We start from the raw sequence: 111,470 nt of genomic DNA, 5'->3' as shown, positions 1-111,470 counted from the left end.
ACGTTCACGAACGCGAACAGTTCACCATTTCCGACCTTACCTCGGAATTCGGCTGCACCGCGCGCGCGCTCAGGTTCTACGAAGACGAAGGGCTGATCAGCCCGGCGCGTGTCGGCCTCACCCGCGTCTATTCCAAGCGTGACCGTGCACGGCTCGCATGGATCATGCGCGCCAAGAACGTCGGCTTCTCGCTGACCGAGATCCGCGAGATGATCGACCTCTACGATCTCGACGATGGCCGCGTCGAACAGCGCCGCGTCACCATCGCCAAGTGCCGCGCGCACATCGCCAAGCTCAAGGCGCAGCGCGATGATATCGATTCGTCGATCAACGAACTCACCGATTTCGTCGCCGAAATCGAAAAGCTCGATCTCGGCTGACCCGCTAAACCACAACACACTACCGCTCACTGAAGGGATCATGTGATGCCGACCTATACCGCGCCCACCCGCGACACGCGCTTCATCGTCAACGAAGTGCTCGACCTTGCGAGCTACGGCAATCTGCCGGGCTTCGAGAACGCCACCCCCGACATGATCGAGACCGTGATCAACGAGGCCGGCAAGTTCTGCGCCGAGGTTCTCGCGCCGATCAACCAGGCGGGTGACGAGCATGGCTGCACCCGTCACGAGGACGGCTCGGTCACCACGCCTCCGGGCTTCAAGGAGGCCTATCAGGCCTATGTCGAAAGCGGTTGGGGCACGCTCGCCCAGCCCGAGGAATTCGGCGGGCAGGGCCTGCCCCACGTGCTCGGCTTCGTGCTTGAGGAATACACCGGCACCGCCAACCAGGCCTTCGCCATGTACCCCGGTCTCACCGCCGGCGCGATCTCGGCCATCCTTGCCAAGGGTTCGGACGAGCAGAAGGCGACCTACGTGCCCAAGATGATCTCGGGCGAGTGGTCGGGCACCATGAACCTGACCGAGCCGCATTGCGGCACCGATCTCGGCATGATCCGCACCAAGGCCGTGCCCAATGGCGATGGCACCTATGCGATCACCGGCACCAAGATCTTCATCTCGGCCGGCGAACATGACCTCACCAGCAACATCATCCACCTGGTGCTGGCCAAGACCCCGGGCGCGCCCGATTCGACCAAGGGCATCTCGCTGTTCATCGTGCCCAAGTTCCTGCTGGACGCCGATGGCAACCCCGGCGTGCGCAACGGAGTCACTTGCGGGTCTATCGAAAAGAAGATGGGCATCCACGGCAACGCCACGTGCCTGCTCAACTATGACGGCGCCACGGGCTACATGGTGGGCGAGGAGAACAAGGGCCTCGCCGCGATGTTCATCATGATGAATGCGGCGCGCCTTGGTGTCGGCATCCAGGGTTATGCCCAGGCCGAAGTCGCCTACCAGAACGCGGTCACCTATGCGCTCGACCGGCGTCAGGGCCGCGCGCTGACCGGCCCCGCCGATCCCGCCGCCAAGGCCGACCCCATCTTCGTCCACCCCGACGTGCGCCGCATGCTGATGGACGCCAAGGTCTTCACCGAATCCATGCGGGCGCTGTGCCTGTGGGGCGCGCTCCAGGTCGATCTGACCCACAAGGCGCAGACCCCCGAAGAGCGCGAGATGGCCGACCTTCTGATCGGGCTCATGACCCCCGTCATCAAGGGCTACGGCACCGACAAGGGCTATGACATCGCCAACAACATGCAGCAGGTCTACGGCGGCCACGGCTATGTGCGCGAGTGGGGCATGGAGCAGTTCGTGCGCGATAGCCGCATCGCCATGATCTACGAAGGTGCCAACGGCGTGCAGGCGATGGACCTGTGCGGCCGCAAGCTCGCCGCGGGCGGGGGCAAGGCGATCCAGGCCTTCTTCGCCATGATCGACGAAGAAATCGCCACCGCCAAACAGGACGAAACCCTGAAGCCGGTTGCCGAACGCCTCGAAAAGGCGCTGGGCGAGCAGAAGGCGGCGACCATGTGGTTCATGCAGAACGCGATGGCCAACCCCAACCACCTCGGCGCGGGCGCGCATCACTACATGCACATCATGGGCATCGTGACGCTCGGCTTCTTCTGGCTGAAGATGGCCAAGGTTGCCGCGGCCAAGCTCGCCGAAGGTTCGGACGACAAGGCGTTCTACGAAGCCAAGCTGGTCTCGGCGAACTACTACGCCGAACGCTTCCTGCCTGACGCGGGCGCGCTGCGCCGCAAGCTCGAAGCGGGCAGCGAATACATGATGAAGCTGCCGGCCGAGGCCTTCGCGACCGTCGCATAAGCCGCCGCTGAAGCGGACACGAGAAAGGGCCGCCCCGCGATATGCAGGGCGGCCCTTTTCTCTTGTCCGGCCTACTTCTTCGCTTCCTCGGCGAGGACGTAGAGGTAATCGACATAGGCCATGGTCACCTCGTCGAGGCCGTAGACCTTGGGGTCGCTGCTCTCGATCAGGAACCACTCGTTTGGCGCATGCGCCCCGCCGCCGCGGCCGAGGCCGAATTGCGAAGCAGGCAGGTTGAGCGGCGGGCCGTTGAAGATCACCCCCGGCCAGCTTCCCGCATTGCGCGGGCGGATAGTGTAGGGGATGCCCTGCGCATCGAAGAGCTTCTTCTGCGCGCGGATGAGCGCCGAATCCTCGGCGGTCTCGTTGGGGCCGTAGCCGCCCGAAACGGTCACGCGCACATCGTCGAACCCGCGTTTGGCGAGGTGGGCCTGCAACTTGCTCACCGCCTCGGCCTTGGTCATGTTGGGCACGAGCCGGAATTCCAGCTTCGCCTCGGCGCGGCCCGGAAGCACCGTCTTGCCGCCTTCGCCGGTGTATCCCGCGACAAGCCCTTGGATATTGACCGTGGGCTGCGAGAAAAACCGCTCGAGGCTGGCGGTGTAATCCTCGTCGTTGATCCAGCGACCGACGCCGAGCAGCTTCTTTTCACCTTCCTCGGCGCCCGGCTTGACGCTCGCCGCGATCAGCTCCTTCTGGCGGGCGGAGAGGGGCTGGACGTTCTCGAACCAGCCATCGATCGTCGGGGTGTGCCCGTCATCGGCGACCAGCGTGTCGAGCGCTTTCACGAGCCGCCATGCGGGGCTTTCGATCCGGGCGTGGTTCGACGAGTGGATATCGGTCTTGGGATACTTGTCCGACGTCTCGCCGCCCACCACCAGCTGGAACTCGACCGCGCCCTTGGCGCCGAGCGTGATCCCGGCGCTGCCGTCGCGGTTCTGATTCGCGGCAGGGATGAACACACCGATCGCCTTGGACAGTGCAGCCTGCACCTCGGGAACGGCGACGACCTGATCGAAGTGGGTCGAGGCGACTTCCTCCTCGCCCTCGGCCACCAGCACGAGGTTGACCGGGAGCTTGCGGCCGCTCGCCTGGATCGCCTTGATCGCCGCGAGGAAGGCCATTTCCGGCCCCTTCTGGTTCACCACCCCGCGCCCGACGATGGCGGTGCCTTCGCCGGGCCGGTCGACCAGCTTCGCTTCGAGCGGGGGCGTGTTCCATTCGGCCGGATCGAACTGCTTCACGTCATACATGAAGTAGATTCCGACCGTGGTCTTCGCACCTGCATCGAGCGTCGCGAAGACGGCGGGAACGCCGTCGGTGGGGATGATCTTCGCCTGCTGGAACCCCGCATCGAGCGCGAGCTTGCGCATATATTCCGCGCCCTCGGGCGTCCCGCGCTTCTCGGCGGCGATGGTGGGCAGGGCAACCCAGTCGGCAAGCGCCTTCACGGTCGCATCGTGCTGCGCTTCGACCGTCTTGACGATTTCCTCGCGCTTCGGGGTCTTCGCTGCCAGCGGCACGCCCGCCAGAGCGATCACCGCGGCCATGGTCCAACCCGTCAATTGCCGTGTCATTGCTGTCTCTCCTGTCTTGCGAGGGAGAGAGGTAACGGGCGGACGGGCTTTCGCAACGGCTTTTGTGACAGCCGCGGGCGAGGGCGGATGCTATTCGAGCATGCCCATCATGCGCTGCGAGCCGGCTTTGATCTTGAGGTTCTTGGGCGGGGTGGCCGACGCGGGTCGTTCCCACATCGCGGCCGAGCGCGCCGACACCGGGCGGGGGCGGGCAGGCGCCGCTGCGGGGGCGGGTTTGGGTGCGGGTTCGGGAGCCGGTTCGGCCCCGGGAGCGGCCGCGACGGGTTCCGGATCCGGCGCGACTTCGGCGACGGGCTCGGGCTCCGGTGCGGTTGCAGGGGGTGGAGGCGCGGGCTGGGCGACGGGTTCGGGGACGGGCTGCGGCGCAGGTGCCGGCACGGGCGCGGCAACCTGAGCAGCGACAGGTGCGGGCGGAGGGGCAGGGGGAGCTACAGGCGCCGGCACGGCGGCCAGTGCCGCTTCGGCCGCCGCTGCCTCGGCCATCCCGGCGAGGATCTTCTCGGCCACTTCCTCGATGGAGCCGACCACCAGCAGCGGTTGCCCGCCGACCATGCCGACATTGGTCTGCCCGTTCTCGGCCGTGCGCAGCCACGCGATATTGCTGGCCACCACCAGATAGTTGCCGCCGCGCGATTCGAGCTTGATGAACTTCATGGGCGCCGTTTCCAGACCAGTGACGAGGCGGCTTCAGCCGTCCTGCCAAGGCGTTACCCTGTGCTGGTTAAGGAATCGGTTATCGTGATTGCGGAGCGACCTCATCGATCAGGCCCATGAGGGCGTTCCACGACTGGAGGTCGGCCACACGATTATAGGCAGGATTGGGCGCGCCATCGAAGGCCTGCGGATTGGTGAAGCCGTGCTCGACCCGGGCGAAAGACAGGAAATGCCAGTCCGCCCCGACACGGTCCATCTCTTCCCAGAACCCCGTCACATCGGCGCGCGGGACGAGCGAATCCGCATCGCCATGGCACACCAGCACGCGCGGCTTGATGGGCGCGGTGGCGGGCAGCGGCGTCGCGAGCAACCCGTGGAAACTCGCCACCAGCGACAGATCTGCCCCGTCGCGCGCCAGCTCGAGCACCGCCATGCCGCCGAGACAGAAGCCGATCGCAACCTGCGGCACATCGGGCGCGATCCCCTTGAGCGTATCGAGCGTCGCCCGCAGTCTGCGCCGCATCGCCAGCGGATCGGCGCGCAGACGTCCCATCGACGCAAAGGCGCTGTCGAAATCGTGCGGAGCATCGGGGCCGTAAAAATCCCCGACCAGCGCGACGCACCCCGCGTCGGCCAGTGCTCCGGCCTTGGCCGACACACCGGCGGTGACGTTCATGAAGGTCGGGAACACCGCCACTGCGGCGCGCGGGCGTCCGACGGGCCGCGCCAGCCATCCGGTCAGCGCGGTGTCGCCATCGGCATACGCGGTCTGCTCAAGCATGCTTACTCGACCGGCAGGAAGTCGGGCACCGAGAGGTAGCGCTCGCCCGTGTCGTAGTTGAAGCCGAGCACCCGCGAACCCGCTGGCAGCTCGCCCAGCTTCTTGGCGATGGCGGCGAGCGTCGCGCCCGAGGAGATGCCGACCAGCATCCCTTCCTCGCGCGCTGCGCGGCGGGCCATCTCCTTGGCGTCCTCGGCATCGACCGTGATCGCGCCGTCGATCGCGGCGGTGTGGAGGTTGCCGGGGATGAAGCCCGCGCCGATGCCCTGGATCGGGTGCGGACCGGGCTGGCCGCCGTTGATGACGGGCGAGAGCGCAGGCTCGACCCCGTAGGCCTTGAGGCCGGGCCAGTGCTTCTTCAATTCTTCGGCGCAGCCCGTCAGGTGCCCACCGGTGCCGACGCCGGTGATCATCACGTCGATCGGCGCGTCTGCGAAGTCGGCGAGGATTTCCTGCGCGGTGGTGCGCGCGTGGACCGCGGGGTTGGCCGCATTGTCGAACTGGCTCGGCATCCATGCGCCCGGCGTCTGCGCCACCAGCTCCATGGCCCGCTCGATCGCGCCCTTCATGCCCTTTTCGCGCGGGGTGAGATCGAAGCTCGCGCCATAGGCAAGCATCAGACGGCGGCGCTCGATCGACATCGATTCGGGCATGACCAGCACCAGGCGATAGCCCTTGACCGCGGCGACCATGGCGAGGCCGATCCCGGTGTTGCCGCTCGTCGGCTCGACGATGGTGCCGCCGGGCTTCAGCGCACCGCGCGCCTCGGCATCCTCGACCATGGCGAGCGCGATGCGATCCTTGATCGAGCCGCCGGGGTTTGCCCGCTCGGACTTCACCCAGACCTCGTGATCCGGGAACAGCCGCGAGAGGCGGATATGCGGGGTGCCTCCGATGGTGGCGAGGATGTTGTCAGCCTTCATGTCGATACCTCTCGTTTCAATTCCTGCGGCTCGAAGCTGCGGGCGCGGCGCAGTTCGGGGAAATACCACGCCCAGACCAATGTCACGACTATCGCACCCATGCCGCCGAATACAACCGCGCCGACCGCGCCCAGCAAACCGGCTGCCACGCCGGACTGCATTTCGCCGAGTTCATTCGAAGCGGAGATGGCAAGGCCCGAAATCGAGGACACGCGCCCGCGCTTGTCGTCCGGCGTAAACAGCTGGACGAGCGAGCTGCGGATGAACACCGAAACCATGTCGACCGCGCCCATCGCGGCAAGGATCGCGAGCGACAGGATGAAGCTGCGCGAAAAGGCGAAGGCTACGGTCAGCGCGCCGAAAGCGGCGACCGCCCAAAGCATCTTCACTCCGACTTCGCGCTGGAGCGGACTGAACGAGAGCCACAAGGCTACGCTCGCCGCACCGAAGGCCGGGGCGGCGCGCATCAACCCGAGCCCCTCGGGGCCGACGAACAGGATGTCGCGCGCAAACACCGGCAGCAGCGCGGTAGCCCCTGCCAGCAGCACCGCGAACAGATCGAGCGTGATGCAGCCGAGCAGGAAGCGCTCGCGCCAGACATAGACCATGCCCTCGGCAATCTGCTTGAGCGGCTTGAGGCGCGGTCCGTCCTGCTTCGCGCGGATCGGGCGGACGGTGAGGATCAGCAGCATCGAGCATACCAAAAGCCCGGCCGAGATCGCGTGCGGCAGCCATTCGGCGCGGGCGAAGATCAGCCCACCCACGGCGGGGCCAGCGACGCTCGCGGTCTGCCACGCGATAGATCCCAGCGCGATGGCGCGTGGGAGCAGGGCAGGGGGCACGATATTCGGGGCAATCGCGCTCATCGACGGGCCGAGGAACACCCTTGCTGCACCATGCGCGGCAGCGAGCGTGTAAAGCAGCGGCAGGTTGAGCGCATCGGCCCAAGTCAGCAGCGCAAGCACCACCGCCACCAGCCCGTCGATCCCATTGGCAAAGGCCGCAACGTGGCGACGGTCGAAGCGGTCGGCGGCAAGCCCCGCGACGGGGGTCAACAGGAACAGCGGGATGAACTGCGCCAGCCCGAGCAGGCCCAGCTGGAACGACGCCTCGGCCACGCTCATCCCGTAATCGTCGCGCGCGACGGCGTAGAGCTGGTATCCCAGCAGCACCACCATCGACATCGTGGCAAACACGCCCATGAAGCGCGCGAGCCAGTAACGCCGGTAGTCGCCAATCTGTAACGGGGAAGCAGGTTCGGTTACGGTATCAGTCACACTGCGCGCCATGGCAGGCCTTCACAACCCTGCCAAGCAGGCGAAACTTGCTGCCCGCAAGGTTATGCTATCGCCGGGGAGCGTGCCTCAGCGCGAGCGGCGCAGGCGCGGGTTGGGCTGGAGCTGGTCGATGATCGACACGAAGTCGTCGAGCCGGATGATCCGCTCGAACTGGAAGCCGGCACGCGTGTCGCGGGTCCAGATGACATAGGCCTCGATCCGGCCGACCACCGGAAGGCGGATGATGATCCGGTCGCCGCGCTGGAGCTGGCTGGTGTTGTCGACCATGAAGCCATGGGCCGAAAGATTGCAGATATGCAGATGGAGGTCGCCGTGCACGAAGTGCTCGACGATGGCCGGAAAATCGACCGGATGACGCGCCGCTCGGCGCAGATCAGTCACACTGAGGTTAGCTCCACCCACCACGCAATGCGATCCTTCCCTCCGTCTGGGTCACCTTCACGGGATGACGGAGAAAGGCTGACAATTGGTAAAAGGTGATGCTTAACGGGTTACCAAGGCGTGGCGCTTCTTGCCGAGACTGAGGCGCAGGGTTTCGCCTTCGCCCGGCAGAACGAGCTGTGCCGGATCGCAGACGGTCTCGCCTTCGAGCTTCACCGCGCCCTCGGCCAGCTTGCGCTTAGCTTCTCCGCCGGACGCGGTGAGGCCCACCGCGGTAAGCAGCGCGGCAAGGCGCATGCCTTCGGGCCCCGTGGCAATGCTCGGCAGATCCTCGCCCGCGCCCGACCCTGCGAAGGTCTCGCGCGCGGTCGCCTCGGCGCGGACAGCCGCATCCTCGCCACGCACGAGTTTCGTTATCTCGTTCGCGAGCACGATCTTCGCGGCGTTTATCTCAGCGCCTTCAAGCACTTCGAGGCGTTTGATCTCATCGATTGGCAGCTCGGTGAACAGGCGCAGGAACTTGCCCACGTCACGGTCGTCGACGTTGCGCCAGTATTGCCAGAAATCGTAAGCGGGCAGGCTGTCCTCGTTGAGCCAAACGGCACCGGCCGCAGTCTTGCCCATCTTCGCTCCGTCAGCTGTGGTGAGCAGTGGGGTGGTGAGGCCATACAGATCGGTCCCGTCCATGCGCCGGCCGAGCTCGATTCCGTTGACGATATTACCCCATTGGTCGCTGCCGCCCATCTGCAATCGGACGCCAAGTTCCTTCGACAAGTGCCTGAAATCGTAGCCTTGCAGGATCATGTAGTTGAATTCGAGGAAGGTCATCGGCTGCTCGCGCTCGAGCCGCAGTTTGACCGAATCGAAGGTCAGCATCCGGTTGACCGTGAAATGGGTGCCGACTTGCTGGAGCAGTTCGATGTATCCCAACTGGCCCAGCCAGTCGTGGTTGTTGACCATCACCGCATCGGTCGGACCATCACCGAATTTCAGCAGTTTATCGAAGACAGTGAAGATCGATTGGATGTTCGCCTCGATCGTCTCGTCGGTGAGCATCTTGCGGCTTTCGTCGCGCCCCGTCGGATCGCCGATGCGGGTCGTGCCGCCGCCCATCACCACCACCGGCTTGTGCCCGGTCTGCTGCAAGCGGCGCAGCATCATGATCTGCACGAGGCTGCCTATGTGGAGCGAAGGCGCAGTCGCGTCGAATCCGATATAGCCCGGAACGATCTGCTTGGCGGCCAGGGCATCGAGGCCCGCCGCGTCGGTCAGCTGGTGGATGTAGCCACGCTCGTCGAGCAGGCGCAGGAGGGCGGATTCGTAAGTGCTCATGGGCAGCGCCCCTATCAGCACGGGCCAGCGGCGTGAAGTGGCTTGCCGGAGGCGGGGGGAGACGGCAGACAGTGGCGATGCACCCGCTGATGCTCCATGTCGCCTGCGATCTCGGCCCGATCCGCGCCGTTACTGCTTCGGTCACGGCCACCGACGAGGGCTGCGAGGCCGAGTTCGTGCTCGACGGGCACATCCCCGCGATCGTCGTCCCGCCGCAAGCCACGCCCGAACGGCGCGACAACCTGTGGCAGACGACCTGCTTCGAGATCTTCTGGCAGCCGCTCGGGGGCAAGGGCTACCGCGAGTTCAACCTCTCGCCCTCGGGCCAGTGGGCAGCCTACGACTTCGATTCCTTCCGCGAGGGGATGCGCGATGCGCCGGTCGAGGCGGTTGCCATCACCTGCTCGCATGATGCGGCGGGGCTGGTGCTGCGCGCGCGCATCGCCGCCGATCTGCCCGCGCCTGCGCAGGTCGCGCTCAATGCGGTCATCGAGCACGCCGACGGCAGCAAGCAATACTGGGCGCTCGCCTTCCCGCCTGGCAAGCCCGAGTTCCACTCGGAAGCCAACCGCGCGATCATCGTCGAGCGCTAGGCGGCAGCCTCCTTGCCGAAGGGGCGGTTGCGCTTCACGATTTCCCAGTTGAGCACGAAGGCAAAGCTCACCCACACGAAATAGGGGACATTGAGCCACCCCGCGAAGCTGTCACCCACGAGGCGGGGCAGCACCACCATCAGTCCTACCACCGAAAGCCACAGGAACACGTTCTCCACCAGCGCCCAGTCGGGTCGCTTCAGCTTGAAGAACAGCGGCGACCACAGGAAGTGCAGCACGAAATTGGCGATGAACAGCGCCCATACACCCGCACGCGCCTCGGGGGAGGGCGTCTGCGTCAGGCCGACGTAGAAGCTCCATCCCGCAAGGCCCAGGATCACCGTCCACGCCGGACCGAACAGCCAGTCGGGCGGCTGCCACGGGGGCTTGCGCAGATCGCGATACCATTGGCCGATTTCGGTCAGCGCGCCACCCGCGCCGCCGAGGATGATCGCCCAACCGGCGGCAATGGCGGCGTGTGTCCAGTCGATGTCCATAAGCGCCTAAGTGGCACAGTGCGGGCAATGTTCCCAACACTTCCGACAAGCCCCATCCCGGGCATTGCCTTTGCGTCCGGCCTGTTCCAACGATTACGGCCATGAAGAACGGTATCGACCGGCTGCTCGCCGACCCTGAACTCCTCCGCCAGCTCAAGGGCCGCCGCGTGGCGCTGGTCGCCCATCCGGCGAGCGTGACGGCAGATCTCACCCACAGTCTCGACGCGCTGATCGCGGCGGGCGTGCAGGTGAACAGCGCCTTCGGCCCGCAGCACGGCCTCAAGGGCGACAAGCAGGACAACATGGTCGAGACCGCGGACGAGATGGATCCGCGTTACGGCATCCCGATCTTCTCGCTCTATGGCGAGGTGCGCCGGCCGACGGGGCAGATGATGTCCAGCGCGGATGTGTTCCTGTTCGACCTGCAGGACCTCGGCTGCCGGATCTACACCTTCGTCACAACGCTGCTCTACCTGATCGAGGAAGCGGCGAAGGCGGGCAAGGAGGTCTGGGTGCTCGACCGCCCCAATCCGGCGGGCCGCCCGGTCGAGGGGACGTTGCTGGTACCGGGGCAGGAGAGCTTCGTGGGCGCCGCCCCGATGCCGATGCGCCACGGCCTCACGATGGGGGAGATGGGCCACTGGTTCATCGAACACTTCGGCCTCGACGTCGCCTACAAGGTGGTGGCGATGGAGGGCTGGCGTCCCGACGAGGCTGACGGCTTCGGGTGGCCGGCGTCACGCATCTGGATCAATCCCTCGCCCAATGCCGCCAACGTGAACATGGCGCGCAGCTATGCCGGAACCGTGATGCTGGAAGGCACGACGCTGTCCGAAGGGCGGGGCACCACCCGTCCGCTCGAGGTGCTGTTCGGCGCGCCGGACGTGGACGCGGGCGCGGTGCTGAAGCTGATGCACAAGCTCGCGCCCGAGTGGCTGGCGGGCTGCGCGATCCGCGAATGCTGGTTCGAGCCGACCTTCCACAAGCACCAAGGAACGCTCTGCAACGCATTGATGATCCATGCGGAAGGCAGCTTCTACGATCATCATGCGTTCCGTCCCTGGCGGCTCCAGGCGCTCGCCTTCAAGGCGATCCGGCTGCTCTATCCCGATTATCCGTTGTGGCGAGATTTCCCCTACGAGTACGAACTGAGCCGCCTCGCGATCGACGTGATCAACGGTGGCCCGTCCTTGCGCGAATGGGTCGACGATACCGCCGCCACCCCGCATGATCTTGACGTCATGACGTCACATGACGAGGCCGCCTGGGTTGCCGGGGTGCGTCCGCACCTGCTTTATTGAAAGTGACGTCACGACGCCAAAAGGATGCGTGACACGAAGGATGGCGGAACAACCGCCACCGATGGGAGAGAGTGACAAGATGGCAACCGCGGCAGCAAGCGGCGCAGGCGTGCAATCGGCAAGGGTGACCCTGTGGATCCTGCTGATCGTCTACGTCTTCAACTTCATCGACCGCCAGATCGTGAACATCCTGGCCGAGCCGATCGCCAAGGAACTATCGCTGTCCGACACGCAGATCGGCATGATGACAGGGCTCGCCTTCGCGCTGTTCTACACCGTGCTCGGCATCCCCATCGCGCGCCTCGCCGACCGCCAGACCACGAGTCGCCCCAAGCTGATCGCGGTCGCGCTCGGCCTGTGGTCGGCGATGACGGCGCTGTGCGGGGTGGCGCAGAACTTCTGGCAATTGCTGCTCGCGCGGATCGGGGTGGGGGTGGGCGAGGCAGGGTGCACGCCGCCTGCGCACTCGCTCATCAGCGACATGGTGCCGCCCGAAAAACGCGCCTCGGCGCTCGCGTTCTATTCGCTCGGCATTCCGGTCGGTTCGCTGCTGGGCATGGTGATCGGGGGGCTGCTCGCAGATTATCTCGGGTGGCGCGAGGCTTTCGTGGTGGTGGGACTTCCCGGCGTCATGCTCGCACTGGTGGTGTGGTTCGTCCTGCGCGACCCGCGCCACTCTGACGCCGCTGCCGTTCTGCGCAGCAAGGCCGCGGCGCCAGCGCTGCCCTTGAGGAAGGCTCTGGCCGAGGTGATGCGTTCGCGGGCTTATGTGCTGCTGGTGCTGGCGGGCTCGGCAGCCGCGTTCCTGTCCTACGGCAAGACCACCTGGACCACGATCTTCTTCCAGCGCACCCATGACATGACGCCCGGGCAGGTGGGCCTGTGGTTCGGGATCATCGGCGGGGTGGGGGGCATATTGGGCACATGGCTCGGCGGCTATCTCGCCGACCGTTTCGGCGCGCGGAACCGCCGCCACGTGCTGACCGCACCCGCCATCGGTATGGCGCTCGCCGTCCCGCTCGCGATCGCTGCCTATCAGGCGCCGAGTTGGCCGCTGGCGGTGGCACTGATTTTCGTGCCGCAGGTGTTCAACTCGCTCTATTATGGGCCGTGCTATTCGGCCGCGCAGGGCCTCGTGCCGGTCAAGGCGCGGGCAATTGCCGCGGCGAGCTTGCTATTCTTCCAGAACCTCATCGGCCTCGGGCTCGGGCCGCTGTTCTTCGGAGTATTGTCGGACCTGATCGAGCCGACTTATGGTGCGGATTCTGTGCGTTATGTGCTATACGGCGCGGCGGTTCTGGGGCTGGTGCCGGCGTTCTTCTTCTGGCGGTGCAGCCTGCATCTGGATGCGGAGCTCGACCGGAAGGGGTGAACGGACGGGGATGGGGAGCAAGGTTTTGCGCGATCGCGTAACCTCGTGGGTGCTGGTATCGGGGGCGCTGATTGCAGCCGCCGCGCCGCTTGCCGCGCAGCCTGCCCCGCCGCTGTCGGCGCCCCGCGTGGTCGAAGAGATCATCACGGACGAGAGCGGCAAATTCCGGCTGCGGACCGAGGAATACACCGCAGCCCCGATCGACGTTCCGGTCGCGGCGCTTTCGATCGCCGAACTCTACGCGGCAGGCAACGGCCAGAGCGGCCCGGTTGCGGCGGCGAGGATGTCCTATCGCTGTCCGGTCAACGATGCGGGCGAGATCACGCTTTCCTTCTGCATGTTCGCCAACCGCCTCTCGCAGACGAACACCATCGCCGAAACGCTGCTTCTGAAAGTCGGCAGGCGCATGACGCTTCCCGCGCTCCCCGCGATCACCCAGCGGGACAAGGACCGGACCGCGCGCTATGTCGCGCTCGAATTCAACATCCCCGCGGTGGAACTGCCGGTCGTCGACCTGTCGACCGGACCGCTGGTCGAGCGTACGTTGATCCCGGAGCTTGCCGCCTCCTCGCCACGACGGCTCAACTATCCACGGCGTGCGATACAAAACGAGGTCGAGGGCAAATCAGTGATCGAATGCCAGATCCAGCAGGATCTCTCGGTCATCTGCCGCCAGATCTCGTTCGATCCGCCCGAGCATGCGGCGCTGTTTGCCCGCGAAGCCGAACGCGCACTGGGCCCCTTGATGGTCAGCCCGCAGCTCGCCGATGGCAGCGACGCGCGCGGCGCGCGGTTCCGTCTGTCCCTAAACTGGCGTCTTACCTAGTCTGACGGTGCATCGGGCGCGCGGACCGGCTGCACCAGCGCGACCAACACGAAGCTTATCAGCATGAGCAGATACCAGCTGCCATATTTGGCGAGGCTGACCATGTGCCACTCCTTCTCCTGCCCCGGATAGTTCCAGGCATTGGCGAAGGTGGCGATGTTCTCGGCGAACCAGATGAACAGCGCGACGAGGCCGAAGCCGACCAGCAACGGCATCCAGCGATGCGAGCGCCAGTTCCTGAAGTGGACGCGGGTGCGCCAGAAGATCGCAGCCGTGGCGGCAAACAGTCCCCAGCGGATGTCGATGATGAAGTGGTGGGTGAAGAAGTTCGCGTAGATCGCTGCCGCCAAGACCCATGTCATCCATGCGGGCGGGTATCCGGTGAAACGGAAGTCGAAGATCCGCCACACCCGCGCGATGTAGCTGCCGACGGCGGCATACATGAACCCCGAAAACAGCGGCACCGCGCCGATGTGGAGCACGCTGGCCTCGGGATAGGTCCACGACCCGGCCTGCGTCTTGAACAGCTCCATCACCGTGCCGACGACGTGGAAGATGAGGATCACCCGCGCCTCGCGCCATGTCTCGAGCCGGAAGGCGAGCATTGCACCTTGAATGGCGATGGCAGCCAGCGTCAGAAAGTCATAGCGGTGGAGCGGCGCGGTGTCGGGGTAGAACAGGTGCGTGCCGAGCAGCAGCGCCAGCAGCAGGCCGCCGAACTGGCAGGCCCAGGCTTGCTTGAAGCCGAAAAGCAGGAACTCGTAGAGCCACAGCCGCCAGCCGGTGCCCGGATCGAAGGCTTCTAGCCGGAGGCGGACGGCTTCGAAGCGGGTGTGGCGGGGCGGCGTCATTCCTTCCGGAGATGAACGTCCCTCCCGCAGGCGTCAACGCTCGCCCGAAAGCACGGCTTTCTGTTCAGGGGAGAGCCTGATCCGTCCAAACGGAAGGTCGGGGGGAAGCCGCTCACCCATGACCATCACAACAGAGCAGCCATCGATTCTTCGGTCGACAGCATACATCATCTGTCCTGTGTCCGGATTTGCCGGCCGACGATCCAGACGCGGCTGCCAGTCGGGATTGCTACCCGTCTGCCGCCTGCCATCGCGGCATCTGTCGCCCGCCAGGAAGTCCGGCCGCAATTCGCGTATGGCCGGGGACGGCTCCGCATTGGGGAGGGGCAGTGGGGAAGGGGGCGGCCCGCTTGCCCCGAAGAGTGCAAGAACAAGCGGCAGGGCAAGATACTGCATGGCGGTCTCCTCGAATTGGAGCCTACCATTATTTCTTTTGATTCAAAAGAGTTGCCTCAAGCCCCGTGCTTCCGACTGAGCTCCCGCATTGCATCATCCAGCCCTTCGAGCGTCAGCGGATACATCCGGTCGCCGACCAGCTGCTTGATCATCTTGGTCGACTGCGAATAGCCCCACTGTTTTTCGGGCACCGGGTTGAGCCACACGGTCGCGGGATAGGTATTGGTCACGCGCTGGAGCCACACCGCGCCCGCTTCCTCGTTCATGTGCTCGACGCTGCCGCCCGGATGGGTGATCTCGTAGGGGCTCATCGCCGCGTCGCCGACGAAGACGATCTTGTAATCGTGCCCGTATTTGTGGAGCACGTCCCAGGTCTTCGTGCGTTCCTGCCAGCGGCGCTTGTTGTCCTTCCACACGCCTTCGTAGAGGCAGTTGTGGAAGTAGAAGAACTCGAGGTTCTTGAACTCCGCCGTAGCGGCGCTGAACAGTTCTTCGACCAGCTTGATGAAGGGGTCCATCGATCCGCCGACATCGAGGAACAGCAGCAGTTTGACGGCATTGCGCCGTTCGGGCCGCATCCGGATATCGAGCCACCCCTGCTTGGCCGTGCCTTCGATGGTGCCGGGTATGTCGAGCTCGTCCGCTGCGCCTTCACGGGCGAAGCGGCGCAGGCGGCGCAGCGCCATCTTGATGTTGCGGGTGCCGAGTTCCTTGGTGTTGTCGAGGTTCTTGAACTCGCGCTTTTCCCAGACCTTGATCGCGCGCCCGTGCTTGGCCTCGCCGCCGATGCGCACGCCTTCGGGGTTGTAGCCCGAATTGCCGAAGGGCGAGGTGCCCCCGGTGCCGATCCACTTGTTGCCGCCCTGGTGGCGCTTTTCCTGTTCTTCGAGCCGCTTCTTGAGCGTCTCCATGATCTCGTCCCAATCGCCCAGCGACTTGATCGCTTCCATCTCTTCGGGCGTCAGGAACTTCTCGGCCACGGCCTTCAGCCAGTCTTCCGGGATGTCGACGGGGTTCTGGCCGTAATCGGACATGATCCCCTTGAAAACCTTTTGGAACACCTGGTCGAACCGGTCGAGCAGGCCTTCATCCTTCACGAAGGTCGCGCGGGAGAGATAGTAGAACGCCTCGGGCGTCTGCTCGATCACGTCCTTGTCGAGCGCCTCCAGCAGGGTGAGGTGCTCCTTGAAGGAAGCGCCGATCCCGGCGGCGCGCAGTTCGTCGACGAAGTTGAAAAACATGGGTGCTGCTTAACCCGCAGGGCGGGGCCTGACCAGTCCCCATTCTTGCGAGGGCACTCCAAGTCTTAACCGCTTGCTTACCATCCTCTGCCTAGTGTCCCGCAACGCACAACACAGGGCCGCTCCCGCACATGAACCAGCTCGCCATCGATACCGCCAACGCCCATGCCCTTGGGATGATTCCGGAGAGCTGCGGAGCGGTGACTGTCGGCTGCACCGACGTCGCCGGTGTTGTGGAGGCGGTGATCCAATCCTCCAAGACGCTGCGCTCGGAGCACGAGGCACTCGCGGAAACCGTGCGCGCGCTGGAGGCCGACCAGACCAAGGTGGCCGAAGCCTCGGACGAGGCGCGCCTGCTGTCCGAACGCGCGATCGAGCGTCTGTCAGAAGGCACGGCGCTGATCCAGTCCTCGCTCGGCCAGATCGCCTCGCTGATCGAGCTGGTCGATACCCTCGGCCAGCACGTCACCAGTTTTTCGGCCGCGATGGAGCAGGTCCGCCGCTCGGCGCAGGACATCGGCGAGATCGCCGAGACCACCAACATCCTCGCCCTCAACGCCACGATCGAGGCGATGCGCGCAGGGGATGCGGGTAGGACTTTCGCCGTCGTCGCGGCGGAAGTGAAGAGCCTTGCCAACGACACGCGCAAGGCGACCGAAGAAATCGCCTCGACCATCGATGCCCTCGGCGGCGAAGCCGAGGTGGTGATCGGCCGCATCGAGGCCGGCTCCAAGGCCAGCGGCGATGCCCGCGCTTCGGTCGCCCGGATCGAGAGCACCATCTCCAATGTCGGCGCGCTGGTGGAAGAGGTCGACAAGCAGAACGACGTCATCGCCCGCTCGACCGGAACGATCTCGAACCATGTCGACAAAGTCCAACGCGTTCTGACCAGTTTCGACGCCGCTTCGCGGAAAAACGAAGATCGCCTACACGGCGCCCATCGCAAGATGGAAGAGCTGGAAATCACAGCCTCCGAGATGTTCGACCGCATCGTCCACGCCGGTCTCAGCCCCGAGGACAGCGCGATGGTCGCGCAGGCGCAGGCGATGATGCAGGAGATCGTCGCCCACACCGAAGCCGCGCTTGCGAGGGGCGCGATCACCACCGCAGCGCTGTTCGATACCGATTACCAGAACGTGCCGGGCACCAACCCGCCACTGTTCCGCACCCGCCTGACCGACTGGGCCCATGCCGAATGGCGCCCCTTCCTCGACCGTGCAAAGGCGAGCGATTCCCGTGTCTTGGCCGCAGCCTGCACCGACATGAACGGCTTCCTGCCGACCCACCTCACCGAGCGCAGCCGCACGCCGACGGGCGATCTCAACCACGACACCCAGTTCTGCCGCAACGGGCGCATCATGCTCGAGGCGATCGACCGCAAGGCCAAGGTCTCCTCGGATGCCTACATGATGGCGGTCTACCGGCAGGAGGGCGACGGGGATTCCTACGTCGTGGTGCGCAATGTCTATGTCCCGCTCTATTTCGGCGGCCGCCGCTGGGGCGATTTCGAGCTGGCCTACAGCTTCGACTGACCGCCTGTTTCACGTGAAACAGCCCCGCCAGCACCCCGCGAGACGGGTCTGGAGGGGGTCTGGAGGGAGTCTAGCAGGGGTCTAGCCCGCGCCGAGTGCGCGCGAGGCCCCGTCTGGCGCCACGCTATTTCCCGGGCACCGTGATCGTCGCTCCCTTGTTCTCTTCGAGCAGCCCGGCGCTGAACACCGGCGCGACGTTGCCCGGAAGGCCCAGCGCCTGCTGCGGCGTGGGGATGCGGTCGAAGGGCGGGAAGACGTAATCGGTCACCCCGTCCGACTGGGTCACCAGATAGCCCTTCGAGGGCTTCATCAACGGCCCCATGTCATAGCCGCCGACGGACAGGCTCGTCCCGGTATCGCCGAGCGCGATCAGGTAGCGGTCGTCCGCGCCGCCGGGGCGATAGACCCCGTATTGCGGCTGCGAGGCCGGATCGCGGCACCACACGCTCACCGGCGCGCCGGTCTCCTCCGCGTCCTTCTCCCGCGCCGCGCCGAGCAATCCGCCGAGCATGATGCTGCCCATCATGTCGAGCTTCGACAGCTTGGCCTTCTTGCCGGTCACGAGCGGGGTGGCGCAGTCCTCGATCTCGGCAAAGGCGGGGGCGGGGCGCTTGGCAGCGGGCAGGGCGAGCGCGGCGACGAATTCGCCGATCCGCACTTCCATCGCGGCGGCGTCCATCGTCTGCGAGCTCATCCGCAGCTTCACCAGCCAGCCATCGTGGAGGTAGATCGCAAGGCCGCTCGAGGTCAGCTCGCCCTTGGTCGGGGTGACGACCCTGAGGCCGCTCTTGTCGCCCGCACCATTGGGCGGCGTGAAGCGGGCGATCCTGACGGTGGCGATGTCGACCTCGCCCAGCATCGGGTTGGCGAACATCCCCGAGGTCGCGCGGTCCCCCCAAACCGCGACCGAGGCTGGCGCGGCGCGGTAGATGAACAGGTCCGCCCAGCTACCGCTCGCCTTGTCGGAGAAGCGCACCCCGACATTGTAGCCTTCATTGTCGAACTGCTTGCTGTCCTCGCGGGTGAACCCGGCTAGCGTAGCGGGCAGGGTCAGCCCGCTGCGGTCATGGCTCCAGGTCGATGCGGGGCGCAGGGCAGGCGCGGGCGGCTGCTCCTGTGCGGCAAGTGGCAGGGCGGCGCCCGAGCCTGCGGCCATGACGAGCGCTGCCAGCGCGGCGAAACGATTGATTGCAAACATGACGACCCTCTCCCTTGGCTGCGGAGTGTAAAGCGGCGCAGGCGTCAGGCAAGGGGGCTGTGCGGGAAGGGCACAGGGCGCGAACGGGCCTTGCCGCAAGTTTCGCTACGCACTAACCGTTAACTGTTAAGGTTAACGGAGGTTGCGCAGTGCGGCGCTTGCGACTCCATGGTCTCTGGCTGGTGCCCGCCGCGCTTGTGGCCCTGATCGGCCTGTCCGCCATGATCGCGCCGGGTGAGGCCTCGCCGGTGAGCGCGCCGGCGCAGGCGGCCGGGCAGGCCACCGTCCCGCCTGTCGTCGAACAGCCGCCGCCACCCCCTCCCAGCAGGACCGTCGGTGACGTGCTCCAAAGCGGCGTCGTCATCACGGTCAGCCTCAAGTCTCAGCAGATGCACGTCTTCCGCGATGGCGAAATGTGGAAGACCAGCCCGGTCTCGACCGGCAAGCGCGGCAAGCGCACCCCCACGGGGGTCTTCGCGATCCTCCAGAAGAAGCGCTTCCACCGCTCGAACCTCTACAGCAATGCGCCGATGCCCTGGATGCAGCGCCTGACGTGGAGCGGGATTGCGATCCATGCCGGGAGGCTGCCCGGCTATCCCGCCTCGCACGGCTGCATCCGCATTCCGGCCGCCTTTGCCTCCGAGCTGTACAAGGTCACCGGCGCGACGACGACCGCAGTGATTGTGGTCGACGAGGCTCTGCCTGATGGCGAGGCTGCGCTCGCGCTGGCGCAGCGCAGCGATGCGGTGGTGCCGATCCCGCCCGCCCTGTTGCAGCGCGCGCGGCCTGCGCTGGCGGCCGCCACGCCGTCGCCGCAGCCGCAGCAGCAGGCGGAACGCCTGCCCGCCGCGCGGACGATCCCTGCCGTCACGCCGCAAGGGCATCAGACGATCCAGCTGGCCGCCGCGCTCTCGCCGGCAGAGGCGGCCGCGCAGTGGAAGGCGCTGACCGGCCAGCGCCCCGAACTGAAGGCCATGCAGATGGCGGTCATTCCGGCGATGGTGAACGGCAAGCAGTATTACCGCCTGCGCGCCTCGGCCCCCGATGCCCACGCCACTTGCAAGGCGCTGAAGCGCGCAGGCGTGAGCTGTTTTCCGGTGAGCTGACCTAGCCTTCGGACCCTGCGAGCGGCGCCGAGCCCGGCCCGGCTTCCAGCACCGGCATGCCGGGCGGGAAGGGCGCCCAGCTCGGCGCGCTCTTGCCCCAGATGATCATGGTGGGCGGGCAGATCTCCGGATCGTCGAGCGTGCCCGCACGCACCCGCATCGGCAGCTTGGGCCCTTGCGTGGTGCGGCTGTACATCTGCGAGCCGCAGACCTTGCAGAACCCCCGCTCGACCGTGTTGCCGCTTTCCGCGACGCGGGTGATGGTGGTCATTGCGCCGGAATAGGTGACGGCGTCCTCGTCGAACAGGACATTGACCGTCGCCATCCCGCTGGCGATGCGCTGGCAATCGCGGCACCAGCAGAACCGCGCGCCCTGCGGCTCGGCGGTGATGGTGAACCGCACCGCGCCGCAGAAGCAGCCGCCTTCGTGGGCCATCCGCCGCGCCTCAGCTCGGGTTGCGGCGCGCCATGAAGGCGAGGCGTTCGAACAGCATGATGTCCTGCTCGTTCTTGAGCAGCGCGCCGTGCAGAGGCGGGATCGCGCTTGCGGGGTTCGCGCTCTGGAGCACGTCGAGCGGCATGTCCTCGTTGAGCAGCAGCTTCAGCCAGTCGAGCAGCTCGCTGGTCGAGGGCTTCTTCTTCAGGCCCGGCACCTCGCGCAGGTCGTAGAAGATATCCATCGCCTTCTTCACCAGCGTCTTCTGGATGCCGGGGAAGTGGACGTCGATGATGTCCTGCATCGTCTCGCGGTCGGGGAACTTGATGTAGTGGAAGAAGCAGCGGCGCAGGAAGGCGTCGGGCAGCTCCTTCTCGTTGTTCGAGGTGATGACGACGATCGGGCGTTCCTTCGCCGCGATGCGCTCCTGCGTCTCGTAGACGTCGAAGCTCATGCGATCGAGTTCCTGAAGGAGGTCGTTCGGGAACTCGATGTCGGCCTTGTCGATCTCGTCGATCAGCAGCACGGGGAGCTGGGGCGAGGTGAAGGCCTCCCACAGCTTGCCCTTCTTGATGTAGTTGCGGATGTCGTGGACGCGCTCTTCGCCGAGCTGGCCGTCGCGCAGGCGCGCCACGGCGTCATATTCGTAGAGGCCCTGCTGCGCCTTGGTGGTCGACTTGATGTTCCATTCGATCAGCGGGGCGCCCAGCGCCTTCGAGATTTCATGCGCCAGCACGGTCTTGCCGGTGCCGGGCTCGCCCTTGACGAGCAGCGGGCGGCGCAGCGTCACGGCAGCATTGACCGCAACCTTGAGATCCTCGGTCGCGATATAGGACTTGGTGCCTTCGAAACGCTGCTGCTGGTCGGACATTTAAGGTTTCCCTGAGAGACTGATTTTCGTGTCCGCTGCGATAAGCGGCGCTTGGGCGCGGCGCAAGAGGGCGGGGGCCTCTCGGTTTAGCGAGGCAGCAGCAGGATGCGCTGGGCGAGGGCTTCGAGCTTGCCTTCATCGACCACCGCGGCTTCGTTGTTCCACCCGAGGGTCAGCATCCAGTCGCGCCCCGCCTTATCGGTGAGCAACCAGGTGAGATTGATCACCCCAGGCTCGCTCCCGCCCTTGAAGCCTATGCGGTCCCAGTTCGCCTTGATGGCGTCGGTCGCGGAAGGGTTGATGGCGAGGATTTCGAAGGCCTTGGGATCGGCGGTCTTGCGCATATGGGCGAAGAGCCCCGCAAGGTCGGCGGGCGAGGCGAACCATTCTATGTCGAGCGCCTTGGGGCCATTGCCGAAAGCGGCGTTGACCTCGTCGAGGCTCGGGCTTTTTGCGGCCAGCCCGGCGAGGATCGCGGCGCGATTGGGCGTATCGCTCTTGCGCCATCCAGCGATGGTCTCGCGCTCGCTCGCCTTGAGCACGAACAGTTCGCGGGTGGTGAGGAACGGCGTGTTGTGCGCCGGATCGCTGTGGCCGCTGTCCTTCATCAGCTTGAGGATGCGCTCCCTGCCCAGCACCTTGATGAGCTGGTCGGTGGCGGTGTTGTCGCTGACCGAAATCATGAGGCTCGCCAGCGTGTGGAGCGTTACAGGTGCGCCCTTGGGCCAGCCCTGCAACTGCCCGCTGGGGTAGCTCTTTTCCGTGAGCGGCACGACGTCGCTCCACTTGCGGCGGCCTGCCTTCACGTCCTCGGCCAGCGCCGCCAGCACATAGAGCTTGAACGCCGATCCCAGCGCGAGGGGCTTGTCGGGCGCGAGGCTGATGAGCGGCGTGCCGCCCACCGGCCCGAACCACGCATTGACGCTCCCAGGCAGCGCGGCAAGCTCGGCCGCGATGGCCTGCGGGGTGTCGCCCGCCACCGCCACCGCATCGACCGAGGTGAAGCGCAACTCGTTGACGCGGTCACCCGCGGCCGGATCGATCGCGATGCCACCTTTGGCAAGGCCCCGCTCGAAGCGGATCTCCAGCGCCGCGCGGGTGCCTTCGCGCGGAGAAAGACGGCTCACCTCCAGCGCCCGCCCGAACTGCGCGGTGAGGCTGGCCGAGAGCGCCTTGATCTGCGCATCGGCCACAGCCGCGCGGAAACCGTCGGTGAACAGGTCGGCGGGCTGCAACTCACCGTTGAGAAGCTTCACCACCTGATCAGCCCGCACTTCGAGCGCCGTGCGGGTGGCGGAGGCTGCGGGCGGCTCCTGCGCGAAAACCGCAGAAGAAGGCGCCACAATCGCGACCAAAGCCAGCGCCAGCGCGGCAAGCCGGGGGTATCGCATCATTCTCTCCCGCCACGCCCCTTCAATCAGGAGCAATGCACGGGAATTGCCACGCTTTTCCGCCCCGCGCCAGCGGTCTTCGGCAAAGCGCTCACTCCGATCCGGAGAGCGTCGCGCGCGGGGCCGGTGCCTGTTGTGCCGGAGCGGGCGGGGGTGTGCGATCGACCGTCTTGAAGGACAGCACCATGCCATCCTGACTGCACGTCTCGACCTTTGCATCGGTCAGGGTGTAACGCGCCATCCCGTCGGTCATCAGGATGATGACCTTGGGCACGCCCTTGGCGCAGTAGTAATCATAGCCCTTCTTGCTCAGCATAACAGCAATGCACGCCGCATTCTCGGGCGGCGGAGGGGTGACAAGCGGCGGCGCTGGGGTGGCGCTGCGCCCGTTGCTGTTCGTGCGTGAGGCATTCTGGTTAGGCGCTGCGGGTGGCACGGGGGCAGGCGGCTGGCAGGTGCCGGAGCTCGATCCCCTCGCGACCGGATGGCTGGTGCCCCACGAGAACGACAGCACATCGATTGTGCTCGCCGTCTCGGCGCTGCTGCTACTGCTGTTACTGCGCTGAACGTCTTGCGGCCCCTCTGCCAGTCCCCCGCCGCTGCCTGCCGCAGCCAGCGCCGGGACGATGACAAGGCTTGCAAGCCCGCCGGTCACCACTGTCTTCCACTTGCGTGTCGTCATCGAACCAACTCCTCGTGTTGTCCGGCTTTCATGTCGGCAAGTGCATCCTCAGTGGTATTCGTGCTTCACGCCCGCCGGTGCCGGAGCGACCGAGGCGCTCTGAAAGGAGAGCACCACGCCGTTGGCGGCACATTCGACCACCTCGGCATTGGTCAGGCGGTAGGCGAGATCGCGGTGGACGATCTGCGCCTGTGCAATGTGCTTGCCCTTGACGCAGCCGTCCCAGCCCTTGCGGCCCGTGGCCATGCCCGATCCCGCCTCGCGCGCGGTGATGACATAGACGCACGCCACCCCGGGCGGCAGGGACGGGGGTGCGGCGGTGCGGTCACTGGTCGAATTGAGTTCGGGAGCCTTCCACCGCGCGGCATCGGTGCTCGCCGGGCAGCTGGAGGACGAGGAAGGTGCCGCCGCGCGGCCCTTGATCGTGCTGGGAGTCTGGCTCACCCCCCACGAGAACGACTGCACCTCGATCGTCCCGCTGGCCGCGCCATCGGCCCCGGTCCCCAGATCGAGTGTGGCGGGTGAAGCGGATCGCCCTTCCTGCGCGGCGGCTACCGTCAGCCCTCCGGCGAAACTAGCGGCAAGCCCTGCGAGCAATCCGGCACGGATCATCGTGCGATGTGTCATTCGTCCCCTCCCGTTGTTTTCTTATACTATGTGGGAAAATGCGCCTGCTTGGCTGCATGCGCAATGAACGAAATGCAACACGTTGTGCGCGAAGCACAATCCGGTCGGATCAGAGCCGTGCTGCCGCGCCGAGGCTGACGAAGGCCCATTGCAGCGCCAGCATCACCAGAGTCGCAATCTGCCACGCTGGCCCTGCATCCTTCATCCCCCGCTCCCACGTCCACCCGCCGATCGCGAGCGTCGCGATGCTCGCCATGACGATCGTGACCCAGCCCGAGTTGCCGAGCAGCACCACGAACAACACGAAGAGCACGATCATCTGGATGAGGAAGGCCGCCGCGAACCACGCAATCGGGACGGGGCGGTAGGAGGCATCGGGCATGTGCCAGTCGGGCAGGGCCGTGTCCGGGCGCGCGAGGCGGCGGTCGCCCGCCATTATGTCGCCCTCGGCCGCGTCAGGCCGGATCGCCTCCTCGTCCCCGTTCACGGGGCGAGGGCGAGGACGGCGGGATCGGCGGCGAATTTCTTCGCGGCATCGGCGAAAGCATCGGCCAGCAGCGTGCCGAGGTCCGCATCGGCGCGGAACTTGGGATATTCGGCGGTGCCCGAATAGGTCGCCTTGTGAACCACCTGCTTCGAAGCGTTGTCGAACAGCTGGAATTCGATATCCGACACCACCCGGCCCTTGATCCGGGCGCCGTTGGTCAGGCAGATGTCCACCGTGCGCGGCAGCATGATCACCCCGACCAGATAATCCCCGCCGCCCTGATCGTCCTGGTTGGCGAAGAGGTTCTTCGAGCCGTCGAGAACCTTGAACTTCGTGCCCTCCATCGCCTTGGCGAAGCGCCACTGGTAGGATTCCTGCGCGATGTCGCGGTTGCTGAAGCCGTACCACGTGAACTTGTCGTTCGAGACGCACCACGTCCCGCCCTTGACCGAGCCGGTGGTGCCGGCGTTCTCGATATCGAGCACCACCTTGGAGAGCCGCGCGGTCACCGGCGCCTGCTGCGCGGCCGGCGGCGGCGCGTCCTGTGCATGGGCGAGGGGGACGGCCGTGAACAACAGACCAGCCATTGCCAGCAGGATAGCGCGCATGTGTCCCCCGTTAGGCGTCGATCAGATCGCGGTCGACGTCGCCCGCGCGGTTCTGGATGAAGTTGAAGCGGTGCTCGGGGTTGCGGCCCATCAGCTCGTCGACAAGCCGCGCGACGCTGGCGCGCTGTTCGTATTCCGCCGGGAGCGTGATGCGGATCAGCCCGCGCGTCTCGGGCGCCATCGTCGTCTCGCGCAATTGCTGCGGGTTCATTTCGCCGAGGCCCTTGAAGCGGCTGACCTCGACCTTCTTGCCCTTGAACACGGTCGCTTCCAGCTCGGCCCGGTGCGCGTCGTCGCGGGCGTAGCGGCTCTCCTTGCCGGCGGTGAGGCGGTAGAGCGGGGGCTGGGCGAGGAACAGGTGGCCGCGCCGCACGATCTCGGGCATTTCCTGGAAGAAGAAGGTCATCAATAGCGTCGCGATATGCGCGCCGTCGACGTCCGCGTCGGTCATGATGATGATGCGGTCGTAGCGCAGGTTGTCGGCATTGCAGTCCTTGCGCGTGCCGCAGCCCATCGCGAGGATCAGGTCGGCGATTTCGCTGTTGGCGCGGATCTTGTCGGCGGTGGCGCTGGCGACGTTGAGGATCTTGCCGCGGATCGGCAGGATTGCCTGCGATTTGCGGTCGCGCGCCTGCTTGGCACTGCCGCCCGCGCTGTCGCCTTCGACGATGAACAGCTCGGTCTCGCGCCCGCCTTCGCCCGAACAATCGGTGAGCTTGCCGGGCAGGCGCAGCTTCTTGGCGTTGGTCGCGGTCTTGCGCTTGATCTCGCGTTCGGCCTTGCGCTTGAGGCGCTCGTCCATGCGCTCCATCACTTCGCCGAGCAGCGCCTTCCCGCGCTCCATGTTGTCGGTGAGGAAATGGTCGAAATGGTCGCGCACCGCGTTCTCGACGAGGCGCGCAGCCTCGGGCGAGGTGAGGCGGTCCTTGGTCTGCGACTGGAACTGCGGATCGCGGATGAAGACGCTGAGCATGACCTCGCAGCCGGTCATCACGTCGTCGGCGGTGATATCCTTGGCCTTCTTCTGCCCGACGAGCTCGCCGAAAGCCCGCAAGGCGCGAGTGAGCGCGGTGCGCAGGCCTTGTTCGTGGGTGCCGCCATCGGGGGTGGGCACGGTGTTGCAATACCAGCTGGTCGAGCCGTCCGAATAGAGCGGCCAGGCGAGCGCCCATTCGACCCGGCCCTGCGGAATGTCGTCCACCACCGGAAAGTCCTGCGAGCCGGCAAAGGGCTGGGCGGTGACACATTCGCGCGTGCCGATCTGTTCGGCGAGGTGATCGGCCAACCCGCCGGGGAACTTGAACACGGCCTCGGCCGGCACCTCCTCGGATGCGAGCGAGGGCGCGCATTTCCAGCGGATCTCGACGCCCGCGAAGAGATAGGCCTTGGAGCGCGCGAGCTTGAACAGGCGCTTGGGGTTGAAACTGCGGTCGCCGAAGATTTCGGTGTCGGGGACGAAGGTGACGGCCGTGCCGCGGCGATTGGGCGCGGCGCCGAGCACCTGGAGCGGGCCTTGTGTGACCCCGCGCGAGAATTCCTGCGCATAGAGCTGCTTGTCGCGCGCGACCTCGACCCGCGTGAAGGAGGACAGAGCGTTGACCACGCTCACGCCCACCCCGTGAAGGCCGCCGCTGGTGGCGTAGGCCTTGCCGGAGAACTTGCCGCCCGAGTGCAGGGTCGAGAGGATCACCTCGAGCGTGGACTTGCCCGGGAACTTGGGGTGCTCGTCGACCGGCATCCCGCGCCCGTTGTCGGTGATGGTCAGACGGTTGCCTTCATCGAGCCGCACCTCGATGCGGGTCGCGTGGCCCGCGACCGCCTCGTCCATCGAGTTGTCGAGCACTTCGGCGGCGAGGTGGTGATAGGCGCGGTCGTCGGTGCCGCCGATATACATGCCCGGACGGCGGCGCACGGGCTCAAGCCCCTCGAGCACCTCGATGGCGGACGCGTTGTAATCGCCGCTGGAGGTGGGGGTGTTGGCGAAGAGATCGTCGGGGTCGGATGCGGCCATAAGGCGGAGCTTATAGGGGCGCAGCCTTGCGCCTCACAAGCCACCCCCGGGTGTTTTACTCAACCGCCGAAGCCCGCCGGTGCCGGATCGACCGCGACCACTTCCCCGGCCTTGACCTCGCGCACTTCCAGCGCCCGCTCGATCACGCCGTTGGGCATGAAGCGGAAGGCGCCGTCGACCCCGAGAAAGCCGCCCTTGTCGTAAAGCGCCTTTCTGGGGAAGGGCGAGCCGACCTTCCAGTCGCGCGCCACGCGCAAGGTCAGCAGCACGGCGTCGTAACCCAGCGTCGCCACGCGGTAGGGCTGGCTGCCGAAGCGGGCGGCATAGCTGTCGGCAAAGCGCTTGTAGCGCTGGTCGGAAACCGCCGAGAACAGCGCGCCGTTCAGCGCAGGCGTGCGGGCGAGGGTCGAATCCCCGCTCCACAACTCGGTGCCGAGGATGCGGGTGCGGTTGCGGGCGCTCTTGTTGAGTTCGCCTGCCGCATCGATCCCGAGACGCGGGCTGTCGGCGACGAGCACGGTGTCGTAGCCACCCGCTGCCCGGAGCCGGCTCGCCGCACTGACGATCGAGGTGTTGCCGCGCGCATAGCTCTCCTTGCGCACCAGCGCCCCGCCGTAATCGCGCAGCGCGTTCTCGAGAGCGGAGAGTGCGCGGGTGCCATAGTCGCCCTCGGGCGCGAGCACCGCGAACTTGGCCGCGCCCTTGCCGCGAGCATAGGCGACCGAGCGGCGGATCGACTGTTCGGGCAGGTGGCCGATCACGAAGACATCGGCGCTGGCGACCGAGGCATCGTTGGCGAAGGCGATCACCGGCACATTGGCGGGGCGGGCGGCGGCCTGCACCGTAGGCACGGCATCCGCGGTGAGCGGGCCGAGGATCAGCTTGTTCCCGTCGGCAATCGCTTTTCTCGCCGCGGTCGCGATGCCTTCGGAGGTGTCATAGGTGGTGATGCGCAGATTGTCGGCACTGGTGTCGAGCAGCGCCATCGTCGTCGCATTGGCGATCGACTGGCCGACCGGCGCGGTATCGCCCGCGAGCGGCACCAGCAGCGCGATGCGGTGACGGCCGGTGTCGGTCGGCAGCGCGGTTGCCGAGGGCTCGGGCGCGGGGGCGGGCGCGGTGGGTGGCGGCGCGGTCTTGGGGACGACCGCACACCCTGCCGCCATCAGCGCGGCACCTGCCAGCGCCATGTTGCGCGCCCGCAGATACCGGCCCGCCGCAACCGACGCAGCCATCCAATCTGTGCGATCCCGAAGCTTCATTCTTGCCGACCCCTCAGTCGTGCGCCATGGCGGGGCTTGTGAGATCCGAGGCGCTTCCATCCCTTCCCGCGTGGGAACCCGTACCTGGGCTGTATATCCTTGCGACCCCGATTGGCAATCTTGGCGACATCACCCTGCGCGCGCTGGCGGTGCTGCAAGGCGCGGCGCTGATCGCCTGCGAGGACACGCGGGTCACCGGCAAGCTGCTGAAACATTACGGAATCAAGGCAAGGCTCCAGCGACTCGACGATCACGCGCCCCCCGAAGTGCGCGCCCGGGTGATCGACGAGGCGAGGCAGGCGCCGGTCGTGCTGGTGTCGGATGCAGGCACGCCGCTGGTCTCGGACCCGGGCTATCGCCTGGTACGCGAGGCGCGGGCGGCGGGCGTGATGGTGACGAGCATTCCCGGTGCCTGCGCGGCGGTCTCGGCGCTGGCGATGGCGGGCCTGCCGTCCGACCGCTTTCTGTTCGCGGGCTTCCTGCCGGCGAAGGACAAGGCGCGCCAGCAGTCGCTTGAAGAGCTGGCGGGGGTTGCCGCGACGCTGGTGTTCTACGAGACCGCCCCGCGGCTCGAAAAGTCGCTGGTCGCCATCGCCGCGCTGTGGCCGGACCGCGAGGTGGCGGTGGCGCGCGAGCTTACCAAACTCCACGAGGAATGCCGCACCGGCACCGCCGCAGCGCTCGCGGAGCATTATGCCGCACATCCTCCCAAGGGCGAGATTGTGCTGCTGGTCGGCCCGCCGACTGAGAGCGAGGCCCCGGTGCTCGATACCGACGCGCTCCTGAAAGCCGCGCTGGCCGAAGCGGGGCCGGGGAAGGCCGCGGGGGTCGTGGCGAAAGCGACCGGGATCGACCGCGCCACGCTCTATGCCCGCGCGCTCGAACTCAAGGGCGAATGAGCGCGCCCCGCACCCCCGAGGAGCGCCACGCCGCCGACCAGCGCGGCCGCGAGGGCGAGGCCGAAGCGGCGATGTTCCTCGCCCAACAGGGCTGGCGGATCATGGCCGAGCGGGTGAAGACCAAGGCGGGCGAGATCGACCTCGTCGCGAAGAAGACCGGCCTCGTCGCCTTCGTCGAGGTCAAGTGGCGCGCCCGCTCGGCCAGCCTCGGCGACGCCATCGACGAACGCCGCCTAGCCCGCGTGGCCGCCGCGGTCGAACTGGTGTGGCAGGACTATGCGACCGCAGGCGAGGATATCCGCATCGATGTCATCCTGCTTGCACCCGGCCGCAAGCCGACCCACATCGAGAACGCATGGATGCCTTTCGGCTGACCCTTCCGGAGTGAATGAATGACCTTGCGCGTAGCCGTCCAGATGGACCCCATCGACAGCATCAAGATCGCCGGCGACAGTTCCTTCGCGCTGATGCTCGCAGCTCAGGCGCGCGGCTACACGGTCTATGAATACCACGTCGAAAGCCTGACGCTCGACGAGGATGACCGCCTCTTCGCCCATGCCTATCCGGTGACGGTGCAGCGGGTCGAGGGCGACCACTTCACCCGCGGTGAGCAGGTGCGGCTCGATCTCGGGCGGGATGTCGATGTGGTGCTGATGCGGCAGGACCCGCCGTTCCACATGGGCTACATCACCGCCACCCACCTGCTCGAACGGATCGGCAAGGAGACGCTGGTGGTCAACGATCCGGCGAACGTGCGCAACAGCCCTGAAAAGGTGATGGTGCTCAACTACCGCCGCTTCATGCCGCCGACGCTGGTGACGCGCAGCGTGGACGAGGTGCGGCGCTTCATGGCGAAGCACGGCGCGATCGTGGTCAAGCCGATCCACGGCAATGGCGGCAAGGCGATCTTCCGCATCGGCGAGAACGGCGAGAACCTCACCGCGCTGTTCGAGGTGTTCAACCAGACCTGGCCCGAGCCGCACATGGTCCAGCCCTTCCTCCCCGAGGTTGCGCAGGGCGACAAGCGCATCGTGCTGGTCGATGGCGAGGTCGCAGGCGCGATCAACCGCGTGCCCGGGGAAGGAGAATTCCGGAGCAACCTGGCGATGGGCGGCTCCGCGCAGCCGACGCAGCTCACGGAGCGCGAGCAAGAAATCTGCGATGCGCTGGGGCCGGACCTGAAGCGCCTCGGCCTCACCTTCGTCGGGATCGACGTGATCGGCGGGCATTGGCTCACCGAGATCAACGTTACGTCCCCCACAGGCATCGTGGCGATCGACCGCTTCAACGGTACCGATACCGCGGGCCTGATCTGGGACGCGATCGAGCGGCGGGTTGCGGCGATGAAGGCGGGGTGATAGTCATGTAGCATCTGCTACAGGAGTCGCGTCATGCCGGAGCTGCTTGAAATCGTGCGGGCCACCATCACCGCGGTCGCGGTGAAGGACTACGACAGCGCGCTCACGAACTTCACCGATGACTGCGAATATACCAACCTGCCGATGGGCAGCGTCACCGGCCCTGCCGCGATCAAGGCGACGCTGGAGCCGTTTTTCGCTCCGACCATCGAAAACGATCTTGTCGTCCTGCGAACCGCGGTGGAAGGTGACACGGTCTTCACCGAAAGGCTCGACCGGCACCGGATCGAGACCGGATGGGTGGAGTTGCCGGTAAACGGCGTGTTCGTCTTCCGCGGAGACAAGATAGCCGTATGGCGCGAGTATTTCGACATGGCGACGCTCCTGCGGCAGTGGCCCGAACTGGCCGCCAGCCTGGGCTGAACCGGCACGGGGCGGCGCGCATCGCCCGATGACAGCCACGCTCCTCGAATGGCTCGCCCAGGGCGGGTATATCGGCATCTTCCTGCTGATGATGGCCGAGAACGTCTTCCCCCCGATCCCGTCCGAGGTGATCATGGGCGGCGCGGGCGTGCTCGTCGCCAAGGGCCAGATGCATTTCGCCACCGTGTGGCTGGTGGCGACCGCGGGCACGCTCGCGGGCAATCTCTTCTGGTACTGGATCGGCGTGCGCTGGAGCGAGGCGCAGCTGAAGCGCGCGATCGACCGCTGGGGCCGGTGGCTGACCTTCGAGTGGGACGAGTTCTCCCGCGCGCGCCGGATCTTCCGCAAGTATGGCGACGGGATCGTCTTCGCGGTGCGCTTCTCGCCTGTCCTGCGCACCATCGTCTCGCTGCCCGCAGGACTGGCGCATATGAAGCTGTGGCGCTTCTGCCTGTTCACCTTTCTGGGCTCGGCGATCTGGAACGGCATCCTGCTTGCGGGCGGCCGCGCGCTCGCCCCGCTGGTGGCGCGGTTCGAGGCGGCGGCGGGCTGGAGCGTGCTCGCGCTCGTGCTGGTGGGCGTCGCCTTCTACCTCTACCGCGTGGTGACGTGGAAGCCGGTCAAGGCGCACGAGAGCGCGGAGGACGCCTAGCCGCGCGGGTGCGCCTTGCGGTAGTTATCGAGCAGGGCCGCCGCATCGACGCGGGTGTAGATCTGGGTCGAGCCGAGCGAGGCGTGGCCCAGCAATTCCTGAAGCGAGCGCAGATCGGCTCCCGCGCCAAGCAGATGGGTGGCGAAAGAGTGCCGCAGCGCATGGGGCGTGGCGGTGTCGGGCAGGCCGAGCGCGCGGCGTGCATTCGCCATCGCGCGCTGCACCATACCGGGCGAGAGCGGCCCGCCCTTGGCGCCGCGGAACAGCGGCTCGGCGGGGGTCAGCGGCCAGGGGCAAGCACGGACATATTCGGCAATTGCCGCGCGCGTGACCGGCAAGAGCGGGACGACTCGCTGCTTGCCGCCCTTGCCGGTGACCCGCAGCACTTCGCCCGGCACCGCCTCGCGGCCCGTGAGAGAGAGCGCCTCGGCGATGCGCAGGCCCGATCCGTACATCAGCAGCAGCACCGCACGGTCGCGCGCGCCGATCCAGTCCTTGACCGCAAAGTCCTCGACCAGATCGGCGAGGTTGCTCGCCTCGTCGGGGGTGACGGGACGGGGGAGGCCCTTCTTGATGCGCGGCCCCCTCAGGCGCGGGGCGGCGGGATCGGGGTCTCCGGCCTGCTGGCGGGCGAACGCGATGAAGGCCTTGAGGGCGGAAAGCTCACGCGCGGTGCTGGCATTGCCGATCCCCTCGGCGCGGCGCGCGGCAAGATGGGCGCGCAGGTCATGCGCCTCGATCCGCGCGGCGCCCGCCCAGTCCTCGAGCGCCTTGGCCGCGACCAGTCTTTGTGCCGCAGCGACATAGGCGCGCACCGTATGGGGCGAGCGGCGGCGGCCATCGGCGAGATGCGCGCGCCATGTTTCGAGCAGTTCGGCCACGCTCATGCGGCGACCAGCGTGTCGGCGACCACCTCGGCCAGCAGCGTATCGAGCAGCGAGCGGCCCTCGGGCGCGACCCCGATCCGCTCACCCTCGGTCCACATCATCCCCAGACCACGCAGGCGGGCGAGGGCGGCCTCGTCCACCAGCCCAGCGCGCGGCAGCCCGAAGCGCGTGCCCAGTGCGGCAAGATCGACCCCCTCGGTCAGCCGCAGCCCCATCAGCAGGGCTTCGGCTGCCTGATCGGTCACGGGGAGTGGGCGCGCCTCGGCGATCCCGTCGCCCTGCCGCGCCACTGAAGCGAGGAAATTCTCCGGCTTCTTGTGCCGCACAGTCGCCAAGCCGCCGCGCCGTCCATGCGCGCCCGGGCCGATCCCGGCGTAATCCTGATAGCGCCAATAGGCGAGGTTGTGGCGGCTCTCTTCGCCCGGCCGCGCGTGGTTGCTGGTCTCGTAAGCAGGCAGCCTCGCCGCGCCCGTCAGCGCCTGTGTGATGTCGAACAGCTCCGCCGCGGCGTCGTCATCCAGCGGTACCAACCGCCCGCGCCGCACGTCGCTGGCAAAGCGCGTGCCGGGCTCGATCGTCAGCTGGTAGAGCGACATGTGCCCCGTCCCGAAGCCCAGCGCGCGGGCAAGGCGCGCTTCCCACAGCTCGGGCGTATGGCCGGGCAGGGCATAGATCATGTCGAAGCTGACCCGCGCGAAATGCGCCTGTGCAGTCTCCAGAGCCCGCATAGCCTCGTCCGCCCCGTGCAGCCGACCAAGGAACCGAAGCTCCGCATCGTCGAGCGACTGCACGCCGAGCGAGACGCGGTTGATCCCGGCACCCGCCAGCGTGGCAAAATTTGCGGCCTCGACCGACGAGGGGTTCGCCTCCAGCGTGATCTCGATCCCCTCCGCAAAGCCCCACAGGCGCTCCGCCTCGGCCAGCAGCGCGGCGACGAGGGCGGGGGGCATGAGCGAAGGCGTGCCGCCGCCGAAGAAGATGGAGGTTAGCGCCTCGCCCCCCGCCACCGCTGCCTCGGCGCGCATGTCGGCGATCAGCGCCGCCTGCCACGCGGCCACGTCCACGCCCGCGCGCACGTGCGAGTTGAAGTCGCAATAGGGGCATTTCTTCGCGCAGAAGGGCCAGTGGATGTAGAGCGCACGCGCCATTAAGGGCAGTCTTTCACAACGGCTTAACCACTTGGCCTCAGCTTGCGGGAATGCCGAGCGCCTCCGCCCTCACCAATCCCTTGCGCCTTGCCGCGATCGCGCTGCTTATGGCAGCGAGCCCCGCACACCCGCAAGCCTATCGCGACACCGCGGGCGAGGTGGGCGAGATCCTGGCCGCGCACAACCTTGCCCGCGCCGAGGTCGGCGTCGCGCCGCTGGTGTGGAGCGAGCGACTGGCGCGCGATGCGCAGGGCTGGGGCGAACACCTTGCCGCCAATGGCCTCTATGAGCACGCCAGCCCGCTGCAACGGCAGGGGCAGGGCGAGAACCTGTGGCGCGGCCCGCGCGGATACTGGGACGCGCGCACCAAGATCGGCTTCTTCGTCGAGGAGAAGCGCCTCTTCGTTCCCGGCAATTTCCCCGATGTCTCGCTGAGCGGGCGCTGGAACGATGTCGCGCATTACACGCAGGTGATCTGGCCGCAGACCCGCGAGGTCGGCTGCGCGGTCGTCACCACGCCGTCCGACGAGGTGCTGGTGTGCCGCTACTGGCCGGCGGGCAACATCTGGGGCTACCCCATCGACCCGCGCGAGCAGCTCGCGCGTCGCTGAGCTAGGCGCCGAACTGCTCGGCGACGAGCTTGGCGAAAGCGTCGGCGCGGTGGCTGATGGCGTGCTTTTCCTCCGGCGCGATCTCGGCGAAGGTCTGGCTCGCGCCCGTGGGCACGAAGACCGGGTCATAACCGAAGCCCATCTCCCCGCGCGGCGGCCAGGTCAGCGAACCCTCGCAGCGGCCCTCATAAATCGCGTATTCGCCGTCAGGCCAGGCAATGGCGAGGACGCAGTGGAATGCCGCCGAGCGGTCCACATCCGCGCCCTTTTCGGCGAGCAGCCCCTCGACCTTGCCCATCGCCATGTACCAGTCGCGCCCCGGAGCGCCCTCGAACCACTGCCGCTCGGCCCAGTCGGCGGTGTAGACGCCGGGGCGGCCGTCAAGCGCGGCAACGCTCAAGCCGCTGTCATCTGCCAGCGCGGCCAGCCCCGAAGCCTCCGCCGCCGCCCGTGCCTTGAGGAGCGCGTTCTGCACGAAGGTGGAGCCCGTCTCGGCCGGCTCGGGCAGCCCGAGCGATCCGGCCGAGAGGCACTTGACGCCATAGGGATCGAGCAGCGCCGAGATTTCCTTCAGCTTGCCCGTGTTGTGCGTGGCGATCACGAGGCTGCCGGAGCCGAGCTTTCTCATTTTCTGGGCTTTCCTCGATGGGGGAGACCGCTGGCGATCAGGTGGCCGCGAAGTTCGGCAATGACGGCCTCGGGCACCTGATCCTTGGGGAACAGGTAACCCAGCATCCGGTTCTGGAACACGACGAAAACGCTTGCGTCCTCGTCCCATTTCACCATGTCCACCCACCGGCGGCGGCTCTGTCCGGATGCGAATGCGGACGTGAAGCCCTCGCCGTCATAGGAGATCCGGTTCGGCTCCTTCAGATAGGCGTCCTCACAATAGGCGCCCCTCAGCAGGCGCGGCAGCGAGCTGAATCTCTGCAGGCACATCATGGTGATCAGAAAGGCGGCAAAGCCGGCGATACACCACAAGGTTTCCGTGCCGCCGGCAAGGTAAATCACTGCCAGCACGAAGGCGAGATAGGCACCGATAATCGAGGTGCAGATGATGAAGGACTTGCGGGAGGTCAGCAGACCGAAGGCAAGAAAATGCGCCTCGCCGATCCGGAATTCGACCTCCCCCATGTTCACTTCACCGCGTCAAGCTGGGCTGCGAAAATCCGGTCGCAGCCGATGCGGGCGAGGCGCAGGAGGCGCAGCAGGCCTTCCTCGTCATAGGTTGCGCCCTCGGCGGTGGCCTGCACTTCGGCGATCTTGCCGCCCGACAGCAGCACGAAGTTGCCGTCTGCCTCGGCATTCGAATCCTCGTCGTAGTCGAGGTCAAGCACCGGGGTGCCCTTGTAGATGCCGCAGGAGATGCCCGCGACCTGCGCCTGGATCGGATCGTGCTTGATGTCGCCCGAGGCCATCAGCCCGTTGACCGCGAGACGCAGCGCGATCCACGCGCCCGAGATCGCGGCAGTGCGGGTGCCGCCATCGGCCTGGATCACATCGCAATCGAGCGTGATCTGCCGCTCGCCGAGCTTCTGGAGATCGACCACGGCGCGCAAGCTCCGGCCGATAAGTCGCTGGATTTCCTGCGTGCGGCCGGTCTGCTTGCCCTTGGCGGCCTCACGCTGGCCGCGGGTGTGGGTGGCGCGCGGGAGCATCGAGTATTCCCCCGTCACCCAGCCTTCGCCCTTGCCGCGCAGCCACGGCGGAACGCCCTTTTCGACGCTCGCGGTGCACAGCACCTTGGTATCGCCGAAACCGATCAGCACCGAACCTTCGGCGTGCTTGGTGAAACCGGTCTCGATCGTGATGGCGCGCATTTCATCGGGCGCGCGTCCTGAAGGGCGCATATGTGTTCCTTTGATCCGTTCGCCCTGAGCTTGTCGAAGGGCCGCTTTTCTCGTTGTGCTTTGCCGCTAGAAGAAAGTGCAGGCCTTCGACAAGCTCAGGCCGAACGGAAATTGAGAAAGCTGGCGATAGCGGTTAGCAATTCACGATGACCTCGCTCCCCGTCACCGAACTGACCGCCCGCGCGCGCGAGATTTTCCGGCGTGTGGTCGAGGAGTATATCGAGAGCGGGCAGCCGGTCGGCTCCAAGACGCTGGCGGCGGACGGGACGTTGAACCTCTCGCCCGCTTCGATCCGTTCTGTGCTGGCCGACCTCGAGACCGCAGGGCTGCTTGCCGCGCCGCATACCAGTGCGGGGCGGATGCCGACCGACGCGGGCCTCAGGATCTTCGTCGACGGAATGATGCGCGTCGCCGAGCCCACGCGCGAGGAGCAGGCGGCGATCGAGGCGCGCCTGGCCGAGGCCGGGCCGGTCGAAGCGGCCTTGAAGCAGGCCTCCGCGATCCTCTCCGACCTGTCGGGCGCGGCGGGGATGGTGCTGGTCGCCCCGCGCGAGCAGCAGCTGGCGCAGTTCAGCCTCGTCGATCTCGGGCAGGGACGGGCGCTTGCGGTGCTGGTGGGCGAGGATGGCGGGGTCGAGAACCGCGTGCTCACCATAGGCGGCGCGCTCAGCCCCGGAGCGCTCGACCGCGCGTCCAACTACATAACCGCGCGGCTTGCCGGTCGCACGCTCGCCGAGGCCGCGCTTGCCATGCGCGCCGAGATCAACGCGGGCCGCTCGCAGCTCGACGATGCCTCGCGCGATCTGGTCGAGCGCGGCATGGCGGTGTGGAGCGAGGATGCCGCAGCGCGCCCCGTGCTGATCGTGCGGGGTGCGGCGAACCTGCTCGATGAAGCCGCACTCGGCGATATCGAGCGGGTGCGGATGCTGCTCGAAGATCTCGAGAACAAGCAATCGGTCGCCGAACTGCTCGATTCGGCGCGCGAGGCCGAGGCGACGCGCATCTTCATCGGTTCGGAAAACCGCCTTTTCGCCCTGTCCGGCTCTTCCGTCATCGCCTCGCCCTACCGCGACCGCGAGGGGCGGGTGGTCGGTGTGCTGGGCGTGATCGGGCCGACTCGGTTGAATTACGCGCGCGTCGTCCCCATGGTGGATCTGACCGCCCGTTCGCTGGGCAAGCTCATCGCTTGAATGGAAAGCCAAACCGACATGACCGAGAATGAAAAGCCGCTGGATCAGGCGGCTGAAGACGAATTGAAGGGTGTGCCCGAGCATCTGCGCGAGGGCGGAAACGTGGCTGACGATGTTGCCGAAGCGCTCGAATCGCTGCGCCGCGATCTGGAAGCGGCCAGGCAGGAGGTGCTCTACGCCCAGGCCGAAACGCAGAATGTGCGCCGCCGTCTGGAGCGCGAGAAGGACGAGGCGCGCGCCTATGCCGCGACCGGCTTTGCGCGCGATATCCTGAGCGTCGCCGACAACCTGTCACGCGCGATCGACGCGATCCCGCAGTCCCTGCGCGAGGACGACAGCATGAAGGGTCTCGTCTTCGGCCTCGAGGCGACCCAGCGCGAGCTCGAGAAGGTCTTCGCCGCCAACGGCATCACCCGCATCGCCGCGGTCGGCCTGCCGCTCGATCCAAACCAGCACCAGGCGATGCTCGAAGTGCCCAGCAACGATCACGAGCCGGGCACGGTGGTCTCGGAAATGCAGGCCGGATGGATGATCAAGGACCGCCTGCTGCGCGCGGCGATGGTGGCGGTGGCGAAGAAGCCGGACTGACCGGCCCGTCCTCACGCCGAGCCGAGGAACATCGCTGCACTCTCTCCGGTAGTCTCGGGATCAACCCCGCGTATCGGAGAGACCAGCATGACCCGTCGTTTCATCACCATTCTCGCAGGCGCAGCCGCGACGCTTTCTCTTGGCGCCTGCGCCGATAACTATGCGGTCGAGGGCGCAGCCGTCGGCGCCGCAGCTGGTGCTGCCGTGGGCGCGGTCACCGGCGGCGATGTCGGCACGGGTGCAGCGATCGGGGCGGCGGCGGGCGGCGTCGGCGGCACGCTCATCAAGAAGCGCGACAATGGCGATTGTTACCGCGTGGACCGTGACGGACGTGAATACACCGTGCGCTGCCCGGACTAGGCCTGCTCGAAGGGCAGGATCGCCTTGTAGACCTCGGGCGAGGGCGCGCCGGCCACGGTCGCGCCCTGCCGCAGCATGAAGGCGTGGCGGACGATCTCGGCCTGCTGCTCGATCCCGTAACGTTCGAGCGGCCAGCCCGGCTTCAAGGCATAATCATAGCGGCACCACGGGTGGCGGTGCGTGACCAGATACCAGCGCCCGCGGGTCTGGGCCTGCCAGACGTGGGTCATCTCGTGGATGAAATGGGCCTGCGCGTCGAGGTCGCCAGCGGCGAAATCATCGCAGTAATGCGGGGCATCGGGGTGGAAGTGGAGGTGGCCCATCGGCGCCATCGTCACCACGCGCGGCTGGAAGGGCAGGAACTTCCGGCGCTTCACCGTCACCTGTGCATAATCGATCGCATCGCCGAAGATCGAGCGCGCCAGGGCAATCTCGCCCGGTGTGAGCGCGCGGGCTCCGCCTGCCGGGCAGGCGAGGGCAGCAGGCGGAGCCACCGCCGCCCGTTCCCTCGCGCCCGGCGGCAGGATCAGCGCTCGTCCCCCGCCGCGCGCACCGGCGCGTCGATGGTGGCGGTCATGCCGTTCGAGAGCGTAAACGTCACCTTCGCCGTGCCGCCGGCCTTCAGCGCGTCGGTCGGGTCCATCGCCATCACGTGCAGCCCGCCCGGCGCAAAGCTGAGCGGCGTTCCCTCGGCCAGCGGCACGGCGTCGGCCATCACCATCTGTGCCTTGCCCGCCGTCTCGGCGTAATCGTGGATCATGGTCATGCCCGCGCCCTCGACATCGACGCTGTCGAGCGTGACGCCGGGCGCGCCGGTGTAGGCAAGGTCGAAATAGACCGCAGCCGGATTGCCCGCGACCGGGGGCAGTACGACCCGCGCGTTCGTCACCGTCAGCCCGGCGCTCGCGCTCGCGGTGGCGGCGGCATCGGCAGGCGCATTGGCCTCCTTCGAGCAGGCAGCAAGGCCCGGCAGCAGCGCAGCAGCCAGAGCCGCAAGCGCGGCAGTACGGATCGGATTCACGTGATTGTCTCCCGGTGGAACGGCATTGTCGGCGACGAAATCTAGGCGCGCCGCTCTCTTGTGCCAAGCGAAAGCACACCTATATCGCCGTCACAAACGAGCCGCCAATGTGCTTTGCCGACCAATCGGGAAGCCGACGGCAGCGGTGTCCAACAATGTCCTTATGGATGGGGAAACAATGGGTAAAGTAATCGGTATCGACCTCGGCACCACCAACTCCTGCGTCGCTGTCATGGACGGCGGCAAGCCCAAGGTGATCGAGAATTCGGAAGGTGCGCGCACCACGCCCTCGATCGTGGCCTTCACCAAGGATGGCCAGCGCCTGATCGGTCAGCCGGCCAAGCGCCAGGCGGTGACCAACCCCGACAACACGCTCTTCGCGATCAAGCGCCTTATCGGCCGCCGCTTCGACGATCCCCTGACCAAGAAGGATATGGAGCTCGTCCCCTACAAGATCACCAAGGGCAAGAACGGCGACGCGTGGGTCAATGCGGGCGGCGAGGATTACAGCCCGTCGCAGGTGTCGGCCTTCATTCTCCAGAAGATGAAGGAAACCGCCGAGAGCTATCTCGGCGAGACCGTGACGCAGGCCGTCATCACCGTGCCCGCCTATTTCAACGACGCCCAGCGTCAGGCGACCAAGGACGCCGGCCAGATCGCCGGCCTCGAAGTGCTGCGCATCATCAACGAGCCGACCGCCGCGGCGCTCGCCTATGGCATGGACAAGGAAGACGGCAAGACCATCGCCGTCTACGACCTTGGCGGCGGCACCTTCGACGTCTCGATCCTCGAGATCGGTGACGGCGTGTTCGAGGTGAAGTCGACCAACGGTGACACCTTCCTCGGCGGTGAAGACTTCGACAACGCGATCGTCGAGTTCCTCGCGGATTCCTTCAAGAAGAAGGAGCAGATGGATCTGAAGACCGACAAGCTCGCGCTCCAGCGTCTCAAGGAAGCCGCCGAAAAGGCCAAGATCGAGCTGTCGAGCGCGGCGACCACCGAAATCAACCTGCCCTTCATCACCGCGCGCATGGAAGGTGGCAGCACCACCCCGCTGCATCTGGTGGAAACGATCACCCGCGCCGACCTCGAAAAGATGGTCGACAACCTGATCCAGCGCACGCTCGAGCCCTGCAAGAAGGCGCTCGCCGATGCGGGCATCAGCAAGGACCAGGTCGACGAGGTGATCCTCGTGGGCGGCATGACCCGCATGCCCAAGGTGCGCGAAGTCGTGGAGCAGTTCTTCGGCGCCAAGCCGCACACCGGCGTGAATCCCGATGAAGTCGTCGCCATGGGCGCTGCCATTCAGGCGGGCGTGCTTCAGGGCGACGTCAAGGACGTGCTGCTGCTCGACGTGACCCCGCTCTCGCTCGGCATCGAGACGCTGGGCGGCGTGTTCACCCGCATGATCGACCGCAACACCACCATCCCGACCAAGAAGACCCAGACCTACTCGACCGCCGAGGACAACCAGAACGCGGTGACAATCAAGGTCTATCAGGGCGAGCGCGAGATGGCGGCAGACAACAAGCTGCTCGGCAATTTCGACCTGATCGGGATTCCGCCGGCCCCGCGCGGCGTGCCGCAGATCGAAGTCACCTTCGACATCGACGCCAACGGCATTGTGTCCGTGGCGGCCAAGGACAAGGGTACCGGCAAGGAGCAGACGATCAAGATCCAGGCCTCGGGCGGTCTCAGCGACGCTGACATCGACCAGATGGTGAAGGATGCCGAGAAGTTCGCCGAAGAGGACAAGAAGCGCCGGGCGGCCGCGGAAGCGCGTAACCAGGCCGACAGCCTCGTCCACGCGACCGAAAAGCAACTCGAAGAGCACGGCGCCAAGATCGATGCCGGTCTCAAGAGCGACGTCGAGGCGGCGATCGCGGCGGTGAAGACGGCGCTCGAAGGCGGCGATGCCGACGAGATCAACGCCAAGGCGCAGGCCTTGACGCAGGCCGCCATGAAGATGGGCCAGCAGATCTACGAAGCCCAGCAGGCCAGCGGTCCCGAGGGCGAGGCGGCTCCCGCCGAGGAAGCACCGGCTGAAGACGTCGTCGACGCCGAGTTCTCCGAGGTCGACGAAGACAAGAAGGGCTAAACGATCAACCTGAACACTCACGCGTCATCCCCGCGCAGGCGGGGATCCAGCTAGGCTCGCACCACCCGGCATGCATGGCTGGACCCCTGCTCCTCGCAGGGGTGACGGGTGGGTCAAAGGGGCGAAAGAATGGCTACCCAGACCGACTATTACGCCACGCTCGAAGTCACCCGCGATTTCGACGGGGCGACGCTCAAGAGCGCCTACCGCAAGCTCGCCATGAAGTGGCACCCGGACCGCAATCCGGGCGATGCCGGCGCCGAGGCGAAGTTCAAGGCGATCAACGAGGCCTATGATTGCCTCAAGGACCCGCAGAAGCGCGCGGCCTATGACCGCTACGGCCACGAGGCCTTCACGCAGGGCATGAACGGCGGCGGTGGCGGGCCCTTCGGTGGCGGCTTTGGCGGCGGGCGCGGCGCGGACGGCTTTGCCGATATCGGCGACATCTTCGAGACCATCTTCGGCAGTGCCTTCGGCGGGGGCGGGCAGCAGCGCCAGCCCAACCGCCGCGGCGCGGACCTGCGCTACGACATGCAGGTCAGCCTCGAAGAAGCCTTCCACGGCAAGTCGACCGAGATCGAGATCGAGGTCTCGCAATCCTGCGAAACCTGCGACGGCTCGGGCGCGACACCCGGCACCTCCGAACGCCAGTGCAACCTGTGCCACGGCATGGGTTCCGTGCGCGCCAAGCAGGGCCTGTTCGTGATCGAGCGCCCGTGCCCGACCTGCAACGGCCGCGGCACGGTGATCGAGAACCCCTGCCGCGTCTGCCGCGGCGAGGGCCGTGTCGACAAGGCGCAGACCCTCAAAGTCGATATCCCCGCAGGTGTCGACACCGGCACCCGCATCCGCCTTCAGGGCAAGGGCGAGGCCGGCCAACGCGGCGCGCCGCCGGGCGATCTCTACATCTTCCTCCACGTGAAGCCCCATCAGGTATTCGAGCGCGAGGGCACGACGCTCGCGACCCGCGTGCCGGTGAGCTTCACCACCGCGGCGCTGGGCGGCTGCGTCGAAATTCCCGATCTCGACGGCTCGACCAACCGCCTCGAAATCCCCGCCGGCATCCAGTCGGGCAAGCAACTGCGCGTGCGCGGCGCGGGCATGCCCGTGCTGCAAGGGCGCGGGCGCGGCGATCTGGTGGCGGAAATCGTGGTCGAGACCCCGACCAGGCTCTCGCGCCGCCAGAAGGAAATCCTCGAGGAATTCAAGGCGACCGAGACGGGCGACGAATGCCCCGAAAGCCGCAGCTTCTTCGCCAAACTGAAGGACGCCTTCGGGGGCTGATCCTCATCCGTTCGCCTCGAGCGTAGTCGAGAGGCCCTTATACAGGTGTCTCGACTTCGTTCGACGCAAACGGGGAGCGCCTAACCCAGCTTCTCCCGCACCTCCAAGCGGATCTGGTCGAGCAGGCCCCGCTGGCAGCGTCCGGCGGCCTCCTCTTCGTCCAGCACCGCGAGGAAGGCTGCGCGCTTGCCCTGACGCTGGGCCTCGGCCGACATCCCGCCGCTGACCGTCGAGGCGAGCAGGTCGATCATCCGCTCCGTTCCGTGGAGGCGGCCCCACAGATAGTCGTTCTCGCGGTAGTCGCGGCTGAAGAAGGCGCCGAAATTGTAGAACTCGATGCCGCGCAGCGTCGCCGCCGTGCCGCCCTCGCGGATGCTGAGCGCATCGTCGGGCGAGATGCGGTCGATCTTGACCGGGTTGAACTCGTCGAGCCCCTCGCGCCGCGACAGAGGGAGGGTGGCGACGTCGTAGAAGGGGAAGCCCAGATAGGTCAGCAGCATCCGCCGCTTCAGATCCTTGGGCATGTCCTCAAGCGCATCGATCAGCATTTCCTCGGCGCGCAGATCCGTCGCCGGAAGCAATCGCTGGGTGGCGAGGAAATCGAGCACCGCGCCCGGGTGCGCGATCGCATCCACCGCCAGCTCGCGGAAGCGGGGCACGTGCAGCACGTCCTCGTCGGCGTTGTAGTAGAGCGCGAGGATTTCGTAGAGCCGGTCGCGCGCACGGTCGAGCGCGTCCTCGGCGACCTCGCCGCCCACCTGCCAGTCGCGCGCCAGCTTGCGGGCGAGGAGCTGCAGGCGGCGGATGCGGAAGCCCGTGTCGTGCGCGCGGAAGAAGGCAATCGCCGCCGGGTTGGCGCCGCCGTTGATGTCGGTGACCTGCACGAGGCCCCGCGCCTCGAGCTCGCAGCGCAGGGCGTGGACCAGCGGCGCGGTGTCGGCCATCGGCTGCCCTGCCGCCTTGAGCGTCAGCCGCGCGAGCTGGTCGAGGATCCCTTCGAACTTGGTGAGGGCATAGGCCCCGAAGGCATAGCCCGCGCGCTCGGCTGCGGCCTGCTGCGCCTTCGCGCGCCAACCGGCAAGCCGCTTGGGCGTGGGGCGGTCGAGCAGGAATGTGTAGCCGAACAGCTTTTCCACCGCGCGGTCGATATCGCCCTGCAATTCCATGACGATGCGCTTCAGCCGCGCCGCATCGCGCGATTGCTGCTCGATCCGTTCGAGATCGTCGCGGATCGGCTGTTCGCGCGGGATGGTCGAAAGCGAGCCGAAGATCGCACCGAAGAAGCCGATGCCCCGCGCGCGCATCGCGGCGGTGGGCGCGGCGCCTTCGGGGCGGGGGTCGAGATAGACGAAGCGCCGGTCGACCTCGCGCTGGGCGGGGCGGCCATAGAGCGCGGCAAGCGCGGCACCGAAGGGCGCGTTGACCAGCACCGCCCCGTCGATCAGCGCGACCTCGTCCACCGTGCCGTGCGCGACATGGGTCGGCATCACCCGCTTGAGGAAGGCCCCGCGGCTTTCCCAGTGGTGCCCTTCCGCGTCGGCGAGCGCGTCGATCTCGGCGAGGGTGAGCGGGGGGAAGGCTCCGGGGAAGCTCGCCGTGGCGCGGGCGGCGAGCACCAGCTCCATCGGATCACCCAGCATCGTGCCCGCGCGTTCGGCCACCCGCGCGCGGAAGGTGATCGGCAGGCGGTGCTCGGTCTCCTCGACCTGCGGGGGCGAGTTCAGCCGCAGCGTTTCGGCATGGCCGCGGAAATCGGTCGCGGTCACGGCGAGGTCGATCGGGTACCCGGCGGGGAGCAGCGGGATGTTGTCGCCCTCCTCGGCCATGCGCATCAACGCCTCGTAGAGCATCCCCGAAAAGCGCGCGCCGGAGAAGGGTGGGCTGAACCACCGCCCGCGCACCAGCCTCGAGACTTTCGCCCGCACCTCGGCCCGCGTTTCGGGCGAGACCGTGGCGCTCACCGCATTGCCGGGGCGCGAGAGGAACCATTCTGCGATCGGCTGCGCCCACAGCTTGGCATAGCGCCACATCGGCTCGGCCTCGGGATCGGTCAGTTCGCTCACATCGGCGTTCATCAGCCACAGATCGGTCAGCGGCTCGAGGCTGTGCCCGCTATGGATCGCCTGCGCGAGGAATACGGCGTTGATGCCGCCCGCGCTCGCGCCGGTGAGGATATCGGGCAGCACCCGCACCCTCAGCCCGTGCTGCGCTTCGATCACGCCGAGGAAATCGCGATAGGCCGCCGCCACGCCGTCAAGCTGGACAGCGGCAGGATGATGGAACGCCCGGCTCGCCCGCGCAAGGTGCCAGACCTCCTTGGTGATCCCGTGCATGTAGACCGCCAGGCTGACCCCGCCGTAACACACGAGAGCAAGGCGCAATTCCTTCTGGCGCATGGCTAGTGTCTAGCGCGCCGGACAGGCGCAATGCAATTGCGTTCGTCATCTGTTCTCGATATGGCACGGACTTATGGCAAAAACGAAGCGTCGTTACGTGTGTCAGGAATGCGGCTCGGTCTCGCACCGCTGGCAGGGGCAATGCGCCGATTGCGGGCAGTGGAACACGCTGGTCGAGGATGTGCCCGCGACGGTGTTCTCGCAGAAGCACGACCTGTCGAGCGGGGGGCGGGCGGTGGCGTTCGAGCCGCTGAATGCACCCACGACGCTGCCTGTGAGGAAGTCGACGGGTCTTGCCGAATTCGACCGCGCGCTGGGCGGCGGCCTTGTGCCCGGCTCGGCAGTGCTGCTGGGCGGCGACCCGGGCATCGGCAAATCGACCCTGCTGCTCCAGACCGCGGCGACCATCGCGCGCGGCGGGAATGACGTGGTCTATGTCAGCGGTGAGGAAGCGGCGGGGCAGGTACGCCTGCGTGCCGCCCGCATGGGGGTGGCCGATGCGCCGATCCGGCTCGCGTCCGAAACCTCTGTGCGCGATATCCTCACGACGCTGGGGCAGGGCGAGCCGCCCGCGCTGCTGGTGATCGATTCGATCCAGACGATGCATTCCGACACCATCGAGGGCGCGCCCGGCACGGTCTCGCAGGTGCGCGGCTGCGCGCTCGAACTGATCCGCTACGCCAAGGAGAGCGGCTGCGCGCTGGTCCTCGTCGGCCACGTCACCAAGGACGGCACCATCGCGGGACCCCGCGTGCTCGAACACATGGTCGATGTGGTGATGAGCTTCGAGGGCGAACGCTCGCACCAATACCGCATCCTGCGCGCATTGAAGAACCGCTTCGGCGCGGTCGACGAGATCGGGGTCTTCGCAATGGCCACGGAAGGCCTGGAGGAGGTCGCCAACCCCTCGCTCCTGTTCCTCTCGGGCCGCGAAACGCCGCTGGCGGGGTCTGCGGTGTTCCCGGCGCTCGAGGGTACGCGGCCGGTGCTGGTGGAAATCCAGGCACTTATCGTGCGCCTGCAATCGGGTGCGACCCCGCGCCGGGCGGTGGTGGGGTGGGACAGCGGGCGCCTCGCCATGCTGCTCGCCGTGCTGGAATCGCGCTGCGGGCTCAATTTTTCCTCGGCCGAAGTCTATCTCAACATCGCCGGGGGCTACCGCCTGACCGACCCCGCCGCCGACCTAGCGGTGGCTGCCGCGCTGGTCTCGGCGCTGGCCGACCGTGCGCTGCCCGACAAGACGGCGTGGTTCGGCGAGGTCAGCCTTGCCGGCGAGATCCGCCCCGTCGCCCATGCCCCGCTGCGCCTGCGCGAGGCGGCCAAGCTTGGCTTTGCCCGTTGCTATGGCCCGGCCGGCGGCGCGAACGGCGAGAGGGGCGCGGATTACCGCGGACTTGCTGCACTTGCGAACGTCGTTGACCAGGTGATGGGCAGCGCTTAACCTTCGGCCATATGGCGATCCTCGATCTTATCATCGGCATCATTGTCATCGTTGCGGCAGTGGGCGGTTTCATGCGCGGTCTGGTGCAGGAGGTGCTGAGCCTCGCTGCGTGGATCATGGCGGCCTTCGCGGTCCATTTCCTCCACCCGCAGCTGGCCGAGGGCCTGCGCTATTTCTACCGCGCAGAGCCTGCGGTCTCGCTCTTCGCCTTCGTGCTGCTTCTCCTCATCCCCTATGCGGCGATGAAGGTCATCATGGGCACGGCGAGCGGTGCGTCGGATGGTGCGGTGCTGGGGCCGGTCGACCGGGTGCTGGGCTTCGGCTTCGGCGGCCTCAAAGGCGCGCTGATCGCGGTCTTCGCCTTTGCCCTGCTGGTGACGGGCTTCGATGACAAGTGGGGCTACACCGGCCGCCCGCTGTGGATCACCAATGCGCGCACCTACCCTGCGGCCGATGCCTTCTCGCGCCAGCTGCTGCCCGAAATCGGCATCCGGCGCGACCGTCTGCGCGGCGAGAACGAGGCGCGGGAGGCCGCAGCGAGGCGCTTCAAGAAGTGATCCGCCGGTGACTGCGCGCGTCTCGTCGAAGCTCTACACGCCCGAATTGCTCGCGCTGGCGACGGGCCTCGCGGAGTTTCAGCTGGCTGACGATCTGCCGCTGCGCGCCGAGGCCCGCTCGCGCAGCTGCGGCAGTGTGATCGCGCTCGGGCTTGCGTTGGATGATCGCGGCCTCGTGTCGGACATCGGGATGAAAGTCAGCGCCTGCGCCATCGGACAGGCTTCCGCCGCGCTGCTCGCCCGCTCGGTGCGGGGCGACAATCCGGGGAGCGTCATCGCCACCGCCAACGCGCTCGAGAAGTGGCTCGCGGGCGAGGGCGACCTGCCCGCATGGCCGGGCATCGCGGCGCTCGCCCCGGCGCTCGATCACCCCGGGCGGCACGGGGCGCTGCTATTGCCGTGGAAGGCCGCGCGCGAGGCGCTTTCGCAAGCCGGTGACGCGCGCTAGGGACTGGGGCCGAGAGAGAGACCGTCCCCGCACATCACGGGGCACCGGCAAAGGGGACACAAGGGACATGGCAGAGGCGCAGGCGCTCGCTGACCGCGAGCCGTCCGACAAGGAAATCCGGCTGGTGATCGGGGCATCGTCCGCCGGCACCATCTTCGAATGGTACGATTTCTTCATCTACGGCACGCTCGCCTACATCCTGAAGGACGCCTTCTACGCCACCGACAACGAGACGCTGGGCCTGCTGCTGGTGTGGTCGACCTTCGCGGTCGGCTTTGCCTTCCGCCCGCTGGGCGCGGTGCTGTTCGGCTTTCTGGGCGACAGGCTGGGGCGCAAATACACCTTCCTCGTCACCGTCACCCTGATGGGGATTGCCACGGCCGGCGTGGGTCTGATCCCGACGATCGACACCATCGGCATCGCCGCGCCCATCATCGTCATCCTGCTGCGCGTGATCCAGGGGCTTGCACTGGGCGGCGAATACGGGGGCGCGGCCATCTATGTCGCCGAACACGCCCCGCCCGAAAAGCGCGGCTTCTACACCAGCTTCATCCAGGCGAGCGTGGCGGGAGGCTTTGTCCTCTCGATCATCGTCGTCATCGCCTGCCGCGCGCTGATCCCGACCGAGGCGTTCAACGCATGGGGCTGGCGCGTGCCCTTCCTGCTCTCGATCGCGCTGCTCGCGATCTCGCTGTGGATGCGGCTGAAGCTGTCGGAGAGCCCTGTCTTCCAGGCTATGAAGGCGGCCGGCGAGACCTCGGGCAATCCCTTCGTCGAGAGCATGACCTATCCCGGCAACCCCAAGCGGCTGTTCGTCGCGCTGTTCGGGATCACCGGCATCCTGACAACGATCTGGTACACTGGCTTCTTCTCGGCGATGAGCTTCCTGCGCGGGCCGATGCATGTCGATGACGTGACGACCGAGCTGGTGCTGCTGGTCTCGGGCCTGATCGTGATGAGTTTCTACGTGATCATCGGCAAATGGTCCGACCGCGTGGGCCGCAAGCTGCCGATTATCATCGGCTCGGCGCTGACGCTGGTGCTGCTGTTCCCGCTGTTCTGGCTGATGGGGAGCTTCGCCAACCCCAAGCTCGCCGAGGCGGCCGAGCGCACGCCGATCGTCGTGAGCGGCCCGGCCTGCGAGACCGATCCCTTCGCCGAACTGTTCAAGCGCGACCAGACCGATTGCGGCAAGCTGCTCGAGACGCTGACCGCCTCGGGCGTGGCCTACACGCTGAAGCCGGGCGGGGAACTGGCGATCACGGCGGGCGGCAACCCGGTCACCATCGATCCCGCGTGGCTCAAGGACGGGGCGGCGCGCAAGAAGGGCGTGCAGGAGGGGCTCGCGGCCTACGGTTTCGACTTTGCCAAACAAAGCCCGCCCGCCGGGCAGGTGATCGGCATCGTCGGCGTGCTGCTCGCGCTCGGGATGCTCTCGGCGCTGACCTATGGCTCGGTTGCGGCGCTGCTGAGCGAGATGTTCCCGCCGCGCATCCGCTATTCCTCGATGTCGATCCCCTACCACATCGGCGCGGGCTATCTCGGCGGGTTCCTGCCGCTGATCGCGGGCGTGATCGTGGCGCGGACCGGGGATATCTACGCGGGGCTGTGGTACACCTGGACGGTGGTCGCATTCGGACTGCTGGTCGCGTGGTGGGGCATCCCCGGCGGCCCGCCCAAGGATTTCGACGAGGGGACGGCGTGATCCGCAAGGGTCTGGCCAGCGTTGTGGCGGCGCTCGCCTGTGCGGCGGCGCCTGTCGCGGCGCAACTGACCTCGCCCGAGCCTACGGTCAAGGCGGTGCCTCCGCCGCCTGCATCGAGCCCCGTGCCGACCTTTATCCAGCTCTCGGAGCTGGCCCTGTTCGCCCGCTTCTGCGGCGGGGAAACGGTGAGCGAGGGCATCCCCCAGCTGCCACCCGGCACGCGCATCGGCTTTGCCGACGATCCCGACGGGCCTGCCAGCCTCGTGCTGTGCATCGACCAGTACAAGGCAGCGCTCGCCATCCCCGTCACGAGCACCGACGATGCGCTGGTGTTCATGGCCTTCAAACCCTTCGCACCCCTGTGGCCCGCTGCCGAGGCGCGCTGGGGAAGCGATCTAGAGCGCCTGCGCGACGAAGTGCGCCGCACGCCGCTCGATGTGGCCCTGGCGGCCTATCCCTATTCCGCGCAGATGGACCCGGCGGCGGCCGCGGTCTTCGCCGCCTCGCGCACCGCGAGCGCGGCGGGTGATCACGATCGCGCCCGCGCGCTGGTGGAGGCCGAGCTGGTGCGGCTCGCCGCGCTCGAGGCTGCGGGCAAGGCCAAGGGACGGAAGAAGCGCGAGGTCGAATACGGCTTCGAGATTTCGCTCCTGATCGGGCGGATTGCCAACCTCGAAGCCTATGCCAACGGACCTTCGGCGGGGGCGGACCTGCTCGCACGGCTGCTCGAGCAATATCCGCTCGACGAGGATTACCGCGCCAACCCCGTCACCAACCTCGGCGCGCTGCTTGCCGAGGCCGGCCGCAGCGCCGAGGCGCTGGCGGTGATCGCGCCCTTCGCAAAAGGCATCGATCCGGGCCGGATCCAGCCCGAACGCTACCAGATCCCCGGCAGCATCCGCGAATTCAGCTGGATCGCGGCCTGCGCCCAGAACGGCGTGGCTGGCGCATCCGCTGCCGCCCCCTATATCCGTGTCGTCAATTCCTTCCGCCGCGGGCCGGTCGATCCCTATGTCGGCTGGACCAGATCGAACGCCTCGATCAAGTTCAGGATGTACAAGTGCCTCGGCGACATGGAGGGTTATGCCGCCGCCTGGCGCAGGGAGCAGCCAGGGCCGCTGTCCGTGCTATGGCTCGAATTTCAGGAGCATGGCCGCTCGATGATCGGTCACCGCCGCCTCGACGCGCCGCTCCGCGCGGCTCTTGCCGCCGAATTCGCACCCGATTATCGCGAGCTCCCCGAAAGCTACCGGCCGGCGCTGCGCGCATGGTGGCCGGAGCGCGCGGGAGAGGAATAGCGATGCACCCTGATACCCCGCAGCCACCTCCCAGCCTGCGCCTTACTGTCGATACCGATGCCCTCGCCGCCAACTGGCGGGCGCTCGACGCGCTGTCGGGCGCCGCCAGCGCGGGTGCCGCGGTGAAGGCCGACGCCTACGGGCTCGGCGTCGATACCTGCGTGCCCGTGCTGCGCGATGCGGGGTGCGAGACCTTCTTCGTCGCTCACTGGAGCGAGGTCGCGGGGGTCGCCGCCCATGTCCCGGCCGACCGGATCGCGGTTCTGCACGGCGTCCTGTCCGAAGCCGATTGCGCCTATGCCCGCAGCATCGGCGCGGTGCCGGTGATCAACTCGCTCGATCAGGCGCGGCTGTGGCAGGCGAGCGGGGGAGGGCGGTGTCACCTGATGGTCGACACCGGCATCAACCGGCTCGGCATTTCCCTCGGCGAATCGGGCGATCCGGTGATCGGCGGGCTCGCAATCGACATCCTGATGAGCCACCTCGCCAGCGCGGACGAGACCACGGCGATGAACCGGATGCAGGCCGAGCTGCTGCGCGAGGCTGCCGACAGCATCGCCCACCAGCGCCTCAGCCTTGCCAACAGCGCGGGGATCGCACTGGGCGAGGCCTTCGCCTTCGATGTCACCCGCCCGGGCCTTGCGCTCTACGGCGGCGTTCCGCGGGCCGAGCTCGAGGGGCATATCCGGCAGGTCGCGCGGGTCGAGGCGCAGATTATCCAGTGCCGCCAGCTCGCGCCGGGCGATGCGGTGGGCTATAACGGCACCTTCATCGCCAACACCCCGATGCGCGTCGGCACCGTGTCGATCGGCTATGCCGACGGTTTTCTTCGCAGCCGCGGCCCCGGCAATGCCCTGCTCCATCAAGGCCGCCCGCTGCCGATCCTCGGCAAGGTGTCGATGGACATGGTCGTCACCGATCTCGCAGCCGCACCCGATCTGGGGCCGGGTGACTGGATCGAGGTGCCATGGAACATTGCCGATGCTGCGCAGCAAAACACTCTGTCGCCGTATGAAATGCTCACGGTTCTGGGCCGTCGGTTAAGGGGAGCCTAGCCGGTTTAACCGTTGTTGTTGCACCGCAGCTTGTGCAGGTGCTAAGGTGACCTAGCGAAAGTTAAATCAATAACGCGGGGTCACAGAGCGATGGTCAGGACAAAGGCGGCATCCGGCACGGAAGGCGATGCCATCATCATCAAGAAATACGCCAACCGGCGCCTCTACAACACCGCATCCTCCAGCTACATCACGTTGGAAGACCTCGCCAAGATGGTGCGCGAGAATGTCGAGTTCCAGGTGCTCGACGCCAAGACCGGGGATGACATCACCCACCAGATCCTGACCCAGATCATCATGGATGAAGAGGCTAGCGGCGGCCAGCAGATGCTCCCCGTCAGCTTCCTGCGCCAACTGATCGGCATGTACGGCAATTCGATACAGGCGCTGATGCCGTCGTATCTCGAAGCCAGCATGGCCAATTTCCGCGACAACCAGTCGAAGATCCGCGAAGCCTTCGAAAAGGGCATCAGCGCGACGCCCTTCGCCGCGATCCACGAGACCAACATGGCGATGATGCGCGCCGCGGCCGATGTGTTCATGCCGGGCCTCGGCAAGGCCAAGGACAAGGCTCCGGCAAAGCCCGCTGCCGACACCTCGGGTGAGCTTGCCGCGCTGCGCGAACAGATGGCGGCGATGCAAAAGAAGCTGGACGAACTCGGCAAATAACGCCTAGCGCCCGCGCGCCGCGGCAGCAGCCGCAACAGTTCAAGCAGGAAGCCAGCACCCGTGTCCCAGATCCGCCACGCGCTCACCGTCAAGCGCGAAGACGACTTTGCCAAGTGGTATCAGGAAGTGATCTCCGCCGCCGACCTCGCCGAGGAGTCGGGCGTGCGCGGCTGCATGGTGATCAAGCCGTGGGGCTACGGCATCTGGGAACGCATCCAGCGCCTGATGGACGACCGGATCAAGGCCGCGGGTGTGCAGAACTGCTATTTCCCGCTCTTCATCCCGCTCGCCAACTTCACCCGCGAGGCCGAGCATGTCGAGGGCTTCGCCAAGGAGATGGCGGTGGTCACCCATCACCGCCTGATCGCCGACGGCAAGGGCGGCCTGATCCCCGATCCCGAAGCCAAGCTCGAAGAGCCGCTGGTGGTTCGGCCGACCTCGGAAACGATAATCGGCGATGCGATGGCACGCTGGGTGCAATCGTGGCGCGATCTGCCGCTGCTCACCAACCAGTGGGCCAACGTCGTGCGCTGGGAGATGCGCACGCGGATGTTCCTGCGCACCAGCGAATTCCTCTGGCAGGAAGGCCACACCGCGCACGAGACCCGCGAGGACGCGCTGGCCGAAACGCACCGCGCGTTGGAAATGTACCGCGCCTGCGCCGAGGATGACCTCGCGCTCCCCGTGATCGCGGGCGAGAAGCCGGAGAACGAGCGCTTCCCCGGCGCGGTCGAGACCTGGTCGATCGAAGCGATGATGCAGGACGGCAAGGCGCTTCAGGCGGGCACCTCGCACTACCTCGGCAACAACTTCGCCCATGCGGCGGGCATCCAGTTCCAGGACCGCGAGGGCACGCAGCAATATTGCCACACGACCAGCTGGGGCGTCTCGACCCGCATGATCGGGGGCGTCATCATGACCCACGGCGACGACGACGGCCTGCGCGTGCCGCCTGCCATCGCGCCGCAGCAGATCGTGATCATCCCGATGCTGCGCGAGGCTCCGGAAGACGCGGAGCTGATCGCCTATTGCGAAACCGTGCGCGCTGCGCTCGCCAGCCAGATCGCGCTGGGCGAACGGGTGCGTGTGCTGCTCGACACCAAGCCCGGCAAGGCCGCCGCCAAGCGCTGGGACTGGGTGCGTAAGGGCGCGCCCGTCATCATCGAGGTCGGCCCGCGCGACATGGCCGAAGGCAAGATCGCGGTTCTGCGCCGCGACCAGCTGTGGAACGCGGCCAACGGCAAGCCCGCCTTCACCTATCCCGCACACGGCGACTTCGTGGCCGAGGTGGGTGCGGTGCTCGAAGCGATCCAAGTGGGCCTCTATGAAGAGGCCAAGGCGCGGCGCGATGCCAATATCACCCGCGGCGTGACCGAATGGCAAGCGGTCGTCGATCACTTCGACAAGGGCGGCAAATACCCCGGCTGGGTCGAGGTCGAGTGGGCCAAGCCCACCGGCGTGGCGCTCGAAGCCGTGGTCGAAAAGCTGAAGGCGGTGAAGCTGACGATCCGCAACGTACCGCGCGAGGCGGAACCTGCGAGTGGCACCTGCATCTTTACCGCCGCGCCCGCCGTGGAGCGCATTCTGGTGGCGCGGGCTTACTAGGTTCGTCACCCCCGCGAAGGCGGGGGTCCAGCTCCCTCAAGAACAAGCTGGATCCCCGCTTGCGCGGGGATGACAAGGGTTGCGTTTGCGAGGGCGGAACGCGACAAGGCCGGCATGCGCAAACTGATCCTCCTCGCTTCCCTCGCGGCCGCCCCGCTTTCCGCCCAGAGCAACCCCGCCGATAAGGTCTCCGCCGAAAGGCTGGAGAAAGACGTCGCCAAGCTCGTCAGCTTCGGCACCCGCCACACCCTGTCCTCGCAGACCCATCCCGAGCGCGGGATCGGCGCGGCGGTCGACTGGGGACTGGCGGAGTTCAAGCGCATCGGCGCGAAGTGCGGCGGATGCCTCGAAGTGCTGCCCGTGGGCGAGACCGTCACCGGCCCGCGCGTTCCCACCCCGACACTGGTGCGCAACGCGGTCGCGATCCAGCGCGGCAGCGAGCGGCCGAACGAGGTCGTGATCGTGCAGGGCCACATCGACAGCCGCGTCACCGACGTGATGGACGCGACCTCGGACGCACCCGGTGCCAACGACGACGGCAGCGGCACCGCGCTGGTGATCGAGGCGGCGCGGGTGCTCTCGGGCGCGAAGTATCCGACCACCATCATCTACGCCTTGCTTTCGGGCGAGGAGCAAGGGCTCCACGGCGGGCAGATCCTCGCCAACTGGGCCGAGGCGCAGGGCTTCACGGTGAAGGCCGTGCTCAACAACGACATCGTCGGCAATTCCTGCGGGAGCGACGGCTATTGCGAGCCCAAGGTGGTGCGCGTCTTTTCCGAAGGACCGCGCGCCGATCTCACCGACCGGCTCCGGGCGGCGCAGACGCGCTTCGGGGGAGAGAACGACACGCCGAGCCGCAACCTCTCGCGCTGGGTGGCGGGGCTGGCGGCAAAGCACCCCGACGAGCTGCAAGTCCGCCAGATCTGGCGCACCGACCGCATGGGACGGGGCGGGGATCAGGTGCCGTTCCTCCAGAAGGGCTACCCCGCGATCCGCTTTTCCGTCGGGGTCGAGGATTACGACCACCAGCACCAGGACCTGCGGACCGAGAACGGCACCAAGTTCGGCGACACCATCGACGAGATGGACTTTGCCTATCTTGCCGGGGTGACGAAGCTGAATGTGCGCGCCCTCGATGCGCTGGCGCGCGCGCCGATGCCGCCGAAGGTCAAGGTGGATGCAGCGGTGCGGGTGGATACGCAGCTCGACTTCACAGTGGCTGCCGGTGCCAGCGAGTACAGGGTCTTCGCGCGCCCCACCGATGACCCAAGCTGGGCCGCCGCTGTTGTCGGCCAGCGTCCGATGGTGCTGAAAATGGCCGATGTCCTTCGGAATTTTCCAGACAAGGAGCCGGTCAAGCTCTCCGCGGTCCTGAAATTGCGTGGCGACGACTGGATGTTCGGCGTGGCGGCTTGCGCGGGCGAGTATTGCTCCCCCGTCGCCAGCGCGGTCCCCGGCGGGGCCTTCGAGCCGGTGGCCAAGGAATGAACCTCGTCATTGCGAGCGGAGCGAAGCAATCCATGGATCGACCCCTCTGGCGGGTGACAGGTTCGCCCATGGATTGCCGCGTCGCCTAAAGGCTCCTCGCAATGACGAAATTCATCGGGTAGGGGATAACTCATGCCCAAACCTCCCAAGCTCCCTCAGGGGATGCCGAGCCGCAGCCAAGTGCTCGACTTCATCCAGTCCTCCGACATTCCCGCCGGCAAGCGCGAGATCGCCAAGGCCTTCGGGCTGAAGGGGCAGGAGAAGATCAAATTGAAGGCCCTGCTCAAGGACATGGCCGAGGAGGGCCTGATCGACGGCACCAAGAGCGCGTTCCACCGCATGGGCGGGGTGCCCAAGGTGACGACGCTCCGGATCGTCGATGTCGATGATGGCGACCTCGTCGCCGAGCCCGATAACTGGGACCCCGAGGCCCCCGGCAAGCCGCCGCGCCTCACCATCCGCGAACCGCGCCCGCGGCCCGGGGTGAAGCGCCCGCCGGCGCTGAAGCGCGGCGACCGTGTGCTCGCCCGCACCGAGGAGACCGCAAACGGCGCGTGGATCGCCCACGTGATGAAGAAGCTCCCCGCGCGCACCGAGGGGCTGATGGGGATCGTCGAGATCGACCGCACCGGCAAGGCGTGGCTCGCCCCCGTCGACAAGCGCGTGCGGCAGTCCGCCCCCATCGCCGACCGCGGAAGCGCCGAGGAAGGCCAGTTGGTGATCGCCGAACGCGTCGGCCGCTCCGAGCGCGCCGGGGTGAAGGTGATCGAGGTGGTGGGCGATCCGCTCGCACCGCGCTCCTTCAGCCTCATCGCCATCGCCAAGCACGGCATCCCGCACATCTTCCCTGAGGAGGTGCTCGAAGAAGCCCCGCGCGCGGCGAAGCTGAAGCTCTCCGACAAGGGGCGCGAGGACTTGCGGCACCTGCCGATTGTCGCCATCGACCCCGCCGACGCGCGCGATCACGATGACGCGATCTGGGCCGAGCCGGATGGGCAGGGCGGGTTCAACGCGCTCGTCGCCATCGCGGACGTCTCGTTCTACGTCCGCCCCGGCTCCGCCCTCGACCGCGAGGCGAGGAAACGCGGCAACTCGGTCTATTTCCCGGACCGCGTGGTGCCGATGCTGCCCGAGGTGCTCAGCGCCGACGTGTGCTCGCTCAAAGAGGGCGAGGACCGCGCCGCGATGGCGTGCCACTTGCACATCAACGCCGACGGCAAGGTATCGAGCTACCGCTTTACCCGCGCGCTGGTGCGGATCGCGCACAACATCGCTTATGAGGATGCGCAGAAGGCGGTGAACGCGGGCAATCCGCCCGAATACCTCGCCAACCTGTGGGCCGCATGGCGCGCTCTCGCCGCCGCGCGCGATGCCCGCGATCCGCTCGAACTGGAGCTGCCCGAACGCCGCGTGGTGCTCGATGAGCAGGGCCGCATCGCCGAGATCGCCATCCGCGAAAGGCTCGATGCGCACCGCGTGGTCGAGGACTTCATGATCGCTGCCAACGTCGCGGCGGCCAAGGCGCTGGAGGCCAAGACCGCGCCGGTCGTCTACCGCATCCACGAGCCGCCAAGCCGCGAGAAGCTGATCGCCCTGCGCGATTACCTTGCCACCATGGGCAAGAAGCTGGCGCTGGGTCAGGTGGTGACGCCCGGCCTGTTCAACCGGATGCTCAAGGATATCTCCGACGAGGCCGAGCGCGCGTTGGTGATGGAGGCGGTGCTGCGCAGCCAGACGCAGGCCTATTACGGACCTGCCAATGCCGGGCACTTCGGGCTGAGCCTCGGCAGCTACGCCCACTTCACCTCGCCGATCCGCCGCTATTCCGACCTCTTGGTTCACCGCGCGCTGGTCGATGCCTACAAGCTCGAACAGCCCGCCCCGCCGGGGTCGATCCCGGCCACCTCCGGCCTCTCGGACCGCGACCGCGCCAGCCTGCAACAGGTCAGCGACGCGATCAGCCAGACCGAGCGCCGCGCGATGGAGGCCGAGCGCGACACCATCGACCGCTATGTTGCCGCCTGGCTCTCGGGCCGCGTCGGCGAGGTGTTCGACACCCGCATCACCGGCGTGCAGAGTTTCGGCTTCTTCGCCACCATCACCGGCCTCGGCGGGGACGGACTGGTGCCGATCTCCACCCTCGGCGGCGAGTACTTCCGCCATGACGAGGCCGCCAAGGCGCTGGTCGGCACCGACAGCGGCACCACCTACGCCACCGGCGACCGGCTCAAGCTGCGCCTCGCGGAGGCCAATGCGCTGACCGGATCGCTGAAGTTCGTGCTGCCCGATCAGGATGCCGGCGTGATCGAACCGCGCGGCAACCGCCCTGAAGAGCGCAAGCGCGCGCCGGGTGGCGGAGCGCCGAAGAAGGCGGGCAAGTTCATGGTCGGCAAGCGCGGGCGGCCGGGCAATATCCGCCACCAGGGCCGCAAGAAGTAGCGCTTTGAAGCGCCGCTCGCCGTCTCAGGTGTGAAGCGGCTTGCCGGTCTCGTCGTAATCGCCCGGAACGATGTAGAGCGGGCAGGGCAAGCTGCCCGCCGCGGCCGAGAAGTGCGTCACCAGCGGCCCCGGGCTCCCGCCCTTGGCCGCACCCAGCACCAGCGCGCCGACCTCGTCATGCTCGGCAAGGAACTGGCTGACGATCTTCTGCCCCTGGCCGATCTTGACCGAGATGGTCGGCATGATCCCGCTTTCGGCGAAGAGATTGCCCGCAACCCCGTGCGCCAGCATCTCGGCCCGGTCGCGCGCCTCGGCTTCGATCGTGGCCTGCACCGCGCCGAAAGCGCTGAAGTTCTGCTGCGGCACCAGCGCCAGCAGATGCACCGCGCCCCCCACGGCGGCGGCCCGGCGCGCGGCGTAGCGCAGGGCGGCGGTGGCTTCCTCGCTCTCGTCGATGATGACCAGGAATGTGCGCATCGTGTCAGCCCCGTTACAGCCGCGGGGTATCAATGCATTCGTATGGATTGGCAAGAGCGGACCGCTTCCTGACGATTCGGGGCCTTGCCGGACGTTAGGGAATTGGCCAGAGACAGCCCCAAGGATCGATTACGGGAGTTTCAACGGATCATGGCCCTCGACATCAGGATGCCGGCTTTGTCGCCCACCATGGAAGAAGGCACGCTGGCCAAGTGGCTGGTCAAGGTCGGCGATACGGTCCGCTCGGGCGACGTGATGGCCGAGATCGAGACCGACAAGGCGACGATGGAGTTCGAGGCGGTCGATGAAGGCGTGATCGCCGAGATCATCATCCCCGAAGGCAGCGAAGGCGTGAAGGTCGGCGCGGTGATCGCGCGGCTGACGGTTGAGGGAGAGGAAGCGGCCCCTGCGCCTGCACCCGCACCCGCCGCGAGCGCGCCTGCCGAGGCTCCCGTTGAGGCGCCTGCCGCTGAAGGCCCCGCCGCCACCCCGACCGCGCGCAAGCTCGCCGAGGTCAACGGCATCGACCTTGCAGGGCTGACCGGCACCGGCCCCAAGGGCAAGATCACCAAGGAAGACGTCGAGGCCGCGATTGGCGCCGGCGGCGGCACGCCCGTCGCTGCACCTGCTCCTGCCGCTCCGGCTGCGGCCCCCTCGGGCGAGCGCATTGTCGCCTCGCCGCTCGCCAAGCGGATCGCGGCGGACAAGGGCATCGATCTGGCGCAGGTCAAGGGCACCGGCCCCAATGGCCGCATCGTCAAGGAAGACGTCGAGAATTTCACGCCCTCCGCCGCTGCCACGCCCGCTGCGGCTCCGGTGGCTGCCGCAAGCGCGCCTGCCCCTGCCGCGACCCCCGCTCCCGCCCCCGCCATCGAAGGCGGCGCGCCTTTCGCCGAGGAGAAACTCTCGGGCGTCCGCAAAGTCATCGCCCGCCGCCTCACCGAGAGCAAGCAGACGGTACCGCACTTCTATCTCACGATCGATATCCGCCTCGATCCGCTGCTCGAGCTGCGCGCACAGCTCAACAAGTCGCTCGAGCCTGACGGGGTGAAGCTCTCGGTCAACGACCTCCTCATCAAGGCGCTCGCCCGCGCGCTGATCCGCGTGCCGCAGTGCAATGTCAGCTACCACGGCGATACGCTGCGCCGTTACAGCCGCGCCGACATCTCGGTGGCGGTCGCCGCGCCCTCGGGGCTGATCACTCCGGTCATCACCAGCGCCGACACCAAGGGCCTCGCCGCGATCTCGACCGAGATGAAGACGCTCGCGGGCAAGGCGCGCGACGGCAAGCTGATGCCGCACGAATACCAGGGCGGCACCGCGAGCCTCTCGAACCTCGGCATGTACGGGATCAAGCAGTTCGACGCGGTGATCAACCCGCCGCAGGGCATGATTCTCGCGGTCGGGGCGGGGCAGCAGGCGCCCTACGTGGTGAACGGCGCGATCGAGGTCGCAACCGTGCTCCATGCCTCGGGCAGCTTCGACCACCGCGCCATCGACGGCGCCGACGGCGCGCAGCTGATGGAGGCAATCAAGCAGCTGGTCGAGAACCCGATGGGGCTGGTGGTCTAGTCCAATGCCCGCGGGCGAGCTCACCATCAGGGCGACCGCCATGCCGGCCGACACCAACCCCTATGGCGGGGTGTTCGGCGGGTGGCTGATGGCGCAGATGGCGCTCGGCGCTGGCTCGCTCGCGAGCCGGGTGGGGAAGGGCAAGGCCGTGGTCGTCGCCGCGACCGACTTCGCTTTTCCGGGCGCAATGGCGGTCGGCGACGAGCTCAGCGTCTATTGCGACGTCCTCGCCACCGGAACCACCTCGCTCACCATCGCTGCCGAGGCCATCGCCCGCGAGCGCAACGGCGAGGCGACGCAGACCGTCGCGCGCGGCACCTTCAGGTTCGTATTGCTGGACGAGGACGGCCGCCCGCGGGCGGTTGCGGGATCAAACAACTGAATTCGAATGACGGGATCGGACAATGGCTACTGAATATGACGTGATCGTGCTGGGCTCGGGCCCCGGGGGCTACGTGGCGGCGATCCGCTGCGCGCAGCTCGGGCTCAAGACCGCCATCGTCGAGCGCGAGAACCTCGGCGGCATCTGTTTGAACTGGGGCTGCATCCCGACCAAGGCGATGCTGCGCTCGGCCGAGATCTTCCACTACATGCAGCACGCGGGGGACTACGGCCTCAAGGTTGCGGGACAGATCGAGGCGGACCTTGCCGCCATCGTCAAGCGCAGCCGCGGGGTTGCCAAGCAGCTCAATCAGGGCGTCACGCATCTGATGAAGAAAAACAAGATCGCGGTGCACATGGGCGAGGGGCGTCTGACCGGGCCGACCAGCCTGACGGTGAAGTCGGACAAGGGCGAGGAGCAGCTCGCCGCCAAGCACATCATCGTCGCCACCGGCGCGCGCGCCCGCGATCTGCCCTTCGCGCCCGCGGACGGCAAGCGCGTGTGGACCTACCGCCACGCCATGACCCCCGCCGAACTGCCCGCCAAGCTGCTGGTGATCGGGTCGGGCGCCATTGGCATCGAATTCGCGAGCTTCTACAACGACCTCGGCAGCGACGTGACCGTGGTCGAGATGCTCGACCGGATCGTGCCGGTGGAGGACGCGGACGTCTCGACCTTCCTCGAAAAGAGCCTCAAGAAGCAGGGTATCACCATCATGACCGGCGCGGGGGTCGAGGCGATCAAGGTCTCCGACAAGGGCATCACCGCCACCATCAAGGACAAGGCGGGCGCGTCGGCCACCAGCGACTTCACCCACGTCATTGTCGCCATCGGGATCGTACCCAACACGGAAGGCATCGGGCTCGAAGGGCTCGCCGACATGGACCGCGGTTTCATCCAGATCGACCCCTATGGCCGCACCAAGAGCGCCGGCCTGTGGGCCATCGGCGACTGCACTCCGGGGCCCTGGCTGGCGCACAAGGCGAGCCACGAGGGCGTCACTGCCGCCGAGGCCATCGCCAAGGAGCTGGGCAACACCGAAGTCCACCCGCACCCCTTGAACCGCAGCAACATCCCGGGCTGCACCTATTGCCACCCGCAGGTCGCATCCGTCGGCATGACCGAAGCCAAGGCGAAGGAAGCGGGCTACGACGTCCGCGTCGGCAACTTCCCCTTCATCGGCAACGGCAAGGCCATCGCGCTGGGTGAGGCCGAGGGCTTCATCAAGACCGTGTTCGACGCCAAGACCGGCGAGCTCCTCGGCGCGCACATGGTCGGCGCGGAAGTGACCGAGCTGATCCAGGGCTACACGGTCGGCAAGACCCTCGAGACCACCGAGGCCGAGCTGATGCAGACCGTCTTCCCGCACCCGACCCTGTCCGAAATGATGCATGAAAGCGTGCTCGACGCCTACGGGAGGGCGCTGCACTTCTGAGGCAACGGGGGCCGCGGACAGGCGCGTCCCGCAAACCTTGCATATGTTAGCAACCTGAGACAAAACCGGGAGCGTGAACCAGCACGCCCCCGACATCGCCCTGCGCATCAGTGCCGCCGACCGCGCGCTGGCTGGCGGCGCGCTGGGCGAGGCGCGGCAGATCCTCGAGGAGGCCGCGCGGCTCGATCCGCCGCTCCCCGATTTCTGGCACCGCCTCGCCACCGTCAGGAAGATGTCCGGCGCGCCCATGCTCGCGGTCGAGGCGATCGACCGGGCGCTGGCGCTCGCGCCGCTCGATTTCGTCGGCCTGCTGATGCGCGCGCACCTGCTCGATTCCGCCGGGCACCCCGAGGCGGGCGAGGCCTATGGCCGCGCGCTCGCGCAGCCGCGCCCCAATCCGCTGCCGCCGGTCTTCGCCCAGACCATCGCGCGGGCCGAGTCCATGTGGGCGGCGCACCAGCAATCGATGACCCACCGGCTGGGCGAGGCGGTCGAGGCGAGCGGGGCCGATCTCACCCCCGCCGAACGCCGCCGCGCGGAGCGCTTTGCCAGCAACATCGCGCGCACCACGCGCACCTATCACTCCGAGCCGACCCACTTCGCTTGGCCGGGGCTCAGAGAGGCCGAGTTCCACGACCGCGCGGCCTTCCCGTGGCTCGAAGAGCTGGAGAGCCTCACCCCCGCGATCCGAGCCGAAATGGATGCGGTCGCCCAGGCCCCCGACGCGGCGCTCGTCCCTTACGTGAAATATGCCGACAGCGAGCCGCTCGCCCAGTGGCGGGAACTCAACCACAACCGCGACTGGACCGCCATCCACCTGATCGAGCGCGGCGCCACCGTCGCCGCAAATGCCGCGCATTGCCCCGCGACCATGGGCTTCCTTTCGCGGATGGTTCAGCCGCACATCGCCGGCTGCGCGGCCAATGCGATGTTCTCGCTGCTCGCCCCGCGCACGCATATCCCGCCCCATGTCGGCGTCGCCAATTTCCGCCTACTGTGCCACCTGCCGCTGATCGTGCCCAACCGCTGCTGGTTCCGCGTCGGGGCCGAAACGCGCGACTTTGCCGAAGGGCAGGCGTGGGTGTTCGACGACACGATCGAGCACGAAGCGAAGAACGAGACCGACGCCTTGCGCGTGATCCTGATCTTCGACATCTGGCACCCCGACCTGTCCCCGGCGGAACGTGCAGCGATCACGGCGGCGGTCAGCGCGGCGGCGATGCCGGTGGGGGCGCTTTAGCCGGACAAGAGAAAGGCGCGGGTGATGGAGGCGATGGTTCGGCTGGCGTGGGCGATGTGATGATTATCAGCTTAGCGGTCAATTTATCGGGCATCGGCGAAAAATGGTTCCGCCTTTCGCCCTGCCGGTCAGCGCCTTCCCACCATCAGCCAGCTTGAATTGCCACACTTCGTTTATTTGGCTGCCGTTATCATCTGTCGTCGTCGTGTGAAGGTCGATCTCGTTCGCAGAAAATAGCTCAACGCTGGTCACGTCGTATTCAACCTCAAAATTATAGAATTTCTTCGCAGCGAGAACGAACCGGGCCTCACGACTTTTGCAACCATCTTCGATTATCTCATCCCAAGCGCCAATAAACACCTTTGGGATGCTGCTGACAGTCCTTGGGTATGAGGTGGACTCTCCAACGGTTTCAGGCGAAGTAGATTTCAATGCTCCGCTCATTGCGTCTGCAAACGCAGCACCAATGATAGAGTTGGGATTGTACCCAACTCGCTCGCCATCTCCGTATCTAATTATTTTGCAAGGATCGGAGCAGAATGCCTTGTAGATTACGCGACCGTTGTCAGCAACGGAGGTGAGCACGTGCTGGTCCTCGCCATTCTTGCCGAGATAGCGAAAGCCATAGACTTCACCCGCTGCTTTGCCGTTTTTTCGATCCTCCTCAGAAACGGCCCCAACGTAGTAATATACGCCTCGCTCCTCCTCTTCATAGTAATGATGCAGGACGGGAGTTGGGCGTGCAGTCGTTTCAATTGGAGCTTCAGTCACGGCAACTGAGGGAGGCGAATTGCTCTCCTTCTGCCCGCACGACGCGAGCACTAATGCAGAACCAGCCAAAGCCACAAGACACCGCTGCATTCGAATCTCTCCATGCCGGGGGGCATCGTATTCGCGGCTGGAACAAGCTACAACCTGCTGGGAAAGTTCGGATTGTGACAACTTAACGGGGTTTACGCGCAATCGCGCCCAAGTGGTTGTCATCTCCACCGAACAGACCTTCCATAGGGCGGCGATTACAGGAATTGCTCGTATCTGAGCGTAAAAACAAAGCTTTATGAGAGGTACTTGGCGGACAGGGTGGGATTCGAACCCACGGTAGGCTTGCACCTACGGCGGTTTTCAAGACCGCTGCCTTAAACCACTCGGCCACCTGTCCTATGCCTCGCCTGGCTAGCGCCAGACGGCGGTATTGTCACCTGCGGTGACGTCTCCGGCACTTACGCGCCTCCGACTCCAAGACCGCTGCCTTAAACCACTCGGCGCGCCTCCTATGTCTCGGCTGGCTAGCGCCAGACGGCGGTATTGTCACCACCCCTTTACGCGCCCTTTGCCGGGCACTCGCACCCCGCCAGACCCCTTCCAGACGCGTCTTGACCCGGTTCAGACCCCCTCCTGAAGCGCAATCCGGCGCTGTTTCACGTGAAACAGCCCTTGCGCCGGCGGCTCGCCGCAACCGTCCACGGCTTCCCCCGTTCGGTTGTTGGGAATTCATCCAAGGTATGACATCCCTAGCGGCATGATTCCCCGCCTGCTCCCTGCCGCCGCATTCGCGCTTGCGGCTCTTGCGACCCTCGGCGCGCCGCCATCCTCCGTGCCGGCCGGGGCGCAGGCGAGTGCCGACGGGATCCCCTTCGAGGCCTATCTCGAACTGCTCAAGGCCCGCGCCCGCGCCGAGGGTGTGCGCGAGGAAACGCTCGACCGGATGACCTCGGGGCTGACCCCCAATCCGCGGGTGATCGCGCTCGACAACAACCAGCCCGGCAGCGCCACGACCCGCGGCTATCCGCCGATGTCGAACTATATCGCGACCCATGTCGATGCCGCGCGGATCGGCGGCGGGCGCGCGGTCTACAGCCAGCACCGCGACCAGCTCGCACGGATCGAGGCGCAGTACGGCGTGCCGGCCTCGATCATCATCGCGATCTTCGGTCACGAGACCAGCTATGGCCGGGTGAAGGGCGACTTCGATCTCGCCCGCAGCCTCGCGACGCTCGCCTGGGAAGGGCGGCGGCGCGAGCTCTTCGCGGGGGAGTTCGTCGCGCTGATGAAGATCGCCGACAAGGGCTATGACCGCTCGCAGCTGGTGGGGAGCTATGCCGGGGCTTTCGGCAATCCGCAGTTCCTCCCCAGCATCTACCTGCGGCTTGCGACCGACGGTGATGGAGACGGGCGGGCCGACATTCTTTCCAACAGAGCCGACACCTTCGCCTCGATCGCCAACTATTTTCGCGATGCCGGGTGGCGGCCGGGCCAGCCCTGGGGCGTGCGCGCGGCGGTGCCTGCGGGCTTCGATGTCTCGCCCTATCGCACAAGGCTCGTCTCGCCGGTCTGCCCCCGCGTCCACGAGCGCTTCAGCCGCTGGATGACCGTGGCCGAATGGCGCGCGGTGGGCATCGAGCCCCTGCGCCCCTTGAGCGATGACGTCATGGTGTCATTCTTCCAGCCCGATGGCCCCGGCACCCCGGCATGGCTGCTCACCGGCAACTTCCGCGCGATCCTCGAATACAACTGCTCGAGCTATTACGCCCTGAGCGTGGGGCTGCTCGCCGACGAAATCGTGAACTGAGGGGCCGCCCCGCCTCGCCAAGCGGGAAGGGGGCGGGTATAGCCGCGCGCGTGATGCTTGCCCGATACCTGCGCCCCGCCGCGCATCTGCTGTCCCTGTTCGCCTTCGTGATCGCCGGCCCCGTCATGGCCGTGCCCGATCCCGGCAATGTGCCGCCCGCCGTGCCCACCGCGACCGAGGCGCCGGTGGCGCTGCTGGTCGATCTGGGAAGCGGCCAGATTCTCCACGCCCGCCACCCCGACGCGCGCTTCATGCCCGCCTCGGTCACCAAGGTGATGACGCTCTACCTCGCCTTCGAGCTGATCGCCCAGCGGCGGCTCGATCCCGCACAGGTGTTCGCCATGAGCCCCGAGGTTGCGCGCGAATGGCGGCGCAAGGGCTCGACCATGTTCCTCGACAGGGGCGAGCAGGTGCGGGTCGACGATCTGCTGCTCGGCATCGCCAATGTCTCGGCCAATGACGGGGCGGCGGTGCTGGCTGAGGGGCAGGCCGGATCGCTCGCGGCGTGGACCGCGCAGATGAATGCGACGGCGCTCGCGCTTGGCATGACAGGCAGCCACTTCGAGAGCCCCAATGGCTGGCCAGACGAAGGCCGCACCTTCACCACCGCGAGCGATCTGGTGACCCTCGCCCGCGCGATGATCACCCGCCATCCGGACAAGTTCGGCTACTACATCGGCCGCGCGGGGCTGGATTACAAAGGCATCGCTCAGGTCAATCACGATCCGATGATCGGGCGTGTGCCGGGGGCGGACGGGATCAAGACCGGCTTCACCAACGAGGCGGGTTTCTCCTATCTCGGCACCGCGCGGCGCAACGGGCAGCGGCTGGTCATGGTGCTCGCCGGGGTCGAGAACGGCCGCCTGCGCGCGCGGATCGCCAAGGGTTATATCGAGTGGGGCTTCTCCGCCTTCGACCGCAAGCCGCTGTTCGCGAATGGCGCCATCGTCGGGGAGGCGCGGGTGCAGGATGGCGACGCGCGCCATGTGGCGCTGAAGGCTGCGGGGCCGGTCGCGATCAACCTGCCGCGCGGGAGCAATCCGTCGCTCACCGCGACTATCCGCTACGAAGGCCCCCTGCGCGCACCGCTTACCGCCGGGCAGGAAGTCGCCATGCTGGAGGTGACGGCGGAGGGTGTCGCCCCGGCCCGGATCCCGCTCTACGCCGCCGAGAGCGTCGGCACAGCCGGGCCGCTCGACCGGATCGTCAACGCTATCGCGGGCGTGTTCTCGTGACCGCGCCCGGACGCTTCATCGCCTTCGAGGGCGGGGAAGGTGCTGGCAAGTCCACCCAGGGCCGCCTGCTGGCCGAGGCGCTGCGGGCGCGGGGCCTCACCGTGCTGATGACCCGCGAGCCGGGCGGTACGCCGGGTGCCGAGGCTATCCGGAACCTGCTGCTGTCTCCGCCGGGAGAGGGCTGGCCGCCGCAGGCCGAGGCCCTGCTTTTCGCCGCTGCCCGGGCCGACCATGTCGCGCACCTGATCCGCCCGGCACTCGCGCGCGGCGAATGGGTGATCTGCGACCGCTTCGTCGATTCGAGTCGCGCCTATCAGGGCGGGGCAGGGGGCCTCGGCGATGATGCCATTACCGCGCTCCACGCCTTCGGCAGCGATGGCCTGCGCCCCGACCGGGTGATCCTCCTCGAAGGTGACGAGGCCGCGCTCGCCTCGCGTCTCGCCGCGCGCGGAGAGGCCGCCGATGCCATCGAAGGGCGCCCGGCCAAATATCACCGCGCCGTCGCCACCGCCTTCCGCGGGCTCGCCGAGGCCGACCCGCAAGGCTTTGCCCGGATCGACGCCATCGGCTCGCCCGAGGACGTTCACGCCCGCATCCTTGCCGCAATCGCGGATCTGCTGCCGTGACCGATTGGCCCAACCACGCCGAAGCCTGGCGCCAGTGGCGCGATGCGCTGGGCGGCGAGCGGATGCATCACGGCTGGCTGCTCGCGGGCAAGTCCGGCCTCGGCAAGCGTGACTTCGCCATGGCCGCCGCGCGCGAGCTTGTGGCAGAGCCGGGCGTGTCGCAGCCGCAAGGCGACCATCCCGACATCATCACGCTCACCTACGGCCCCAAGGACGACAAGGCCGAGCGTGCCGCCGCAGACGGCAAACCCTTCGAACTCGCCCGCTCGATCCGCATCAAGCAGATCCGGGCGATGCAGAAGCGCCTTGTCACCCGGCCGACGCTCGGGAGCCGCCGCGCGATCATCATCGATCCGGCCGATGACATGGAGAAGGCGGCCGCCAACGCGCTGCTGAAGAGCCTCGAGGAGCCGCCGGCGGGCACCTTCTTCCTCCTCGTCACCCACCGCCCGGCGCGGCTGCTGCCGACGATCCGCTCGCGCTGCCGCACGCTGCGCTTTCCGGTGCTGACCGACAGCCAGCTGGGCGCGATGCTGCATGCGGCGGGGCTGCCGTCCGATCCGCAGGCGATCGCGGCCGCCGAGGGCTCGTTCGGCGCGGCGGTGCGCTTTGCCGAGCAGGATCTGGCCCCGATCGCGCGGGTTATCTCGGGACTGCTCGCAGGCGGCGACAGCGGCATCACCGGCCGCGGCGAGCTCGCGCGCCTGATCGGCCAGCGCGCCGACCGCGAACGGGTGCAGGCCGTGCTCGACCTCGCCCAATCGCTCGCTGCCCGCGCCGCGCGCGCGGCCGAGGATCCCGCCCGCCGCGCCCGCCTGATCGATGCCCACGCCGCGCTGGTGAACCTTGCCGCCGAAGCGCCCACCGCCAATTTCGATCCCGCCATGCTCCCCTTCGAGATCGGCAGCTTGCTTGTCGCCGCCGCCCCCGCTAGCGAACCGGCCCATGGCTGACACCACCCCCTTCTACATCACCACCGCGATCAGCTACCCCAACGGGCGCCCGCATATCGGACACGCCTACGAGGCGATTGCGGCCGACGTGATCGCGCGCTTCCAGCGGCTTTCGGGCCGAGCCGTCCGTTTCCAGACCGGCACCGACGAGCATGGGCTGAAGATGGCGCGCAAGGCCGAGGAACAGGGTCGCACCCCCGCCGATCTGGCCGATGAAATGTCAGGCTATTTCAGGACTATGTGCGACGCTCTGAACGTGTCCTATGACCGCTTCATCCGCACGTCCGAGCCCGATCACCACCGCGCCAGCCAGGCCATCTGGCAGGCGATGGAGGCTTCGGGCGATCTCTATCTCGACCGTTACGAGGGCTGGTACTCGGTCCGCGACGAGGCCTATTACGACGAAAGCGAACTCGTGGAAGGCGAGGGGGGCGAGAAGCTCTCCCCGCAGGGCACGCCGGTCGAGTGGACGGTCGAGGAAAGCTGGTTCTTCCGCCTTTCGAAGTACGAAGGCCAACTGCTTGAATTGCTGAAGAGCCCCGGCTTCCTCGAACCGGCAAGCCGCCGCAACGAGATGATCGCCTTCGTCGAGCAGGGCCTGCGCGATCTTTCGGTCAGCCGCACCTCCTTCGACTGGGGCGTGAAGGTGCCCGGCTCCGATGGCCATCTCATGTATGTGTGGGTCGATGCGCTCACCAACTATTTGACAGGGCTCGGCTATCCCGAAGACATGGGCGAGTTCTGGCCGGCGAGCCTGCATCTGATCGGCAAGGACATCGTGCGCTTTCACACGATCTACTGGCCTGCTTTCCTGATGAGTGCCAATCTGCCGCTGCCGAAGAAGGTGTTCGGCCACGGCTTCCTGCTCAACCGTGGGCAGAAGGAATCGAAGTCGCTCGGCAATGTCACCGATCCGGTCGAGCTGGCCGAACGCTTCGGCGTCGATGCCTTGCGCTACTTCCTGATCCGCGAAGTCGCCTTCGGACAGGATGGCAGCTATTCACCCGAAGCCATTGTGCAGAGAGCGAATGGCGAGCTCGGCAATGCGTTCGGCAACCTCGCCCAGCGCACACTCGGTTTCATCGCCAAGAACCTCGAAGGCTATCTGCCGGCCATCCGTGGGCACGATGCCGCAGATACGGCCCTGTTCGAGATAGTGAACCGCGCGATCACGACCGAAATTCCGCAAGCGTTCGAGAGCCTTGCGCTCCAGCAGGCGGTCGAGGCGTGGCTTCAGGCGGTGTTCGCCTGCAACGCCTATATCGATGCCCAGGCCCCATGGACGCTGCGCAAGACCGACCCGGAGCGGATGGAGACGGTGCTCGCCACGCTCTACATCTGCATCGCGCAGCTTGCGGTCGCGATCAGCCCGGTGATCCCGGCGAGCAGCGCGAAGCTGCTGGATATGCTCGGCGTGCCCGATGATCTGCGCAATCTCGATGGGATCCGCAGCCACTGGTATTCGCCACTTGCCGAGAGCGATTACCAGCTCAGCCCGCCGACCCCGCTGTTCCCCCGGCTCGAACTGCCCGCCGAGGACGCCTGATGCTGGTCGATAGCCACTGCCACCTCGAGTACAAAGGCCTCGTCGAGGACCGCGAGGGGGTGCTGGCGCGCGCGCGGGCGGCAGGAGTGGGGGCCTTCCTCAACATCTCGACCCGACAGAGCGAATGGGATCAGGTGGTCGGCACCGCCGCGCGCGAGGCGGATGTCTTCGCCAGCGTCGGCATCCACCCGCACGAGGCCGATGCGCATCAGGACCTCGGCCGTGCGGTCTTGCTCGAAGCGACGCGGCACCCCAAGGTCGTCGCGATCGGCGAGACCGGGCTCGACTACTATTACGACAAGTCGGACAGAGAGGCGCAGAAGTCTCTGTTCCGCATGCATATCGACGTCGCACGCGAGACGCAGCTGCCGCTGATCATCCACACCCGCGATGCCGAAGAAGATACCCACGCGATCCTCGCCGAGGAGATGGGGAAGGGGGCTTTCCCGGCGCTGATCCACTGCTTCACCGCCTCGGCCGATTTTGCCGAAAAGGTGCTGGCACTGGGCCTCACGATCTCGCTCTCCGGCATCGTGACCTTCAAGAATGCCAAGGACTTGCAGGAGGTCGCGAAAGTGATCCCTGAAGACAAACTGCTGGTCGAGACTGACAGTCCCTTCCTCGCACCGGTCCCGCATCGGGGCCGGGTGTGCGAGCCGGCCTATGTCGCCGATACCGCGGGTTTCGTCGCGGGCCTGCGGGGCATCGAGGTGGAGCACCTCAAGCGGGTGACCACGGCGAATTTCTTCAAGCTTTTCAGCAAGGCGGCGCTGTGAAGCTGGTCATGCTCGGATCGGGCACTTCGACCGGGGTGCCGCGGCTGGGCGGACCGGATGGCACGGGCGACTGGGGCGACTGCGATCCGAACGAGCCGCGCAACCGCCGCACGCGGGTCTCGATCATGGTCGAGAGCGACGAAGGCAAGCGCCTGCTGGTCGACACCTCGTCCGATTGCCGCGCGCAGCTGCTCGCGAACAGCGTCGGCCATATCGACGCAGTGTTCTGGACGCATGACCACGCCGATCACTGCCACGGCATCGATGATCTGAGGGTGCTGCGCTACGGACGCGGCGGGCCGATCCCGGGCTTCGCTTCGACCGAGACCGTCCGGCGCCTGCGCCAGCGCTTCGGCTATGTCTTTGCGGGGCAAGAAGGCTATCCGACGATCTGCACGATCGACACGCTCGACCGGCTGCGGATGATCGCGGGCTTCGGGGTCGACTGGTGCCAGATGGCGCATGGCCCAGGCGAAACCACGGCCTATCGTTTCGAAGCCGATGGGAAGTCCATCGGCTATGCTACCGATTTCAGTGCGATTTCCGACGAGATGATCGACCTGTTCTACAAGGTCGACATTCTCGTGAGCGATTGCCTTCGCCGTGAGCCGCATCCGACCCATGCACATCTCGGCATGGCGATCGAACTGGGAGAAAAGGCGCGCGCCGGGCACGTGGTTCTCAGCCATCTCGACAAGAGCATGGACTATGCCGCGCTGTGCGCCGAGGTCCCAGACTTCGTGACGGTCGGTTATGACGGGCTGGAGATGATCGCATGAGCGACGACATGCTGCTGCCGCTGGTCACAACGCTCGGCTGGCTGATTCTGGCATCGAGCGCGGTCGCCTCGATGCGGCTCGGTTGGGGCCAGATGGTGAAGATGGCGCTGGCGTGGGTGGTGATATTCGGCGCCGTCTTCGTGATCGTGCAATGGTTCTTCTACGTGCAGGATAGCGCCTCCTCGCTGATATAGATTTTACATAATATATATTATCCATCTCGAGGAACAGGATGAGCGACGTCCCTCCAGCATCCCCTATCGACCATCTGCTCGCGATCATGGCGCAGCTGCGCGATCCGGTCGACGGGTGCGACTGGGACACCGCCCAGACCTTCGAAACCATCGCGCCTTACACGATCGAGGAAGCCTACGAGGTCGCCGATGCCATCGCGCGCGGCGACATGGCGGAACTGCGTGAAGAGCTCGGCGATCTGCTGTTCCAGGTCGTGTTCCACGCCCGCATGGCCGAGGAAGCCGGCTATTTCACATTCGCCGATGTGGCCGCCGCCATCAGCGCAAAGATGGAAGCGCGTCACCCGCATATCTTCACCGACGCCGGCGGCACGATGGACGAAGCACGCTGGGAGGATCTCAAGGCCAAGGAGCGCAGCGCCAAAGGCATCGCCTCGGCGCTCGACGGCGTGGCGCTCGCTCTGCCAGCATTGATGCGCGCCGAGAAGCTCCAGAAGCGCGCGGCGCGCACGGGCTTCGACTGGCCCGATCCGTCAGGCTCCGAAGCGAAGATCGCCGAGGAAATCGAGGAGCTCAAGACCGCTGGTTCGGAACAAGAGCGGCTCGAGGAAGCCGGCGACCTGCTCTTCGCGGTGGTCAATTACGTCCGTGCCTACGGCATCAGCGCCGAGGAGGCACTGCGCGCCGCCAACGCCAAGTTCGAGCGGCGCTTCCGCGCTATGGAGGCTCTCACCGGGGCCGAAGCGTTTGCTCAGCTCTCGCTCGATGCGCAGGAAGCGCTCTGGCAACAGGTCAAGAAAGCCTGACAAGCCTCAGGAAAGACTGGCGAATTGCCCCAGTTCCTTGGGGTTCAGCCGGACGGTCACCCGGCGCATCGGACCTGCCTCACCCTCGCCGCCATCATCATCGGCCAGCACATCGCCATGAGCATGGAGCCAAGCAAGCCGGCGTCCGTCACTGACGGGCAGCAGAAAGCTTACCTCGCGTGCTCCGCCGGTCAACAGGCGGGCGAGCTCGGCTTCGAGCAGGTCGACGCCCTGCCCCGTCGCGGCCGAGAGTATCACCGCCCCCTGCCCTTCTGATGCCTCGCGCAATTCTGCAAGCGAATCAGCGTCCAGCAGGTCACACTTGTTCCAGACTTCGATGATCGGAATGCTGCTCGTGCCGGTTTCGCTGTCGACCACCCCGAGATCGGCCAGCACTTCGAGCACCTGCTTCTTCTGCGCCGCGTGGCTCGGGTTTGCCATGTCGCGCACATGGCAGATCACGTCGGCAGCGGTGACCTCTTCGAGCGTGGCGCGGAAAGCGGCGACGAGTTGCGTCGGCAGATCGGAGATGAAGCCCACGGTGTCGGAGAGGATCGCCTTTTCCACGCCGGGCAGGCCGATCGCCCGCATGGTCGGGTCCAGAGTGGCGAAGAGCAGGTCTTCCGCCATCACCTCAGCGCCCGTCAAACGGTTGAAGAGCGTGGATTTTCCGGCGTTGGTATAGCCCACCAGCGCCACCACCGGCCAAGGTGCCCTCCCCCGCCGGTCACGGTGCAGGGCGCGGGTCTTCTTCACCTGTTCGAGATCGCGGCGCAAGCGGCCCATCCGCTGGCGGATCATGCGGCGGTCGGCCTCGATCTGGGTCTCGCCCGGACCGCCAAGGAAGCCAAAGCCGCCGCGCTGGCGTTCGAGGTGGGTCCAGCTGCGCACCAGGCGGCTCTGCTGGTAGTCGAGATGCGCCAGTTCGACCTGCAACCGCCCTTCCGCGGTCGCCGCGCGCTCGCCGAAGATTTCGAGGATGAGCCCCGTCCGGTCGATCACCTTGCGCTTCAGCCGGTCCTCGAGATTGCGCTGCTGGATTGGGGTCAGCGCGCCGTCGACGATCACCAGCTCGGCCTCGGCTTGCGCGCACCAGATGCCGATATTCTCGACCTGGCCGGAGCCGAACAGCGTGTTGGGTTGCATCTGGCGCACCGGCAGCACGGCCGAATGGGCGATCACCACCCCGATCGCGAGCGCCAGCCCCTCAGCCTCGGCCAGACGTTCGGCCGGGTCGAGGTCGTAGCGCAGCGACCGGATGTCCGGGCATAGCACCACGGCCCGCGCACCGCGGGTAACCTCGTCGGCAAACTCGCTGTCGAAACTCAGTCGTCTATCCCGTCGTCTTCGCCGTCATCATCGTCGACGCTGAGGTCGACCGGGGATGCGGGCTGGATGGTGGAGACGGCGTGCTTGTAGGCAAGCTGCACCGCGCCGTCGCGTTCCAGCAGCATACAGAACAGGTCATAGGCGGCAATGCGCCCCTGCAGCATCACGCCATTCACGAGGAACATCGTGACCTGAACCTCGGCATCGGCGACGCGGCTGAGGAACACGTCCTGCAGCAGCTTCTGCTTGCGACCGCCCGACTGGCTGCCGAACTGCGCCGGATCGAGCGACTGGCCCGGCATGATCGTGCTGATCGCATGCTTGTAGACCAGCTGCGACTGGCCATCGCGGCGCAGCAGGATCGAGAAATTGTCGAACCATGTGACAATCCCCTGAAGCTTCACGCCCTTCACCAGGAACATGGTGACCGGAATCTTGTTCTTGCGCAGCAGGTTAAGGAAGGCGTCCTGAAGATTGCCGCCCTGGCGGAGAGCAGGCCCGCCGCTCTTGCCGGAAGCGGCTTCAGCCTGCGCCGGCGGGCGCGAAATCGGTCGGGGGGAGAGCGTTCGCCCGGTCGACATGGTCGTGGCTCCTGTTTTTGGCGGGCGTTTGTGCCCGCGTGGGGATTAGGCTGCCGCAAAAAGCAAACGGTCAGCAGCGCAGTCCCTCCATAATGGCGCTTGCGCCGCTCCGGGACAAGGCCGGATTTTGCGCAAGACTATCACGGCCTTTCGCGGTCAGTCCTCGTCGTCGCGGCGGTCGGCCATGCCCAGCAGCTTGAGCTTCCGGTGAAGCGCGGAGCGTTCCATCCCGATGAAGCTCGCGGTCTTGGAGATATTGCCGGAAAAGCGCCGGATCTGGATCGAAAGATACTCGCGCTCGAAGCTGACGCGGGCCTCGCGCAGCGGCACGCCCATGATCGCCGAGAGGCTGTCGCTCGCAAGCCCGATCTGCCCGCCGATGATTTCGGGCGGCAGCATGTCGGGCTCGACCGTGCCGAGCCGCTCGCGCGGGGTCATAATGATCGTGCGCTCGACGACATTGCGCAGCTGGCGGACATTGCCCGGCCAGTCATAGGCCTGGAGTGCCGCCATCGCCTCGGTCGAAATCTCCGGCGGCGAGAGGCCCTGGTCGTTCGAATAGCGGGTGAAGAAATGCTCGGCGAGCGCGGGGATATCCTCGCGCCGCTGGGCGAGCGAAGGGATCGTCACCGGCACAACGTTGAGGCGGTAGAACAGGTCCTCGCGGAACCGCTTTTCGGCCATTTCGACATTGAGGTCGCGGGTGGTGGAGGAGACAACCCGCACGTCCACCCCGATCTGCCGCGTACCGCCGACGCGCACGAAGCTCTGGTCGGTCAACACGCGCAGGATGCGCGCCTGGGTGGAAAGCGGCATGTCGGCGATCTCGTCGAGGTAGAGCGTGCCGCCGTCGGCCATCTCGAGGAGGCCCGGGCGCACCTGTTTGCCCCCCACTTCCTCGCCGAACAGCTCCTGCTCGAAGCGCTCGGGCGTGATGCGCGCCGAATTCACCAGCACGAAGGCGCCATTGGCGCGCGCGCTCCACGCGTGGAGCAGGCGCGCGGCGACTTCCTTGCCCGCCCCGGCCGGGCCCGAAATCAGCACGCGGCTGCCGGTGCTGGCGACCCGCTTGAGGGTTGCGCGCACATTGTTGATCGCGGGCGAGTTGCCGGTGAACTCGGCATTGCCCCAGCTACCCTCGCGCAGTCGCGAGTTCTCGCGGCGCAGGCGTTCGGTCTCGGTCGCGCGTTCGACGAGCAGGAGCAGCCGCTCGGCCTCGAAGGGCTTTTCGATGAAGTCCATCGCCCCGCGCCCGACCGCCGCCACTGCGGTGTCGATATTGCCGTGGCCCGAGAAGATGATCACCGGCAGGTTCGGCTCGCGGGTCTTGATCGCATCGAGCAATTCGAGCCCGTCCATCTGGCTGCCGTGGAGCCACACGTCGAGCAGCACCAGCGAAGGCCGGCGCTCGTCGATCGCGGCCAGCGCCTCGGTGCTGTCGGCCGCAGTCCGGCAGGCATAGCCCTCGTCGCCGAGGACGCCTGCCACCAGTTCGCGAATATCGCGTTCATCGTCGACGATCAGGATTTCGAGGGCCATCGGGCGGGTCCTTCGGAGGTGAGGTGGGGAACGACCGAAAGCGGGATCATGCATCGCCGCCTTCAATTGGGTTGGGATTGCGGGCGAAGCGCAAGGTGACGCGCGTGCCGCCGGTTGCGCTGCTCGCAAAGCTCATGTCGCCGCCATGCTCGTCGACGATCTTGTTGACGATCGCGAGGCCGAGCCCGGTGCCCTTCTCGCGCGTGGTGACATAGGGCTGGGTCAGCCGCTCGGGATTGGCGGGAAGGCCGATGCCATTGTCCTCGATGGTGACGACAATGGATTCGCCCGCATCGCGCATGGTGACGGCAATCTCGCCGGCATAGGCCCCCTTCGCCTCGGCAGCGCGCGCCTCGACCGCTTCGACCGCGTTCTTGAGGACGTTGGTCATCGCCTGACCGAACTGGTGGCGGTCGCAGCGCACCTCACGGTCGATCAGCTCGGAGGAGGCGACGCTGAAAGCGATGCCGGAATGAGCGACTTCCTGCAGGAACACCGCCTGCCGGACGAGATCGAGCGCGTCTTCGTCACGGAATACGGGCTTGGGCAGGCGCGCGAAGGAGGAGAATTCGTCGACCATCGTGCGCAGATCGCCGACCTGCCGGACGATGGTGTTGGTGAGATCGTCGAACAGCTCGCGGTCCTCGTCGGTCACCTGCTTGCGATAGCGGCGCTTCAAGCGCTCGGTCGCCAGCTGGATCGGGGTAAGCGGGTTCTTGATCTCGTGCGCGATCCGGCGCGCCACATCGGACCATGCGGCCTGGCGCTGGTCGAGCAGCTGTCGGGTGATGTCCTCGAAGGTGATCACGTGCCCGCCGCCGGTGCCTGGCGCGACCTTGACCGCGAGAGTCAGGAGGTCGGTGCCCTTTGCATGGGTGACGATCGCGCGCTCCTTGCCTTCGGCGACGATCCGCGCAACCTCGGGCGCTAGGGTCTCGAGCGACTGTCCGACGAGGTCGGCGGGCAGGCCGTCATGCGCGAGCAGAGCCTGCGCGGAGGAGTTCATCAGCGTCACGCTCGCCGCCGCATCGACCGAGACGACACCAGCGGTGACCGATTCCAGAACGGCCTCGGTAAAGGCGCGGCGGTCGTCGATCTGGCGGTTGGCGCTGACGAGGGCTTGCGTCTGCTTCTCGAGCTGCGCGGTCATGCGGTTGAAGGCGCGGTTCAGGAGACCGATCTCGTCCGCGCCGGTGCGCCCCTCGAGCCTGAGCGCGAAGTTCCCCTGCCCCACCTTGCGCGCCGCGCCGACGAGGTCGGTTAGCGGCTCGACCTGCCGGTCGGCGAAGCGCAGCGCGAACCAGATCGCGAGGCCCACCAGCAGCAGGCTGACAGTGACAAGCGCGAGGTTGAAGCGCAGCTGGAGCGTGCGGGCGCTTCCCGTCAGGCGGTCATATGCGGTCACGATCGATTGCGCGCGCGACCACGAGTTGAACATCGTCTCCTCGGTGGTGCGCGCGTTGTAGAGGTATACGCCCGACTGCGCGTCGATCGGCACCAGCGCCTCGATCCGCTCGGGGCTGCCAACCACCACCGCCAGCTCGCCGCGGTCGAGGCGGGGGAGCGCCTTGCGGCTGAATTCCTGCGGGCTTCCGTCCTTGGTGAGGTTCACCGCCACCGCCGTGCGGAACGAACCGTCAGGCATGCGCTGGAGGATCGCGCTTTCCGAGATTTCGCGGCCGCGCACCTGATAGGTGTAGAAGTCGGGAAAGTCGGGATCGGTGATCGGCACCCGCGAAAGCGTGTCGCGCATGTCGGTCGCCATGGTGATCGAGTTCTGTTCGACGTTGCGCTGGTTGGAATCGTAGTAATTCTGCGCCAGCGCGTTGGCGTTCTCCATCAGCCCGCGGGATTCGTCGGAGAACCAGAAGTCGACGCCGGTCTGGAACAGGAAAGCGGCAAAGCCCGCGACCAGCAAGGTCGGCAGGGCGGCGACCATCGAAAAGAAGAACACGAGGCGCACATGCAGCCGCGCGGTGCTGCCCGAGGCGCGGCGCAGCGCGAGGCGGCGGCCGATCAGCACCAGCAGCATCATCGCCGGCACCAGCGTTGCCATCAGCAGGATCGAGACCTGCATGGTGGGCAGCAGATCGTCCGGCGCACCCGAGCGGCCGAAGGTCGACCATGTCGCGACGACCGCTCCCGCCAGTGCAACCACCGCAAAGACCTCGAGCCACAGGAAGATATTGGCGCGCCGCGCCGCTACCATGAAGCGCCGCCACCAGCGCGGCGGCTGCCGCGGGATCAGGCTCGGCGTTCTGGGCGGGACTTGCTCCATCGTTGCCACTTTACAACAATGGTGTGGCAGAAGTGCAAGATACAATCGGCTGAAAACTGTGGTTCTGCGCCATCATGTGCCGCAGCAGCGGTGATCAGGCGGGCGAAAAGCGGTCCGGATCGAGCCCCAATTCGCCGATCCGCTTGCGCAAGGTGTTGCGGTTGATGCCGAGCAGCTGCGCCGCGCGCAACTGGTTCCCGCCTGTCCGACCCAGTGCGTACTCGATCAGCGGCTTTTCGAAAGCCGCAAGGGCACGGTGGTAGAGCGCACCTGACGGCGGGTTCTCGGCGGCGAGCCAGCCCGCCAGCGCCGCGCCGAAACCGCCCTGCCCTTCGCCCTGCGGCAGCGAGGCGGGGGTGAGTTCCGGGCCGATGATGTCGAAAACGCTGTCCCCGTCGATCCGCTCCTCGCGCGCCATCAGCGCAAGGCGGTAGACGACATTGCGCAGCTCGCGCACGTTGCCCCGCCATGTCCGCGCCTCGAGCCGCTCGATCGCCTCGGGGCTCAGGACGCGGCGCGGCAGGCCGTCCTCAGCGGCGAGCACGAGGAAATGCTGGGCCAGCGCGGCAATATCCTCGCGCCGCTCGCGCAACGGCGGCAGGACGATGGGAACCACGTTGAGGCGGTAGAACAGGTCCTCGCGGAAGGTGCCCGCGGCGATCATCGGGGTGAGGTCGCGGTTGGTGGCGGCGATGATGCGGACATTGACCGCGATTTCCTGCCGCCCGCCCACACGCCGGATCCGCCCCGATTGCAACGCGCGCAGCAGCCGGGTCTGGGCCTCGGCGGGCATGTCGCCGATCTCGTCGAGGAACAGCGTGCCGCCATTGGCCTGTTCGAACTTGCCGATCGCCTGCGCGATGGCCCCGGTGAAGGCGCCCTTCTCGTGCCCGAACAGCTCGCTCTCGACGAGGTCGGCGGGAATGGCGGCGGTGTTGACCGCGACGAAAGGCCCCGTCCGGCGATTGCCGAGCTCGTGGATCGCCTCGGCCACCAGCTCCTTGCCGGTGCCGCTCTCGCCGGTGACGAGCACCGTCAGATCATTGCGCAGCACGCGCGTGATCATCCGGTAGACGCCCTGCATCGCCGGACTGCGCCCGACCAGCGGCATCCGCTCGCCCTCGCCCGGGATCGCCGCTGCCGTGTCGTCCACCGCAGGCGAACGCGCGCCCGCGGCCTGGCGCACGGCGTGGACCAGCTCGTCGAGATCGAAGGGCTTGGGGAAATACTCGAAGGCCTCGCTCTCGCTCGCGCGCACCGCGGTATCGAGCGTGTTCTGCGCCGAAAGGACGATCACCGGCATGTCCGGCGCCTTTTCGCGCACGGCCGAAAGGCTGGCGAGACCGTCACCATCCTCGAGGATCACGTCGGTCAGCATCACCGCGAACCGGCGCGCTGCGAGTTGCTTGTCGCGCGCTGCGATGCTGGTGCAATGCGCGATGGCAAAGCCCTCGTCCTCGAGTGCGGCGATGATCACCGTGGCAATCGCGGTGTCATCCTCGACAAGCAGGATCGGATCGTTCGAATTGGCCATCGGTTCAGAGCGTGTCCGGTGCCTGCGGCAGATGCAGGCGGAAATTGGTGAGGCCCGAACGGGCATCGCGGTCGTGGCTCACATTGCCGTTCATGTCGCGCACCAGCTTCCTCACCAGCGAGAGGCCGAGCCCCTGCCCCGAGGGCTTGGACGAGACGAAGGGCTCGAACACATGGTCGCGCAAGGTCGGGTCGATGCCGGGGCCGTTGTCGGAAATGGTGATCTCGATCGGCAGCGGCACTGCGCGGCCGTTGCGGATCGCGCTGAAGGCGAGGCCGCTGACGAAGCGGGTCTGGACGATGACCACACCGTCCCTGGCTCCCGTCCCGCCCTTCCCCAGCGCCGCATCGCGGGCGTTGGAGATGAGGTTGATCAGCACCTGTTCGAGCGCATCGCGGTTGGCGAGCACCGGCGGGAGCGAGGGGTCGAACTCCTCGCGGATCTCGACTTCGCCCAGTGAACTCCCGGCCGCGCGCATGGTCGCCACCGCAGCGCGGATCGCCTCGTGCGGGTTGCAGGCATCGAAGGGGCCGGTGCGGGTGCTGCCCAGCTGCTGCATCCGGTCGATCAGCCGCGCAATGCGATCAACCTCGTCGGTGATCATCCGCGCGAGCTTCTTGTCGGCATGGGGGAGCTTCCTCGCAGCGAGTTGGCCCGCTCCGCGGATAGCGGCGAGCGGGTTCTTGATCTCGTGCGCGAGCACCGCCGGCGCGCCGAGCATCGCTTCGCCGCCTGCGGGATTGGCGCTCTCGTCATGGCCGATCTGCGACAGGGTCACCACCCGCCACCCGGGAAAACCGCCGAGCGGCGAGGCAGTGAGGTTGACGCGGGTTTCCTGCACCCCGACGCGGATCGCGAGGTCCCGGGCGACCAACGCCTCGTCACTCGCCACCAGACGCGCCTCGACCCGCGGATCGAGCGGGCCGATGCGATCTGTCAGCCGCGTGCCGACGAGCCGCACCGCGCTGGTGCCGAGCAAGTCCTCGGCGGCGTGATTGACCTCGGCAATAAGGCCATCGGGATCGAGCAGGATCAGCGCGAAGATCAGTCCTGCCAGCTGCGCACGCGCATCGGGGCGATTGCCCGGTTGCGGTTCGAGCGGAATGGACGCCATGCGTCAGGCCGCCTGCTGCATGAGGAAAGGTGTATAGAAGCGCTCGATCTCGCCGAGCACCTGGTTCGCATCGTCGATGAAGTTCACCTGGTTGCGGAACTCGGCGGAGCCGTGAAGCCCCTTGGTGTACCACCCGAGGTGCTTGCGGGCCATCTTCACCCCGGTCTCGCGCCCGTAGTGGTCGAGCATCCGGTTATAGTGTTCGACGACGACGGCATATTGCTCGTCGATCCCCGGCGTGGCGCGCGCCTCACCGGTGCGCCACCAGTGCATGACCTGCCCGAGCAGCCACGGCTTGCCATAGGCCCCGCGTCCGATCATCACCCCGTCCGCGCCCGATTGCTCAAGCGCCTTGGCCGCGTCTTCGATGGTGCAGATGTCGCCGTTGACGATCACGGGGATGCTGACCGCGTCCTTGACCTTGCGCACGAAGGCCCAATCGGCGCTGCCCTTGTACATCTGGTTGCGGGTGCGGCCGTGGACGGTGATCATCTTGACGCCGAGGTCCTCGGCGATGCGCGAGAGTTCCGGCGCATTGAGGCTTTGGTGATCCCAGCCCATCCGCATCTTGACCGTGACCGGCACCTTCACCGCCTTGACCGTCGCCTCCATCAGTCGGACCGCAAGCGGCACTTCGCGCATCAGCGCCGAGCCGGCGAACTGGCCGACGACCTTCCTTACAGGGCAGCCGAAATTGATGTCGATGATCGCCGCGCCGTTGCCTTCCTGGATCTTCGCCGCCTCGGCCATGCTGGCGGGATCGCAGCCGACCAGCTGCATCGACACCGGCTCCTCGATCCGGTCCCACGCGGTCTTCTGGGTGCTTACGCGCGTCTCGCGGATCGCGGCCTCGCTCGCGACCATCTCGGTGACGTTGAGGCCCGAGCCATAGCGCCGCACCAGCGTGCGGAACGGCATGTCGGTCACGCCGGTCATCGGCGCGAGCACGACTGGCTCGGCGACGGTAACGGGGCCGACAGCAATCGGCTTCAAGGGCGGCGGGGCGGGAAGCTGTGACATATCGGAAGGGTTTGCCTAAAATTTGGGCAAGCGCTTAGTGGATTGCCGAAAGCGCGTCCAGACCTTAAGCGAGCCCGCGATGGCGAGCCCCTCCCCCCTCCCCCCGTTTGCGGCGATCGTGGTCGCGGCCGGCAAGGGCCTGCGGGTCGGTGGGGATACCCCCAAGCAATTCCGCGAATGGCGCGGCAAGCCCCTGATCCGGCACTCGGTCGAAGCGTTGCTTGCAGCCGGTGCGCGGCCGCTCGCAGTGGTCATATCGCCCGATGCAAAAGCCCACGCCGAGGCGGCTCTTGCGGGTCTTGAAGGGCTCGATTTCGTAGATGGCGGCGCGACACGTCAGGATTCCGTCCGGGCCGGACTGGAGGCGCTGGCCAAGGCCGCGCCGACCAGTGTGCTGATCCACGATGCCGCCCGCCCGAACCTGCCGCTTGCGGTTACCGAGCGCCTGCTCGCTGCGCTGGAGGCCCACCCCGGGGCGATCCCCGTTCTGCCCGTGGTCGACAGTCTCGCTGTGGCCGGGACAAGCGGCATGATGACCGGCAAGGCCGAGCGTGAGAGCCTCCGCCGCGTCCAGACCCCGCAGGCCTTCCGCTTCGATGCCATTCTCGCCGCGCACCGCGCCTGGGCCGGCCCGACCGACGCGGGCGACGATGCGCAGGTGCTGATGGCCAGCGGCGGTTCAGTTGCGCTCGTCGATGGTGACGAGCGCTTGAAGAAGATCACCTTTGCCGAGGACCTGATGGACCAATCCGCCACCCCCGCCTTTCGTATCGGTCAGGGCTATGACGTCCATCGACTGGAGGCGGGTGAGGAGCTGTGGCTCGGCGGGGTGCTGATCCCGCATGACAAGGGCCTCGCCGGGCATTCGGACGCTGACGTCGCGCTCCACGCGATTACCGACGCGGTGCTCGGCGCTGTCGGCGAGGGGGATATCGGCACGCACTTTCCGCCGAGCGATCCGCAATGGCGCGGGGCGCGTTCGGGGCAGTTCCTCGAACACGCCGTCGGCCTTGCGCGCGCCGCCGGATACGCCATCGCCAATGTCGACCTTACCCTGATCTGCGAGGCGCCCAAGATCGGCCCGCACCGCCCCGCCATGCGCGCCGAAGTTGCGCGGCTGATGGGCGTGGACGAGGGCGCCGTCAGCATTAAGGCCACCACCACCGAGAAACTCGGCTTTACCGGCCGCGGCGAAGGCATCGCCGCGCAGGCCATCGTCCTTGTCACCCGCACCGCCTGAGGAGACCTGCAATGCCCGCCCGCCGTATCCTTGCCCCTGCCCTCGCCCTGACTGCGCTGACTTCGACCACCGCAGCGCAGGCCCAGCAGGCCGCCTGCGTCAACGCTGCCGACCTGTCGGACGCGGTGATCTACGCCATGCCGATCGCCTACGACGCCACCCGCACCGCCTGCGCCAATCGCCTTTCGCGCGACGGGTTCATGGCCAAGCAGGGCGATGCCTATATCGCCAAGTTCCGCGCCGGGCAGGACAAGGCCTGGCCGGGTGCCTTCCGCTTCCTCAAGGTCTACATGGACCAGAACGCAGCCGAGGATAATGCCGGCGACGCCGACATGATGGCGATGCTTTCCTCCATGCCGCAGGAGGCGCTGCGGCCCTTCGTCGATGCCCTCGTCGGCCAGATGATCGCTGCGGAGATCAAGGGCGACAGCTGCGGGAAGATCGAACGCGGGCTCGAACTCGTCAGCCCGCTGCCGGTGGAGAATGTCGCCGGGCTTGCGAGTTTCCTCGTCGAGCTGTCCGAGATCAAGAACCCGGTCCTGTGCCCGGCCGACAAGCGCAAGTGAACCTGTGATGCCGCTTTCGCTTCTCCCTGACGAAATCGCCGCCCTCGCCGCGCGGGTGGTAGCCGAGAATGCCGCACAGGGCCGGAAGGTCGCCACGGCCGAAAGCTGCACCGGCGGGCTGGTTGCCGGCGCGATCACCGAGATCGCCGGCTCCTCCGCCGTGCTCGATCGCGGCTATGTGACCTATTCCAACGAGGCCAAGATGGAGATGCTGGGCGTGCCGCTCGACATCATCGAGGCCTTCGGCGCGGTATCGATCGCCTGCGCCTGGGCGATGGCCAAGGGAGCGCTCGAACGCAGCCATGCCGATGTCGCCGTGGCGATCAGCGGCGTTGCCGGGCCCGGTGGCGGCAGCCCGCAGAAGCCGGTCGGCACGGTCGTCTTCGCCCGTGTCGCGCGCGGCGAAACCGGCGAGCCCGAGGGCGAGCTCAAGTTTTTCGAAGGCGGCGAAGGCCCCGATGGCCGCGCCGAAATCCGCCGTCAGGCGACGATTTGCGCACTCGAGCTGCTGCTGCCGTAAAGCTTCGCCGCGCGGGCCTCGAAAGCCTCGACCATCTTGCGGAAAGCCTTGTCGAAGTATTGCCCCGCGATCTTCTCGAACAGGCGGTTCTTGAAGGTGAAGTCGACGAGGAAATCGATCTCGCAGGTGTGATCGTCGACCGCACGGAAGGTCCATACATTGTCGAGATCGGACAGCGGCCCGTCGAGATAATGCACGTCGATCTCGCGCGGGCGGTCCTTCCTCACCCGAGAGGTGAAGCTTTCGCGGATCGCCTTAAAGCCCACCACCATGTCGGCAACCATTTCGGTCTCCGAGTTGGAGCGCACGCGGGTGGCGATCACCCAGGGCAGGAACTCGCCATAACGGGCAACGTCCGCGACCAGATCGAACATCTGCTCGGCGCTATAGGGCAGGCGGCGGGTTTCGCGGATGCCGGGCATCGGCCTTACGCCTTGGCCCCTGTACGCGCAGCGTCGCGTGCGAGCTTTTCTTCGCGGGCCGCACGCATTTTCGCGAAATCGTCACCCGCGTGATAGCTCGAGCGGGTGAGCGGCGAGGAGGCGACCTGCAGGAAGCCCTTGGCCCGTGCGATCGCGCCATAGGCCGCGAAGGCCTTGGGGGTCACGAATTCCTCGACCTTGGCGTGCTTCGGCGTGGGCTGGAGATACTGCCCCATGGTGATGAAATCGACCTCGGCCGAGCGCATGTCGTCCATCACCTGATGCACTTCGAGGCGCTGTTCGCCCAGCCCCAGCATGATGCCGGACTTGGTGAAGATCAGCGGATTGTGCGCCTTGACCTCCTCGAGCAGCCGCAGCGAGGCATAGTAGCGCGCGCCCGGGCGGATCGTGGGATAGAGCCGGGGGACGGTCTCAAGGTTGTGGTTGTAGACGTCCGGCCCCGCCTCGCAGATCATCTCCACCGCGCGGCGCATCTTGCCGCGGAAATCGGGGGTGAGAATCTCGATCGTGGTGTTCGGCGTCGTACGGCGAAGGGCCTCGATCACCTTGACGAACTGCGAGGCGCCGCCGTCGGGCAGATCATCGCGGTCGACCGAGGTGATGACGATATGCTCGAGCCCCATCTTGGCCGCGGCGATCGCGGTGTTCTCGGGCTCGAACGGGTCGACCGCACGCGGCATCCCGGTCTTGACGTTGCAGAAGGCGCAGGCCCGCGTGCAGACATCGCCGAGGATCATCACCGTCGCGTGCTTCTTCGTCCAGCACTCGCCGATATTGGGGCAGGCCGCTTCCTCGCACACGGTGTGGAGATTGAGCTCGCGCATCAGGCGGCGCGTCTCGTTGTAGCCTTCGCTCACCGGCGCGCGCACGCGGATCCAGTCGGGCTTGCGCTGGCGGGCGGGCCGTTCTTCCGTAGGTGTCGGCTGCGGTTTGCTGGCGAGGTCGTTCATGAGGGGGCATTTAGGCGCGTGAGCGCGCTGCCGCAAGCGCGCTGCCGGTTGCAATTTGTGCGCGCCCCCTGACAAAAAAGAGCGCCGAAGCGGTCGGCCCGCCCGGCGCTCTCTTCAAGCTTGGGTCTGGCGGCGATTAGTTGCCAGTGGCACCGCCCGCAGCCGGGGCAGGCGCCTTGGCCTGCTGGTCGGCATAGGCGCTCCAGAGCATCGCGATCGGCCCGCGCACGCCCTGCACCTTGGCGAAGGTTTCCTGCGCCGCGGCGATGTTGCCCGCACCGATCTGGGCGATGCCGAGACGGGTGAGCGACAGGTCGCGGTCGGCATCCGGCAGCGTCAGGCTCTTTTCGTAAAAGCCCGCCGCCTTGGCGTATTCGCCATAGCTCAGGAAGATGTCGCCCGCGGCGATGACGGTGCGCAGCTTGGCGGTCGGCGCATTGGCATCACGCTCGAGCGAGGGAAGCGCGGCCTTGTCCTGCGCGACGAGGCTGTTCACGACCTTGTACTGGTCTTCGACCCAGCTGTCGCTGCCGCGCGGGATCACGCCCTTGGCGTTGGCTTCCTCGATCACCGCCTTCACTTCCGACGGCAGACGGCGCGGGTCGGCGGCTTCGATGTAGAAGACGTAGTCGTTCTTCTCCTTGAGCGTGCCGACCTTCTGGCCGAGGCGAAGCAGATCGAGAAGCACCGCGCCGTCATAATCGTTGAGGTTGCGCGTGAGGTTCACCGCGTCACGCCAGTTTTCCGGCGTCGGATAGTCGCTGACCCAGTGCTGCACGAAGTCGTAGACCTGCGGCACGATCTCGTTGGTGTAGGCGACCGAAACCCCGCGACGATACCACTTGGCATCGACCGGCTGGCCGGCAGCCTTCTGGGCTTCAATGGCGTCGCTCAGGTACTTCAGACCTTCGACGAAACGCTCTTCCGAGAAATAGCTCTCGGCCATGTTGAGCTTGAGGTCGGCGGCCGAGGTCGTGGGGCTGGTGTAGTTGGCGTCGATCGCCTTCTGGAGGAAGCCGCGCGCCTTGTCGTACTGCTTGAGTTCGCTCGCGATCTGGAACGCGACCACGCTGAAGCGGCCGAATTCCTCGGGCTTCACCTTGCCGCTGGCGAGCATCATTTCCGCGCCCTGAAGCTGGAGCGGGTAGTCCTTGCCGGTGATGCCGGCATTGTACATCAGCCCGCCCAGCGCCAGCTGGTCGTCAGGGGTTGCCGCGAGCGAGACCAGCGCGAGGATCTGCGGCTTGAGCGTCGCGACATTGGCGCCCGGCGCCTTCAGCGCGGTATCGACCGGCTGGTAGGCCTTCACGAAAGCTTCGGTGTAGTTCTGCGCGGGCGCTTCGGCCTCTTCGCCCTTCTTTTTCTTCTTTTGCGCATAGGCCGCGTCGGTCAGGCCGGGAACGGCGAGGATCGCGGTTCCGCTGGCAAGCGCCACGGCAAGCGCGAACTGGCGCGCCAGACGGGCGGGATGACGGGGCGAAGAGAAATTGGTCACTGCATCCTCCACAAGTAACGACGCGAGGGCGCCCTGTCCGGCACGCCCGTTGCGGCGAATTCCGCCCCAGCCTTTGAACGGGCCTGACGGGATTTGCAATTGCCCGCTAGGCCCGGCGTGCTGAACGGGCTTTGAATGCCCACAGATGGCGCTCGCTTGCGGCGTGGGCTCCCAAGTGTGGAAAAAAGTGCACCGTTCCCGCTGTGTTCCCGGGTCAAGGTGGCGAAACCCCCGGCATGTGCCTAAATGGAGTGAACTTGCCGGCCCTGTTATGGCCCGGCCCGCCGCGCACGGCACAAAACACAAGCAGAAACGGCCCAGACCTTGAGCGACGACAGCGACATTATCGATTCCCCCGCGGCACCGATGGGCGGCTTCGACCGCATCGACATCGTCGACGAGATGAAGTCGAGCTACCTCGACTACGCGATGAGTGTGATTGTCAGCCGCGCGCTGCCCGATGTGCGCGATGGCCTCAAGCCAGTGCATCGCCGCATTCTCTTCGCCAGCCAGGAAGGCGGCTTCGTCGCCGGGCGGCCCTATCGCAAGAGCGCCAAGATCGTCGGCGATGTGATGGGTAACTACCACCCGCACGGCGACGCCGCGATCTACGATGCCCTCGCCCGCATGACCCAGCCCTGGTCGATGCGCGTGCCGCTGATCGACGGTCAGGGCAACTTCGGCTCGATGGACCCCGATCCGCCGGCATCGATGCGTTACACCGAAGCGCGGCTCGCACGGGTGTCGAACAGCCTGCTCGACGATCTCGACAAGGATACGGTCGACTTCACCGACAACTATGACGGCAGCCGCAAGGAGCCGACGGTGCTGCCGGCGCGCTTCCCCAACCTGCTCGTCAACGGCGCGGGCGGGATCGCGGTCGGCATGGCGACCAACGTTCCGCCGCACAACCTCGGCGAAGTGATCGACGGCTGCCTTGCTTTCATCGAGAACCCCGCGATCACCTCGGAAGAGCTGATCCGCTACATCCCCGGGCCCGATTTCCCGACCGCGCCGCTGATCCTCGGCACCCACGGCGCGCGTCAGGCCTACACCACCGGGCGCGGGTCGATCCTGATGCGCTGCCGGCACGAGGTGGAAAGCACCCGCGGCGCCAAGAGCGAAGGCCGCGAGAGCATCGTCTTCACCTCGATCCCCTATCAGGTCGGCAAGTCGAACCTCGTCGAGAAGATCGCCGAAGCGGCCAAGGACAAGCGGATCGAAGGCATCAGCGACATCCGCGACGAATCCTCGCGCGAGGGCGTGCGCGTGGTGATCGACCTCAAGCGCGATGCGACGCCCGAGGTGGTGCTCAACCAGATCTGGCGCCACACCCCCGCACAGTCGAGCTTTGCCGCCAACATGCTCGCGATCCGCGGCGGCAGGCCCGAAACGCTGACCCTGCGCGATATCGTGCAGAGCTTCATCGCCTTCCGCGAGGAGGTGATCACCCGCCGCACGAAGTTCGAGCTGAACAAGGCCCGTGAACGGGCGCACCTGTTGCTGGGTCTGGTGGTCGCGGTCTCGAACCTCGACGAGGTGGTGGCGATGATCCGCTCGGCCCGCAATCCGGCCGAAGCGCGCAGCCGTCTGCTCGCCAAGGAATGGCCGATCGGCGACATCGCCCAGTACATCCGTCTGGTCGAAGCGATCGAACCGAGCGCCGACGAAAGCGGCGGCACCTACAAGCTGTCCGAGCGGCAGGTGAAGGCGATCCTCGAACTGCGCCTCCACCGCCTGACCGCGCTGGGCCGCGACGAGATCGGCGACGAGCTCAAGGAACTGGCGCTTTCAATCGAGGAATTCCTCTCGATCCTCGCCGACCGCGTGAAGCTCTACGGCGTGATGCGCGCCGAGCTGGAGGAAATCCGCGCCACCTATGCCACCCCGCGCCTGTCCGAAATGGCACCTGCGTGGGACGGCCTCGAGGACGAGGACCTGATCGAGCGCGAAGAGATGGTCGTCACCGTCACCCACGGCGGCTACATCAAGCGCACGCCGCTCGATGCCTTCCGTGCGCAAGCTCGTGGCGGCAAGGGCCGCAGCGGCATGGCGACCAAGGACGAGGATGCGGTGGTCGAGCTGTTCGTCACCAGCACCCACAACCCCGTGCTGTTCTTCACCAACACCGGCCGCGTCTACCGCATGAAGGTGTGGAAGCTGCCCGAAGGCGGGCCGCAGACCAAGGGCCGCCCGATGGTCAACCTCCTACCCTTGGGCGACGAGGAGCGCGTCACCAACGTCCTCCCGCTCCCCGAGGACGAGGCGACCTGGGCCAATCTCAACATCGTCTTTGCCACCGAACAGGGCATGGTCCGCCGCAACTCGATGGACGCCTTCGCCAACATCCCGACCGCGGGCAAATATGCGATGGGCTTTGTCGAAGGTTCGGGCGACCGGCTGATCGGGGTGCAGCTGCTGACCGAGGATCAGGAAATCTTCCTCGCCAGCGATGCTGGCAAGGCGATCCGCTTCTCGGCCACAGACGCGCGCGAGACCAAGAGCCGCACCGGCATCGGCGTGCGCGGCATGAGCCTCAAGAAGGGCGGCAAGGTCGTTTCGATGGCAGTGGTCGACCCGCTCACCGCCGACATGGAAACGCGCGAGGCCTATCTGCGCGCGGCAGCGTGGAAGAACAACGGGGCGGTCTCCACCCTCCCCGCCGAACAGGTCGAAGCGATGGCGGCGGCAGAGGAGTTCATCCTCACCATCACCGCCAACGGCTACGGCAAGATTTCCTCGGCCTATGAATACCGCACCACCGCGCGCGGCGGGCAAGGGATCACCAATATCGGCACGCCCGAGAGCAATCCCGAGCGCAACGGGCCGGTGGTTGCGAGCTTCCCGGTCAAGCACGGATCGCAGCTGATGCTGGTGACCGATCAGGCCAAGCTGATCCGTCTCGGCATCGATTTCCGCCATCTGACCCCCGGCGGTTTTGCCGAGCACAAGGGCTTCTCGATCTCGGGCCGCGGCTCTTCGGGCATCCGCATCTTCAATGTCGCGGATGACGAGCACATCGTTGGTGCGGCGCTGATCGACGATACCACCGAGCCGGAAAACCCCGCCGAGGAAGCCATCGCCGCCGAACTGGGTGGCGACGGAGAGCCGCCCGTCACCTGACGGGCTGCTCGCCCCTCAAACACTGGATGATCCCCGTCGCGATCATGAGCTGAGCCGCATAGTAGAGCGGCCAGATCAGAAGCGTGTTGGCCGGCTCAAGATCGATCGGCCCTTGCCGCGCGAAGATCAGCCAGTCGCTCAGCACGAACAGCACAGCCCCGGTGCCGACGCGGTAGCGCGGGTAGTGGCTCATCCATGCCACCGAAGCCATCGCGCCGAGGAAAGCGGCATAGACGGCGATCTGTACGTTGCCGCTCAACAGGTAGCTGACCAGCGGCGTACCGATCAGCAGCGCCGCCCCGATCAGCTTCTGCATCGGCGATGGGCGCTGGTGGAGGTTCCTCAGATAGAGCACCACCGCCGTCACATGCGCGGCGGCGAAGAACGCCCCGCCCGTCAGAAAATCGAGCTCGATCGCGACATCGCCGCAAGCCGCCAGCGCCAGCATCCCGACCAGCAGGAACCCGTCCGCACGGTGCTTGCCCTGCGGAATGCGCAAGGCGACATAGAGCGCCAGCAAACCGACGCTCGCCCCCTTGGCGAGCAGGCCCCAGGTGCCTTCGAAAATCGGATTGTCGCTGAGAAAATAGAACGCGGTCGCCGCGACAATGCTCGCCAGCAGCCACGGCCTTTGCTCGATCAACGCGCGCCTTGCCATCTGTACCCTTCCCTCCGGCAGCCCCTTGGGGCTTGCCGCGGGGCTATCACGCAATTACGCGGCTCACCATGACCAGCCATTCGACTTCCCACGATGTGCACATAATCGGCGGCGGCCTAGCAGGCAGCGAGGCGGCGTGGCAGCTGGCGCAGCGCGGGGTAAAGGTGCGCCTGTCCGAAATGCGCGGCAGCGGGGAGATGACCCCCGCCCACCAGACCGATGGCCTTGCCGAGTTGGTCTGCTCCAACTCCTTTCGCTCGGACGACGACACCAAGAACGCGGTCGGCCTGCTGCATCACGAGATGCGCGCGCTGGATTCGCTGGTGATGCGGGCAGGCCACGTGGCGCGGGTGTCGGCGGGCAGCGCGATGGCGGTCGACCGCGATGTCTTCTCCGCCGAGGTCGAGAAGGCGCTCTCACAGCACCCCAATATCACCATCGTGCGCGAACGGGTCGACGAATTGCCGCCCGCCGGCCTCACCATCGTCGCCACCGGGCCGCTGACAGCCGAGGCGCTCGCGGGCAGCATCGTGCGCGCGACGGGGAGCGAGCGGCTTGCCTTCTTCGATGCCATCGCGCCGATCGTCCATTACGATTCGATCGACATGAGCAAGGTCTGGATCCAGTCGCGCTGGAACAAGCGGACCGAGGCCAGCAACGAAGGCGGCGATTACATCAACTGCCCGATGACGCAGGAGCAATACCTCGCCTTCCACCGCGGGCTGATCGAGGGCGAGAAGACCGAATTCAAGCAGTGGGAGAAGGACACGCCCTATTTCGACGGCTGCATGCCGATCGAGGTGATGGCCGAGCGCGGGGTCGATACGCTGCGCTACGGGCCGATGAAGGGCGTGGGGCTCGACAATCCCTTCGATGTGACGCCCGAATTCCCGCAGGGACGCTGGCCCTATGCCGTGGTGCAGCTGCGGCAGGACAACAAGCTCGGCACGCTGTGGAACATGGTCGGCTTCCAGACGAAGCTGAAATATGCCGCGCAGATCGAGCTGTTCCGCACAATTCCGGGGCTGGAGAATGCCGAATTCGCGCGATTGGGCGGGCTGCACCGCAACACCTTCCTCAACTCGCCCGAGGTCCTCGACCGTCAGCTGCGCCTGAAGGCTGCGCCGCATATCCGCTTTGCCGGGCAGGTCACGGGCTGCGAGGGCTATGTCGAGAGCGCCGCGATCGGCCTCGTAGCCGGGATGATGGCCGCCGCCGAATTCGCCGGGCGCGAATGGAGGCCCCTGCCCGCCACCACCGCGCTGGGCGCCCTGCTCAGCCACATCACCGGCGATGCCGAGGCCGAGACCTTCCAGCCCATGAACGTCAATTTCGGCCTGTTCCCGCCGCTCCACGAAGTCGGCAAGAAGGTCCGCAAGGAAGCCTACACCTCGCGCGCCAAGGAGGATCTGGCGCGCTGGATCGCCGAGAGCCGCGAGGCCGCGCCCGCCTGATCCGTCAGCACTTGCAGGCGGGCTTCTTGGCTGCCGGCTTGGGCGCGGTCGTGGCGAACTCGCGTGGAGTGAGGCGGCCGTCCCCGTCCTTATCCGCCGCGCCAAAGCGGTCGACCGTGGTCACGGCCCATTCCTCGAAGGTCAGCAGGTTGTTGCCGTCCTTGTCGAGCGCGCGGAACCCGTCGGTGCGGGTGGAGAGCATCTCGTCGCGGGTGATCAGGCGGTCGCGGTTGCGGTCATAGCGGAAGAAGCGCTGCTCTTCCTTGCTGAGCTCGCTCATCTCGGGCGGCGCGGGGCCCTTCTGGCTGCCGGGATCGGCGAGCGGAAGCTTCATCGGATCGGCGGATGGCCCGGCGGGCTGCGGCGGCGGGGCGCCCTGTTCGATCGCGGCGCGGCCCTGCCACCAGAACACCCCCACTCCGGCGAGCACGAGGCCCCCGAGCACTCCCAGAACGGCCTGTCGCAAGGGTCTACCCCCTCTTGCTGCTGCACCTGAACCCGTAACTACACGTAATCACGCAGGAAAGATAGCGACCCTGAGCGCAGCGAGCGGAGCGCCCCGCCCTTCCATCAGCGGACGCCCGCCGTGCCGCAGCGCGCGGGCAGCGAGCGCTTCGAGCACAGCGAGACCACGCAGATCGCGCGGGAATCGCCCTGACCCTGACTGAACGCCAAGCCCGGCGGCGACCAGCACCGCACGCTCGGCCGGGTCGGAGACGCTCGCGGCCGCATCGGCCAGCGCCCAGCGGGAGCCTGCCGCGCGAAGGCGGGCTGCATCGGTATCCTGACCGAGGGCGGCGAAGAATGCCCCCCGCCCTTCGCCGAAGCGCCGCGCCTCCTCTGACCCGAGCGCGTCGGCGGTAACCAGAACCTCCCACGCGTCAACGATTGGCAGCAGCGCAGCCTCGCGGCCTTCCCAATGGAGCCCGATCCCGTCGAGCACCGCATCCCCGCGCGGACGCTCCGGCACCGGTTTTCCCAGCGCATCGCGCCACCAGGCGAGCCGCATCTGGCCCAGCATCGGCTCGTGCGTGCGCCCCACAATGCGGGCCAGCCTGCGATCAAACTGAAGAGCTATGCTTAACGGCCCGCGAACCTTTGGCCCGCTCCAGGCAAGGGCAAGCCCGGCTTCGGGCGGCAGCGGATCGGCAGGTTCGGCGCTCACCCGGCAGCGCCTAGCCAAGCATTTGCACGATTGGCAAGCAAACTGTCCCCACGCGGGACGCCGCGCGCCTCAAAGGCCCCGAGGACCCTCGTAGGATTCTGTTAACCATGCCTTTTTGCATTCCGGTTACCAGAGTGAATTAAGGCCGGACGATGCAACTGGAATGTCCGCAATTTATCGCGCGGGCAACAGGGAAGGGCACCGATCCGATGGGGCGAGAAACGCAAGGTTCAAACTCGTGGCTGCTGAGGCTGCTGCGCGACAAGACCGCCAACACGCTTGCCATCGCTGCGGCAGCGATGATCCCGTTGATGGCGATGGTGGGCGGCGGCATCGACGCGAGCCGCTATTACATGGCAGCGGCCCGCATGCAAGCCGCGTGCGACGCGGGCGCACTCGCCGCGCGCCGGGCGATGCCCACCGCCACCTTCACCAGTGAGCACCGCACCATCGGTCTCAACTTCTTCGACCAGAACTTCAGCGACGGCCAGTTCGGCGTCACTAACCGTGTGCGCAACTACACCTCGACCGGCAACGGCGTGGTGAACGGTACGGCGAGCGGCACCCTGCCCTCCACCATCATGGGCGCCTTCGGGTTCACCACCTTCCCGCTATCGGTGACCTGCAGCGCCGAAGTGAACATCTCTAACACCGACATCATGTTCGTGCTCGACGTCACCGGCTCGATGGCTGACTGCCCCAACGGCACGGCCTGCAATTCGGGCTCCGGTTCGAAGATCGTCGCCCTGCGTTCGGCAGTGATGAGCTTCTACGACACCGTGCAGGCCGCCACCTCGCCCGCGGCGCAGGTGCGCTATGGCATCGTGCCCTATTCGCAGCAGGTGAACGTCGGCTTCTCGATCCCGCGCCAGCACCTCGTGAACAACCACACCTACCAGTCGCGCGTCGCGCGGTTCCAGGAACAGTTCACCACCATCCCGGGCAACGGGGTCAAGGTCGGCGATCCGATCCTTGTCTCGAACAACACTGAATCGCTGCCCCGCGACGTAGCCAACATGGGAACCACCGATACCAACCTGCTGCGCTACCGCACCGACGGGTCTGCGGGCACCACGGCTGCCGATTACTGCACCAGCAGCACCATGCGGAACACGTTCACGGTCAATGTCAACGGCGTGACGCAGACCTGGCAGGTCAGCAACACCCAGATCGTCACCGGCTTCTTCTCGGGCGGCAGCTCGAACAACCGCGCCGCCTGCCGCGGCACGGTGCGCCGCACGCGTCCCGCGACGCAGTCGGATGTGGTCGAGGACCAGATCATCCGCAGTGTCGTGTTCCAGGACTGGCTCTATTGCCCGGTCACCACCGGCACGGCGAACCCTTGCGGGGTCACCAACCCGAGCGGGAGCCCCGTGGGATGGGAAACGGTCAACTTCACCAACGTCTACAACACCGGCAGAGCGGTCAACATGCCGATCGGAACGAACGGCGCGATGACCTCGGTGAGCTGGGCCGGATGCATCGAAGAAGCCTCGACGGTGCTGACCGACAACTACAGCCCGATCCCGGCCGACGCCTTCGACCTCAACATCAACCTCGTGCCGGCGAACGACGCGCAGCGCTGGAAGCCCGCTCTGCAGAACGCGGTGTGGCGCCGTACGGGCGCGGCAAACGAAGTGTCGACGGGCAACCTCAACCGGCCGGGCTGGGCCTGCCCGCGCGCCGCGCGCAAGCTCAGCGCCATCACCCGCACCGATCTCCAGACCTACGTTGACGGGCTGGCGGCCGGCGGCAATACCTACCACGACATCGGCATGCTGTGGGGTGCACGCTTCCTTTCGCCGCGCGGAATCTTCGCCTCGGAGAACGCCACCGCACCCAACGGCGATCCGATCGCCCGCCACATCGTCTTCATGACCGACGGTGAACAGGTCAACAGCGTCAACAACTACTCGACCCACGGGGTCGAGGTAACCGACCGCCGCATCACCGGCGACGGCAACGGCACCCGCGAATTCAACCGCCGTGCGTCGCGTCTGCAAGCCATCTGCCGCGCCGCCCAGCAGGAGAACATCACCGTGTGGGTCGTTGCCTTCGGGACGACGCTAACGAGCAACCTGACGAACTGCGCCTCGCCCGGTCGTGCCTTCCAGGCCAATGACAGTGCGACCCTTCAGGCGCGTTTCCAGGAAATCGCGCAGAAGATCGCAGCGCTGAGGCTCACCTCGTGATCCGGCGCGCTGCATCCCTCGCGGCCCTGCTGCGTCGCCTGCGCGACGACAACAGAGGCGTCACCCTGGTCGAGTTCGCCTTCGTCGGGCCGGTGCTGGTCCTGATGATCATGGGCCTGTTCGACATCGCCCACACCCAGTACAGCGCATCGGTGCTGAACGGGGCGATGCAGAAGGCGGCCCGCGACCTGACGCTGGAGAGCGCCCAGAGCCAGCAGGTCAATATCGACGCGCGCGTGACCGAACAGGTCCGCTCGGTGATGCCGACCAATGCCACCGTGACGCTCCAGAAGCAGTCGCACTTCGATTTCTCGGACGTCGATCTGCCCGAGGAGTTCACCGACCAGAACGCCGACGGGCGCTGCAACAACAACGAGCCCTATGTCGACAACAACGACAACGGTTCGTGGGATGCGGACCGCGGCAAGGACGGGATCGGCGGCGCGCGCGACGTCGTGGTCTATACCGCGATCGTCACTTACCCGCGGATGTTCCCGATGTTCGGCCTCGCCGGCCTTCCGCAGGATGTCACCATCAGAGCCTCGACGGTGCTGCGCAACCAGCCCTTCGACGAACAGAACGACCGTGTCACGACGGTGAGGAACTGCACATGACCCGTACCCGCATGGAAAAGCTGCGCCTTCTCACGCGCCGCGTTGCGCGCCGCCTGCCGGGCGACCGCTCGGGCCTGGCGATGGTCGAATTCGCCTTTGCCGCCCCGCTGGTGCTGGGCATGGGGATGCTCGGGACCGATACGGCCTCGCTCGTCATCACCCACATGCAGGTCAGCCAGATCGCGATGCAGGTCGCCGACAATGCCTCGCGCGTGGGCGAACAGGACGTGCTGACGGCGCGCGAGGTCTACGAGTACGACGTCAACGAAACCTTCGTGGGCGCGGAAAAGCTGGGCGAGAATATCCGGATCTTCAATCAGGGCCGGATCATCATCTCCAGCCTCCAGCGCAACGCTTCGGGCGGGCAATGGATCAAGTGGCAGCGCTGCCGCGGAGCCAAGGTCTACAATTCGTCCTACGGAGTCGAAGGCAATGGCGCGACCGGCACTAGCTTCCCCGGCATGGGCGAGCCCGGGCGCTATATCACCGCGTCTTCCGGGACCGCGGTGATGTTCGTCGAGGTGGCCTATGACTACCGCTCGGTCACGCCGATGAACGTCTTCAACAACCAGCAGATCGTCTACACAGCCGCATTCAACGTGCGCGACAACCGCGATCTCAACAGCCTCTACACCGGCGGCAACGTCGCGCGCTGCTCCACCTACTCGGCGAACCGCCCGTAACTGTCACGGGCCGGTTCGCCGGCTTCGGCATCACGCCTTGTAGCACACCTTGCGCGCGGCTTCCGCGATGCGCGCGGCATCGATCAGCGCGAGCTTTTCGAGGTTGGCCGCATAAGGCAGCGGCACATCCTCGTTGCACACCCGCAGCACCGGCGCATCGAGGTGGTCGAAGCCCTCCTCCATGCAGATGCTGATGATCTCGCTGGCGATCGAGCAGGTCGGCCAGCCCTCTTCGGCAACGATCAGGCGGTTGGTCTTGGCGAGACTCTTGAGGACGGTTGCCTTGTCGAGCGGACGCAGGGTGCGAAGATCGATCACCTCGGCATCGATGCCCTCGTCGGCGAGCTTCGCCGCCGCCTCGAGCGCGAGGCCCACGCCGATCGAATAGCTGACAATGGTGACGTCGCTGCCCTCGCGCACGATCCGCGCCTTGCCGATGGGAAGCACATAGTCCTCGACATCGGGCACGTCGAAGCTGCGGCCATAGACCAGCTCGTTCTCGAGGAAGACCACCGGATCCTCGCTGCGGATCGCGGCCTTCATCAGGCCCTTGGCATCGGCCGCGTCATAGGGCGCGATGACGATCAGGCCCGGCACGCTCGCATACCACGGGCCGTAGTTCTGCGAGTGCTGCGCCGCGACGCGGCTGGCAGCGCCGTTGGGGCCGCGGAACACGATCGGGCAGCGCATCTGGCCGCCGCTCATGTAATTGGTCTTGGCGGCCGAGTTGATGATGTGGTCGATCGCCTGCATGGCGAAGTTGAAGGTCATGAACTCGACGATCGGACGCAGGCCGCCCATCGCCGCGCCGGTGCCGATGCCGGCAAAGCCGTATTCGGTGATCGGCGTGTCGATCACGCGCTTGGGGCCGAATTCGGCGAGCAGGCCCTGGGTGACCTTGTAGGCGCCCTGATACTCGGCCACTTCCTCGCCCATCACGAAGACGCGCGGGTCGGCGCGCATTTCCTCGGCCATGGCATCGCGCAGCGCCTCGCGCACGGTGGTGCTGACCAGCTTGGTGCCCGCAGGAATCGCAGGATCGGCGGCAGGTGCCGCGGCAGCGGCAGGCTTTTCGGCCTTGGGAGCCGGCCCAGGCGCAGCAGCCGGCGCGGGTGCCGGTGTCGCGGCGGGCGCGGGGGCAGGCGCGGCTTCCTCCCCTTCCCCCGCAATCAGCGCGATCACCGCGCCCACGGCCACATCCTCGGTGCCGGCGGGCACGAGGATCTTCTCGAGCACGCCTTCATCGATGGCTTCGAATTCCATCGTCGCCTTGTCGGTCTCGATCTCGGCGATGATATCGCCCGGCTCGATCCGGTCGCCTTCCTGCTTCAGCCACTTGGCGAGCGTGCCCTGCTCCATCGTCGGCGAGAGGGCCGGCATCTTCAGTTCGATCCCCATGGCTCAATACTCCTCCACGAGAACATCGGTGTAGAGTTCACCCGCACCCGGCTCGGGCGAGGTTTCGGCAAAATCGGCGGCCTCGGCCACTTCGGCGCGGATCGCCTTGTCGATCGCCTTCAGCTCGTCCTCGGTCTTGCCGGCCTCGATCAGCACCTTCTTGAGGCCCTCGATCGGATCGTGGTGATCGCGCTGTTCCTGCACTTCCTCGCGGGTGCGGTACTTGGCGGGGTCGGACATCGAGTGGCCGCGATAGCGGTAGGTGTTGCACTCCATCAGCACCGGGCCCTTGCCCGCGCGCACATGGGCGAAGGCGACTTCGGCCGCGGCGCGCACTTCGAGCACATCCATGCCGTTCACTTCCATCCCCGGGATGCGGAACGCGGTGCCGCGCCGGTGGAAACGGGTTTCGGCCGAAGAGCGCTTGCTCGAGGTGCCCATCGCGTACTGGTTGTCCTCGACCACGAAGACGATGGGAAGGTTCCAGAGGGCCGCCATGTTGAAGGTCTCGTAGACCTGGCCCTGGTTCGCCGCACCGTCACCGAAATAGGCAAGGCACAACCCGCCGTCGTTATTGTACTGGTGCGCGAGCGCTAGCCCGCCGCCCAGGGCCACCTGCGCGCCGACGATGCCGTGGCCGCCGTAGAATTTGTGCTCGGTCGAGAACATGTGCATCGACCCGCCCTTGCCCTTCGAGATCCCGGCCTCGCGCCCGGTCAACTCGGCCATGATCACCTTGGGATCGATCCCGTAGGCGAGCATGTGGCCGTGATCGCGGTAGCCGGTGATCACGCTATCCCGCTCGTTGTCGAGCGCAGACTGGAGCCCGATCGCGACCGCTTCCTGGCCGATATAGAGGTGGCAGAAGCCGCCGATCAGGCCGAGGCCGTAAAGCTGGCCCGCCTTTTCCTCGAAACGGCGGATCAGCAGCATCTGGCGGTAGAATTCGAGCATCTCCGCTTCCGAGGCGGCGTAGCGCTTGTTCGCCTCGAACGCCTCCTGCAGCGAATGCAGAATGAAGTCGCTATCATCCGCAGCCGGAAGGGCTGCCTTTGCGGGCTTTTTGGCCAAGATCGTATCCCTCGCTCTGGCGCGCTCGTGGGGAGGAGAAGCGCCGTCCAATGCCTTGCTCTATAGGCAGGCAAGCGGCGGTGACGCAACGGCAAGCGGTTGCGGAAAACCGAACACGCATACGAAATCAGAACGGTTCGACAAATCCTTGGCGGATTACTTGTCTTCGAGCGTGATGACGACCTCGTCCTCGCGCATCACGCCCAGCTGGTCGCGCACCAGCTCGCTCGCAAGATCGGGGTCGGCCGCTTCGGGATCGAGCAGCTTCACGCGGTTGCGCAGGGCATCGCGCTTTTCTGTGAGCTTGGCGATCTCGGCCTTGCGGGCATCGAGCGCCGAGGCATTCTCGCTCCAGGCCAGGAGCCCGGTCGGGCCGGCCACGGCAAAGCCCGCGAGCAGCAGCAGCGCCATCAGCGCCACGGCCCGCTTCAGCCTGCTTTCGGTTGCCGGTTTGCGCATCGCGCCAAAATCCCTCATCGCCTGTTCCGACAGAATCACACTTGCTCTCTGGCTGCAAGAGCAATGCGGCGCAATCCGCACAAAACCCTGCGCTTCGTCCGGTTTTTCGTGAAACCGGGGCGTTTCAGTAGGAGCGCGGCAGGCCCAGCACGTGTTCGGCGAGGTAGGAGAGGATCAGGTTGGTCGAGATCGGGGCGACGGTGTAGAGCCGCGCCTCGCGGAATTTGCGCTCGACATCGTACTCCTCGGCGAACCCGAAACCGCCGAAGGTCTGGACGCACATGTCCGCGGCCGCCCAGCTGGCTTCGGAGGCGAGGAGTTTGGCCATGTTGGCCTCCTCGCCTGGATTGCCGCCCTCGTCATAGACCCGCGCAGCGTGGTGGACCATCAGCTCGGCGGCGCGCATCTGGGCGTAGCAGCGCGCGATCGGGAACTGGACGCCCTGGTTCTGACCGATGGGCCGAGCGAAAACGCTGCGGTCCTTGGCATAGCCAGTCGCCTTCTCGATGAACCACTTGGCGTCCCCGATGCACTCGGCCGCGATCAGGATGCGCTCGGCATTCATGCCGGAGAGGATATAGCGGAAGCCCTTGCCCTCCTCGCCCACCAGCGCGGAGGCCGGGATGCGCAGATCGTCGAAGAACACCTCGCACGAGGAGTGGTTCATCATCGTGCGGATCGGCTTGATTGTCATGCCGTTCTGCACGGCCTCGCGCATGTCGACGAGGAAGATCGAGAGACCCTCGGTCTTGCTCGCCGCTTCCTCGCGCGGGGTGGTGCGGGCGAGGAGCAGCATGAGGTCGGAATGCTCGGCGCGGCTGGTCCAGATCTTCTGGCCGTTGATGACGTAGTGGTCGCCATCGCGCACCGCGCGGGTCTTGAGGCTGAGGGTATCGGTGCCGCTGGTCGGCTCGCTCACCCCGAAAGCCTGGAGCCGCAGCTCCCCGCTGGCGATGCGGGGGAGATATTGCGCCTTCTGCTCGGCCGAACCGTACCGCAGCAGGGTGTTCATGATGTACATCTGGGCGTGGGCGGAGGAGCCGTTGCACCCGCTCGCCTGGATTTCCTCCATGATCACGCAGGCCGCCTCGAGGCTGAGACCGCTGCCGCCGTGCTCGGTCGGGATCAGCGCAGCAAGAAAGCCCGCCTGCGTCAGCGCATCGACGAATTCCGCCGGGTACTCCCGAACCGCATCTTTCGCCCGCCAATACTCCCCCGGAAAGCCGTCGCACAGCGCGCGCACCGCGCGGCGGATTTCGGCGAGTTCCTCGGGTTCGTGGGCGGACTGGGGCACGTATCTCTCTCCTCGTGGCGCCGGGGATTGCCTGTTCGGCCCTCCCAAGTCCACCTCATCAATTTGGGTGCTTTCGCGAAAGACGCGGCCTCTGGCAATCCCGTTTCGATCTGCTACCGACTGACCACGAGAGGGAGAGACACCATGCAGATCATCGCCCACGATCCGGCCCGCTTCGAGAACCTGCCCGGCTACGATTTCGCCGAAAACTGGCTGACCATCGACCTTGGCGAAGGGCTGTCGGCAAGGATGCACTATCTCGACGAGGGGCCGAAGGACGCGCCCCCGGTGCTGCTGTTCCACGGCGAGCCTTCGTGGTCCTACCTCTACCGCAAGATGATCCCGCTGCTGGTCGCCGCCGGTTTCCGCTGCCTCGCGCCCGACCTCATCGGCTTCGGCAAGAGCGACAAGCCCGACGAGCAGGGCTTCTATACATACGCCCGCCACGTCGACTGGCTGAAGCAGTGGCGCAACGCGGTGCTGCCAGAAGTCGCCGGGCTGTTCTGTCAGGACTGGGGCGGGCTGCTGGGCCTCAGGATCGTCGGGCAGGAGCCGGAGCGTTTCGCCTTCGTCGTCGCCAGCAATACCTTCCTCCCAACCGGCGGCGGCAAAGCGTCCGAGGGCTTCCTCGCGTGGCGCGAGTTTGCGCGCTCCTCACCCGAGTTCCGCATCGGCGGGATCATGCATCGCGGCTGCCAGAGCGGGCTCTCCGAGGCCGAGATCGCCGCCTATGACGCCCCCTTCCCCGACGAGCCAAGCAAGGCCGGCGCACGTGCCTTTCCGCAGCTGGTGCCGGTCGAGGACGACAAGCCCGGCGTCGCCGACAACATCGCCGCGTGGGAGGGCCTTGCCGGTTTCGACAAGCCCTTCCTCACCCTGTTCGGCGAGGATGATCCCGTGCTCGGCCGCGCCGCCCCCGGACTCACGAGCCGGATCAAGGGCGCCGAGGGTCAGCCCCATGTTATGCTGCCCAAGTGCGGCCACTTCAGTCAGGAAGACCACCCCGAGGCGCTGTCGCTCGGTGTGATCACTATGGCGCGAAAGGTGGGCTTTCTCGCTTGAACGCGCCCTCCCCCGCACCTGCCCCCGCGCTCGCCTACCTCACCCGCACGCAGGAATGGGCGCTCTCGCTCACCATCGCGGTGGTGACGGCGAACGCCTATTACATCCACCCGATCATCGGCGAGGTCGGGCGGGCCTTCGGGGTGGGAGAGGCGCAGATCGGGCTGGTGCCGGCGCTGAACCAGCTGGCGCTCGCGCTCGGCATCCTGCTGCTGCTGCCGCTGGGCGATTTCTACCCCAACCGGCGGCTGTGCCTGATCTTCGTGGCCGGGCAGACGCTAGCGCTGGGGGGTATGGTGGCAGCGCCCGGCTTTATCACCTTCACCGCCGCCTCGACCGTGCTCGGCTTCTTCACCATTGCGCCCTATCTGATCCCCGCCTTCGCCAGCAAACGCGTCGCGCCCGAGCGGCTGGGAGCGGTCACGGCGCAGCTCACGGCAGCGGTGATCTTCGGGATTCTGGTCGCGCGGGTGGGCGCAGGAATCATCGCCGCCCATACCGACTGGCACACGGTCTATGTCGGCGCTTTCATGCTGATGGTGGCGGTGACGGCCTTCCTCCCCATCGCCATGAAGAGCGAGGGCGCGAGCCCCAAGCAGCCGCAGGCGGGTTATGGCGCCTTGATCGGATCGGTCTTCACGCTCGCGGCCAAGCATCCCGATATGCGGATCTCCGCCGCGATCCAGGGCCTCAACTTCGCGATCTTCACCGCCAGCTGGCTCGCGCTGGCGCTGCATCTGACGGGGCCGGAGCTGGGCTACGGCACCGACGATGTCGGCTACCTCGCCGGGATCGCCGCCGTCAGTGTCTTCACCACGCCGCGGCTGGGGCGCTGGGCCGACAAGGTCGGGCCCCGCCGCGCGCGCATCGCGGCTGCGGTGGTGCAGTTCACCGGCATAGCGCTGTTCTATCCGCTCGGCTTTTCGATCTGGGCGGTGGTGGTGCCGCTGTTCATCGTCAATCTCGTCGGCCCGACGGTCGACGTCACGGGGCGCATGACGATGTTCACTCTCGCCCCGGAAATCCGCACGCGGCTCACCACCAGCTACATCGTCGTCATGTTCGTCGGCGGCGCGGTCGGCAGCGCGGCGGGCACGGCGGTGTTCGAATGGGGCGGCTGGGCGGGCACCTGCGCGCTGCTGGCGGCGATGAGCAGCGTGGTGGTCGGCCTTTCGCTCCATGCCGAGCGGCGCTGGCGGAAGCTTCAGATTGTCAATAAGAATTGACAAACCAAGGATTTACATTTCACCATTTGTTAAGGATCAAAGGGTAAAGACGTAATCGAAGGGCGCTACGGCCGAATACCGAATGACGATGCAACCGCCTCGTCACTCCGGTTGGGCCGAGCGCCCTGACCCGTTTTTCCGACAGACGCGCAACACCGCCCGGCAAAGTGCCGCGCGAAGGCATGTGCGATGGTTTCGAGAGAATGGTGACCCCGGCGCGATTCGAACGCGCGGCCCTCAGATTAGGAATCTGATGCTCTATCCTGCTGAGCTACGGGGTCCCGCCGCTTCCAATAGCAGCCGGACGTGACCAATCAATTGAGTTTCTCGGGCGGCGCGACCGGGAACGGCAGGGGCGCGACCGGCACGCCCTCCTCGATCAGCGCCTTGGCCTCGGCGAGGCTCGCCTGCCCGTGGATCGGAGCCTCGTCCCGCTCGCCATAGTGCATCTTGCGGGTCTCCTCGGCGAACTTGTCGCCGACCCATGTGGAGTTCTTCAGCGCCTCGGCCTGCGCCTTGGCGAGCGCGGCGAGCGCCTTCTGCATCTCGGGCGGCATGGGGGTGTTGGCCATCGGCTGAGGCGTTTGCAGCGGAAGCACCTCCTGTCGCTGGTTGCCCTTGGCGGGCACCGCGGGGGCCATCGGCGCCTTGGCGACCTGCCCGGAACCGCAGGACGGGCACACCAGCAGCCCGCGCGCGCGCTGGTCATCGTAATCGGCCGAGGAGCCGAACCACCCTTCGAACCGGTGGCCTTCGTCGCAAGCAAGGTCGTAGACGATCATGGGGTCAGGATTTGGCGATTTCCCGCCGGTTGGCAAGAGCGGGAACCTGCGCGCGGACTTCGGCGATGCGGACCAGATCGATGTCGCAGAAACCGAGCCCCGCCGCCTCGCCGCCCATGTCGAGCAGCACTTCGCCCCACGGGTCGACCACGAGGGAGTGGCCATAGGTCTCGCGCCCGTCCTCATGGCGGCCGACCTGCGCAGCGGCGATGACGAAGGCCTGCGCCTCGACCGCGCGGGCGCGCAGCAGGACGTGCCAATGGGCCGCGCCGGTGGGCTTGGTGAAGGCGGCGGGGACGGCGATGGCGTCGCACTTCCGGTCGCCAAGCGCGCCGAACAATGCGGGGAAGCGCATGTCATAGCACACCGCAAGGCCAAGCCGGCCGAGCGGGGTGCCCTCCACCGTCACGACGTCGCGCCCCGCCTCGTAGGCGTTGCTCTCGCGCCAGCTTTCGCCGCTGGCGAGGTCGACATCGAACATGTGGATCTTGTCGTAGGTGACGGGCTCGCCCGCGCCGGGGGCGAAGACCATCGAGCGGTTAGCGTTCTTCACGCCGCCCTCGTACGTCACCGCCATCGAGCCGATCGCGAGGGTGAGGCCCGTCTCCGCAGCCAGGGCGGCGAAGCGGGGGACGTAGGGGGAGTTGCCCTGCGCCACGATATGCCCCGCCGCGCGGGCCCGGTTGCGGTCGAGCAGCAGCGACATCTCCGGAGTGAACAGCATCGTCGCCCCTTCCCCCGCCGCCGCCCGCGCGGCATCGGCGATGGCGGCAAAATTGGCTTCGGGGTCGATCCCCGAAGTCATCTGGAGGACGGCGATCCTAGACATCAGCCTGCGAGCAGCGCGTCGAGCTTGCCCTCGCGCTCGAGCGCGGCGAGATCGTCGGAGCCGCCCACGTGGATATCGCCGATGAAGATCTGCGGCACGGTCATCGCATTCGGCGCGCGGGCGAGCATTTCCTCGCGCTTGGGGCCGCCCATCGTGATGTCATATTCGTTGAAGACCGCGCCCTTCTCGGTCAGCAGCCGCTTCGCGCGCACGCAGAAGGGGCAGGCGAACTTGGTGTAGATATCGATCTGCGGGGCGGCCATTTTGTGCCTCTTGAAAGCGTGAGAGTGACAACCAGATAAGCACAGTCGCCGCGTTTCGCCAGTCCGGGAAACGCCACGGCGGCAAGACGGGTGCTGCATCCGGCAGGCCCGCGCCAGACTGAATCGCTCAAGCATGAGGATTTGCATATGTCGCGTTTCGATTTCACCCCCTACCGCCGCTCCACCGTGGGCTTCGACCGCCTGTTCGACCTGCTCGAGAACCAGGCGCGGCTCAACGCGGGCGACAACTATCCGCCCTTCAACATCTCGCGCCGCGGTGAGGACAATTACCGCATCACGCTTGCCGTCGCCGGCTTCCGCCCGGGCGATATCGACATCACCGCGCAGCAGAACCTGCTGGTCGTGCAGGGCAAGAAGCGTGACGACGCCGAGGACGGGCAGGAGCTGATCCATGTCGGCATCGCCAACCGCGGTTTCGAGCGCCGCTTCGAACTCGCCGATTTCGTGCGGGTCGAGCGCGCCGATCTGGCTGACGGCCTGCTGATCATCGATCTCGTCCGCGAGGTTCCCGATGCGATGAAGCCGCGCAAGATCGCGATCGGCGGCACGGCGACGCTGACGGCGGTGCCCGGCCCCGACAGCGACGATTCTGCCAGCGCCGCCTGAGGCGCGCAAACCCTGACGATGGACAAGTAAAAGGGGGCGGATCTTGCGATCCGCCCCCGCGACTTTCGTCGCCCTGCCTGGTTCTATCCGTCCGGGTCGCAGAAGACGGACAATACCAGGCAAGCTCGTTTCGCGGAAAATCTCCGATCCCGCCACTGTCGAAATGACGCTTTTTTGCGAAGCGCCCGTTCACACGGCGATAGTGCCGGAGTTCCTAGAAAACCGTGAAATCCCGCCCCGCGTCTAATGCGGAATGGCAATAATGCGCAAGGCCTATCTGCAAGAATTGTAAGGACACGACAGACAAAGTCCGTGTTGCGAAACAAAGGATTGCAACAGGCTGCTCAAACCGGGCGCGAGCAAGCGCTGCACACAGCGTCCCAAACCGGCACGCCCGGCAGAAACGCGCTGCGGGAAAAGACCGGGTTCGAGAGCAAACGCGCCGGCTTGCCCCCGTAAAATCACCGCCGGACGCAGGCGAATCGCCCGCAGTCCGGCCAGCCCGTCTCAGACGAGGCGCGACTGTTCCAGCGCCGCCGCGATGAAGCCCGCAAACAGCGGATGCGGATCGAAGGGCCGCGACTTCAGCTCCGGGTGGAACTGCACGCCCACGAACCACGGGTGGTCGGGCCGCTCGACGATCTCGGGCAACAGCCCATCGGGGCTCATGCCGGAGAAGATCAGACCCTGCTTTTCCAGCGGCTCGATGAAGGCGCTGTTGACTTCGTAGCGGTGGCGATGACGTTCCGAAATCGTCTCGGCGCCGCCATAGATGCGCGAGGTGTGGCTGTTGGGGCTCAATTTCGCCGGATAGGCGCCGAGCCGCATCGTGCCGCCAAGGTCCCCGCCCTCTTCGCGCTGCTGGAGGCCTTCCTTGGTCATCCACTCGGTGATGATGCCGACCACCGGCGTATCGGTCGGGCCGAATTCGGTCGAAGAGGCGTGGTCGAAGCCCGCGGCACGCGCGCCTTCGATGCAGGCCATCTGCATGCCGAGACAAATGCCGAAGAACGGCACGTTGCGGGTGCGCGCGAAACGCACGCTCGCGATCTTGCCCTCGCTCCCGCGTTCGCCGAAGCCGCCGGGGACGAGAATGCCGTGCATCGGCTCGAGCTGGGCGATGATCTGGCTGTCATCGTCGCCTTCGAAAATCTCGGCGTCGATCCAGCGGATGTTGACCTTCACGCGGTTGGCGAGCCCGCCGTGGACCAGCGCCTCGTTCAAACTCTTGTAGGCATCGGGCAGGCCCACATACTTGCCCACCACCGCGATGGTGACTTCGCCTTCGGGGTTGAAGTGGCGGTCGGTCACGTCCTTCCACGCCGACAGGTCGGGCTCGGGCGCGTCGGCAATGCCGAAAGCGCGCAGCACTTCGCGGTCGAGGCCCTCGGCGTGATACTGCTGCGGCACCGAATAGATCGAGGGCGCATCGAGCGCCTGGATCACCGCCTCGGCGCGCACGTTGCAGAACTGCGCGATCTTGCGGCGGTCGCTCTCGGGAATCGGATGCTCGGCGCGGCACAGCAGGATGTCGGGCTTGATCCCGAGCGCGGCGAGTTCGCGCACCGAATGCTGCGTGGGCTTGGTCTTCAGCTCGCCCGCGGCCTTGATGTAGGGCACCAGCGTGACGTGGACCGAAACGGTCTGGAACGGCTTGAGCTCGTTCCTGAGCTGGCGGATCGCTTCCATGAAGGGCAGCGATTCGATGTCGCCGACAGTGCCGCCGATCTCGCACAGGATGAAATCATGGTCGCCCTGGTCGGCGAGCGCGAAGGCCTTGATCGCGTCGGTCACGTGCGGGATCACCTGCACGGTCGCGCCGAGATAGTCGCCGCGGCGTTCCTTTGCGATGATGTCGCGGTAGACGCGGCCCGAGGTGATGTTGTCGCTCTGGCGCGCCGAGACGCCGGTGAAGCGTTCGTAGTGCCCGAGGTCGAGATCGGTCTCGGCCCCGTCGTCGGTCACATAGACCTCGCCGTGCTGGTACGGGCTCATCGTGCCCGGATCGACGTTCAGATAGGGGTCGAACTTGCGGATGCGGACCTTGTAGCCGCGCGCCTGAAGGAGGGCCGCCAAGGAGGCTGCCATGAGACCTTTGCCGAGCGAGGAGACCACGCCGCCGGTGATGAAAATGAACCGCGCCATGGGATTCGGGCCTTAAGCAAACGAGAGGATTCGGGGCAAGCGAATTGCTTGGCCCTTGGGGTAGCCATCCACAGTGACGGCGTTGCGAAGCGGGAAAAGGGGCGCGGCGGCCCCTTTGAGGTGCCCTGTTACTGGGCGGGCGAAGCCGGAGCGGCCGGGGCGGGCTGCGCGGGCGCGGGCACCGGATCGGCCAGCAGGTCGGGCTTGGCGGGTGCCGGCGCGCTGCGATCCAGCGTCGTCGTCACATTGCCGACCGAGCTTTCACGCGCGGCGAGCGCGGCCAGCACGATCGAAAGGCTCACAAAGGCCACCGCGAGCCACTTGGTCGTCCGGGTCAGGAAGTCCGCTGCCCCGCGCGCACCGAAAGCCCCGCCCGGGCTCGAGCCGATGCCGAGCCCGCCACCTTCGGAGCGCTGCATCAGCACCACGCCGACCAGCGCGGCGGCCACCAGGGCCTGAATCACGGTGAGGAACACGAACAGGGACATAAGAGGTAACTCGTGGCCGGGGGCGAGACACTCGCCCGGTTGCAATTTATCGGCGCCATGTAGGCGCGCGCGCCTGTTTGGACAAGTCCGCGCGCCGGGCGTCAGTTCTCGAAGGGTTCGCTCGCGGCAAGGGCGATGCCCATGAAGCTGTCGGCAGTGAGGCTCGCCCCGCCCACCAGCGCCCCGCCCACATCGGGCACGGCGAAGATCGCCGCGGCGTTATCGGGCTTGACCGAGCCGCCGTAGAGGATGCGCACCTCGGCGCCCTGCTCGGGGCCGAACAGGTCGACCAGCAGCGCGCGGATCACGCCGTGCATCTCGGCGATGTCATCGGTGGTGGCGGCCGTGCCGGTACCGATCGCCCAGATTGGTTCATAGGCGATCGTCAGGCGCTCGGCCACGTCGGCGGGCATGGCGTCAGCGGGGGGGAGCGAGGCCTTGAGCTGGCGCTTCACGAAGGCGACTGCCTTGCCCGATTCGCGGGTTTCGGCACTTTCGCCGCAGCACATGATGATGCGCAGGCCCGCCGCGAGCGCACTTTCGGCCTTGGCGCGCACCAGCGCGTCGCTTTCGCCATGCATCTGGCGGCGCTCGGAATGGCCGAGGATCACGAACTTGGCGCCCGCATCGGCGATCATTGCGGCCGAGACGTCGCCGGTGTGCGCGCCGCCATCAGCCTGATGGCAATCCTGCGCGCCGACCGCGATCTGCTCGGCCTCGCGGTGGATCGCGTGGATCAGGGTGTAAGGCGGCGCGATCGCCACTTCGACCTTCATGTGACGCTGCGCCGCACGGTCGATCGCGCGCGCTTCGGAGAGCATCGCGCGGGTGCCGTGCATCTTCCAGTTTCCGACGATGTAGGGTCGGCGGGTCATGATGTTTCCTGCAAATCCTGCGAATAGAGAGGGATAGACCCGGAGCGCCGTGATTCTGTGTTTTGCTGTAGAGCGCCGGGGCCGCGTCCGCTAGCCGAGGAAGTCCCGCTAGTCAAAACGCGAGCGTACCTGTTGCCGCGCGGTCGCAGGGCCTATAAAGGCGGGCCGCACTGCGAGACCCTCGCGGTCAATGCCCGAGACATGCCGTCCCTGTCCGCGTGACAGGGCCGGCCAGACCCGGATGGGATCCGTTACGCCATGATTTCGTTTTTCCGCCGCTTTTTCAACTCGAAGATCGGCCTGCCGCTGGTTCTTGCCTTCCTTGCGCTGATCGCCGTGGCCTTTGCCGCGGGCGAACTTTCGAACACGCGCTTCACCGGCATTTCGGGTACCGACAATCTCGCGGTGGTCGATGGAGAGAAGATCCCGCTGACCGAACTGCCGACCTCGGCCAAGCTCGCGCTCGATCAGGTGCGCCAGCAGAACCCGACGCTGACCATGCCCGAATTCGTCGCGCAGGGTGCGCTCGACGAAGTGACGAAGCAGCTGATCGACCGCTATGTGGTGAGCGCCTATGGCCGCAAGTACGGCCTGCGGGCGGGCGACAATCTGGTGAACAGCGAGATCCTCAAGATCCCCGCATTCCAGGGCCTCACCGGCGCCTTCGACGAGAAGACCTATCTCGCCGCCATCGGCCAGCGCGGCATGACCGACCAGACCTTCCGCGCCGGGATCGAGGGCGATCTGCTCGAACAGCAGCTGCTGCGCACCGCCGTCGCCGCGCCGCGCATGCCCGAGAAGATGGCGCGCCAGTATGCCGCGCTCGTGCTCGAGAAGCGCAAGGGCACCATCGCCCTGATCCCGAGCGCCGCCTATGCCCCCGCAGGCAACCCCTCGGAGGAGCAGCTCACCAAGTGGTATGCGGGCAATCGCAACCAGTTCATCCGCCCCGAGCGGCGCACGCTGCGCTTTGCGGTGCTGGCTGCCGACAGCCTCAAGGTCAATGCGACGCCCACGGCTGCCGAGATCGCCGAACGCTACAAGCGCGATGCCGCCAAATATGCCGCCAGCGAGAAGCGCGGCTTCACCAGCTTCGTGGTCCCCACGCAGGACGCCGCCAAGGCGCTTGCCGCCCGCATCCGCGGCGGGGCGAGCCTCGAAAGCGTCGCGCGCGAGGCGGGCTTCACCACCTCGAAGAGCGAGCCCAAGGACCGTGCCGCGGTCGCCGCCTCCAACGGTGCCGCCTTCGCGCAGAACGCCTTTGCCGCAGGGCAAGGCGCGGTGGTCGAACCCGTGCAGGGCACGCTCGGCTGGTATGTCGCCAAGGTCGACAGCATCGAGCGCATCGCCGCACGCAGCCTCGAACAGGCGACCCCTGAGATCGCCGAGGCGCTCGCGGGCGAAAAGCGCGCCGCCGCCATCGATGACCGTATCGCCGAGATCGAAAACGAGATCGACGGCGGCACCGCGCTCGCCGATGTCGCCAAGGCCTATGGTCTGAAGATCGAGACCACCCCTGCGCTGCTCGCCAACGGGCAGGCTTTCGGCCAGCCCCAGGTCAAGATCGTGCCGCAGCTTGCCCCCGTGCTCCAGACCGCGTTCCAGATGGAGGAAAGCGCGCCGCAGCTCGCAGTGGTCGAACAGGGCAAGCAGTTCGTGATCTTCGAGGTCGCACGGGTCGATGAAGCCGCAGCCCCGCCGCTGGCCGAGGTGCGCGAAGCCGCCATCGCCGGCTGGAAGCGCGCGCAGGGCGCGATCCTCGCCAAGCAGGCGGCCGAACGAATCCTTGCCAAGGTGCGCGGCGGCATGGCGCTCGACGCGGCGGTCGCGGCCGAGAACAAGACCGGTTTCGAGCTCGAGCCGATCGATCTCGAACGCCGCCAGCTGCTCGCGCAGTCGCAGGGCCG

108 protein-coding genes and 2 tRNA genes (2 of these 110 only partly in view) are annotated in these 111,470 nt (G+C 66.7%); 54 read left to right on the top strand and 56 right to left on the bottom strand.

Going from position 1 to position 111,470, the window contains the following annotated elements:
- Together BZF57_RS05195 and BZF57_RS05190 are read left to right on the top strand one after the other, a co-directional pair.
- Window positions 1–380, top strand: the 3' portion of a protein-coding gene (locus tag BZF57_RS05195) for a MerR family transcriptional regulator (protein ID WP_086735366.1). Its footprint begins 79 nt before the window's first position; only the last 380 of its 459 coding nucleotides appear in the window; the start codon falls outside the window, past its left edge; its stop codon occupies window positions 378–380.
- Between the two features lie 45 nt (window positions 381–425).
- Window positions 426–2,231 carry an acyl-CoA dehydrogenase C-terminal domain-containing protein gene (locus tag BZF57_RS05190; protein WP_086735364.1) on the top strand — a complete coding sequence of 602 codons (1,806 nt, stop codon included), beginning with the start codon at window positions 426–428 and terminating at the stop codon, window positions 2,229–2,231.
- A 71-nt stretch (window positions 2,232–2,302) separates the two neighbouring features.
- Here BZF57_RS05190 and BZF57_RS05185 read toward each other — a convergent pair whose 3' ends face one another.
- The 7 genes from BZF57_RS05185 to tyrS all read right to left on the bottom strand — a co-directional run bounded on the left by BZF57_RS05185 (window position 2,303) and on the right by tyrS (window position 9,198).
- On the bottom strand, window positions 2,303–3,808 hold the full coding sequence (locus BZF57_RS05185; RefSeq protein ID WP_086735362.1) for a M20/M25/M40 family metallo-hydrolase: 1,506 nt from the start codon (window positions 3,806–3,808) through the stop codon (window positions 2,303–2,305).
- Window positions 3,809–3,898: 90 nt separating this feature from the next.
- The gene (locus BZF57_RS05180) at window positions 3,899–4,483 is read right to left on the bottom strand and encodes a hypothetical protein (protein WP_086735360.1); all 585 of its coding nucleotides are present in this window, start codon (window positions 4,481–4,483) and stop codon (window positions 3,899–3,901) included.
- Window positions 4,484–4,562: 79 nt separating this feature from the next.
- Window positions 4,563–5,264: a dienelactone hydrolase family protein gene (locus BZF57_RS05175; protein WP_086735358.1), complete on the bottom strand. Its 702-nt coding sequence runs from the start codon at window positions 5,262–5,264 to the stop codon at window positions 4,563–4,565.
- A 2-nt stretch (window positions 5,265–5,266) separates the two neighbouring features.
- Window positions 5,267–6,187: a cysteine synthase A gene (gene cysK / locus BZF57_RS05170; RefSeq protein ID WP_086735356.1), complete on the bottom strand. Its 921-nt coding sequence runs from the start codon at window positions 6,185–6,187 to the stop codon at window positions 5,267–5,269.
- Window positions 6,184–7,476 (bottom strand): MFS transporter, encoded by a 1,293-nt coding sequence (locus tag BZF57_RS05165; RefSeq protein ID WP_086735354.1) that lies wholly within the window; start codon window positions 7,474–7,476, stop codon window positions 6,184–6,186. Before BZF57_RS05165 ends, cysK begins: the two co-directional genes overlap by 4 nt.
- Before the next feature lie 75 nt (window positions 7,477–7,551).
- Window positions 7,552–7,890: a PilZ domain-containing protein gene (locus tag BZF57_RS05160; protein ID WP_086735352.1), complete on the bottom strand. Its 339-nt coding sequence runs from the start codon at window positions 7,888–7,890 to the stop codon at window positions 7,552–7,554.
- Window positions 7,891–7,968: 78 nt separating this feature from the next.
- A complete protein-coding gene (tyrS, locus tag BZF57_RS05155; RefSeq protein WP_086735350.1) occupies window positions 7,969–9,198 on the bottom strand; it encodes a tyrosine--tRNA ligase in 1,230 nt (409 codons plus the stop codon).
- 77 nt (window positions 9,199–9,275) lie between these two features.
- Between tyrS and BZF57_RS05150 the strand changes: the two genes are divergently transcribed.
- On the top strand, window positions 9,276–9,791 hold the full coding sequence (locus BZF57_RS05150; RefSeq protein WP_086735348.1) for a DOMON-like domain-containing protein: 516 nt from the start codon (window positions 9,276–9,278) through the stop codon (window positions 9,789–9,791).
- Here BZF57_RS05150 and BZF57_RS05145 read toward each other — a convergent pair.
- Complete coding sequence (locus BZF57_RS05145) at window positions 9,788–10,288, bottom strand: TspO/MBR family protein (protein ID WP_086735346.1); 501 nt, start codon at window positions 10,286–10,288, stop codon at window positions 9,788–9,790. The two genes, BZF57_RS05150 and BZF57_RS05145, sit on opposite strands and share 4 nt — an antisense overlap.
- A 101-nt stretch (window positions 10,289–10,389) precedes the next feature.
- On the opposite strand from BZF57_RS05145, the gene BZF57_RS05140 reads away from it, so the two are divergent.
- The 3 genes from BZF57_RS05140 to BZF57_RS05130 all read left to right on the top strand — a co-directional run bounded on the left by BZF57_RS05140 (window position 10,390) and on the right by BZF57_RS05130 (window position 13,787).
- Window positions 10,390–11,589, top strand: a complete 1,200-nt coding sequence (locus BZF57_RS05140) for an exo-beta-N-acetylmuramidase NamZ family protein (RefSeq protein ID WP_086735344.1) — start codon at window positions 10,390–10,392, stop codon at window positions 11,587–11,589.
- Between the two features lie 79 nt (window positions 11,590–11,668).
- The gene (locus BZF57_RS05135; protein WP_086735342.1) at window positions 11,669–12,961 is read left to right on the top strand and encodes a spinster family MFS transporter; all 1,293 of its coding nucleotides are present in this window, start codon (window positions 11,669–11,671) and stop codon (window positions 12,959–12,961) included.
- Window positions 12,962–12,986: 25 nt separating this feature from the next.
- A complete protein-coding gene (locus tag BZF57_RS05130) occupies window positions 12,987–13,787 on the top strand; it encodes a hypothetical protein (RefSeq protein ID WP_143738353.1) in 801 nt (266 codons plus the stop codon).
- Here BZF57_RS05130 and BZF57_RS05125 read toward each other — a convergent pair.
- From BZF57_RS05125 to BZF57_RS05120, 3 genes are read right to left on the bottom strand one after another with little or no spacing between them, the layout of a single operon-like run.
- The gene (locus BZF57_RS05125) at window positions 13,784–14,638 is read right to left on the bottom strand and encodes a DUF817 domain-containing protein (RefSeq protein ID WP_086735337.1); all 855 of its coding nucleotides are present in this window, start codon (window positions 14,636–14,638) and stop codon (window positions 13,784–13,786) included. The genes BZF57_RS05130 and BZF57_RS05125 overlap by 4 nt on opposite strands.
- A gap of 33 nt (window positions 14,639–14,671) precedes the next feature.
- On the bottom strand, window positions 14,672–15,034 hold the full coding sequence (locus BZF57_RS20580; protein ID WP_143738351.1) for a hypothetical protein: 363 nt from the start codon (window positions 15,032–15,034) through the stop codon (window positions 14,672–14,674).
- Between the two features lie 56 nt (window positions 15,035–15,090).
- Complete coding sequence (locus BZF57_RS05120; RefSeq protein WP_086735335.1) at window positions 15,091–16,275, bottom strand: vWA domain-containing protein; 1,185 nt, start codon at window positions 16,273–16,275, stop codon at window positions 15,091–15,093.
- A 131-nt stretch (window positions 16,276–16,406) separates the two neighbouring features.
- Between BZF57_RS05120 and BZF57_RS05115 the strand changes: the two genes are divergently transcribed.
- Window positions 16,407–17,807, top strand: coding sequence for a methyl-accepting chemotaxis protein (locus BZF57_RS05115; RefSeq protein WP_086735333.1), 1,401 nt, complete (start codon window positions 16,407–16,409; stop codon window positions 17,805–17,807).
- 124 nt (window positions 17,808–17,931) lie between these two features.
- On the opposite strand, the gene BZF57_RS05110 is transcribed toward BZF57_RS05115, so the two are convergent.
- On the bottom strand, window positions 17,932–19,005 hold the full coding sequence (locus BZF57_RS05110) for a hypothetical protein (protein WP_086735330.1): 1,074 nt from the start codon (window positions 19,003–19,005) through the stop codon (window positions 17,932–17,934).
- 182 nt (window positions 19,006–19,187) lie between these two features.
- On the opposite strand from BZF57_RS05110, the gene BZF57_RS05105 reads away from it, so the two are divergent.
- Window positions 19,188–20,111, top strand: a complete 924-nt coding sequence (locus tag BZF57_RS05105) for a L,D-transpeptidase family protein (protein WP_240505859.1) — start codon at window positions 19,188–19,190, stop codon at window positions 20,109–20,111.
- A 1-nt stretch (window position 20,112) separates the two neighbouring features.
- Here the strand turns inward: BZF57_RS05105 and BZF57_RS05100 are convergent, their stop codons facing one another.
- From BZF57_RS05100 to BZF57_RS05060, 9 genes are all read right to left on the bottom strand, one after another.
- A complete protein-coding gene (locus tag BZF57_RS05100) occupies window positions 20,113–20,547 on the bottom strand; it encodes a GFA family protein (protein WP_086735328.1) in 435 nt (144 codons plus the stop codon).
- 10 nt (window positions 20,548–20,557) lie between these two features.
- Window positions 20,558–21,418 (bottom strand): AAA family ATPase, encoded by an 861-nt coding sequence (locus tag BZF57_RS05095; RefSeq protein WP_086735326.1) that lies wholly within the window; start codon window positions 21,416–21,418, stop codon window positions 20,558–20,560.
- Window positions 21,419–21,504: 86 nt separating this feature from the next.
- A complete protein-coding gene (locus BZF57_RS05090; RefSeq protein WP_162290950.1) occupies window positions 21,505–22,812 on the bottom strand; it encodes a serine hydrolase in 1,308 nt (435 codons plus the stop codon).
- An 88-nt stretch (window positions 22,813–22,900) separates the two neighbouring features.
- A complete protein-coding gene (locus BZF57_RS21210) occupies window positions 22,901–23,491 on the bottom strand; it encodes a hypothetical protein (RefSeq protein WP_162290949.1) in 591 nt (196 codons plus the stop codon).
- A gap of 48 nt (window positions 23,492–23,539) precedes the next feature.
- On the bottom strand, window positions 23,540–24,118 hold the full coding sequence (locus BZF57_RS05080; RefSeq protein WP_143738349.1) for a hypothetical protein: 579 nt from the start codon (window positions 24,116–24,118) through the stop codon (window positions 23,540–23,542).
- Between the two features lie 109 nt (window positions 24,119–24,227).
- The gene (locus BZF57_RS05075; protein ID WP_086735318.1) at window positions 24,228–24,605 is read right to left on the bottom strand and encodes a hypothetical protein; all 378 of its coding nucleotides are present in this window, start codon (window positions 24,603–24,605) and stop codon (window positions 24,228–24,230) included.
- On the bottom strand, window positions 24,602–25,213 hold the full coding sequence (locus BZF57_RS05070; protein WP_086735316.1) for a hypothetical protein: 612 nt from the start codon (window positions 25,211–25,213) through the stop codon (window positions 24,602–24,604). The genes BZF57_RS05075 and BZF57_RS05070 overlap by 4 nt, the downstream gene beginning before the upstream one ends.
- A gap of 10 nt (window positions 25,214–25,223) precedes the next feature.
- Window positions 25,224–27,224: a DNA topoisomerase IV subunit B gene (gene parE, locus BZF57_RS05065; protein ID WP_086735314.1), complete on the bottom strand. Its 2,001-nt coding sequence runs from the start codon at window positions 27,222–27,224 to the stop codon at window positions 25,224–25,226.
- A 59-nt stretch (window positions 27,225–27,283) separates the two neighbouring features.
- Window positions 27,284–28,459, bottom strand: a complete 1,176-nt coding sequence (locus BZF57_RS05060; RefSeq protein WP_240505858.1) for a penicillin-binding protein activator — start codon at window positions 28,457–28,459, stop codon at window positions 27,284–27,286.
- A 53-nt stretch (window positions 28,460–28,512) separates the two neighbouring features.
- On the opposite strand from BZF57_RS05060, the gene rsmI reads away from it, so the two are divergent.
- Genes rsmI through BZF57_RS05035 form a run of 5 tightly spaced genes read left to right on the top strand, consistent with a single transcriptional unit; the run spans window position 28,513 to window position 31,818 of the window.
- Window positions 28,513–29,385: a 16S rRNA (cytidine(1402)-2'-O)-methyltransferase gene (gene rsmI / locus BZF57_RS05055; RefSeq protein ID WP_086735309.1), complete on the top strand. Its 873-nt coding sequence runs from the start codon at window positions 28,513–28,515 to the stop codon at window positions 29,383–29,385.
- Entirely contained in the window at window positions 29,382–29,759 is a 378-nt protein-coding gene (locus BZF57_RS05050; RefSeq protein ID WP_086735307.1) for a YraN family protein, read from the top strand. The genes rsmI and BZF57_RS05050 overlap by 4 nt, the downstream gene beginning before the upstream one ends.
- A gap of 18 nt (window positions 29,760–29,777) precedes the next feature.
- A complete protein-coding gene (gene gshB / locus BZF57_RS05045) occupies window positions 29,778–30,743 on the top strand; it encodes a glutathione synthase (RefSeq protein ID WP_086735305.1) in 966 nt (321 codons plus the stop codon).
- A gap of 33 nt (window positions 30,744–30,776) precedes the next feature.
- The gene (locus BZF57_RS05040; protein WP_086735303.1) at window positions 30,777–31,166 is read left to right on the top strand and encodes a limonene-1,2-epoxide hydrolase family protein; all 390 of its coding nucleotides are present in this window, start codon (window positions 30,777–30,779) and stop codon (window positions 31,164–31,166) included.
- A gap of 28 nt (window positions 31,167–31,194) precedes the next feature.
- Window positions 31,195–31,818, top strand: a complete 624-nt coding sequence (locus tag BZF57_RS05035; protein WP_086735301.1) for a DedA family protein — start codon at window positions 31,195–31,197, stop codon at window positions 31,816–31,818.
- Here BZF57_RS05035 and BZF57_RS05030 read toward each other — a convergent pair.
- Together BZF57_RS05030 and hemW are read right to left on the bottom strand one after the other, a co-directional pair.
- A complete protein-coding gene (locus tag BZF57_RS05030) occupies window positions 31,815–32,705 on the bottom strand; it encodes a tyrosine recombinase XerC (protein WP_086735299.1) in 891 nt (296 codons plus the stop codon). The genes BZF57_RS05035 and BZF57_RS05030 overlap by 4 nt on opposite strands.
- Complete coding sequence (gene hemW / locus BZF57_RS05025; protein ID WP_086735298.1) at window positions 32,702–33,853, bottom strand: radical SAM family heme chaperone HemW; 1,152 nt, start codon at window positions 33,851–33,853, stop codon at window positions 32,702–32,704. Before hemW ends, BZF57_RS05030 begins: the two co-directional genes overlap by 4 nt.
- 50 nt (window positions 33,854–33,903) lie before the next feature.
- On the opposite strand from hemW, the gene BZF57_RS05020 reads away from it, so the two are divergent.
- A complete protein-coding gene (locus BZF57_RS05020; protein ID WP_206073194.1) occupies window positions 33,904–34,464 on the top strand; it encodes a CAP domain-containing protein in 561 nt (186 codons plus the stop codon).
- A gap of 1 nt (window position 34,465) precedes the next feature.
- Here BZF57_RS05020 and rdgB read toward each other — a convergent pair whose 3' ends face one another.
- Genes rdgB through rph form a run of 3 tightly spaced genes read right to left on the bottom strand, consistent with a single transcriptional unit; the run spans window position 34,466 to window position 36,314 of the window.
- On the bottom strand, window positions 34,466–35,092 hold the full coding sequence (rdgB, locus tag BZF57_RS05015; RefSeq protein WP_086735296.1) for an RdgB/HAM1 family non-canonical purine NTP pyrophosphatase: 627 nt from the start codon (window positions 35,090–35,092) through the stop codon (window positions 34,466–34,468).
- Complete coding sequence (locus tag BZF57_RS05010; RefSeq protein WP_086735294.1) at window positions 35,089–35,598, bottom strand: YcxB family protein; 510 nt, start codon at window positions 35,596–35,598, stop codon at window positions 35,089–35,091. The genes rdgB and BZF57_RS05010 overlap by 4 nt, the downstream gene beginning before the upstream one ends.
- A 2-nt stretch (window positions 35,599–35,600) precedes the next feature.
- Window positions 35,601–36,314 carry a ribonuclease PH gene (gene rph, locus BZF57_RS05005; protein ID WP_086735292.1) on the bottom strand — a complete coding sequence of 238 codons (714 nt, stop codon included), beginning with the start codon at window positions 36,312–36,314 and terminating at the stop codon, window positions 35,601–35,603.
- A 146-nt stretch (window positions 36,315–36,460) separates the two neighbouring features.
- On the opposite strand from rph, the gene hrcA reads away from it, so the two are divergent.
- From hrcA to BZF57_RS04990, 3 genes are all read left to right on the top strand, one after another.
- A complete protein-coding gene (gene hrcA, locus BZF57_RS05000; RefSeq protein ID WP_086735290.1) occupies window positions 36,461–37,504 on the top strand; it encodes a heat-inducible transcriptional repressor HrcA in 1,044 nt (347 codons plus the stop codon).
- 18 nt (window positions 37,505–37,522) lie between these two features.
- Complete coding sequence (locus BZF57_RS04995) at window positions 37,523–38,092, top strand: nucleotide exchange factor GrpE (RefSeq protein WP_086735968.1); 570 nt, start codon at window positions 37,523–37,525, stop codon at window positions 38,090–38,092.
- Between the two features lie 87 nt (window positions 38,093–38,179).
- A complete protein-coding gene (locus BZF57_RS04990; protein ID WP_086735288.1) occupies window positions 38,180–38,452 on the top strand; it encodes a YMGG-like glycine zipper-containing protein in 273 nt (90 codons plus the stop codon).
- Here BZF57_RS04990 and BZF57_RS04985 read toward each other — a convergent pair.
- Both BZF57_RS04985 and BZF57_RS04980 read right to left on the bottom strand, forming a co-directional pair.
- Window positions 38,449–38,946, bottom strand: coding sequence for a vgr related protein (locus BZF57_RS04985; protein WP_086735286.1), 498 nt, complete (start codon window positions 38,944–38,946; stop codon window positions 38,449–38,451). The two genes, BZF57_RS04990 and BZF57_RS04985, sit on opposite strands and share 4 nt — an antisense overlap.
- Window positions 38,947–38,978: 32 nt before the next feature.
- Window positions 38,979–39,473, bottom strand: a complete 495-nt coding sequence (locus BZF57_RS04980) for a copper chaperone PCu(A)C (protein ID WP_086735284.1) — start codon at window positions 39,471–39,473, stop codon at window positions 38,979–38,981.
- Between the two features lie 178 nt (window positions 39,474–39,651).
- On the opposite strand from BZF57_RS04980, the gene dnaK reads away from it, so the two are divergent.
- Together dnaK and dnaJ are read left to right on the top strand one after the other, a co-directional pair.
- On the top strand, window positions 39,652–41,571 hold the full coding sequence (gene dnaK / locus BZF57_RS04975) for a molecular chaperone DnaK (protein ID WP_086735282.1): 1,920 nt from the start codon (window positions 39,652–39,654) through the stop codon (window positions 41,569–41,571).
- Between the two features lie 129 nt (window positions 41,572–41,700).
- Complete coding sequence (gene dnaJ / locus BZF57_RS04970) at window positions 41,701–42,855, top strand: molecular chaperone DnaJ (RefSeq protein WP_086735280.1); 1,155 nt, start codon at window positions 41,701–41,703, stop codon at window positions 42,853–42,855.
- Window positions 42,856–42,935: 80 nt separating this feature from the next.
- On the opposite strand, the gene BZF57_RS04965 is transcribed toward dnaJ, so the two are convergent.
- Entirely contained in the window at window positions 42,936–45,251 is a 2,316-nt protein-coding gene (locus BZF57_RS04965; protein WP_086735278.1) for a patatin-like protein, read from the bottom strand.
- A gap of 73 nt (window positions 45,252–45,324) precedes the next feature.
- Here BZF57_RS04965 and radA point away from each other — a divergent pair, with 73 nt between their 5' ends.
- From radA to rnr, 10 genes are all read left to right on the top strand, one after another.
- Complete coding sequence (radA, locus tag BZF57_RS04960; RefSeq protein ID WP_086735276.1) at window positions 45,325–46,692, top strand: DNA repair protein RadA; 1,368 nt, start codon at window positions 45,325–45,327, stop codon at window positions 46,690–46,692.
- 11 nt (window positions 46,693–46,703) lie between these two features.
- Window positions 46,704–47,249 (top strand): CvpA family protein, encoded by a 546-nt coding sequence (locus BZF57_RS04955; protein ID WP_086735274.1) that lies wholly within the window; start codon window positions 46,704–46,706, stop codon window positions 47,247–47,249.
- A 7-nt stretch (window positions 47,250–47,256) separates the two neighbouring features.
- Entirely contained in the window at window positions 47,257–47,697 is a 441-nt protein-coding gene (locus BZF57_RS04950) for an iron-sulfur cluster assembly scaffold protein (RefSeq protein ID WP_206073193.1), read from the top strand.
- Between the two features lie 67 nt (window positions 47,698–47,764).
- Window positions 47,765–49,402 carry an MFS transporter gene (locus BZF57_RS04945; protein WP_086735272.1) on the top strand — a complete coding sequence of 546 codons (1,638 nt, stop codon included), beginning with the start codon at window positions 47,765–47,767 and terminating at the stop codon, window positions 49,400–49,402.
- Window positions 49,399–50,700, top strand: a complete 1,302-nt coding sequence (locus BZF57_RS04940) for a hypothetical protein (protein WP_086735270.1) — start codon at window positions 49,399–49,401, stop codon at window positions 50,698–50,700. Before BZF57_RS04945 ends, BZF57_RS04940 begins: the two co-directional genes overlap by 4 nt.
- Window positions 50,701–50,702: 2 nt before the next feature.
- Window positions 50,703–51,755: an alanine racemase gene (gene alr / locus BZF57_RS04935; protein ID WP_086735267.1), complete on the top strand. Its 1,053-nt coding sequence runs from the start codon at window positions 50,703–50,705 to the stop codon at window positions 51,753–51,755.
- A 90-nt stretch (window positions 51,756–51,845) separates the two neighbouring features.
- Window positions 51,846–52,424 carry a polyhydroxyalkanoate synthesis repressor PhaR gene (phaR, locus tag BZF57_RS04930; RefSeq protein WP_086735265.1) on the top strand — a complete coding sequence of 193 codons (579 nt, stop codon included), beginning with the start codon at window positions 51,846–51,848 and terminating at the stop codon, window positions 52,422–52,424.
- 60 nt (window positions 52,425–52,484) lie between these two features.
- Window positions 52,485–54,029, top strand: coding sequence for a proline--tRNA ligase (gene proS / locus BZF57_RS04925; protein ID WP_086735263.1), 1,545 nt, complete (start codon window positions 52,485–52,487; stop codon window positions 54,027–54,029).
- A gap of 114 nt (window positions 54,030–54,143) precedes the next feature.
- Window positions 54,144–55,517: a M28 family peptidase gene (locus BZF57_RS04920; protein WP_086735963.1), complete on the top strand. Its 1,374-nt coding sequence runs from the start codon at window positions 54,144–54,146 to the stop codon at window positions 55,515–55,517.
- Window positions 55,518–55,649: 132 nt separating this feature from the next.
- Window positions 55,650–57,956, top strand: coding sequence for a ribonuclease R (gene rnr, locus BZF57_RS04915; protein ID WP_240505857.1), 2,307 nt, complete (start codon window positions 55,650–55,652; stop codon window positions 57,954–57,956).
- A gap of 24 nt (window positions 57,957–57,980) precedes the next feature.
- Here the strand turns inward: rnr and BZF57_RS04910 are convergent, their stop codons facing one another.
- Entirely contained in the window at window positions 57,981–58,433 is a 453-nt protein-coding gene (locus BZF57_RS04910; RefSeq protein ID WP_086735260.1) for a universal stress protein, read from the bottom strand.
- A gap of 150 nt (window positions 58,434–58,583) precedes the next feature.
- Between BZF57_RS04910 and BZF57_RS04905 the strand changes: the two genes are divergently transcribed.
- The 4 genes from BZF57_RS04905 (at window position 58,584) to BZF57_RS04890 (ending at window position 63,062) form a co-directional block, all read left to right on the top strand.
- On the top strand, window positions 58,584–60,005 hold the full coding sequence (locus tag BZF57_RS04905; protein WP_086735258.1) for a 2-oxo acid dehydrogenase subunit E2: 1,422 nt from the start codon (window positions 58,584–58,586) through the stop codon (window positions 60,003–60,005).
- A 4-nt stretch (window positions 60,006–60,009) separates the two neighbouring features.
- Window positions 60,010–60,387, top strand: coding sequence for an acyl-CoA thioesterase (locus BZF57_RS04900; RefSeq protein ID WP_086735256.1), 378 nt, complete (start codon window positions 60,010–60,012; stop codon window positions 60,385–60,387).
- 22 nt (window positions 60,388–60,409) lie between these two features.
- Window positions 60,410–61,822, top strand: coding sequence for a dihydrolipoyl dehydrogenase (gene lpdA, locus BZF57_RS04895; protein ID WP_086735254.1), 1,413 nt, complete (start codon window positions 60,410–60,412; stop codon window positions 61,820–61,822).
- 73 nt (window positions 61,823–61,895) lie between these two features.
- The gene (locus BZF57_RS04890; RefSeq protein ID WP_086735252.1) at window positions 61,896–63,062 is read left to right on the top strand and encodes an aspartyl/asparaginyl beta-hydroxylase domain-containing protein; all 1,167 of its coding nucleotides are present in this window, start codon (window positions 61,896–61,898) and stop codon (window positions 63,060–63,062) included.
- Window positions 63,063–63,140: 78 nt separating this feature from the next.
- Here the strand turns inward: BZF57_RS04890 and BZF57_RS20575 are convergent, their stop codons facing one another.
- Window positions 63,141–64,052, bottom strand: a complete 912-nt coding sequence (locus tag BZF57_RS20575; protein ID WP_143738347.1) for a hypothetical protein — start codon at window positions 64,050–64,052, stop codon at window positions 63,141–63,143.
- Between the two features lie 79 nt (window positions 64,053–64,131).
- Window positions 64,132–64,221, bottom strand: a tRNA-Ser gene (locus BZF57_RS04875).
- 360 nt (window positions 64,222–64,581) lie between these two features.
- Between BZF57_RS04875 and BZF57_RS04870 the strand changes: the two genes are divergently transcribed.
- Genes BZF57_RS04870 through mazG form a run of 9 tightly spaced genes read left to right on the top strand, consistent with a single transcriptional unit; the run spans window position 64,582 to window position 72,546 of the window.
- A complete protein-coding gene (locus BZF57_RS04870; RefSeq protein WP_086735245.1) occupies window positions 64,582–65,631 on the top strand; it encodes a lytic murein transglycosylase in 1,050 nt (349 codons plus the stop codon).
- A gap of 53 nt (window positions 65,632–65,684) precedes the next feature.
- A complete protein-coding gene (locus BZF57_RS04865; RefSeq protein ID WP_086735243.1) occupies window positions 65,685–66,866 on the top strand; it encodes a D-alanyl-D-alanine carboxypeptidase family protein in 1,182 nt (393 codons plus the stop codon).
- The gene (tmk, locus tag BZF57_RS04860) at window positions 66,863–67,492 is read left to right on the top strand and encodes a dTMP kinase (RefSeq protein WP_086735240.1); all 630 of its coding nucleotides are present in this window, start codon (window positions 66,863–66,865) and stop codon (window positions 67,490–67,492) included. Before BZF57_RS04865 ends, tmk begins: the two co-directional genes overlap by 4 nt.
- On the top strand, window positions 67,489–68,445 hold the full coding sequence (locus BZF57_RS04855; RefSeq protein WP_086735238.1) for a DNA polymerase III subunit delta': 957 nt from the start codon (window positions 67,489–67,491) through the stop codon (window positions 68,443–68,445). The genes tmk and BZF57_RS04855 overlap by 4 nt, the downstream gene beginning before the upstream one ends.
- Window positions 68,438–69,991 (top strand): methionine--tRNA ligase, encoded by a 1,554-nt coding sequence (gene metG / locus BZF57_RS04850; protein ID WP_086735236.1) that lies wholly within the window; start codon window positions 68,438–68,440, stop codon window positions 69,989–69,991. Before BZF57_RS04855 ends, metG begins: the two co-directional genes overlap by 8 nt.
- Window positions 69,991–70,767 carry a TatD family hydrolase gene (locus BZF57_RS04845; RefSeq protein ID WP_086735234.1) on the top strand — a complete coding sequence of 259 codons (777 nt, stop codon included), beginning with the start codon at window positions 69,991–69,993 and terminating at the stop codon, window positions 70,765–70,767. The genes metG and BZF57_RS04845 overlap by 1 nt, the downstream gene beginning before the upstream one ends.
- The gene (locus tag BZF57_RS04840; RefSeq protein WP_086735232.1) at window positions 70,764–71,546 is read left to right on the top strand and encodes an MBL fold metallo-hydrolase; all 783 of its coding nucleotides are present in this window, start codon (window positions 70,764–70,766) and stop codon (window positions 71,544–71,546) included. Before BZF57_RS04845 ends, BZF57_RS04840 begins: the two co-directional genes overlap by 4 nt.
- Window positions 71,543–71,740, top strand: coding sequence for a hypothetical protein (locus BZF57_RS04835; protein ID WP_086735230.1), 198 nt, complete (start codon window positions 71,543–71,545; stop codon window positions 71,738–71,740). Before BZF57_RS04840 ends, BZF57_RS04835 begins: the two co-directional genes overlap by 4 nt.
- Window positions 71,741–71,778: 38 nt before the next feature.
- Entirely contained in the window at window positions 71,779–72,546 is a 768-nt protein-coding gene (gene mazG / locus BZF57_RS04830; protein WP_086735228.1) for a nucleoside triphosphate pyrophosphohydrolase, read from the top strand.
- A 6-nt stretch (window positions 72,547–72,552) separates the two neighbouring features.
- On the opposite strand, the gene hflX is transcribed toward mazG, so the two are convergent.
- The 7 genes from hflX to dusB all read right to left on the bottom strand — a co-directional run bounded on the left by hflX (window position 72,553) and on the right by dusB (window position 81,941).
- Window positions 72,553–73,824, bottom strand: coding sequence for a GTPase HflX (hflX, locus tag BZF57_RS04825; RefSeq protein ID WP_240505856.1), 1,272 nt, complete (start codon window positions 73,822–73,824; stop codon window positions 72,553–72,555).
- A gap of 47 nt (window positions 73,825–73,871) precedes the next feature.
- Window positions 73,872–74,456, bottom strand: coding sequence for an RNA chaperone Hfq (hfq, locus tag BZF57_RS04820; protein ID WP_086735224.1), 585 nt, complete (start codon window positions 74,454–74,456; stop codon window positions 73,872–73,874).
- Window positions 74,457–74,612: 156 nt separating this feature from the next.
- Entirely contained in the window at window positions 74,613–75,995 is a 1,383-nt protein-coding gene (ntrX, locus tag BZF57_RS04815) for a nitrogen assimilation response regulator NtrX (RefSeq protein ID WP_086735222.1), read from the bottom strand.
- Window positions 75,996–76,041: 46 nt separating this feature from the next.
- Entirely contained in the window at window positions 76,042–78,273 is a 2,232-nt protein-coding gene (locus tag BZF57_RS04810; protein WP_086735220.1) for a sensor histidine kinase, read from the bottom strand.
- Between the two features lie 94 nt (window positions 78,274–78,367).
- Window positions 78,368–79,807 carry a sigma 54-interacting transcriptional regulator gene (locus BZF57_RS04805; RefSeq protein ID WP_086735217.1) on the bottom strand — a complete coding sequence of 480 codons (1,440 nt, stop codon included), beginning with the start codon at window positions 79,805–79,807 and terminating at the stop codon, window positions 78,368–78,370.
- 4 nt (window positions 79,808–79,811) lie between these two features.
- Window positions 79,812–80,921 (bottom strand): two-component system sensor histidine kinase NtrB, encoded by a 1,110-nt coding sequence (locus BZF57_RS04800; RefSeq protein ID WP_086735214.1) that lies wholly within the window; start codon window positions 80,919–80,921, stop codon window positions 79,812–79,814.
- A 3-nt stretch (window positions 80,922–80,924) separates the two neighbouring features.
- Window positions 80,925–81,941 carry a tRNA dihydrouridine synthase DusB gene (gene dusB, locus BZF57_RS04795; RefSeq protein WP_086735212.1) on the bottom strand — a complete coding sequence of 339 codons (1,017 nt, stop codon included), beginning with the start codon at window positions 81,939–81,941 and terminating at the stop codon, window positions 80,925–80,927.
- A gap of 79 nt (window positions 81,942–82,020) precedes the next feature.
- Here dusB and BZF57_RS04790 point away from each other — a divergent pair, with 79 nt between their 5' ends.
- The 3 genes from BZF57_RS04790 to BZF57_RS04780 are packed head-to-tail and all read left to right on the top strand — an operon-like array spanning window position 82,021 to window position 84,267.
- Window positions 82,021–83,181: a bifunctional 2-C-methyl-D-erythritol 4-phosphate cytidylyltransferase/2-C-methyl-D-erythritol 2,4-cyclodiphosphate synthase gene (locus tag BZF57_RS04790; RefSeq protein ID WP_086735210.1), complete on the top strand. Its 1,161-nt coding sequence runs from the start codon at window positions 82,021–82,023 to the stop codon at window positions 83,179–83,181.
- Window positions 83,182–83,192: 11 nt separating this feature from the next.
- Window positions 83,193–83,747: a hypothetical protein gene (locus BZF57_RS04785; protein WP_086735208.1), complete on the top strand. Its 555-nt coding sequence runs from the start codon at window positions 83,193–83,195 to the stop codon at window positions 83,745–83,747.
- 7 nt (window positions 83,748–83,754) lie between these two features.
- A complete protein-coding gene (locus BZF57_RS04780) occupies window positions 83,755–84,267 on the top strand; it encodes a CinA family protein (RefSeq protein ID WP_086735205.1) in 513 nt (170 codons plus the stop codon).
- Here the strand turns inward: BZF57_RS04780 and BZF57_RS04775 are convergent.
- The 3 genes from BZF57_RS04775 to BZF57_RS04765 form a co-directional block, all read right to left on the bottom strand.
- A complete protein-coding gene (locus tag BZF57_RS04775; RefSeq protein WP_086735203.1) occupies window positions 84,228–84,689 on the bottom strand; it encodes a type II toxin-antitoxin system RatA family toxin in 462 nt (153 codons plus the stop codon). The genes BZF57_RS04780 and BZF57_RS04775 overlap by 40 nt on opposite strands.
- 5 nt (window positions 84,690–84,694) lie before the next feature.
- Complete coding sequence (gene lipA / locus BZF57_RS04770) at window positions 84,695–85,660, bottom strand: lipoyl synthase (RefSeq protein ID WP_086735201.1); 966 nt, start codon at window positions 85,658–85,660, stop codon at window positions 84,695–84,697.
- A 136-nt stretch (window positions 85,661–85,796) separates the two neighbouring features.
- Complete coding sequence (locus tag BZF57_RS04765; protein ID WP_143738345.1) at window positions 85,797–87,155, bottom strand: hypothetical protein; 1,359 nt, start codon at window positions 87,153–87,155, stop codon at window positions 85,797–85,799.
- Window positions 87,156–87,479: 324 nt separating this feature from the next.
- Between BZF57_RS04765 and gyrA the strand changes: the two genes are divergently transcribed.
- Window positions 87,480–90,278, top strand: coding sequence for a DNA gyrase subunit A (gene gyrA, locus BZF57_RS04760; RefSeq protein WP_086735195.1), 2,799 nt, complete (start codon window positions 87,480–87,482; stop codon window positions 90,276–90,278).
- Here the strand turns inward: gyrA and BZF57_RS04755 are convergent.
- Complete coding sequence (locus tag BZF57_RS04755; RefSeq protein WP_086735192.1) at window positions 90,271–90,936, bottom strand: lysoplasmalogenase family protein; 666 nt, start codon at window positions 90,934–90,936, stop codon at window positions 90,271–90,273. The genes gyrA and BZF57_RS04755 overlap by 8 nt on opposite strands.
- 68 nt (window positions 90,937–91,004) lie before the next feature.
- Here BZF57_RS04755 and trmFO point away from each other — a divergent pair, with 68 nt between their 5' ends.
- Window positions 91,005–92,390, top strand: a complete 1,386-nt coding sequence (gene trmFO, locus BZF57_RS04750; RefSeq protein ID WP_086735189.1) for a methylenetetrahydrofolate--tRNA-(uracil(54)-C(5))-methyltransferase (FADH(2)-oxidizing) TrmFO — start codon at window positions 91,005–91,007, stop codon at window positions 92,388–92,390.
- 4 nt (window positions 92,391–92,394) lie between these two features.
- Here trmFO and BZF57_RS04745 read toward each other — a convergent pair whose 3' ends face one another.
- Both BZF57_RS04745 and BZF57_RS04740 read right to left on the bottom strand, forming a co-directional pair.
- A complete protein-coding gene (locus BZF57_RS04745; RefSeq protein WP_086735187.1) occupies window positions 92,395–92,835 on the bottom strand; it encodes an EF-hand domain-containing protein in 441 nt (146 codons plus the stop codon).
- 69 nt (window positions 92,836–92,904) lie between these two features.
- Complete coding sequence (locus tag BZF57_RS04740; RefSeq protein ID WP_143738343.1) at window positions 92,905–93,555, bottom strand: hypothetical protein; 651 nt, start codon at window positions 93,553–93,555, stop codon at window positions 92,905–92,907.
- Window positions 93,556–93,764: 209 nt separating this feature from the next.
- Between BZF57_RS04740 and BZF57_RS04735 the strand changes: the two genes are divergently transcribed.
- The 3 genes from BZF57_RS04735 to BZF57_RS04725 are packed head-to-tail and all read left to right on the top strand — an operon-like array spanning window position 93,765 to window position 97,044.
- Window positions 93,765–95,747: a pilus assembly protein TadG-related protein gene (locus BZF57_RS04735; RefSeq protein ID WP_162290948.1), complete on the top strand. Its 1,983-nt coding sequence runs from the start codon at window positions 93,765–93,767 to the stop codon at window positions 95,745–95,747.
- Window positions 95,744–96,361, top strand: a complete 618-nt coding sequence (locus BZF57_RS04730) for a TadE/TadG family type IV pilus assembly protein (protein WP_086735180.1) — start codon at window positions 95,744–95,746, stop codon at window positions 96,359–96,361. Before BZF57_RS04735 ends, BZF57_RS04730 begins: the two co-directional genes overlap by 4 nt.
- Window positions 96,358–97,044 (top strand): TadE/TadG family type IV pilus assembly protein, encoded by a 687-nt coding sequence (locus tag BZF57_RS04725; RefSeq protein ID WP_086735178.1) that lies wholly within the window; start codon window positions 96,358–96,360, stop codon window positions 97,042–97,044. Before BZF57_RS04730 ends, BZF57_RS04725 begins: the two co-directional genes overlap by 4 nt.
- A 30-nt stretch (window positions 97,045–97,074) precedes the next feature.
- On the opposite strand, the gene BZF57_RS04720 is transcribed toward BZF57_RS04725, so the two are convergent.
- The 4 genes from BZF57_RS04720 to BZF57_RS04705 all read right to left on the bottom strand — a co-directional run bounded on the left by BZF57_RS04720 (window position 97,075) and on the right by BZF57_RS04705 (window position 101,266).
- Window positions 97,075–98,442 carry a pyruvate dehydrogenase complex E1 component subunit beta gene (locus BZF57_RS04720; protein ID WP_086735176.1) on the bottom strand — a complete coding sequence of 456 codons (1,368 nt, stop codon included), beginning with the start codon at window positions 98,440–98,442 and terminating at the stop codon, window positions 97,075–97,077.
- Window positions 98,443–98,445: 3 nt separating this feature from the next.
- Window positions 98,446–99,513: a pyruvate dehydrogenase (acetyl-transferring) E1 component subunit alpha gene (pdhA, locus tag BZF57_RS04715; protein WP_143738341.1), complete on the bottom strand. Its 1,068-nt coding sequence runs from the start codon at window positions 99,511–99,513 to the stop codon at window positions 98,446–98,448.
- Between the two features lie 156 nt (window positions 99,514–99,669).
- Window positions 99,670–99,972, bottom strand: a complete 303-nt coding sequence (locus BZF57_RS04710) for an FtsB family cell division protein (protein ID WP_086735958.1) — start codon at window positions 99,970–99,972, stop codon at window positions 99,670–99,672.
- A gap of 124 nt (window positions 99,973–100,096) precedes the next feature.
- A complete protein-coding gene (locus tag BZF57_RS04705) occupies window positions 100,097–101,266 on the bottom strand; it encodes an acyl-CoA dehydrogenase family protein (protein WP_086735174.1) in 1,170 nt (389 codons plus the stop codon).
- A 144-nt stretch (window positions 101,267–101,410) separates the two neighbouring features.
- Here BZF57_RS04705 and BZF57_RS04700 point away from each other — a divergent pair, with 144 nt between their 5' ends.
- Together BZF57_RS04700 and BZF57_RS04695 are read left to right on the top strand one after the other, a co-directional pair.
- On the top strand, window positions 101,411–102,328 hold the full coding sequence (locus BZF57_RS04700) for a haloalkane dehalogenase (protein ID WP_086735172.1): 918 nt from the start codon (window positions 101,411–101,413) through the stop codon (window positions 102,326–102,328).
- Entirely contained in the window at window positions 102,325–103,554 is a 1,230-nt protein-coding gene (locus BZF57_RS04695) for an MFS transporter (RefSeq protein ID WP_086735170.1), read from the top strand. The genes BZF57_RS04700 and BZF57_RS04695 overlap by 4 nt, the downstream gene beginning before the upstream one ends.
- 204 nt (window positions 103,555–103,758) lie before the next feature.
- Here the strand turns inward: BZF57_RS04695 and BZF57_RS04690 are convergent.
- From BZF57_RS04690 to grxC, 4 genes are all read right to left on the bottom strand, one after another.
- A tRNA-Arg gene (locus BZF57_RS04690) sits at window positions 103,759–103,835 on the bottom strand.
- 33 nt (window positions 103,836–103,868) lie between these two features.
- Window positions 103,869–104,336: a DUF1178 family protein gene (locus BZF57_RS04685; protein WP_086735168.1), complete on the bottom strand. Its 468-nt coding sequence runs from the start codon at window positions 104,334–104,336 to the stop codon at window positions 103,869–103,871.
- A 4-nt stretch (window positions 104,337–104,340) separates the two neighbouring features.
- Window positions 104,341–105,165, bottom strand: coding sequence for a carbon-nitrogen hydrolase family protein (locus BZF57_RS04680; RefSeq protein WP_086735166.1), 825 nt, complete (start codon window positions 105,163–105,165; stop codon window positions 104,341–104,343).
- On the bottom strand, window positions 105,165–105,428 hold the full coding sequence (grxC, locus tag BZF57_RS04675; protein ID WP_086735164.1) for a glutaredoxin 3: 264 nt from the start codon (window positions 105,426–105,428) through the stop codon (window positions 105,165–105,167). Before grxC ends, BZF57_RS04680 begins: the two co-directional genes overlap by 1 nt.
- 147 nt (window positions 105,429–105,575) lie before the next feature.
- Between grxC and BZF57_RS04670 the strand changes: the two genes are divergently transcribed.
- Window positions 105,576–106,055 (top strand): Hsp20 family protein, encoded by a 480-nt coding sequence (locus BZF57_RS04670; RefSeq protein WP_086735956.1) that lies wholly within the window; start codon window positions 105,576–105,578, stop codon window positions 106,053–106,055.
- A 507-nt stretch (window positions 106,056–106,562) separates the two neighbouring features.
- On the opposite strand, the gene BZF57_RS04665 is transcribed toward BZF57_RS04670, so the two are convergent.
- The 3 genes from BZF57_RS04665 to tpiA all read right to left on the bottom strand — a co-directional run bounded on the left by BZF57_RS04665 (window position 106,563) and on the right by tpiA (window position 109,563).
- Window positions 106,563–108,200: a CTP synthase gene (locus BZF57_RS04665; protein WP_086735161.1), complete on the bottom strand. Its 1,638-nt coding sequence runs from the start codon at window positions 108,198–108,200 to the stop codon at window positions 106,563–106,565.
- A 128-nt stretch (window positions 108,201–108,328) separates the two neighbouring features.
- Window positions 108,329–108,688 carry a preprotein translocase subunit SecG gene (gene secG, locus BZF57_RS04660; RefSeq protein WP_206073192.1) on the bottom strand — a complete coding sequence of 120 codons (360 nt, stop codon included), beginning with the start codon at window positions 108,686–108,688 and terminating at the stop codon, window positions 108,329–108,331.
- A gap of 101 nt (window positions 108,689–108,789) precedes the next feature.
- Entirely contained in the window at window positions 108,790–109,563 is a 774-nt protein-coding gene (gene tpiA / locus BZF57_RS04655; RefSeq protein WP_086735159.1) for a triose-phosphate isomerase, read from the bottom strand.
- A 258-nt stretch (window positions 109,564–109,821) separates the two neighbouring features.
- Between tpiA and BZF57_RS04650 the strand changes: the two genes are divergently transcribed.
- A protein-coding gene (locus tag BZF57_RS04650) for a peptidylprolyl isomerase (RefSeq protein WP_086735156.1) crosses the window boundary here: on the top strand, window positions 109,822–111,470 show its 5' portion. It continues 286 nt past the right edge of the window; the window shows 1,649 of its 1,935 coding nt (coding positions 1–1,649); it begins with the start codon at window positions 109,822–109,824; the stop codon falls past the right edge of the window.

The organism is Erythrobacter colymbi (assembly GCF_002155685.1).
In the GTDB taxonomy this organism is placed as follows: Bacteria; Pseudomonadota; Alphaproteobacteria; order Sphingomonadales; family Sphingomonadaceae; genus Erythrobacter; species Erythrobacter colymbi.
Note: the sequence above shows the minus strand (reverse complement) of the source record. Positions and strands in the feature narration are given on the sequence as shown.

What these genes read in the sequence shown, in the direction of transcription:
- BZF57_RS05190 (WP_086735364.1), top strand. Translation starts at nt 426, where the DNA reads ATGCCGACCTATACCGCGCCCACCCGCGACACGCGCTTCATCGTCAAC.
- BZF57_RS05185 (WP_086735362.1), bottom strand. Translation starts at nt 3,808, where the DNA reads ATGACACGGCAATTGACGGGTTGGACCATGGCCGCGGTGATCGCTCTG.
- BZF57_RS05180 (WP_086735360.1), bottom strand. Translation starts at nt 4,483, where the DNA reads ATGAAGTTCATCAAGCTCGAATCGCGCGGCGGCAACTATCTGGTGGTG.
- BZF57_RS05175 (WP_086735358.1), bottom strand. Translation starts at nt 5,264, where the DNA reads ATGCTTGAGCAGACCGCGTATGCCGATGGCGACACCGCGCTGACCGGA.
- cysK (WP_086735356.1), bottom strand. Translation starts at nt 6,187, where the DNA reads ATGAAGGCTGACAACATCCTCGCCACCATCGGAGGCACCCCGCATATC.
- BZF57_RS05165 (WP_086735354.1), bottom strand. Translation starts at nt 7,476, where the DNA reads ATGGCGCGCAGTGTGACTGATACCGTAACCGAACCTGCTTCCCCGTTA.
- tyrS (WP_086735350.1), bottom strand. Translation starts at nt 9,198, where the DNA reads ATGAGCACTTACGAATCCGCCCTCCTGCGCCTGCTCGACGAGCGTGGC.
- BZF57_RS05150 (WP_086735348.1), top strand. Translation starts at nt 9,276, where the DNA reads ATGCACCCGCTGATGCTCCATGTCGCCTGCGATCTCGGCCCGATCCGC.
- BZF57_RS05145 (WP_086735346.1), bottom strand. Translation starts at nt 10,288, where the DNA reads ATGGACATCGACTGGACACACGCCGCCATTGCCGCCGGTTGGGCGATC.
- BZF57_RS05140 (WP_086735344.1), top strand. Translation starts at nt 10,390, where the DNA reads ATGAAGAACGGTATCGACCGGCTGCTCGCCGACCCTGAACTCCTCCGC.
- BZF57_RS05135 (WP_086735342.1), top strand. Translation starts at nt 11,669, where the DNA reads ATGGCAACCGCGGCAGCAAGCGGCGCAGGCGTGCAATCGGCAAGGGTG.
- BZF57_RS05125 (WP_086735337.1), bottom strand. Translation starts at nt 14,638, where the DNA reads ATGACGCCGCCCCGCCACACCCGCTTCGAAGCCGTCCGCCTCCGGCTA.
- BZF57_RS20580 (WP_143738351.1), bottom strand. Translation starts at nt 15,034, where the DNA reads ATGCAGTATCTTGCCCTGCCGCTTGTTCTTGCACTCTTCGGGGCAAGC.
- BZF57_RS05120 (WP_086735335.1), bottom strand. Translation starts at nt 16,275, where the DNA reads ATGTTTTTCAACTTCGTCGACGAACTGCGCGCCGCCGGGATCGGCGCT.
- BZF57_RS05115 (WP_086735333.1), top strand. Translation starts at nt 16,407, where the DNA reads ATGAACCAGCTCGCCATCGATACCGCCAACGCCCATGCCCTTGGGATG.
- BZF57_RS05110 (WP_086735330.1), bottom strand. Translation starts at nt 19,005, where the DNA reads ATGTTTGCAATCAATCGTTTCGCCGCGCTGGCAGCGCTCGTCATGGCC.
- BZF57_RS05100 (WP_086735328.1), bottom strand. Translation starts at nt 20,547, where the DNA reads ATGGCCCACGAAGGCGGCTGCTTCTGCGGCGCGGTGCGGTTCACCATC.
- BZF57_RS05095 (WP_086735326.1), bottom strand. Translation starts at nt 21,418, where the DNA reads ATGTCCGACCAGCAGCAGCGTTTCGAAGGCACCAAGTCCTATATCGCG.
- BZF57_RS05090 (WP_162290950.1), bottom strand. Translation starts at nt 22,812, where the DNA reads ATGATGCGATACCCCCGGCTTGCCGCGCTGGCGCTGGCTTTGGTCGCG.
- BZF57_RS21210 (WP_162290949.1), bottom strand. Translation starts at nt 23,491, where the DNA reads ATGACGACACGCAAGTGGAAGACAGTGGTGACCGGCGGGCTTGCAAGC.
- BZF57_RS05080 (WP_143738349.1), bottom strand. Translation starts at nt 24,118, where the DNA reads ATGACACATCGCACGATGATCCGTGCCGGATTGCTCGCAGGGCTTGCC.
- BZF57_RS05070 (WP_086735316.1), bottom strand. Translation starts at nt 25,213, where the DNA reads ATGCGCGCTATCCTGCTGGCAATGGCTGGTCTGTTGTTCACGGCCGTC.
- parE (WP_086735314.1), bottom strand. Translation starts at nt 27,224, where the DNA reads ATGGCCGCATCCGACCCCGACGATCTCTTCGCCAACACCCCCACCTCC.
- BZF57_RS05060 (WP_240505858.1), bottom strand. Translation starts at nt 28,459, where the DNA reads ATGGCTGCGTCGGTTGCGGCGGGCCGGTATCTGCGGGCGCGCAACATG.
- rsmI (WP_086735309.1), top strand. Translation starts at nt 28,513, where the DNA reads ATGGCGGGGCTTGTGAGATCCGAGGCGCTTCCATCCCTTCCCGCGTGG.
- BZF57_RS05050 (WP_086735307.1), top strand. Translation starts at nt 29,382, where the DNA reads ATGAGCGCGCCCCGCACCCCCGAGGAGCGCCACGCCGCCGACCAGCGC.
- gshB (WP_086735305.1), top strand. Translation starts at nt 29,778, where the DNA reads ATGACCTTGCGCGTAGCCGTCCAGATGGACCCCATCGACAGCATCAAG.
- BZF57_RS05040 (WP_086735303.1), top strand. Translation starts at nt 30,777, where the DNA reads ATGCCGGAGCTGCTTGAAATCGTGCGGGCCACCATCACCGCGGTCGCG.
- BZF57_RS05035 (WP_086735301.1), top strand. Translation starts at nt 31,195, where the DNA reads ATGACAGCCACGCTCCTCGAATGGCTCGCCCAGGGCGGGTATATCGGC.
- BZF57_RS05030 (WP_086735299.1), bottom strand. Translation starts at nt 32,705, where the DNA reads ATGAGCGTGGCCGAACTGCTCGAAACATGGCGCGCGCATCTCGCCGAT.
- hemW (WP_086735298.1), bottom strand. Translation starts at nt 33,853, where the DNA reads ATGGCGCGTGCGCTCTACATCCACTGGCCCTTCTGCGCGAAGAAATGC.
- BZF57_RS05020 (WP_206073194.1), top strand. Translation starts at nt 33,904, where the DNA reads ATGCCGAGCGCCTCCGCCCTCACCAATCCCTTGCGCCTTGCCGCGATC.
- rdgB (WP_086735296.1), bottom strand. Translation starts at nt 35,092, where the DNA reads ATGAGAAAGCTCGGCTCCGGCAGCCTCGTGATCGCCACGCACAACACG.
- BZF57_RS05010 (WP_086735294.1), bottom strand. Translation starts at nt 35,598, where the DNA reads ATGGGGGAGGTCGAATTCCGGATCGGCGAGGCGCATTTTCTTGCCTTC.
- rph (WP_086735292.1), bottom strand. Translation starts at nt 36,314, where the DNA reads ATGCGCCCTTCAGGACGCGCGCCCGATGAAATGCGCGCCATCACGATC.
- hrcA (WP_086735290.1), top strand. Translation starts at nt 36,461, where the DNA reads ATGACCTCGCTCCCCGTCACCGAACTGACCGCCCGCGCGCGCGAGATT.
- BZF57_RS04995 (WP_086735968.1), top strand. Translation starts at nt 37,523, where the DNA reads ATGACCGAGAATGAAAAGCCGCTGGATCAGGCGGCTGAAGACGAATTG.
- BZF57_RS04990 (WP_086735288.1), top strand. Translation starts at nt 38,180, where the DNA reads ATGACCCGTCGTTTCATCACCATTCTCGCAGGCGCAGCCGCGACGCTT.
- dnaK (WP_086735282.1), top strand. Translation starts at nt 39,652, where the DNA reads ATGGGTAAAGTAATCGGTATCGACCTCGGCACCACCAACTCCTGCGTC.
- dnaJ (WP_086735280.1), top strand. Translation starts at nt 41,701, where the DNA reads ATGGCTACCCAGACCGACTATTACGCCACGCTCGAAGTCACCCGCGAT.
- BZF57_RS04965 (WP_086735278.1), bottom strand. Translation starts at nt 45,251, where the DNA reads ATGCGCCAGAAGGAATTGCGCCTTGCTCTCGTGTGTTACGGCGGGGTC.
- radA (WP_086735276.1), top strand. Translation starts at nt 45,325, where the DNA reads ATGGCAAAAACGAAGCGTCGTTACGTGTGTCAGGAATGCGGCTCGGTC.
- BZF57_RS04955 (WP_086735274.1), top strand. Translation starts at nt 46,704, where the DNA reads ATGGCGATCCTCGATCTTATCATCGGCATCATTGTCATCGTTGCGGCA.
- BZF57_RS04945 (WP_086735272.1), top strand. Translation starts at nt 47,765, where the DNA reads ATGGCAGAGGCGCAGGCGCTCGCTGACCGCGAGCCGTCCGACAAGGAA.
- alr (WP_086735267.1), top strand. Translation starts at nt 50,703, where the DNA reads ATGCACCCTGATACCCCGCAGCCACCTCCCAGCCTGCGCCTTACTGTC.
- phaR (WP_086735265.1), top strand. Translation starts at nt 51,846, where the DNA reads ATGGTCAGGACAAAGGCGGCATCCGGCACGGAAGGCGATGCCATCATC.
- BZF57_RS04920 (WP_086735963.1), top strand. Translation starts at nt 54,144, where the DNA reads ATGCGCAAACTGATCCTCCTCGCTTCCCTCGCGGCCGCCCCGCTTTCC.
- rnr (WP_240505857.1), top strand. Translation starts at nt 55,650, where the DNA reads ATGCCCAAACCTCCCAAGCTCCCTCAGGGGATGCCGAGCCGCAGCCAA.
- BZF57_RS04910 (WP_086735260.1), bottom strand. Translation starts at nt 58,433, where the DNA reads ATGCGCACATTCCTGGTCATCATCGACGAGAGCGAGGAAGCCACCGCC.
- BZF57_RS04905 (WP_086735258.1), top strand. Translation starts at nt 58,584, where the DNA reads ATGGCCCTCGACATCAGGATGCCGGCTTTGTCGCCCACCATGGAAGAA.
- BZF57_RS04900 (WP_086735256.1), top strand. Translation starts at nt 60,010, where the DNA reads ATGCCCGCGGGCGAGCTCACCATCAGGGCGACCGCCATGCCGGCCGAC.
- lpdA (WP_086735254.1), top strand. Translation starts at nt 60,410, where the DNA reads ATGGCTACTGAATATGACGTGATCGTGCTGGGCTCGGGCCCCGGGGGC.
- BZF57_RS04870 (WP_086735245.1), top strand. Translation starts at nt 64,582, where the DNA reads ATGATTCCCCGCCTGCTCCCTGCCGCCGCATTCGCGCTTGCGGCTCTT.
- BZF57_RS04865 (WP_086735243.1), top strand. Translation starts at nt 65,685, where the DNA reads ATGCTTGCCCGATACCTGCGCCCCGCCGCGCATCTGCTGTCCCTGTTC.
- metG (WP_086735236.1), top strand. Translation starts at nt 68,438, where the DNA reads ATGGCTGACACCACCCCCTTCTACATCACCACCGCGATCAGCTACCCC.
- BZF57_RS04845 (WP_086735234.1), top strand. Translation starts at nt 69,991, where the DNA reads ATGCTGGTCGATAGCCACTGCCACCTCGAGTACAAAGGCCTCGTCGAG.
- BZF57_RS04835 (WP_086735230.1), top strand. Translation starts at nt 71,543, where the DNA reads ATGAGCGACGACATGCTGCTGCCGCTGGTCACAACGCTCGGCTGGCTG.
- mazG (WP_086735228.1), top strand. Translation starts at nt 71,779, where the DNA reads ATGAGCGACGTCCCTCCAGCATCCCCTATCGACCATCTGCTCGCGATC.
- hfq (WP_086735224.1), bottom strand. Translation starts at nt 74,456, where the DNA reads ATGTCGACCGGGCGAACGCTCTCCCCCCGACCGATTTCGCGCCCGCCG.
- ntrX (WP_086735222.1), bottom strand. Translation starts at nt 75,995, where the DNA reads ATGGCCCTCGAAATCCTGATCGTCGACGATGAACGCGATATTCGCGAA.
- BZF57_RS04810 (WP_086735220.1), bottom strand. Translation starts at nt 78,273, where the DNA reads ATGGAGCAAGTCCCGCCCAGAACGCCGAGCCTGATCCCGCGGCAGCCG.
- BZF57_RS04805 (WP_086735217.1), bottom strand. Translation starts at nt 79,807, where the DNA reads ATGGCCAATTCGAACGATCCGATCCTGCTTGTCGAGGATGACACCGCG.
- BZF57_RS04800 (WP_086735214.1), bottom strand. Translation starts at nt 80,921, where the DNA reads ATGGCGTCCATTCCGCTCGAACCGCAACCGGGCAATCGCCCCGATGCG.
- dusB (WP_086735212.1), bottom strand. Translation starts at nt 81,941, where the DNA reads ATGTCACAGCTTCCCGCCCCGCCGCCCTTGAAGCCGATTGCTGTCGGC.
- BZF57_RS04790 (WP_086735210.1), top strand. Translation starts at nt 82,021, where the DNA reads ATGGCGAGCCCCTCCCCCCTCCCCCCGTTTGCGGCGATCGTGGTCGCG.
- BZF57_RS04785 (WP_086735208.1), top strand. Translation starts at nt 83,193, where the DNA reads ATGCCCGCCCGCCGTATCCTTGCCCCTGCCCTCGCCCTGACTGCGCTG.
- BZF57_RS04780 (WP_086735205.1), top strand. Translation starts at nt 83,755, where the DNA reads ATGCCGCTTTCGCTTCTCCCTGACGAAATCGCCGCCCTCGCCGCGCGG.
- BZF57_RS04775 (WP_086735203.1), bottom strand. Translation starts at nt 84,689, where the DNA reads ATGCCCGGCATCCGCGAAACCCGCCGCCTGCCCTATAGCGCCGAGCAG.
- lipA (WP_086735201.1), bottom strand. Translation starts at nt 85,660, where the DNA reads ATGAACGACCTCGCCAGCAAACCGCAGCCGACACCTACGGAAGAACGG.
- BZF57_RS04755 (WP_086735192.1), bottom strand. Translation starts at nt 90,936, where the DNA reads ATGGCAAGGCGCGCGTTGATCGAGCAAAGGCCGTGGCTGCTGGCGAGC.
- trmFO (WP_086735189.1), top strand. Translation starts at nt 91,005, where the DNA reads ATGACCAGCCATTCGACTTCCCACGATGTGCACATAATCGGCGGCGGC.
- BZF57_RS04735 (WP_162290948.1), top strand. Translation starts at nt 93,765, where the DNA reads ATGGGGCGAGAAACGCAAGGTTCAAACTCGTGGCTGCTGAGGCTGCTG.
- BZF57_RS04725 (WP_086735178.1), top strand. Translation starts at nt 96,358, where the DNA reads ATGACCCGTACCCGCATGGAAAAGCTGCGCCTTCTCACGCGCCGCGTT.
- BZF57_RS04720 (WP_086735176.1), bottom strand. Translation starts at nt 98,442, where the DNA reads ATGGGGATCGAACTGAAGATGCCGGCCCTCTCGCCGACGATGGAGCAG.
- BZF57_RS04710 (WP_086735958.1), bottom strand. Translation starts at nt 99,972, where the DNA reads ATGCGCAAACCGGCAACCGAAAGCAGGCTGAAGCGGGCCGTGGCGCTG.
- BZF57_RS04700 (WP_086735172.1), top strand. Translation starts at nt 101,411, where the DNA reads ATGCAGATCATCGCCCACGATCCGGCCCGCTTCGAGAACCTGCCCGGC.
- BZF57_RS04685 (WP_086735168.1), bottom strand. Translation starts at nt 104,336, where the DNA reads ATGATCGTCTACGACCTTGCTTGCGACGAAGGCCACCGGTTCGAAGGG.
- BZF57_RS04680 (WP_086735166.1), bottom strand. Translation starts at nt 105,165, where the DNA reads ATGTCTAGGATCGCCGTCCTCCAGATGACTTCGGGGATCGACCCCGAA.
- grxC (WP_086735164.1), bottom strand. Translation starts at nt 105,428, where the DNA reads ATGGCCGCCCCGCAGATCGATATCTACACCAAGTTCGCCTGCCCCTTC.
- BZF57_RS04670 (WP_086735956.1), top strand. Translation starts at nt 105,576, where the DNA reads ATGTCGCGTTTCGATTTCACCCCCTACCGCCGCTCCACCGTGGGCTTC.
- BZF57_RS04665 (WP_086735161.1), bottom strand. Translation starts at nt 108,200, where the DNA reads ATGGCGCGGTTCATTTTCATCACCGGCGGCGTGGTCTCCTCGCTCGGC.
- secG (WP_206073192.1), bottom strand. Translation starts at nt 108,688, where the DNA reads ATGTCCCTGTTCGTGTTCCTCACCGTGATTCAGGCCCTGGTGGCCGCC.
- tpiA (WP_086735159.1), bottom strand. Translation starts at nt 109,563, where the DNA reads ATGACCCGCCGACCCTACATCGTCGGAAACTGGAAGATGCACGGCACC.